Below are 111934 nucleotides of genomic sequence, written 5' to 3'. Positions count from 1 at the left end.
ACAAGGCGGCGCTGCTGGCCAAGCAGAACCGCGCCATCGAGATCCAGAACTTCCAGATCGAGCAGGCCCGCCGCACGCTGGAGGAACGCGCCGAGCAGCTGGCCGTGTCCTCACGCTACAAGTCCGAGTTCCTCGCGAACATGTCCCACGAGCTGCGCACGCCGCTCAACAGCCTGCTCGTGCTGGCCAAGCTGCTGACCGAGAACGCCGAGGGCAACCTGACCTCGCAGCAGGTCGAGTTCGCCAGGACGATCCACGGCGCGGGCTCCGCGCTGCTCCAGCTGATCAACGACATGCTCGACCTGTCCAAGGTCGAGGCCGGCCGGATGGACATCCATCCGATCCAGGTGTCGCTGCCGAAGATGGTCGACCTCCTGGAGGCGGCGTTCGCGCCGCTGGCCCAGGACAAGGGGCTGGCGTTCGCCGTCGAGGTGGACTGCGACGTGCCGCAGGAACTGCGCGCCGACGAGCAGCGCCTGCAGCAGGTGCTGCGCAACCTGCTGTCCAACGCGGTGAAGTTCACCCCGAAGGGGGAGGTCAAGCTGCGGGTCACGCCGGTGCCGGCGGGGGTCCAGTTCGACGACGACACCCTGCACGGCGCCCACGACCTGCTGGCCTTCCAGGTGATCGACACCGGCATCGGCATCGCGCCCGACAAGCGTGAGGTCATCTTCGAGGCGTTCAGGCAGGCCGACGGCACCACCAGCCGCAAGTACGGCGGCACCGGGCTGGGCCTGTCGATCTGCCGCAAGATCGCCAGGCTGCTCGGCGGTGAGATCCACGTCGACAGCGAGCTGGGCAAGGGGAGCACGTTCACCCTTTACCTGCCGGCGTCCTACACCGGCCCGCTGGCCGAGACCGACACCGACGCCGTGGTCGAGCGCAGGCAGCTGCTCGCCGTGCCGGTCGAGGAGACCGCGGCCGCGCTGCACGAGCCGCCCATGCCGCTCGACCTGCCGCTGCCCGAGCTGATCGAGCCACCCGCCGAGACCACCCAGTGGCACGGCGACGACCCGCTCAACGGCGCGAAGATCCTCATCGTCGACGACGACATCCGCAATGTGTTCGCTCTGACCAGCGTCCTCGAACGGCATGGCTCCACGGTCGTCTACGCTGAAAACGGCCGGGAAGGAATCGAACAGCTCGAACGGAACGAGGACGTCGCTCTCGTGCTGATGGACATCATGATGCCGGAGATGGACGGCTGGGCCACGACCTCGGCCATCAGGCGCATGCCTCAGTTCGCCGATCTCCCGATCATCGCGTTGACCGCCAAGGTCATGCGGGGCGATCGTGAGAAGAGCATCGCCTCGGGCGCGTCCGACTACGTACCCAAGCCCGTCGACGTCGACCGGCTGCTCGAACGGCTGCGCGGTTGGCTCGGCCGGGGGCGGTCGAGCGGCGAGTCCACTGCCGAAGGGGCGTGATCCATGCCGGATCGTGCCAAGATCCTCCTGGTCGACGACCGCGAGGAGAACTTGATCGCCCTCGAAGCGATCCTGAGCTCGCTCGACCTGGTGCCCGTACGCGCCAGGTCCGGCGAGGAGGCGCTCAAGGCGCTGCTCAACACGGAGTTCGCGCTGATCCTGCTCGACGTGCGGATGCCGGGCATGGACGGGTTCGAGACGGCCGCCCACATCAAGCGGCGGGAGCGGACCCGCAACATCCCGATCATCTTTCTCACGGTGGTCGACAGCGCGCCCGACTACGCCTTCCGCGGCTACGCGGCGGGCGCCGTCGACTACCTGACCAAGCCGTTCGACCCGTGGGTGCTGCGGGCCAAGGTGTCGGTGTTCACCGAGCTGTACAACATGAACAAACGGCTGGCCGAGCAGGCGTCGATGCTGCGCGAGCGGCTGAGCGGCGAACTGCCGCCGGGCGCGGGTGACCAGGCGGCGATCCTGCCCGAGCTGTCGCGGCGGCTGACGGCGGTGGAGGACGAGCTGGGCAGGGTGCGGGAGCTGGCCAACAAGTCGCACGACCCGACGCTGTCCGTCCCGCTCGCCGACCTCGCCGACCGACTCGCCCACCTGCGCTCCGGCTTCGACGCCCTGTCGTAGGCCGCCGCGCCGTCCCTTGCCACGGTGCGAGAGACGCCGTCCCGTACGAGATGCGCTGTGCCTTTGTCCGTACGAGAGACGCCGTCTCATGTGCGTCCCCGAGGCTCATGTGCGTCCCTGAGGCGCTGAGATCGTTCTCAGAGGCGCCGCTGGCGTCTGGACGGCAGCGGCGGAGGCCCGGCCTCAGGGAGCGCGTCAGGCTAGTGTCTGGCGCGCTCCAAGGCGTCCCAGAAGCCGCGGCGCAGCGCGTGGCGTACCTCGTCGTGCAGCAGGAAGTCGATCGGCAGGGACGACCCCTGCAGCAGGCGGGCCTCCAGATCGGAGGGCATCCGCGGCTTGCGCGCGAGCACGGCCTCCAGCCACAGGGCCGGCGCGTCGCGGGCCACGGACTCGCCGAAGTCGTGCCCCTCGCGATGGGCGGCCTTGACGGCGTCGGACAGCGTGGTCGCCCCGGCCGTGGCCGCCGAGGGCTGCTGGGAGACCGGCGCGGGCTGCGGGCCGGTGTAGGCGCCGAGCTGCGAGGGCTGGTAAGTGCCGTTGGACTGCGGCGGCGGGGGCTGATAGGTGCCGTTGGACTGCGACGGCGGCGGTTGGTAGGTGCCGTTGGACTGCGACGCGAACTGCCCGGTCGTCGGCGCCTGCGGCTGCTGCGGGATGGGTCCGGTCACCGGGGCGGCCGACGGCGTCGGATCCGGCTGGTAATTGGCGTAGCTGGGCGGCGACTGCTGGCCACGTCCCGCCGATGGCATCGCGCCGTTGGCACCGGACTGGCTCGCCCGGTCGGCGGCGTGGCTGCCCCCGCTCGGCTGGGCGGGCGGCAGCTCCCGCTGCGCGTGGCCGTTGCCGGCCGACTGGTGATGTCCGTTGGACGCCTCGATGGCGCCGGCCACCACGTTGACGTAGGGGCGCAGGTGGACGCCGCCCAGCTCGATGATGTCGTCGCTCTCCTGCATGAGCGTGCGCGAGACCGCCCAGCTGCCGTCCACCGCGATGTGCACCACGGTCACCCGGACGCCGAGGTCCTGGGCGTCGCTGACGACCTGGGCGAGGTCCTCGTCACCGCTGACCACGACGGCGTCGCAGATGGCGCTGTTGCGGGCGAGGGTCATCAGGTCGCGGTGCACCTGGGCGTCCACGCCCTCGCGCCGACCGGGGCGGATGCGCGAGAGACGGAGCTTGAGGCCGGGGATGTCGGCGAGCACCTCGTGCTCCGGCGTACGGCGGCCTTCGACGGTCGCCTCATACCAGTAGCACCGCAGCATCGGCAGGCCGGTGCGCTCGCGCGAGAGGTTCGACAGGAGCTGCAAGAGCCCTGGATAGTCCCAGGCCACGGCTTCACGATGGCGGGTGCCATGCACGGCCATCGCGCCGTCGGCCAGCAGATAGCCAGCGTCCACGAACAGCGCGCAGCGATCCACTGACACGGCCCCTTTCCTGGTGGTCCGACCTAGCAGACTGTGCACCGTCAGAGCCGGATTCGCGGGCGGCCCTCTCTCAGGGTAATGAAAGCGGGTGATCGCGCGAGGTTAATCCCGACGATTCGCCCCTGCCCTGACCATACGCCGGTGCGTCCGGGCTGACCGTACCAATATGTCGGACTTTGGTCACTATCGTGCACGTACGTCACGACCGTGCACGCACGCTGACGGCGGCGATCGCGAACAACACCACATCCTTCCGCGTATCGATGGCCAGCGCCGGGTCATGGCCGAGTTCGCCGCCGAACGTGTCGACGTCGACACCGAACGTCATCCCTTTGGCGCCGTTGGACGAGCCGTCGAAGACGTTGTCCGCGTCACGGTCGCCTCCTGCGGGGGTGAGCGGCCCCGAACCCAGAGAGAGCCGATCACCGTCGAGATCGGCATCACCGCCCCAGGTCACCACCTCGATCCGAGCAGGCACCAGCCCGCCCGACGGAACCCGCCTGGACGAGCCCCCGGAGACCGGGCGCCTGCTCGGGACTCGCGCGCGCACGGCCACAGGAGCCACGCTCCCTTGTGGGCGTCCCGGGCCTCGCGCGAGTTCAGGCGCGGAGACCAGCCCGTCCAGCGGGATCCGGGCCTGACCCGCCTCACCGCCGATGACGGTCGGTGTGTCGAGCACCACGGCGTGGCTGTACGGCTCGGTCGGATCGGTCGCGATCACCACCAGACTCCATCCGGCGTGCTGCGCGACCCCCTCCCCCATCGGCGGATCGGCCGCCCACCACGTGCCCTCCTGCCTGACACTCCCGACCAGCCCGGTCACGTCGGCGAACGCCTGGTAGGCGGGCCCAGAGGGCAACTCGCGGACCGTCACCTGCTCGGGCCTGATGAACAGGTAACGCCGCCGACCCGGCGGCCGCAGTCTGATCGGCCCCGTGTTCTCCCCACTGGCCGACCAGTAGAGGCCCGCCCACACGACCCGACCGCCCGGGGGCAATCGCAGCATGGCGCCGCTGGAGGCGTACGTATCCGGCACCCCATCCCCGTCGACGACCGCCATGGGCCACAGCTCGTCGTCCCGCCTGTCGCCCTCCCGCCGCCGGGCCTCCGCGCAGCCGTCGCGCTCCAGCGGGCAACTCAGGAGCGAGTTGCCGACCGCCCTGACCGTCACCTTGCCGTCGGTGGCAAACCTGGCGGGCATGCCCTCCCGCCGTACCCCGGCCGCTGACCGCGCCCCGATCCGCAGCGAACCGGACGTGATCCGCACAGCGGGCCCGTCGCCCTGGGGCGTCTGGGCGGCCACCTGAACGCGCAGAAACACGGCGGTGCGACGACGCGCCTCAAGCGGCCCCCTGGCACACACGGCGCCGTGCCCGGCCGGGCGACAAGTCCAGCCATCCAGGGTCCCAACGGGCGTAACCATCGCAACACCGTGACCGTAGCCACCGGGCTGGATCGGCGCCCCACCCGCCGCGACACTGTGCTCGTAGGCACCCGGCTGGATCGGTGCGGCGCCGTCCCCGTCGCCGCCCCGCTGGATCGGTGCCGCTCCGTGGTCGGAACCGAGCGGGCGGGTCAGGGTCACGCCTGCGGCGGTGCCATGACGGTTATCGCCCGATGGGATCAGCGTGACGCCTGCGGGCAGGTCCACGGTGGCCGTGAGTTCGGCGGTCGGGGCGTTGCCCGAGTTGCGGAGTCGTAGCCCGATGATGCCGGGCTGGTCGCGGACCAGTGCGCCGAGCACGCCGATCGTGGCGTGCAGGCGCGCCCGGTGCCCCCTCGCCGCCGACGGGGTGTCCGGCCGACCGGGAGGAACCCGCGTGGGCTTGTCGGCCGGTCGTACGGGAGGCGGCCCCGCTGACGCGACGGGCTTGGCGACCGGCCTCGGCATCGGCTCCTCGGCCGAGACCAGCGTGAACGCGGCGGCGGCCGCGACAGCGGCGGCGGTACCACCCGCCACCGCCGCCTGTGCGTACGTGGGCACGCCCCGAACCCAGCCGAACACACGCCTGGGCACGCCCCGAACCCAGCCGAGCGCGGGCCTGGGCCGGCCCCGGACACAGCTGAGCACGTATCTGGGCAGGAGCCAAAGCTGGCCGAGCGCACATCTGGGCGCCCGGCGCACCCGGCCGAGCACCTGTCCGGACGCTCGCCACACCCAGCTGAACACGCGCCCGGGCGCCTGCCACACCCGACCGAGCATGTACGCGGCCACCCGCCGCGCCCGATCGGACACCTGCCCGGACGTCTCCCGCGCCCTCCCGAACAGCCGCCCGGGCGCCCGCCCCAAGCGGCCCAGTGTGCCCGGAAGGCCATCCGGGCCGTCGCTCGGGGTTCTCTCGTTGGCCAGTGCCGCCGCGTACCCCGCGAAGACCGGCCCCGTGATCAGGGGTCCGATGATGACACGTAGCCCCCGGCTCACGTCCGTCAGTTCCAGCAGGACCGCGCGGCATTCGGGGCAGCCGCTCACGTGCTCGTCCACCGCCTTGGAGTCGCGCCTGGCCAGCACGCCCCGGACGTAACGGCTCATCTTGCCCAGCGCCAGCCGGCACGTGTGGGGCGGTGGCGCGGCCAGGTGCGCCTGCAGGTACGCCTGGCGCAGGCCCGCGAGAGCCCGGCGGGCGAGGTCGGTGACGCCGTTGGCTGACAGGCCGAGCAGCGGGGCCACGTCGGCGGGCGGCAAGTGCTCGACCTCGGTGTGCCAGAGCACCGCCCGCCACCGCTCGGGCAGCGACAGGAACGCCTTGGCGATCAGCGATCGTTCGAGGCCGATGAGTGCCGGGTCGATGAAGGGCACACCGGGATCGACCGGCTCGATCCCGCCCATAGCCGCCTGCCGCTCGGCCCCGCCCACGGCCGCCTGGCACTCGCCCCCACCCACGGCCGCCCGCCGCTCTGTCCGGCCTATGACCGCCTGGCCCTCGATTCTGCCCAGGATCACCTGGCGTTCGATCCCGCCCGTGGTCGCCTGGCGTTCGACCCCGCGCAGGGCTATCTGGCCGTCGGCCACCCGCGTACGGTCATAGACGGTGCGTCGCACAACCGTCAGCAGGTACGTTCTGAAGCCCGCCGAAGGACCGCCGCCACGGCCGACGAGGTCGAGGATCTTGGTGAACGACTCGGCGACCACGTCGTCGGCCTCGGCCTCACCCCTGACGAGCTGGCGGGCCAGCGAGCGCGCGGCGGCCACGTGGCGGTCGTGGAGCTCGCGGTAGGCGGTGGCGTCGCCGACTCGGACCGCGTGGAGAAGATCCGCATCGCTCTGCGGCGATTCTGCACTCATAGTGACCTCACGATTACCCAGAGTTTACCTCCGAGCATTCCGCAGCCACCGTCCCGGCTAAACCGCAGGGCCGTGTTTACCTTCCGACGACCCTCTCGGCCCTCCCGGCGGCACTCCCGAGCCTCCGGCGGCCCGCTCGGACCGGTGGCACTCCCGGGCCCTCCCGCGGCCCTCTCAGACCTTCCAGTGGCACTCCTTGGCCTTCCGGCGACCCTCAGAGACCTTCCGACGGACCTTTCGGGCCTTCCGGCAGTGCTCCCGGCTGGCCGTAGGTGGACCTCCTGGTCGGCCGTACGCGGGCCGCCTGGACGTACCGCGAGGACCCTAAGCTGGGACCCATGACAGACCGCGACAACCTGCTCGCCGAGATCAAGAAGAAGGCCGTCGTGCACGGCAAGGTCGTACTCTCCTCGGGCCAGGAGGCCGACTTCTACCTGGACCTGCGCCGGATCACGCTCGACGGGGTGGCCGCGCCCCTGGTCGGCAGGGTGATGCTCGACCTGACCAAGGATCTGGAGTACGACGCCGTGGGCGGGCTGACGTTGGGCGCCGATCCCGTCGCGACCGCGATGATGCACGCCGCCGCCGCGCAAGGGCGCCCGCTCGACGCGTTCGTGGTGCGCAAGGCGCAGAAGGCGCACGGCATGCAGCGCAGGATCGAGGGTCCGGAGGTCAAGGGTCGTCGCGTGCTGGCCGTCGAGGACACCTCCACGACCGGCGCCTCCCCGCTGACGGCCGTCGAGGCGCTGCGTGAGGCGGGCGCGGAGGTGGTCGCCGTGGCCACGATCGTCGAGCGCGGCGCGGCGCGGCGAATGGCCGAGGAGGGGCTCGACTACCGCTCCGCGTTCACGCTCCAGGACCTCGGGCTGTGAACACCTCCCACGCCCCGTTCACGCCCGACGACTCCGGACTGTGAACGCCTCCCGCGCGCCGGCCTTGCCCTGCGCGCGGGGCTTGCCGTTCTCGGTCACCACGACCGTGGCGGCGTCGCTGAGCACCACGTCGAGCTCGGGTTCGAAGTAGCTGACCTCTTCGCCCCTGCTCATGTCGCGATATTGCAGCACATCACCGCCCGGCACGCGGACCGTGACGAGGGGGCAGGTGTCCGCTACGCACTCGATGCGGACGGTCGGCACCTGGGCACTGGCCTGCGGCTGGGCCGCGACCTTCCCGCGTTCGGGCTGCTGCTGCCGCGTGTCGAGCGAGGTGAGCAGCGCGCGACCGCCGACGACCAGGAGCGTCACCACGGCCACCGCCGCCAGAACGGCGAGCGCGAGGCGGGCGAGGCCCATCGGATCTGACCTGTGGCGTCCCACAAGGGGGAGCGTACTCGTAGGCGGGGTCGATCTCGATCACTAAAAGATCGCTAAACGATCGTCAGTGGGATCAGCGCACGCGGTGGTGCTTGCCGTTGGGCTCCGGTAGTTGCTTGCCGGCCCTGCGGGTCTTCACGACCTCGACGATGATCGGGATCAGCGAGATGAGCACGATGAGGAAGACACCCGGCAGGATGTACTTGTCGATCTTGGTCGGATCGACCTGGTTGCCGAGGAAGTGGCCGATCAGCAGCATGCTCTCGACCCACAGCACGCCACCGACCACGTTCCACAGAAAGAACGTGCGGGCCGGCATCTCCAGGACGCCGGCGACCGGATTGAGGAACGTGCGGACGATCGGTACGAAGCGCGCGATGATCACCGCTCTGGCCGGGCCGAACTTCACGAAGAAGTGCTCGGCCTTCTCCACATACTCCCTCTTGAACAGCCGTGAGTCCGGCTTGTCGAAGAGTCTCCTGCCGATCTTGACCCCTATGAGGTGGCCGAGTTGGGCGCCCGCCACCGCGCACAGCGGCGTGGCGATCAGCAGCACGGGGAAGGACAGCGGCTCGATGCCAATCCCCTTCGCCGCGGCGGCGGAGCTGAAAATGCCCGCGGCGACGAGCAACGAGTCACCGGGCAGGAAGAACCCGATGAGCAAGCCCGTCTCGGCGAAGATGATCGCCAGAACGCCGACGGTCGCGAAGGCGCCGAGCATCGTCAGCCACCACGTCGGGTCCAGGAGATTGGAAAGCCAGTCCACGGGGTGAGCCTACCCGTCGCGAACGGCCTTGGCCGCCGCGCGTTGTCTCTACCACGCGGGGTAGCGGAACGGGATACTGGGCTGCGCGAAGCCGTACTTCTCAGGGAGATGAAGCATGCCTATAGCAACCCCAGAGGTCTATGCCGAGATGCTCGACCGCGCGAAGGCGGGCGGATTCGCCTACCCGGCAATCAACGTGACCTCTTCCCAGACGCTCAACGCCGCGCTCCGCGGCTTCGCCGAGGCCGGGAGCGACGGCATCGTCCAGGTGTCGACGGGCGGCGCGGAGTTCCTGTCCGGCGCCACGGTCAAGGACATGGTGACGGGCGCGACGGCGCTGGCCGAGTACGCCAGGGTGATCGCCGCCAAATACCCGGTGACGGTCGCGCTGCACACCGACCACTGCCCCAAGGACAAGCTCGACGGCTTCATGCGGCCGTTGATCGACATCTCGCTGGAGCGGGTCTCCAAGGGTCTCGACCCGCTCTTCCAGTCGCACATGTGGGACGGCTCGGCCGTACCCCTGGAGGAGAACCTGGAGATCGCCAAGGAGCTCATCGACAAGTGCCACCGCGCCAACATCATCATGGAGATGGAGATCGGCGTCGTCGGCGGCGAGGAGGACGGCGTCGTCGGCGAGATGAACGAGAAGCTCTACACCACGACCGAGGACGCGCTGGCCACGGCCGAGGCCGTGGGGCTCGGTGAGAAGGGCCGCTACCTGCTGGCCGCCACGTTCGGCAACGTGCACGGCGTCTACAAGCCGGGGCACGTCAAGCTGCGGCCCAGCGTGCTGAAGGAGATCCAGGACGCCGTCGGCGCCAAGTACGGCAAGGACAAACCGTTCGATCTGGTCTTCCACGGCGGTTCCGGGTCGGCGATGGAGGAGATCCACGAGGCGATCTCCTACGGCGTCGTCAAGATGAACGTCGACACCGACACCCAATACGCCTTCACCAGGCCGATCGCGGACCACATGTTCCGCAACTACGACGGCGTACTCAAGGTCGACGGCGACGTCGGCAGCAAGAAGGCCTACGACCCGCGCGCCTACGGCAAGGCGGCCGAGGCCGGCATGGCGGCCCGCGTCGTCGAGGCCTGTGAGCACCTGAAATCCGCTGGGACGAAGATCTCCTAGCCACTGCGGCGGCTCGGCGGGTATGACTTGTCCTATGGATAACCTTCTCGCCGGGCCGCCCCCGACTCAACTGCCGGACCTGCCCGAGGCCAGGGAGGCGCTGGAAGCCGGCGCCAAGGCCGCCGACGTGGCGGCCCGTTTCCCCGCCTACCCGGCGGCCTGGGCCACGCTCGCGGAGGAGTACTTCGCGCAGGGCCACGCCGTCACCTCCTACGCTTTCGCGCGCACCGGCTACCACCGCGGGCTCGACCAGCTCCGCCGGAGCGGCTGGAAGGGGCACGGTCCCATCCCCTGGGAGCACGAGCCGAACCGCGGCTTCCTGCGCTGCCTCTACTCGCTCTCCAGGGCCGCCCAGGCGATCGGCGAGAAGGACGAGGCCGAACGATGCTTGCAATTCCTCAAGGACAGCAGCGAGAGCGCCTATGACGCGCTGGCCAAGAACTAGCACTTGGGACGAATAGGCCGACTCGGGTAGTCTCTCTACGCAAGAGCCCCTGTCGCACTTGCGCCAGGGGTTTCGTTTTGTGCTCGGGAGACTGAACCATGCCGGCTGCCGTTCTCGTTGGTGCCCAATGGGGCGATGAGGGCAAGGGCAAGGCCACCGACCTCCTCGGTGGCGACGTCGACTACGTCGTCCGCTACCAGGGTGGCAACAACGCGGGTCACACCGTGGTCATCGGTGACCAGAAATACGCACTGCACCTTCTGCCCACCGGAATCCTGTCGCCGCACGTCGTGCCGGTGATCGGCAACGGGGTCGTCATCGACCCCGGGGTCCTGCTCAGCGAGATCGACGGGCTGGCCGCGCGCGGCATCTCCGCCGAGCGCCTGCTGATCTCCGCCGACGCGCACCTGATCATGCCCCACCACAAGGCGCTCGACAAAGTGACCGAGCGCTACCTGGGCAAGGCCAAGATCGGCACGACGGGCCGGGGCATCGGCCCCGCCTACGGCGACAAGATCTACCGGATGGGCGTACGCGTCCAGGACCTGCTCGACCCCGGCATCCTGGCCAAGAAGATCGAGGTCGCGCTGACCGAGAAGAACCAGGTGCTCACCAAGGTCTACAACCGGCGCGGCATCGAGGCCGAGGCCGTCGTGGAGGAGTACCTGGGCTACGCCGAACGCCTCAAGCCGCACATCGCCGACACCTCACTGGTGCTGAGCCGGGCGCTGGACGAGGACAAGTTCGTGCTGCTGGAGGGTGGTCAGGGCACGCTGCTCGACATCGACCACGGCACCTACCCGTTCGTCACCTCCTCCTCACCGACGGCCGGCGGCGCCTGCGCCGGGTCCGGCATCCCGCCGATGCGGCTCACGAAGGTGATCGGCATCCTCAAGGCGTACACCACCCGTGTCGGTTCCGGCCCGTTCCCCACGGAGCTGGAGGACGAGATGGGCGAGTGGCTGCGCAAGACCGGCGGCGAGTACGGCGTGACCACCGGCCGCAACCGGCGCTGCGGCTGGTTCGACGCGGTCATCGCCCGCTACGCGACCAGGATCAACGGGGTCACCGACTTCTTCCTCACCAAGCTGGACGTGCTGTCCGGGCTGGAGCGGATCCCGGTGTGCGTCGCCTATGACGTCGACGGCACGCGGCACGACGAGATCCCGATGACGCAGACGGACTTCCACCACGCCAAGCCGGTGTACGAGGAGTTCCCCGGCTGGCAGGAGGACATCACCGGCGCCAAGACCTTCGACGACCTGCCGCCCAACGCGCAGTCGTACGTGCGGGCGCTGGAGGAGATGAGCGGCGCGCCGATCTCCGCGATCGGCGTCGGCCCCGGCCGTGACCAGACGCTGGTGCTCCGCTCGCTCGTCTGACCCAACCGGTTCACGGGTACGGCCGGCACCGCGTCGCCGGCCGTACCCGAACGACCGTAAAAGCCCCCCAGGACGTCAGGAGGCGGCCAGGACGGCAGCGGTCATCGGGGTGCGGGTCGTCCAGCCGATGCTCCGGTAGAGGGCCTGACCGGCGGGAGTGGCCACCAGGATGCCCGTCCTGGCGCCACGCGAGGCGGCGGTGTCGGCCAGGGCCGTCATGACCACGCGGCCCAGGCCGCGGCGGCGGTGGTTCGGGGCGGTCTCGACCTGGTCCACGACCGCCGTACGCCCGGTGACCGCGATCTGCCCCCGGGCCGCGATCTCGCCCGCCGCCGTGAGCAGGCGGGCCACGGTCACGTCCGACCGGGTGGTGACGGCCAGCGTGTAGCCGTCGGGAGCCTCGACCCGGCCCCGCGACAGCGGCCCCGTCATCATGAACTCCGGCTCGTCGATGGACCACGCCGACGTGAGCCAGGGGACGACCGTCTCCGCGGGTGCGCAGAGCTTGAGCCAGGTGCCCGGAGTGCTGATCGTCTCGGCCAGCAACCGCAGGTCGCCGGGGGTGGGCGCGGGCAGCACGTGGCGGGCGACGTGGCCGGGCCGGCCGACGTCCACTCGCAGGCCCCATGGCTCCCGTACGGGCCGCGGGGCGCTGCGCGAGACCACCCAGCCGTCGACCCAGGCCTGGACGATTTCCGGCCGGACCGTTTCGAGTGCCTCCGTCATGACCGCCAGCTTATTGCCACAGAGTCGCATTTATCGACCTAATAAATGCCGTGCGTGGCGCGGCGACCTGCGCTTACTCTCCGGGCATGGAGATCCGTCGTGCCACCGAGCCCGAGGTCGTCGAGGCGGCCGGTCACCTCTTCGACTCCGCTCCCCTACCGGAGGCCACCGCGAAGTTCCTGGCGGACGAGCGCCACCACCTGCTCATCGCCTACGTGGACGAGACCCCGGCCGGGATGATCACCGGGGTCGAGACCACCCACCCCGACAAGGGGACCGAGATGTTCCTCTACGAGCTCGGCGTGGACGAGTCCTTCCGTGGCCGGGGCATCGCCAGGGCGCTGGTCGCGGCCCTGGAAGGGCTCGCTCGCGAGCGCGGCTGCCACGGCATGTGGATGGCGACGGACGAGGGCAACGAGGCGGCCCAGGCCACGTACAGCGGCGCGGGCGGGGTACCTGAGAAGGACCAGGTGGTCTATGTGTGGACGTTCAGCCAGGAATAGCCATACCCACCACAAAAAGGGCGCGGCGTGGCACGTCGTGCTCGTGGCGCGCGGCAGGTAGTGTCCCCGGTGTGCGCGTTGAGATTCACGGTCATCGGGGAGCGAGGGGCCTCTGGCCCGAGAACACTCTTCCGGGGCTGAGCCGCACGATGGAGCTCGGGGTGCACGCGCTCGAGTTCGACGTCGCGCTCACCGCCGATCGGCGGCTCGTGTTGACGCACGACCTCACGGTCTCGGCCGTGACCAGTGCCGACACGCGGCCGATCGCGAAGGACGACCCCCACTTCCCCTATGTCGGCAAGCCGATCAACTCGCTCGGGCTGGCGCAGCTGCGCATGCTCGATGTGGGCGTACGGCTGCCCCGGCACGCCGACGATCCCTTCGCGCTGACGCAGCGGCCGATGCCGGAGACCCGGATGCCCACGCTGGGCGCGGTGCTCGGGCTGGTCAACGCCTATGAGGCCGAGGACGTACGCCTGCACGTCGAGCTCAAGTCCGACCCGACCAGGCCGGAGCTGACGGCCGATCCCGAGCTGTTCACCGAGATGGTGCTCGAGGAGTTCGACCGGCACGGCAGGCTGGACAACGCGGCGATACTCAGCTTCGACTGGCGGATCATCGGCCACGCCGCCCGGCTGGCGCCGGGCACGCGGCGCTTCGCGCTGATCGAGCTCGACACCCTGCACTGGAACGGCCCGCTGGGCGACGACATCCCGGCCGCCGCCCGCGAGGCGGGGGCCACGACGCTGTCGCCCGAGCACGTGATGGTGAATGAGGACCTGATGGCCCAGGTGGCGGCGGCGGGGCTGGACGTGGCGGTCTGGACCGTCAACGACAAGGCGCTGGCGGCCCGGATGCTGGACCTGGGGGTGGCGGGGATCGTCACCGACTACCCCGATCGGATGCGCGAGCTGTGGCGGGAGCGCGGACTGCGACTGCCCGACCCCGTCGGCCCGCTCAAGCGGCCCGTCGGAGTCTGACGGTCTAAAGCCAGCCGTTGCGGCGGAAGCCTCGGTGCAGCAGGACGCAGGCCGTGATCATCACACCGAGCACCGCCGGATAGCCCCACACCTGGTTGGTCTCGGGCATGAAGTCGAAGTTCATGCCGTAGATCCCGGCGATCATCGTCGGCACGGCCAGAATGGCCACCCAGGACGAGATCTTGCGCATGTCCTCGTTGGCCAAGGCGTTCGAGCGGGCCAGCGCCGCCTGCAGGATCGAGCTGCACAGTTCGTTCGACGACTCGACCTGCTCGCACACGCGGGAGAGGTGGTCGCCGACGTCACGGAAGTATTCGCGCATCTCCGACGGGATCACCCGGCGCTGCGGCAGCGCGGCCAGCGGGGCCTGGAGCGGCGTGACGGCCCGCTTCAGCTCCAGCATCTCCCGCTTGAGCTGGTAGATGCGGTTGATGTCGCGGGAGCTGACGTCGGCGAAGACGGTCGCCTCGACCTCTTCGAGTTCGAGCTGCATGAGGTCGGCGACCTGCAGGTAGCGGTCGACGACGTGGTCGGCGATGGCGTGCAGCACGCCCGCCGGCCCGCGGTTCATCAGCTCGGGCTTGTCCTCGAGCCGCTCGCGCACCTCGGTGAGGGGACAGTGCCGGCCGTGCCGTACGGTCACCACGAAGTCGACGCCGAGGAACACCATGATCTCGCCCGTGGCGATGATCTCGCTGGTGGCGGTCAGCTCGTCGTGGTCGAGGTAGGCGATGGACTTGAGCACCATGAACAGGGAGTCGCCGTAGCGCTCGACCTTGGGGCGCTGGTGGGCTTTGACCGCGTCCTCGACGGACAGCGGGTGCAGGCCGAACACGCCGGCCAGCCACTCGACCTCGGGGGCGGCGGGCTCGTGCAGGCCGACCCAGACGAACGCCTTGGCGCCGTCGGAGCGGCTGTTGTGCTCGCGGACCAGCTCGAGCGACTCCTCGATGCCCGGGGCGACGACCTTCTCGCCCTTGATGTAGGCGCCGAACTCGACGATGGAGTCAACGGGAGGCACGCAGACCTCACGCAGCGGCTTGGTGAGCTGGCGCGAGACATGCGGCTGTGCGGGGTGACGGGTGGTGCGACGGAAAAGCGTAGACGTGCGCATGGCAGTCCCTTTCCGCCCGACCTGGCACGCTCCACGCGCGACGAAAAGTCACCTCAATCAACGAAAGTACGTGGAGGCACGATCAGGCTGCCGGATTGGAGTGGTCGGGGGCATACACGGTGTACGTGGGTGAGCACGTACTGCTGGGATCACCAGGTTTCATCCCGGACCACCTCCAATCACAAGAGATGCCATAAAGCCGCCCTAAGTTACCACAGGCGGATGGACCCGACTGACGATACTCTCCGACGGGTCCTGACAGCAGGTAGAACTCCACAAAGATTCCCGCCTATTCCCACACTTCGACTGCTCAGTTCCCACATTTCGAGTGCCCAGGCTGGTCTGACGCGGGTGCGCCGGGTGGCCGTCCGGCCGTCCCTGCCACAATGGGGCGGTGCGCGTTCTAGTCATCGGCTCCGGCGGGCGTGAACACGCCCTGTGCCGCTCACTCATGCTCGATCCCCAGGTCACCGAGCTCCACAGCGCCCCCGGCAACGCGGGCATGGAGGAGATCTCGGCCCCGCATCCGGTCACGGCCACCGATCCCGCCCAGGTGACCGAGCTGGCCCTACGACTCGGCGCCGACCTGGTGGTGGTGGGCCCCGAGGCGCCCTTGGTGGCGGGCGTGGCCGACGCGGTGCGCGCCGCGGGCATCGCCTGCTTCGGTCCGTCGAGCCGGGCGGCGATGATCGAGGGCTCCAAGGCGTTCGCCAAGGAGATCATGACGGCCGCCGACGTCCCCACGGCCAGGGCGCGGGCCTGCGTCACGCCCGAGGAGGCCGCTCAGGCCCTCGACGAGTTCGGCGCCCCGTACGTGGTCAAGGACGACGGGCTGGCGGCGGGCAAGGGCGTGGTCGTCACCGGCGACCGGGAGCAGGCGCTCGCGCACGCGGCGGCGTGCGAGCGGGTGGTGATCGAGGAGTTCCTCGACGGGCCCGAGGTCTCGCTGTTCGCGCTCTGCGACGGCAAGACGGCCGTGCCGCTGCAGCCCGCCCAGGACTTCAAGCGCGCCTACGACGGCGACGAAGGCCCCAACACCGGCGGCATGGGCTCCTACACCCCGCTCACCTGGGCCCCCGAAGGGCTCACCGAGCAGGTCATGCGCGAGGTCGTCCAGCCGACGATCGACGAGCTGGCCCGGCGCGGCAGCCCGTTCCAGGGCGTCCTGTACGTGGGCCTGGCCCTGACCGCGAAGGGGCCGAAGGTGATCGAGTTCAACGCGCGCTTCGGCGACCCGGAGACCCAGGTGGTGCTCGACCGCCTGGAGACGCCGCTGGCCGGGCTGCTGGCGGCCTGCGCCACCGGGCGGCTGAGCGAGCATCCGGCGCCGGTGTTCCGCGCGGGGTCGGCGGTCGCCGTGGTCGTCGCGGCCGAGAACTACCCCGACGCCCCGGTCAAGGGCGACGTCATCGAAGGGCTCGACCCCATCGGCGGCGCCTACGTCCTCCACGCCGGCACGAAGCGGGTCGACGGCCAGGTTCTCTCCGACGGCGGGCGGGTGCTCAACGTGGTCGGCACCGGCCCCGACCAGGAGACGGCCCGCCGCAACGCCTATGAGCTGGTCTCGCGCATACGGCTGCGCGGCTCGCACCACAGGACGGACATCGCCCGATGAAGCACCTGCACTCCGGCAAGATCCGCGATCTCTACCAGACCGACGACGGTCAGCTGCTGATGGTCGCCTCCGACCGGATCTCGGCCTTCGACTACGTGCTCGAGTCCGAGATCCCCGACAAGGGGGCCATCCTCACGCAGATGTCGCTGTGGTGGTTCGAGCAGCTGGCCGACCTGGTGCCCCATCACCTCATCGGGCCGGGGCCCGACTCCCGCAGCGTGCTGTGCCGGCCGCTGTCGATGGTGCCCGTCGAGTGCGTGGCGCGCGGCTACCTGACCGGCTCGGGCCTGGTCGACTACCGGCGCGAAGGGGCGGTCTCGGGGATCGAGCTGCCGCCGGGCCTCGAAGACGGGTCCCGGCTGCCCGAGCCGATCTTCACGCCCTCGACGAAGGCCCCGGTCGGCCAGCACGACGAGCCGATCTCCTTCGAGCGGGTCGTCGGCGACGTGGGCGCGGAGACGGCCGAGGAGCTGCGCCGGATCACGCTCGCCGTCTACACGCGCGGCGCCGAGATCGCCCGCGAGCGGGGCATCATCCTGGCCGACACCAAGATCGAGCTGGGTCGCGACGCCGACGGTGTGCTCACGCTGGGGGACGAGGTCTTGACGCCTGACTCGTCACGATTCTGGCCACTTGACCAGTGGCAGCCGGGACGCTCCCAACCGTCATTTGATAAGCAATATGTAAGGGATTGGCTGTTGTCGCCCGAATCGGGATGGGACAAAAGCTCCGGAACTCCCCCACCTCGCCTTCCCGACAAGGTAGTGGAACAGACCAGACAGCGTTATCTGGAAGCCTACGAGCGCGTCACTGGAGCTCCCTTTAGGGGATGATTCGGCTGGGGCAGCAGTGGTTAGCGGCTACTCTTGGCCCGGTCCAGCTCAGACCGAGACCTCCGAGGAGCCGCACGAATGGTCCGTTACCGCGTGCGCGGTGGCAACCCACTGCGTGGAACCGCCTTCATCCAGGGCGCGAAGAACGCCGTGCTGCCCATGATCGGTGCGGCCCTGCTTGCCCCCAAAGGCCGCACTGTCCTGCGCAACGTACCGATCATCGAGGACGTGCGGCGGGCGGTGGAGCTGGCCGAGGCCATCGGCGCGTACGTCGAGCTGCACGAGGCCGAGCGCACCCTGGTGATCGACGCCTCCCGGCTGACCAGCGCGGTGCTGCCCGCCGACATCGCCAGGCGCTTCCGCGGCTCGGTCCTGTTCACGCCCGCCCTGCTGCACCGGCTGGGCGAGGCGATCGTGGAGGGGGTCGGCGGCTGCAATCTCGGCAGTCGCAACCTCGACTTCCACTACCTGGGCTACAAGCGGCTGGGCGCGGTCGTCGACGAGGGCGAGACGGTCATCCACGTCAAGGCGTCCGGCCTGACGGGCGCGACCCTCTACCTCGACACCCCCTCGCACACCGGCACCGAGAACCTCATCATGGCCGCCGCCCTGGCCAAGGGCACCACCGTGATCGAGAACGCGGCGCTGGAGCCCGAGGTGCTCGACGTCATCGACATGCTCACCAAGATGGGCGCGCGGATCAGCGGCGGCGGCACCGGCTTCATCACCGTCGAGGGCGTCGACGAGTTGCAGGCCGTGGAGCACACCGTGATGCCGGACCGGCTCGACGCCGGTGTGTTCGCGATGGGCGCGGCGATCACCGGCGGCGACCTCAGCCTCGTGGGCACCGGCCTCGACCTGGGCGTCGTCCGCTACAAGCTGGAGCAGATGGGCGTCGACTTCGCCCGGCCCGGCGCGGTTCTCCACGTACGGTGCGAGCGGCCGCTGCGGCCGATCAACATCATCACCGACACCTACCCGGGCTTCGCCACCGACCTCCAGTCGCCGATGATGACGGTCGCCGCCCTGGCCGACGGCACCAGCTACATCCACGAGCGCATCTTCGACGGCCGCTTCGCGCTGGCCGGCGAGCTGAACAAGATGGGCGCCGACGTGGAGGTCGAGGGCAGCAGGGCGATCGTCAGGGGCGCCACCCCGCTGAAGGGCACCCGGGTGACGGCGCACGACCTGCGTTCCGGAATCGCGCTGGTGCTGGCCGGACTGGCCGCCGAAGGCGAGACCGTCATCGAGTCCGGATACCTCATCGACCGCGGGCACGCGCATCTCGCCGAGCGAATGCGGGCGCTGGGGGCGGACATTACACAAGAGATTTCCGACCGCTAAAAAGCGTGAGGAATACCTGCTTGAGCTGCTGATATACCTTCACAGCCAGTCAAGCAGAACGACTTTCCGGAAAAGTCGGGCGTGACATTATGGTCCCCGCGAGCGATCGTTCCAAAAGAGAGCACTGCAACAGACAGCAGGATGGGACGAACATTGGTCGAGAGGGCCGAAGAAACTCCCCGAGTGTCACGCCCGGGTGCCATGACACCGGACCTCACCATTGGTGTGGTCGGACCCCACGATCTGGTCGAGCGGGTCATGCTGATGGGGCACGCTGCTGCGCCACTTCCGTGCCGCCTTGTGGCGGCCGCCTACCGCGATGAGCAGGAGGCGCCCGACAAAGTGACGCGGCTCGGGCCCGGCGTGGACGCATGCCTGTTCGCCAGCCCGGTCCCCTACGACCTGGCCAGGCGCTCGGGTGTGCTGACGATGCCCGCGACCTACGTGCAGCTCGGCGGTGCGGCGCTGGTCGCCGCGCTGGCCAAGGCGGCGTTGGACTCGCGCATCGACCCGCAGCGGGTGAGCATCGACGTGGTGGCCAGGGCGGACGTCGAGGAGGCGTACACAGACCTCGGGATTGCCGCAACGGATGTCCACAGCCGCGACGAGCCGGGCGCCACCGGCACGATCGCGGCTTACCACGAGCGCCTGGCCCGCCAGGGATCCACCACCGGCGCGCTCACGTGCCTGCCGGCGGTCGCCGAACGCCTCCAGGCGTCCGGCGTCCCGGCCATCAGGATCAGGCCGACCTCCGCGGCCGTGCGCACCGCGCTGCACACCGCAGCGCTGCTCGGTGCGCACCACCGCCTGGAGGAGTCGCAGCTCACCGTGGTGCTGGTCGAGGTGCCGACGTTACGCGAGCCGGTACGCCGCGCCGCGCCGCGTTACTGGCGCGACGAGCTCCGGCTGTCGCTGCATCGGCTGCTGGTCCAGGAGGCGAACCGCATCAACGCCACCGTCTGGCCGATCGACGATCACAGCTATCTGGTCACCGCGACCAGGGGCTCGATCGCCGCCGCGACCGACGGGTTCAGGGTGTTGCCGTTCGCCGCCAGGATCCGCGACGAGCTGGGACTGGCGGTCGAGGTCGGCGTGGGCATGGGACGCACCACCCACGACGCGGAGTCGCACGCACGGGCGGCTCTGGCGCGTACCCAGGCCGGTAAACAGGCCCAGGGCTTCGCCGTGGACCGTGAGGGCCGAGCGCTCATCCCGGCCCCGCGGATGCCCCCTCAGGGCTCCACCGCGCTCAAGCCCAAGGGCGTGGAGGTGCTGGCCCGGCTCGCCGCCAAGCTGGAGGGCGGCGACACCGTGGTTGACGCGGAGGGTGCGGGGAAGATGCTCGGAGTGACGCCGCGTACGGCTCGGCGGTTGCTGCGCACGTTGGTCGACGAGGGACTCGCGTGGCCGCTGCCGCCCAACCGTACGCCTCAGCCTGGCCGGCCGCGCCAGCTCTACCGCCTCATCGTGGAGAAGCTCGGGCCTCGCTGATCGCGCCCAGGTACGGGTCCGCCGTCCCCCCTTCCCTTTCCTGGGGCGGCGGGCCCCCTGCCTCTTCGGCCGGGTGTGTTTTTGGTCATGTGAACTAGTGATTGGCCGCGTCCGAAGAGGGTATGTATTGCGTCGCCCCCGATCGACGGGATTCGGACGGGGGCACCAAAGCCTCTCTGTCCCGTCGACTCAGCAGTCCGGGACCCGCCAGCGTTCTGTCGGGAACGCCCGCTATTGTCATGGCCTATGGCATCGGACACCCCTGACCGCCCTCCCCTGCTCGTCTGGAGCGCGCTGGTCATCGTTTATGTGGTCTGGGGTTCGACGTACCTCGGCATCAAGATCGCTGTTGAGACCATCCCGCCGATGCTCAGCGGGGCGCTGCGGTTCGTGACGGCGGCGGTGATCCTCGGCGGGTTCCTGGTCGCGCGCAAGGGCTGGGCGCCGTTCCGGATGACCCGGGCCCAGTTCGGCGGGGCCGCGCTGGTGGGGTTGCTCCTGCTGACCACCGGCAACGGCCTGCTGGCCGTGGCGGAGCGGAGCGTGTCCAGCGGGCTGGCCGCGCTGCTCGTCGCCTCCGTGCCGCTGTGGCTGGTGGTGTTCAGGATCGTGGCCAGAGATCGGCCGAAGGTGCTGACGCTGGTCGGCGTGCTGGTCGGGTTCGGCGGCGTGGCGGCACTGTCACTGAGCGGCGGTGGCGGGCCGGCGAGCACCAGCGGGATCGTGATCGTCCTGGTGGGGTCGCTGTCGTGGTCGGTCGGGTCGTTCCTGTCGGCGCGGATCCCGATGCCGGCCAACCCGTTCGCGGCCAGCACGATCGAGATGCTGGTGGGCGGGGCCGGGCTGGCCGTCACGGGCCTGTCGGTGGGCGAGCGGCTGGACGTCACGGCCGTCTCCGGACGGTCGTGGGCCGGGCTGGTCTACCTGATCCTGGTCGGGTCGCTGGTCGGTTTCACCGCCTTCAGCTGGCTGCTCAGCAACGCGCCGATCTCGCTGGTGTCGACCTACGCGTACGTCAACCCGGCGGTGGCGGTGCTCCTCGGCGCGCTCGTGGTGAGCGAGCAGGTGACCTGGCAGATCATGCTGGGCGGGTTGGTGATCCTCGTGGGCGTCGCCCTCGTGGTGTCCACGGAGCGACGACCCAAGGCGAAACGGCTCACCCCTGAAGAGGTCAGGGCTTAGGGGTTCATGGCGTTCAGGATCGGGACGAGCTCCCGTTCCTCGTAATCGAGGTGCGCTTCGAGCTCGGTCACGAGCCGATCCACCTCCGCGAGCACCTTCGGGGCGGGCGCGGCCGGCTCGCCGTCCGCGAGCAGTCCCTGAAGCTCGTCGAGGAGCCGGGAGACCGTCCCGTGCTCCTCGCGCAACCGGTCCACCACGAGGGTGAGCTCGGGATGCCGCCCTTCGACCCAAGGGAACATCCCGGCGTCCTCGAACGTGTGATGCTGATGGAGCCCCTGGCACAGGGTCAGGCAGTTGACCCGCAACTGCACGCCCAGGCCGCCGGTCCCGGACGCGGCGACCTCCTTGCGGATCAGCCGCAGCTCCCGGCGGAACGCGTCGTGCACCCGCACCAGGAAGTCACCCCCTCGCGTGCCGTCCGGAGCGCCGCCGAGCGGGGTCAGCGCGACCACGGGGATGACCCGGCTCGTCTTCGCCTGGTAGGCCGCCCAGCCGGGGTCCATCTCGACCGCCCGCGCGAAGGCGCTGTCGCGTTCCTCGTCTTCGAGGACGACCGCGTCGGCCGGGTAGGTGAAGATGCCGTCCTCCACGGTCACTCGCGGCGTGGCCAGGAGGTTGTGGTACCAGGCCGGGTGCTTGGGCGCCCCTCCGGCGGAGGCGATGATCAGCATGCGCTCGCCGTCCGGCAGGTAGCCGACCGGAGTGGTGTGCTGGGCGCCGGTCCTGGCGCCGGTGGTCGTCAGAAGGAGCAACCGGGCGCCGTCGAACATGGCGACCTGGCCCTGGTTGGCACGGAACTCGTCGATGATCTGCTGATTGAAGTCTTGGGGCATGCTCTGCTTGCTCTCCAGATGTGAGAAAGGGTTACGACGGGCGGATGCGCACGGCACGCCGTACCGGCCTCGGGCGGAGAGCCTCGATGAGCACGCGAGGGGAAAGGGCGGTCAGGCGATCACCGGACCGTCGGGCAGCACAACGGTCAGGCGATGGCCGGACCGCAGGGCAGCGCAAAGGATCGCGTGCGACGGTGGTGCCGGGCACCACCGGGCATGGGGACGACGCGCGGGCGCGCGATCAGATCAGGCGCTGCCTGTGAAGTGAGAAGTCACGACATCATCCCCTACAACCGGTGCCTCCATGCCGCCGACGTCCTCCGGCCGGCGACACGCGACAAGAGGCCCATTACACGGCCTGACCACACAAACTGTCAACTCGCCTTGAAGGCCGCCGCCGCCGCGAGGAACGTGTCGTTCGCCTCCGGGTCGCCGATCGAGACGCGGGCGCCCTCCCCCGCGAACGGCCGCACCGCCACGCCCACGGCCGCGCACGCCGCCGCGAAGTCGAGCGTGCGCTCGCCGAGCCGCAGCCAGACGAAGTTGGCTTCGGTCAGGGGGATGGTCCAGCCCTGGGCGATGAGCGACTCGCGCACCCGGGTCCGCTCCTTGACCACGGTGTCGACCCGCTCCATCAGCTCGTCCTCCGCGCGCAGGGAGGCGATGGCCGCGATCTGCGCGAGGTGGTTGACGGCGAACGGGATGATCGTCTTCCGGATGGCCGACGCCACCGCCTCGTGTCCCACCAGGTAACCGACACGCAGCCCCGCCAGACCGTAGGCCTTGGAGAAGGTACGCAGGACGCAGACGTTCGGCCGGTCGCGGTAGAGGGTGAGACCGTCGGGCACGTCCTCGTCGCGCACGTATTCGCGGTAGGCCTCGTCCAGGACCACCAGCACGTCGTCCGGCACCCGGTCGAGGAAGGCCACCAGCTCGGCCCGGCGGATCGCGGTGCCGGTGGGGTTGTTGGGGTTGCAGACGAAGATCATGCGCGTCCGGTCGGTGATCGCCTCGGCCATGGCGTCCAGATCGTGGTCCTCGCCCGCCAGCGGCACCCTGACCGACTCCGCCCCGGCCAGGTCGGCCAGCAGCGGATAGGCCTCGAACGACCGCCACGCGTAGATCACCTCGGCGCCGGGCTCACTGACGGCCTCGAACAGCTGCTGCGCCACGGTGACGGACCCCGCCCCGAGCGCGATGTGCTCGACCGGCACCTCGAACCGCTCTGCGATGGCCTCCGTCAGCTTGATCGCCCCCGGGTCGGGGTAGCGGTGGACCTGCCGCGCCCCCTCGGCGATCGCCTCGACCACGGACGGCAGCGGGTCGTAGGGCGACTCGTTGGAGGAGAGCTTGTACGAGCGGCCATCAGGAGACATGACGGCCTTGCCCGGCTTGTACGCCGGCATGGTGTCCAGAATCGAGCGGAAACGAGGCATGGCTTCACCCTAAAAGAAGCCGACCGGCAGGGCAGCATCGGGAGCCTGCTGAACAAAGTTGGCGAAATCTGCATCCGCAGGGCCATCGGCTCCGTTGTCTCCGGCGTGAGGCGGTTCGCTGCGACCGTGGAGGCGATCGTTCGAAAGAATGGGCGGAGCCATGGCTGAGCATCAGGATTCGGTGGAAACGGGATATGGCATCGGTGCCGTGTCCCGGCGGCTCGGCGTGCCCGCGGCCACGTTGCGCACCTGGAATCTGCGGTACGGCATCGGCCCGAGCGGCCGCAGCCGGGGCGGGCACCGCCGCTACGACGCCACGGATCTGCTCCGCCTGGAGGAGATGAACAGGTTGATCCGGGAGGGTGTCGCACCGGCGGAGGCGGCGCGGGCATCGCTGCGTCTGCGACCGGGGGCGGACCAGCGCGAACCGGCCGAGCCCGCCGCCCCTGGAGCCGGGGTGGCCGGGCCGGTGCCCACGACGGCGATGCTGGCCAGGGCCGCGACGAGGCTGGACGGCGGGGCCGTCGGCGCGGGGGTCACGGCCGCGATCGCGCGGCACGGCCCGGCCTGGACGTGGGAGCGGCTCGTCCTGCCCGTCTTCGCCACGATCAGCCGCCTGCAGCGCAGGACGGGGGCGGGCATCGAGGTCGAGCACCTGTTCTCCGACGGCGTCCTGGCGGCGCTGCATCCGCTGCTCGAACCGCCCGCGGCGCCGGTCAACCTCCGGCCCGTGTTGCTGGCGTGCGCGGAGGAGGAGCAGCACAGCCTGCCCCTGTACGCGGTCGGGGCCGTGCTGGCCGGGACCACGGGGGTGGCGGTGCGGCTGCTCGGCGCGCGGACGCCGTACGGGGCGCTGGCCGATGCGATCCGCACGCTGGGGCCGTGCGCGGTCTTCCTCTGGTCGCAACAGGCGCTGACGGGGGATCCGGCTCCGCTGGCGGCGCTGCCGCCGGTGCGGCCGCCGTACCGGGTGGTGGTAGGCGGTCCTGGCTGGTGGGATGGGCTGCCACGCGGAGTGACCAGGGTGGGTTCGCTCGAAGAGGCGGTGACCCGGCTGGTGGCGGCGGCGAGCTGATCAGGAGGCCGCGGTGACCAGGTTCTTCGGCAGCCGTCCGAAGATCAGCCGGTGGAAGGGGACCAGGGTCCACCAGTAGAGGTGGCCGAGGAGCCCGCGCGGGTAGAAGATGGCGCGCTGCTCGTAGACGGTTCTGCCGTCCTCCTGCCGTACGGCGAGCTCTAGCCAGGCCAGGCCAGGCAGCCGCATCTCGGCGCGCAGCCGCAGCAGGCGGCCGGACTCGATCTCCTCCACCCGCCAGAAGTCGATGGAGTCACCCACCCTGAGCCTGCGCGGGTCCCGTCGCCCGCGGCGCAGCCCGACGCCGCCGGCGATCCGGTCGAGCACGCCGCGGGCCCGCCATGCCACGGGAAGGGAGTACCAACCGTTGCCGCCGCCGATGCCCTCGATGACGTCCCACAACGCACCCGGCGGGACGTCGCTGGTCAGGGTGCGGCGGTCGATGTAGAGGCTGCCGCCGGCCCAGTCGGGGTCGGTGGGCAGGGGGTCGCTCGGGGCGCCCGGGGTGGAGGCGGAGGACCAGCGGGTCGCGACGTCGGCCTCCTTGATCTTCCGCAGGGCGAGGGCGACCGCGCGGCGGAATCCGATCAAACCTTCCGGCGGATCGGGAACGTAGGCGGCGATGTCGTGCTCGCGGCAGACCGCCTCGTTGCGCAGCGACTCCACCAGGGGTCGGGCGATGGTGGCCGGGACCGGCGTGACCAGGCCGACCCAGTGGCTGGACAGCCACGGGCTCAGCAAGGGCACCGGGATGATGCATCGCGGCGGCAACCCGGCGGCGGCCGCGTAGCCGCGCATCATGTCGGCGTAGGTCAACACGTCCGGGCCGCCGATGTCGAAGGCGCGGTCGACCTCCTCGGGGATGGACGCGCACGCCCGCAGGTAACGCAGCACGTCATGTACCGCGATGGGTTGCGTACGGCTGCGCACCCAGCGCGGCGTGGTCATCACCGGGAGCCGCTCGGTGAGGTAGCGCAGCATCTCGAACGAGGCGGAACCCGCGCCGATGATCACAGCGGCGCGCAGGACGACGGCGGGCACCCGGCAGCCCAGGAAGATGTCGGCGACCTCGGCGCGCGAGCGCAGGTGCGGTGACAGGTCCTCGTCTCCGGTGAGGCCGCCGAGGTAGACGATCCTGCGTATGCCCGCCGCCTCGGCGGCGGCGGCGAAGGCCCGCGCGGACCGGCGGTCGGCGTCGGCGAAACCCTTCCCGCCACCCATGGTGTGGATCAGGTAGTAGGCCACGTCGACGCCCTCCAGCGCGGCGCGCGTGGCAGCGGCGTCCAGGGCGTCGGCCGCCACGATCTCGGTGCTGCCCGCCCAGGGCAGGTCACGCAGGCGGGCAGGGGAGCGGACCATGCAGCGCACGCGATGCCCGGCGTCGAGGAGCTCGGGCACGAGTCGCCCGCCGATGTAGCCGGTCGCGCCCGTCACCAGCACTTGTCCCGATTCAGACACCCGATCGCTCCTTTCGTGCTGAATGACCTCTTGATCAGCGACGGCGAGCCGTGCATGCGCATCCGCTGATCAGGCGGGGACGTGGTCGCGCGGGCGCAGCGCGTCGGGGTAGGGCGACACGGCGATCCTGGGCCGGGTCATGCCGCCGCCGGCCGTTCGGCGACGGACTCCTGGGTGGGGATCAGGCGTCGCAGGCAGGCGCGTTCCTCGATCATCACTCCCCCAAATGATAAACGATTCAAAATCTATTCAACCTCGCCATACAGAGGGCCGACAACCAAGAACACGGAGATCGTGCACCGCTCCGGCGTCTGCCGCGGAAACCTGGGAGTGGAGACCGTCAACCGGGACCTGCGGATCCGCGACCATCCGCCGCTGAGCCTCGCCGGGCGCGGCTCGACCCTCTCCTAAGGGCGGCCGCGCTCCGCCTTGATCGCCGCGTGAGGCGCCGCCCCTAGGTTCGGGTGCTGTTCCTTCATGGAGCTATTCCTTCAAGGAGCGCAGCATCGGGGGGTGGAGCAGCTCGGCGGGGCCGCGGCGGTGGAGTTTGGCCGGGCGGCCGCCGTCGCGGGTGGTGGTGGCGCCCGTCTCGACCAGGAAGCCTTCCGCCTTGGTGACCTTGCGGTGGAAGTTGCGGGGGTCCAGGGGGCGGCCCCAGACGATCTCGTACACGCGCCGCAGGTCCGCCACCGTGAACTCCGGCGGGCAGAAGGCGGCGCCCAGCGAGGTGTATTCGAGCTTCGCCCGCGCCCGCTCGATGCCGTCCAGCATGATGCGCCGGTGGTCGAAGGCCATCACGGACAGGGTGTCGACGGGCTGCCAGCTCATGTGGGCCTTCTCCGAGGCCGGCAGGTCCGGAGCCAGGCCGAGGTAGGCGACGCTGACCACGCGCTGGCGGGGGTCGCGGTCCGGGTAGCCGTAGGTCTGGAGCTGCTCCAGGTGCACCGGGGCGCCGGGGAGGCCGGCGCGTTCGGCCAGGATGCGCTGGGCCGCCGCGGGGAGGTCCTCGTCGAGCTGGATGAAGCCGCCAGGCAGCGACCAGCGCCGCAGGAACGGCGGGTTGTCCCGGCGCCACACGAGGGCGCACAGGGCCTGGCAGCGCACGGTGAGCACGACCAGATCGACGCTCACCGGGATGCTCGGGACCATGGCAGGCACGTTACACGCCGACCGGCCCAGGTCGCCCTCAGCGGCGGGCGCGCTCACGCCGCGATGCGGACGTGGAGCGGCTCCGTGGTGGCCTTCCCCGTGGGGAGTTTCACGCCGACCTTGACCCATTCGTCCGGCGGCACCTGGGCCCAGTCGAACGGCACCCACGCCGTCTGCATGCCCTCCGGCAGATCCTCCAGCGGGTCCTCGTCGAGCCAGCCCACGGCGGAGATCACCAGTTCCTTCAGCTCGTCCCCGTACTGGAGGGTGACCGTGCCGTCCTTGAGGTTGTACCCGCGCACCTCCACCCCGTCCTGGATGTCGCGGGAGCGCCGGATGGCGTCCACCGCGATCGGGCGCTGCCAGTCCTGGCTGATCTGCGTTTCCAGCGAAGGGGAGCCGCAGGTCAGGAAGTCGCTCCACATGTAGGAGACAATTTTCTGAACGTACCTGCCGGCCATGGTGACGGCCTGGTCGAGGCGTTTCTTGTCGGTCTGACCGCGGGTCCCCTGCGGGGCGCACGGGCGATCACCGGAGGGCTCGAACGCCTCGACGTTCGCCCAGAGCTGCACGTCGAAGCCCGCCTGGAGCATCTGGTCGCGGGCGGCGGACATCTCGCGGTAGTAGTCGCGCGTCGAGCCGTGGTAGGCGGTGCCGTACGTGGTCTCGCCCACGACGGAGCGCAGCCGCTCGTCGACCTCGGTGTCGCGCTGGTCGGGCCAGAACAGGCCCACCTTGCCGGTGCCGCGGCTGTCCTGCGGCGCGATGATGCCCACCCCGGTCTTGGCCAGCGCCACGAACGCCGCGGCCACCTGTTTGGGCGTCTGCCCGAAGGGGACGCGCTTGCGGGCGTCGAGGTAGGGGCTGATGAGGATGGGCTTGCCCAGCTCCTGCTCCACGATCTGGTGCTGCTCGGCGTACACCTCAAGGGTGGGGTTGCCGGCGAGCGTGTCGGCCATCTGCACCTCGAACGGCTGGTAGACGCCACCGAGCGAGGTGCGCCCGGCGAAGCGCGCACCATAGTCCTGCAGGATGCGGCGGGTCAGCGTCCGAAGTGTGTCGATGTGCTTTTTGTTGGCCCTGGTCGGGGTCACGGGGTCGCGCGGCGCGAGCGGCAGCGCCGGGAAGACCTGCACACCGAACTGCTCACCGAGGTCGAGGAGTTGCGTCAGGCTGTCGGTGTCCGAGCCGGCGACGAGGATCAGGTCGTACGGCTTGGGCTTGGTGAAGTCGCAGGTGGCGTCGTCGGAGCCGTCCATCGGGGTGAGCACGCGGAAGTACACCCGCTTGCCCACGGTGATCTTGCGTTCCATCTGGGGGCAGCGGAACAGGCCGGGCCCGAACGACTCGTCGGTGCGGTAGACGTATGTGCGGGCGATCCGGTTCTTCGGGTTCGCCTTCTGAAGGTCGAGCTCGGCCGCGTCGCGGCAGCTCCGGCCGTCTTCCACGCAGTCCTTGTAGAGCGGGTCGAGCTGTCCGTCCTTGGTCTGCACGCGGCCCTCGTCGTCGGGGGTACGAAACTGCAGGCCATAGCCGATCCTGATGACCGTGTCGCCGCCGAGGTTGTGGATGTCCTCCATCTGGTGGCGCCAGGTGCAGGGGTTGGACTTGGGGGTGATCCAGTAGCCGGTGACGGCGTAGGGAGCCTTCTCCTTGGTCTCGAACGTTCCACACCGGTCGGTGACCTCGCTCACCTTAGGCGTGGGCTCCGTGCGGGTCGGCGTCGCCTTGGCCTGCTGGCTGGTCTTCTTCGGAGGTTCGTCATTGGGCAGCACGACGATCACGGCCGCGACGGCGGCCAGGATCGCAGCGCCGAGAAGCACGAGAAGCCAGCGCACGTTGAGGAACCTACCGCCCTAGTGATCTGCCGAGGATAAGCCGCTAGTTCTTGACGCCTGCCCACGATTCGAGCTGGGCCACGAACCTCTTGGCCGAGTTGGGCCAGTGGTGGTTCGCGCGGGCCGCCGCGTAGCCGCGCGCGCCCTGCGCCCGCCGCTCCCGTACGTCGTCCCTCAGCGTCAGTACGGCCTGGGCCACGGCCTTCGGGTCCTCCCACGGGACGACCACGCCGCTGTCATACCGCTCGACCAGCTCGACCGCGCGGGGAGACGGCGTCGTGATGACCGGGATGCCATGGGCCATGTACTCGACGATCTTCGTGGGCATCGAATGACGGTAGTTCGGCTCGTCGTGCAGCAGCGAGAGCCCGGCCAGCGCGCCGTCGAGCCGCTTCAGCGCCTCGTCGTTCGGCATGAAGTCGCGCCACTCCAGCAGGCCCTCCGTGACGGCCTGGTTGAGCATCGGCCGGCTGTACGGGTCGGCGTAGCCGATCAGCTCCACCGCCACCCGGTACGGCTGGAGCAACCGGGCCACCTCGACGGCCTCCATCACGCCCCGGGCCCTGGACAGCCACCCCAGGTACACCACCCGGTCGTCGCCGGGCGGCGTGACCGAGTCGGGGACCCAGGTCTCGTTCGGCACGATCAGGTGGGCGTGCTTGAACCGGCCCGCGTAGGCCGTCTCGGCCAGCAGCAGGTGCAGGTGGCGCTCGGCGGTGCCCTCCAGCATGCGGGCGAGGAAGCGTACCGGGGGCCGCAGCAGCGACGGCAGCCACGGCTTGAGGGAGAGCGTCGCCGGGGTGTCCTCGTGGACGTCCCAGACCACGGGCGGGCGGTTGCGCACGCCCCAGATCGCGAACAGCAACTCCGGATCGTGGATCAGCACGATGTCGACCTTGCGCCGCATGCGCTTGAACAGCCTGCGGGCGGCCCAGACCCCGGCCATGCGCTTACGCTGCGCGGCCCTGGGCAGATCGACGCCGTTGACCCAAGGACGAGGCACGACCCCGTGGGCGGTGAACGAGGCGGCATACGTGACCTCATGACCTGCATCCACGAGGGCACGGATCTGCCTATGCAGGATCCTCGCGTCCTCGGGGTTATGCACCACCGTCATGACGAGCACGTGCACTGCGCGCAGCCCTCCGTCGCTACAGCCGCTCGACGCGTTCACCCTCGGTGAGAACACCGCGGGTGTCGAGCACGAGCCTGGCCTTAGCCTCGACCATGTCGAGGTCGAACGCGGCGTGCTGCTGCAGCAGCAGCGTCACGTCGGCGCCGACCACGGCCTCGGCCAAGTCCTCTTCACGGGGCACCGGGGTGCCGTCGACCGACCACTCCTTGACATGCGGGTCCGCGAACGTGAGCTCGGCCCCCAGTTCCAGCAGCGCACGCGCCACCGGCAGGGCCGGGGTCTCCCGTTCATCGGCGATGTCCGGCTTGTAGGTCACGCCGAGCATAACCACCTTGGCGCCATTTACGGCCTTTTTATGCCTGTTGAGCAGACGCTGTACCCGTGCCACCACATAGGACGGCATCCGCTCGTTGATCTCCTGAGCCAGCTCGACGAACCTGAACGGGTAGCCGAGCTTGCGCACCGTATACGACAGGTACGACGGGTCGACGGGGATGCAGTGCCCCCCGACGCCGGGACCGGGCAGGAACTTCTGGAAGCCGAACGGCTTGGTGGCCGCGGCCTCGATCGACTCCCACAGGTCGATCCCCAGCTCGTCGCAGAAGATCGCCATCTCGTTGACGAGGGCGATGTTGACGTGCCGGTAGGTGTTCTCGAGCAGTTTGGCCATCTCGGCCTCGCGCGTGCCGCTGACCGGCACGACCTGCTCGATGAACTGGCCGTAGAACGCCGTCGCGCGGTCACGGCAGGTGCTCGTGTAGCCCCCGACCACCTTGGGCGTGTTCCGCAGCCCGAACTTGGGGTTGCCCGGGTCGATCCGCTCCGGCGAGAAGGCCAGGAAGAAGTCTTCCCCCGCGACCAGGCCCGAGGTCTCGAGAATCGGGCGGGCCACCTCGTCGGTGGTGCCCGGCCACGTCGTGGACTCGAGCACGACCAGTGTGCCCTTGCTCAGATTGCGCGCGACCGTCCCCGTGGCGCCCTCGACGGCGGACAGGTCCGGCCGGTGGTCCTCGTCCAGCGGAGTGGGCACGCAGATGACGATCGTGTTGCTCTTGGCCAGCACGGACTCATCGAGCGTGGCGCTGAACCCGTTGGTCAGCATGTGCTCGAGATCGGCATCGGTCAGGTCATCGATGTAGGACTGACCGGCGTTGAGCGCGTCGACCTTGCGGGGGTCGACGTCCACGCCGACGACCCGCAGACCGGCCGCGACCGCCTCCTTGGCGAGCGGCATGCCGACGTAGCCCAGGCCGATGACCGCCAAGTCGATTTCTGTCACAGCAGTGCCTTAGAGAGCCGGAAACAACACTTCATGGTCGCAAAGGCTATCTCAAGTCCACCTAGCTCACGCCTAATGCGACCGAACCCGTCACAACAGACAGCCAATCTGAAGGTCATCGTTCGGTAATGGAGCGGTAGAGAGACCGGTAAGTTTCGGCAACTCGGCCCCAAGTGCGCTTGGCGGCCACCTCTGCCCGGCCCGCCTCACCCATCGCCGCGCGCCTGGCAGGGTCCTCCCTGAGCGCGGCGAGCGCCTTGGCCAGCGCCTCCGGATCGCCCGGCGGCACCAGCAGCCCGGCGCCGTCGGATCCGACCAGCTCCGACAGCGCGGGCAGGTCGCTGAGCACGACCGGCTTGCCGAGCGCCATCGCCTCGACGGGCTTCAGCGGCGTCACGAGCCGGGTCACCCGCAGGTCCTCGCGGGGACAGGAGAAGATGTCGATGGCCGCCTGGGCCTGCAGCGCCTCGTCCGGACCCACACGGCCCGGCAGGAGCGCGCTCATCAGCCCCAGCTCGCCGACCAGCTCCAGCAGGTTCTCGCGCTCGGTGCCGTCGCCCACGATGAGCACCCGCACCGGCGTGCCCTCGTCGCGCAGCAGCGCCGCGGCCCGCAGCAGCGTCGCGAACCCCTCGTAGCCCACGATGCTGGACACCGACCCGACGACGATCTCGTCCTTCGCGATGCCCATGCTCGCTCTGAACGCCTCACCGTCGTAGGAGGCCGTGAGCAGCGAGTCGTCGACCGCGTTGGGCGCCAGGAAGATCCGCTCCCTGGGCACGCCCCGCTCGACGATCTCCGTGGCCATCGTCTCGGCCAGCGTGACGACCGCGTCGGCCTCGCGCATCAGGAACGCCTCGCGCTCGCGCTGGAGCACGTGGCGCTCGCTGCCGATCCGGCCGGGGTCGCGGGAGGCCCAGGTCTCCTCCAGGAAGCCGCGGACCTCGTAGACGAACGGCGTGCCGGTCCGCTCGCGTACGGCGTGCGCGATGGAGCCGTTGCGGTGGTCGGTGGCGGCGTGCAGCACCTGGGGCCGCAGCTCCGCGACGAGCTTGGTGACCCCCTCGGCGCCCTTGATGATCCGCCCGCGGGTCTCGAACGGCATCTCGCCGTGCCCGTCGGGCAGCAGCCGGTAGTAGGGGATCCCGTCGAGCTCCTCGAACGGCGGCGCGTCGGCGTGCCCCTGCAGCATCGGCCAGCCCCAGCTGGTGACCACGTGCGGATCCAGGCCCTTGGCCTGCTGCGCCATGACGATGCGGTGCGTACGGACCGTGTAGCCGGCCTGCGTGTACGGCAGGGCGTTGGTCACGCAGTGCAGGACCCGCCCGGCCACCCGGTCCACGACGGCCACCTTGGGCTGCGGCGGGATCGGGTCGGGGCTGATCGCGGCCAGCTCACCCCGGTAGTAGGCGGCCCTGCGCTTGACGAAGGGGTATTTGGTGTGTTCTTCGAGCACCGCCGCGGCCTGGCTGACCCGGCCCTGGTCCCAGTGCTCCTTGGCCTCGTTCCACGGCCCCTTGAGCACCCGCATGCTGAACTTGCGGACCGCGCGCCTGGCCCGGCGGGCGGCCGGCCAGGCGACCTTGCCCACGACGGGACGGAGGGCGGGCGGGAGCGACTCGGCCGCCGCCTGGGCCACGCGCACCGGGTCGGCCTTCACCTTCGTCATGACGACGCGGGAGACGATGATCGGGTGCTGCACGAAGCCCCTGATAAGGCCGCCGACACCGGCTCTAGCGGACTTGGCGGAAACCTTGCCGTTTGGTCTTGGGGAGTCTTCACGACTGGCGTCGGATGCCACGCGGTGACCGTACCATAGGCAGCGTTTTTTCCCTTCCGCTATGAAAGGCGAGGTCAATGAGGGAGAACCCCCTGGTCCTGCACGTTCTGGGCGCCCGTCCCAACTTCGTGAAAGCGGCCCCGGTGGTGCGGGCACTCGGTGAACTCGGCGTGCGGCAGGGCATCATCCACACCGGTCAGCACTATGACGCGCTGATGTCCGACGTGTTCTTCGCCGACCTCGGACTGCCGGAGCCGGTGGCCAATCTGGGCGTCGGTTCGGGCAGTCACGCGAAGCAGACCGCGGCGCTGCTCGTCGGCCTGGAGGAGGTCGTTCTCGAGCACGACCCCGACCTGGTGGTGGTCTACGGCGACGTGAACTCGACGCTGGCCGCGATCCTGGTCTGCGCCAAGCTGGGCGTACGCACCGCGCACGTCGAGGCGGGCCTGCGCTCGTTCGACCGGGGCATGCCGGAGGAGGTCAACAGGATCGTCACCGACTCCCTGTCGGACCTGCTCTTCGCCACCTCGCCCGACGCGCTCTCGCACCTGGCGGCCGAGGGCGTGCCCGCCGCCAAGGTGCACCTGGTGGGCAACCCCATGATCGACAGCCTCTTCTCCGCGCTGCCGGCGCTGGACCCGGCGCCCGTGGTGGCCCGGCTGGACATACCGGCTCGTTATGCCGTGGCGACCCTGCACCGCCCGGCGAACGTCGACACCCCCGAGGCGGCCAAGGAGCTGGTCTCGGCCGTGCTGGACGTCGCCCGCCAGATCCCGATCGTGGTGCCGATCCACCCCAGGGGGCGTACCCGGCTGGCCGAGGCGGGCCTGGTCGACGGTCCCTCGGTCAAGGTGATCGAGCCGCTGGGCTATGTGGACTTCCTCTCACTCGTCCGGGGCGCCGCGCTGGTGGTCACCGACTCGGGCGGCGTGCAGGAGGAGACGACGATGCTGGGCGTGCCGTGCCTGACGGTCCGGCCCAACACCGAGCGGCCGATCACGATCACGCATGGGACCAACCGGCTGGTCACCCCGGCCCTGCTGCCGGCCGCGGCCGAGAAGGCGCTGGCCGACGGGGCCACGACGCCGTCGGGTGAGCTGCCGCCGCTGTGGGACGGCGCCGCCGGGCCGCGGATCGCCCGGGTCATCTCGGCCTGGCTCAAGGGGGACAACCTCTCGCCCGCCGCACAGGGCGCGCGTTCCGAATAACCCCCTCATTCCGTACGGTCCCCGCCGTACCATGACATACCTCCGCTAAGTGATAAGGCGTGCATCCCCATGGCCGAAACCCCTGAAGAGCCCACGTACCAGCGACTCGGCCCCGTGAACTGGCTGCCCGAGGAGCGCAAGCTCGTCGAGCGCTATGAGGCGGACATCAGGGAGCTGCGCCGGCGGCTGGAGATAGCCGAGGCCAAGGCCGCCTATGCCACGTGGAAGCTGGAGGCCACCCAGGCCAAGCGGACGTTCAAGCTGGGTGAGGCGCTGGGGTCGAAGAGCCCGGGCAAGGTGCTGGAGGCGGTCAGGTCCAAGGACCGGGCGCCCAAGGCCCCGATCCCGGTCACCTTGGCCGTCGCGGCGGCCAACCACCGGCCGCCGCTGGTCGAGGTGCCGACCGTGAAGTGGCCGGCCGGGCCGGTGAACCGGCCGGACCTCAAGGTCGCCGTCATCCTGGACGACTTCTCGCGGCTGGCGTTCAGGTACGAGTGGGACCAGATCGAGTTCGGGCTCAAGGACTGGCCGGAGATCTTCGCCGAGAAGCGGCCTGACCTGCTGTTCTGCGAGTCGGCCTGGCACGGGAACCAGGGCCGCTGGCGCTACCAGATGACCGGGACGAACGCCCCCAAGGACCCGCTGCGCGACCTCGTGGCGTGGTGCCGCGCCGAGGGGATCCCGACGGTCTTCTGGAACAAGGAGGACCCGCCGAACTTCGAGTTCTTCATCGACACGGCCAAGCTGTTCGACTACGTGTTCACCTGCGACGGTGACATGGTCCCGAAATATCGTGAAACTTTGGGCCACGATCGGGTGGACGTACTCCAGTTCGCCGCCCAGCCCCGCGTGCACAACCCGATCCAGCAGAAGCAGGGCCGCCTGCACGACGTCGTCTTCGCCGGCATGTACTTCCGCGACAAGCATCCCGAGCGCCGCGAGCAGATGGAGACGGTCATCGACCCGATCCGCGAGCTGGGCCTGCACATCTTCGCCCGCAACGGCGAGGTCGACGAGAAGTACGCCTGGCCGGAGAAGTATCGCCCGCACATCGTGGGCGAGCTCCCCTACGACCAGATGCTCGCGGCCTACCGGATGTACAAGGTCTTCCTCAACGTCAACTCGGTGCTCGACTCGCCCACGATGTGCGCGCGCCGCGTGTTCGAGCTGTCGGCCTGCTCCACGCCGGTCGTCTCCGGGTGGTCCAGGGCGATCGAGGAGACGTTCGGCGACCTGCTGCCGATCGCCCGCGAGCCGGTCGAGTCGTACAACCAGGTGCTGCACCTGATCAACAGCCCGGAGCTGCGGGCCCGCATGGGGCACCTGGCGATGCGCGAGGTGTTCGACAAGCACCTGTTCACGCACCGGGTGGACCAGATACTCCGGTTCCTGGGGCGGCCCGTCACCACCGGGGCCCGGTCGATCTCCGTGGTGCTGCCGACCAACCGGGCCGCGCAGATCGAGCACGCGATCTCCTCGGTGGCCAAGCAGATCCACCGACCGCTGCAGCTCGTCATGGTCCTGCACGGCCTGGACATCGACCCGGTGGTGGTGGCCGACAAGGCCCGCATGGCGGGCATCTCCGACGTCGTCGTCCTGCCCGCCTCGGCCGAGCTGTCGCTGGGCGCCTGCATGAACCTGGGCATCGCCGCCGCCGAAGGCGACCTGATCGCCAAGATGGACGACGACAACCTGTACGGCGAGCACTACCTGTCGGACCTGGTCAGGGCCTTCGACTACACCGACGCGGAGCTGGTCGGCAAGGGCGCCCACTACTCCTACTTCGAGGGCCTCAACACCACCATGCTGCGGCTGCCGGGGCTGGAGCACCGGTACTCGTTCCTCGTGCAGGGCGGGACGTTCCTCGGCAAGGCGGACATGTTCCGGTCGTACGGCTTCGCGGACATCACCCGGGGCGAGGACACGCACCTGGTCCGCAGGCTGAAAGAGGACAAGGTCAAGATCTACTCCGCGGACCGGTTCAACTTCGTCTATTGGCGCAGCGCCGACGCCTCCATGCACACCTGGCAGGCCGACCACATCAAGCTGACCAGGAACGCCCAATTCTCTTTTGTCGGCCGACCGGACGATCACGTGCTTGTTTAGTTTTATCTGGTGATGCGGGCCAGATTCTGGTCGGCCAGGCCGGCGAGCTCGAACAGGTCGGCGGGCGCCACCTTCCGGCCGACGACGAGCATGCTCATGATGACCTTGCCGCGCCGGATGACCACCGAGCCGATCTGCGCGTCGCCGTGGCCGCCCGACGCGGTGGTCAGGTAGGCCCGGGACTCCTCGCCCCGCGTGGGCATGCCCAGGTCGCGCGTACGGTAGGTCACCCGCGTTCCGTGCACGTCGGCCCCGTAGGAGGCGCACTGCGCGGGCAGCGGCGCGGGAAAGGCGGAGGCGGGCATGGACACCAGCGCCTGGGTGATCGAGTCGCTGCCGGAGGAGAAGGCGACCACGGCGGCGGGCGCCTCCGCGACCTCGGGCTTGGTCAGGTCCAGCTGACCGGCCCCGCCGCACTCGGGCCGGTCGAGCTTGGCCTGGCGCACGGCGGAAAGACCCTGCCTGGTGGACTTGAGTGAGCCGAACGCCCCGGCCTCCGGCCCGTAGGCCAGGCTCATGCCCTTGGGGGTGGGCAGCAGGCCGGCCCGGAGCCTGGCCGCTCCGGGCGCGGACCGGGACGGGGACGGGGTGGCGGACGGGTCGGCGGGCGTGGTGCCGGACGGGTCGGCGGCCGGGGGCACGTCCGGCAGGGGCGCGCCCACGACCTCGTCGGCGGCACATCCCGATATGGCCATCATGCTCAGACAAATGAGAGAAAGAGCCTTAAGCATGAATTCTCCACTCCCCTAAAGCGACTTACAATAAAACGCTAGAGGAAGCGCGGAGTAACGAGCCGAGCAACGGCGCTATTCGCGTAATTCAGGTGATTCGCGAACGACCTCGGAGTTTGCTCCATTGGGAGTGGGGACGGGGACGACGGGCGCCTCCGACGCGGGCCGGTTGAGCAGCGTCCTGGCCAGGCCCAGACCGGCGCCGCCGAGCGTGAGCGCCTTGGCCAGCATCTCCTCCACACCCTGTGCGCCGTTGAGCACCACCATGTGCTCGACGTTGCCGAACGCCTTGGCGCCCGCCTCGACCACCTCGGGCCAGCGCTCGGCCAGCTGCTGGGCGACGACCGCCTCCTGGTTGGACGCCAGCGCGTCGGCGCGGGCCTTGATGGCGTCGGCCTGCGCCAGGCCCTTGGCCCGCGCCGCGTCCGCCTCGGCCATGCCGCGCAGCCTGGTCGCCTCGGCCTCGGCCTCCCCGAGCAGCCGGATGCCCTCCGCCTCGGCCTGAGCCCGCGCCACGGCGGCCCGCCGCTCCGCCTCGGCGATGGTGACCTGCTCGTAGGCCCGCGCGTCGGCCGGCCTGCGTACCTCTCCCTCCAGCCGCTTCTCGGCCAGCACCGCCTCCAGCTCGGCGGCCGTCGTCTGCTGGACCACGACCTCCTGGCGCGCGGTCGCCTCGGCGAGCGGCCCGGCCTGCTTCGCCTTGGCCGCGGCCCGGTCCATCTCCGCCTGGTAGCCGGCCTGCTGGATGCGGGCCTCGCGGATCGCGGCGGACTTCTTGATCTGCGCCTCCTGCTCGGCGCTGTTGGCCTCCTGGTCGCGCTGCGCCTCGGCGGTCCTGGCCAGCGCCGACACGGCGGCGGCGTGCGGGCGGCCGAGGTTGACGATGTAGCCGGTGGCGTCCTCGATCTCCTGGATCTGCAGCGAGTCGACGATCAGGCCGAGCTTGCTCATCTCGTCGGAAGAGGAGGTGCGGATCTCGTTGGTGAGCGCGTCGCGGTTGATGATCAGGTCCTCGACGGTGAGGTTGCCGATGATCGAGCGCAGGTGCCCGGAGAAGAGCTGGTGCGTCTTGTCGTCCACGGTCTTCTGCTGGTCGAGGAAGCGCCGCGCCGCGTTGGCGACGGAGGCGAAGTCGTCGCCCACCTTGTAGATGACCACCCCGCGTACGTGTACGGGGATGCCCTGCTTGGTCACGCAGTTGACTTCGAGCGGCGAGACCCGGCTGTCGAGTGAGATGCGGCGCGCAGTCTGGAACCCCGGCACGACCAGCGCGCCCTTCCCCGTGACGATCTTGAAGCCGAGCGTCTCCCTGCCCCGCGCGCCCAGGCCGGAGATGATGATCGCCTCGTTGGGCTCGGCGACGCGCCAGATCAGCTTGAAGGCGACGATCGCGACAAGTGCCAGAGCCACGATGACGCCGGTGAGAACTAAGTCCATGGCTACCCCCTGGATGATGTAGGGACTTCCCGGCTCAGCTGTTCGTGACGGCGGGCCGGTCTATTGCGCTTTGCCGGAGGACTCCGGTTCGGAGCCGTTCGGGGTCGCGCCGTTGAGCAGCGCCCTGGCCAGGCCGAGGCCGGTGCCGCCGAGGGTGAGCGCCTTGGCCAGCATCTCCTCCACACCCTGGGCGCCGTTGAGCACCACCATGTGCTCGACGTTGCCGAACGCCTTGGCACCCGCCTCGACCACCTCGGGCCAGCGCTCGGCCAGCTGCTGGGCGATGACCGCCTCCTGGTTGTCCTTCAGCGCCTGCGCCCGCGCGCTGATCGCCTGCGCCTCGGCCAGGCCCTTGGCCTGGGCGGCCGCCGCCTCGGCGAGCCCGAGCGCCTTGGCCGCCTCGGCGTGGGCCAGCCCGCGTGCCTTGGCGGCCTGGGCCTCGGCCTCTCCCGCGACCTTGGTGGCCGCGCCCGCCGCCTCGCCGCGCAGCCGTACGGACTCGGCTTCGGCCGCGGCGGCCTGCTTGACCTGGGAGGCCTGCGCGACGGCGCGCAACTCGGTCTCGCGCGCCTCCGCCTCGGCCTGGGCGATGCGGGCGTCCCGCTCGGCCTGGGAGAGCGTGACGGTCTCGTACGCCTTGGCGTCTGCGGGCTTGCGGACCTGCGACTGCAGCCGCTGCTCCGACAGCTGCGCCTCCAGCTCGGCGGCCCTGGTCTCCTGGACGACGACCTCCTGCCTGGCCGTCGCCTCCGACAGCGGCCCCGCCTGCCGGGCCCTGGCCGCCGCCTGGTCCATCTCCGCCTGGTAACCGGCCTGCTTGATCTTGGATTCGCGTACGGCGGCCGCCTTGCGGGCGGCGGCGGCCTGCTCGGCCTCGGTGGCCTCCTGGTCGCGCTGCGCCTCGGCGATGCGGGCCACGGAGGCGACCTTGGCGGCGTGCGGCTTGCCGAGGTTGACGATGTAGCCGGTCTCGTCGTCGATCTCCTGGATCTGCAGCGAGTCGACGATCAGCCCCAACTTGCTCATCTCGTCGGCGGCCGACGCCCTGGTCTCGCTGGTCAGCCGCTCGCGGTTGAGGATCAGGTCCTCGACCGTGAGGTTGCCGATGATCGAGCGCAGGTGTCCGGTGAACAGCTCGTGGATCGCGCCGGTCATGAAGTCCTGCTGGTCGAGGAAGCGCCGGGCGGCGTTGGCGATCGAGGACAGGTCGTCGCCCACCTTGTAGATCACCACGCCGCGGATGTGCACAGGGATGCCCTGTTGGGTGACGCAGGAGACCTGGAGGTTGGCGGCCCTGGTGTCCAGGCGCAGCCTCCTGGACGTCTGGAAGCCGGGCAGCACCGCCGTACCCTTGCCGGTGATTATCTTGAAGCCGAGGCTGTCCGGGCCCTCGCTGCGCCGGCGCGCGCCGAGACCCGAGATGATCAGGGCCTCGTTGGGCTCGGCGACCCGCCAGACGGCCTTGAAGAGCAGGATCAGCACGATGACGGCGACGAGGATGCCGCCGCCGAGAAGAAGGAGCTCGGGGGACATCGGGGGCCTCCCTAGACGAGTGCTCTGGCCACATAAACCGTGCGCGGTGGGAAGTAGTCCACCACGATCACGATCGTTCCGACGGAGAACTCCTCGTCAGGCACGGTCGGATGAGCGTAGAAAGCCTCCACGCCACCTCTGACCGGGACCATGACCTCGCCGACGAGGCCAGGGCCGATCTTGCCTGTGACCCTGCCCTGCTTGCCGACCACCCGGACTCCCCCCGTCGTGATATTTCGGACGCTACTCCAAACGGGCATTCGCGGTAATAGGTCACGCAAAATGTTTCTCGAAGCACTGCGCGGCAGGACGCGGCTTTTACCCGGAGTCCTGAGGATCGGCGCATGAGCGACATGAACGCGCGCTCGGCGCGCGACCTCGGGATGGACCGGCCCATTTCGCGCCGCGACTTCTTGGACGGCGTCGCCATGGCGGTGGGCACGCTGGCTCTGGGAGTGTCGGCGGGCTGTACGTCGCGGCCGGGCCCGCCGGAGTCGGGCGAGACCTTCCCGCCGGGCGTTCCCCGGGCCGAGGTCTCTCCGCCGAGCCTGACCGGACTGCGGGGCGGCACCCCGGAGTCGCTCAGCGTCGCCCACGCGCTCCGCGACGGCCGCTTCTGGCAGTACGCGGGCACGCCCGTGCCCACCGGGGAGCACTACGACCTGGTGGTGGTCGGCGGGGGCATCAGCGGGGTGAGCGCGGCCTTCGAGTGGCACCGCCAGAACCCCGGAGCCCGCATCCTCATCCTGGACAACCACGACGAGATCGGCGGGCACGCGCGGCGCAACGAGTTCCACCCGGCCGGCCGCAGCGGGGTGCTGGTCGGCTGCGGCGGCTCACGGTCGCTCCGGACGCCCTCGGTGTGGACGCCCGAGGGCAAGGAGCTGCTCCACCGGCTCGGCATCGAGCTGAAGAGGTTCGACCGGTACTTCGACCAACGCCTCTACGGCGACCTCGGGATGCATCGCAGCGTGATGTGCGACCGGGAGACCTTCCGGACCGACGCCCTCGTCCGCATCACCCCGAAGACGCGGACCGAAGAGTGGGTCAAGGGGCTGCCGATCGCCGAGCAGGCCAAGAAGGACCTCGTCATGCTGTACGACAAGCCGCGCGACTGGTTCCCCGGCCTGTCGCAGGAGCGGAAGGAGGAGCGGCTGGCGGCGCTGACCTACTCGGACTTCCTGCTGAAGGTCTGCCAGGTGCACCCCGACGTCGAGCTGTTCTGCCGGACCATGCCGAGCGTCATGTGGGGGTACGGCACGCAGACGTTCGGCGCGATCGACGCCTGGGGCAGCGACTACCCGGGTTTCGGCGGTCTGGGGCTGGACGGCGGCAAGCCCTCCCGGTTCAGCTCGCCGAGTATGAAGAAGGAGTGGAAGGCGGCCGACCCGAACATCTACCACTTCCCCGAGGGCAACCAGGCGCTGGTCCGTATGATGGTCGGCCGGATGATCCCCGGCTTCACCGATTCCACCTCCATGGACGGCATCACCACCGCCTCCTTCGACTACGGCCGGCTCGACCTGCCCGCGAACCGGGTCCGCTTCCGGCTGTCGAGCACGGCCGTCAGCGCGCGCAACGACGGCCCGGCCGACACGGCGGGCACCGCGACCGTCGGCTACTTCGACGGCCACCGGGTGCGTACGGTCCGCGCCGGCGCGGTCGTCCTGGCCTGCTGGAACATGGTCATCCCCTACCTCGTCCCCGACCTGCCCGAGGACCAGAAGCAGGCGCTGCGCGACGCGGTCAAGATGCCGGTGGTGGACGCCATGGTGCAACTGCGCGACTGGGAGGCGTGGCAGCGTCTAGGCATCGACCGCACCCGCTGGACGGGCGCCTACTGGTGCCTGTCGGAGCTCGACCACCCGGTCACCATGCCCGGCTACGACTGCCCGACGAAGCCCGGCAACCCGATCAACGTACGCATGCTGGCCGCCACGTGCCGCTCGGAGCTGGGTCCGGCCGCGGGCGCCGCCACGGGCCGGAACGAGCTGCTCAACACGCCCTACAGCCGCCTGGAGTACACCATCCGCGACCAGCTCGCCCGGCTGCTCGGCCCCGGCGGCTTCGACCCGGCCGCGGACATAGAGGCGATCACGGTCAACCGCTGGGGCCACGGGTACGCCCCGGAGTACTGCCGCCCGTGGAACTCCTTCTATCCGGACGGGCCGTTCCCCGCCGATCTCGCGCGCCGGCGGTTCGGCAGGATCGCGATCGCCAACTGCGACTCGGTACCGGCCTCCCGCGCCGACGCGGCCATCACCGCCGCCCATCGGGCCATCAGCGAACTGCCGACATGAGGCCATGGCTACGCGTCTTCCTGATCGGCCTCGTGCTCTGGGTGGCGAGTGTGATCGTCACCGCGTGGACCGCCAACTCCAACCTCGTGCCGATGGTGGTGCTGTTCGGCAGCTTCCTGGTCCCGGTCACGTTCGTGACCTGGGCCTACGGGCGCGCGCGGTCGCCCGAGGTGACGGTCGAGACGATGTTCGGCGCGTTCGTGATCGGCGGCGCGCTAGGTGTGCTCGGCGCGTCCCTGCTGGAGAGCTGGCTGGTCCAGCCCTCGCTCCTGATGTACGTGGTGGTCGGCCTGATCGAGGAGGGCGTCAAGCTGGCGGCCCTGATGTTCGTCTCGCGGCGGCTGATCCGCCGGACGACCAAGGACGGCCTGGTGCTCGGCGCGACCGTGGGCTTCGGCTTCGCCGCGCTGGAGAGCGCCGGGTACGCCTTCAACTCGCTCTTCACCTCGGCCGGGCTGTCGCTGTCGCAGCTCGTCGAGACCGAGGTGCTACGCGGGGTCCTGTCGCCCGTCGGCCACGGCCTGTGGACGGCCATCGTGGGCGGGGTGCTCTTCTCCGCCGGGGGCCGGCTCAAGGGGCGGGTGGTGCTGGCCTATCTCGGGGTCTCGCTGCTCCACGCGTTGTGGGACTCGATGAACGCCATCGCCATCGCGATCACGCTGGTGCTGACCGGGCAGGTGTGGCAATTCCAGTTGCTGCGCATCGGCAGGGTGCCCGGCGTCACCGAGGCGCAGGTGCACGTCTACACGATCCTGGAGTGGGCGGGGCTCCTGGTGATCTCGCTGGCCGCGCTGCTGTGGCTGCGCTCCGTCAGCCGCTCAGGGAGGTGACGCCGGCCTGCCCGCCTCAGCCCTTCAGGGCGGTGAGGCTGGCCTGCCAGAGGCGTTCGGCCAGGGCGGGGTCGGACATCGCGGACGGGACCGGCTCCGGGGCGCGCTTCGCGAAGTAGGCTCCGGCGCGCCGCTCGCCGTCGGTGTGCGTGGCCAGGTGCACCAGCGTGCGCGCGCCGTACTCGGGCGGCTTGGCATAGCCGGGCACGGCCAGGAACATCCGCATGATCCACGTCTGCGCCGCGAACCCGGTGCGGATCACGCCGGGATGGAAACAGGTGGCCGCCACCCCCCGGGCCGCCAACCCGACCGTGAACAGGGCGTTCGCCTGTTTCGTGTCGCCGTACTGGAGCCAGCCGTTCCATCGTCGCCGCTCACGCGACAGGTCGTCCGGGTCGAGCCGGCCGCTTCTGCCCGCCCGTGAAGAAGTGGTGACTACCCTGTCGACCCGATCTGTTAGAGAATCGGTCAACAGAAAGGGGGCAAGATGGTTGACCTGAACCATCAGCTCGTGACCGTCCACCGTAATCTGGCGCCCCGGACTCATCACACCCGCGTTGTTGGCCAGTACGGCAATTCGGTCATAACGCTCACGCAACACCGCCGCGAGCCTACGAACGTCGTCAAGCGATGTGTAGTCGCAGGTCAAAACATCGGCTTCCGGCCCGCTCAATCCGTCGGCCACGGCTTTGAGCCGAGTCTCGTCCCGACCGACGAGCACGACCCGGTGCCCCCGTCGTGACAGCTCGGCCGCCGCCGCGGCGCCGATGCCGGCGCTCGCCCCAGTAATCACGCTAATCAACGCGTTCCTCCCACTGCGCCGGAAGCATAATCGGTGCTAGTCTCCTGTGCGATCTTCCGGAGGTGTGTTTACACAGAGTGTGCAAATACCCCTCGACTCCGAGGTTGGGACATGGGCTCGCATAACCGGTCAATTCGGTTCAAGATCTTCTTATTGCTGTTGCTACCCCTCCTGTCTCTGAGTGCGCTCTGGGGCTTTGCCCTCAATCTCACCGTGGGTGACGGCCAGGCCCTGCTAAGAGCCAACACGCTTTATCAGACGATCGGCATCACCTCCACCGACCTGGGCTTACAGCTCCAAGCCGAGCGGGCCCAATCGGCCGTGGCGGTCACCACCCGTCAACTCACCCAGGAGCTCGGGACACAGCGCGCCCGCACCGACAAGTCCGTGGCCGACTTCCAGAAGTCCGCCGTGACAGCGGGTGACGCGATCAAGGACAACCTGCGCGCCTCCCTCGACACCCTCACCGCGGAGCTGAACCGCCTCGGCTCCATCCGCGCCGACATCGACGGCGGCATCAGCTCCCGGCTGACCAGCCTCAACGAGTACAACCGGGTCCTCGACGCCATCTTCCGGCTCTACGACCACCTCGTCTCGGTGCCCGACCTGCCGCTCTTCCAGCAGGCGTCGTCGCTGCAGGCCATGGGCAACGCCCGGGAGATCATCGCCCGCGAGCACGCGCTGGTCAGCGGCGCGCTCATCGACCGCCGACTCACCGAGCCGGAGCTCACGGCGTTCACCGAGTACGTCGCGACCCGCAGGTTCCTCAGCGCCCGCGGCCAGGCCGGGCTCGACACGGCGCTCCGCAGGCCGTACGAGCAGATCTTCGCCGGCGAGCCGTTCAGGGACTTCACCGCCATGGAGGCGCGCATCATCGCGAGCGGCGCCCCACCCGCCGACGGCGCGACGTGGAACGCGACCGTGGACCGGCTCGCGGCGCAGCTCGACAAGCTCGGCGCGTCGTCCGGAGAGGTGCTGAGCGAGCGCGCGCTCGACGCCGCCACCAGCACCATGGTGAAGATCGGCACCGCGGGCGGTCTCGGGCTGATCGCCGTGCTCGCCTCGATCATCATCTCCGTACGCTTCGGCCGCCGCCTCGCCGGTGAGCTGGCCGCGCTCAGGTCCGCGGCCGTGGAGCTGTCCGACAACCGGCTGCCCGGCCTGGTCGACCGGCTGAGCCGGGGCGAAGAGGTCAACGTCAAGAAGGAGGCCAAGCCGCTCAAGGTCAGCGGCGCGGCCGAGATCGTCGACGTGGCCAAGGCGTTCGGCTCCGTGCAGCGCACCGCCGTGAACGCCGCCGTGAGCCAGGCCGCGATGCGCCGCGGCATCGGCCAGGTGTTCCTCAACCTGGCCCGGCGCAAGCAGGGCCTGCTGCACCGCCAGCTCGCGCTGCTCGACGGCATGCAGCGCCGTACGCACGACCCTGACCGGCTGGAAGAGCTCTTCCGCCTCGACCACCTGACGACCCGGATGCGGCGTCACGCGGAGAGCCTGATCATCCTGTCCGGCTCCGCCCCCGGCCGGGCCTGGCGCAAGCCGGTGCCCGCGGTGGACATCGTCCGGGCGGCCATCGCCGAGGTCGAGGACTACACCAGGGTCACCGTCGAGGCCATGCCTGGCAGCGCGCTCGACGGAGCCGCCGCCGCCGACCTCACCCACCTGGTCGCCGAGCTGGTCGAGAACGCCACCATCTACTCTCCACCGACCACCACCGTGGTCGTCCGCGGTGACCTGGTGAGCAACGGCTACGCGATCGAGGTGGAGGACAGAGGGCTGGGGCTGTCTCCGGGCGAGTACGCGGCGTTCAACGCACTGCTGACCAACCCGCCGGAGTTCGACCTGGCCGACAGTGACCGGCTCGGCCTGTTCGTGGTGGCCAGGCTGGCCGAACGGCACGGCATCCAGGTGCTGCTGCGCCGTTCGCCGTTCGGCGGCACCACCGCGATCGTGCTGGTGCCGCGCGGGCTGGTCCACGACCAGGCCGCACTCGAGGCGGGCGGCGACGGGGAGGCGCCCGCGCTGCCCAGCCGTACCAAGAAGAAGACGCTCGCGGTGGTGAACGGCACGCATGCCGGGCTGCCAAGGCGAGTGAAACAGGCAAATCTGGCACCCCAGCTCAAGACGGACGAGCCGCCTGAGCCGGAACCGGAAGCGAAGACAGAGCGCTCTCCCGATGAGGTACGGGACCTGTTCTCCGCCTACCAGCGGGGAACCCAACGCGCCCGAGAAGAAGCGAATGAGGAGGGGGAGGCATGAGTGTGCCGACGACCAACACCGGTGAGCTGAACTGGCTCCTCGACGACCTGACGAGCAGGGTCGGAGCAGTACGCCAGGCCGTCATCCTGTCCACCGACGGCCTGGCGGTCGGTTACTCCAAGGGACTGAGCCGCGAGGACGCCGAGCACCTGTCGGCCGTGGCCGCCGGGTTCCAGAGCCTGGCCCGAGGCACTGGACGGCACTTCGGCGGCGGCGACGTGCGCCAGACCATCGTCGAGATGGAGTCGGCGTTCCTCTTCGTGACGGCGGCGGGGAAGGGCACCTGCCTGGCCGTGCTGGCCGACGCCAACGTGGACGTCGGGCACATCGCCTATGAGATGGCGATGCTCGTCAAGCGGGTGGGGCAGCACATATCCACCAACCCCAGGGCGACATCGTCATGAACGAACCCCCGCGGTGGCTTGACGAGGACGCGGGGCCGGTCGTCCGGCCCTACGCCCTCATTCGCGGGCGCACCAGAACCTCCGGAGAGGCGTTCGACCTCATGGCGATCGTCTCCGTCGTCAGCGACACGGAGGCGTACGATCTCGAACCCGAGCAATTGCTCATCCTGCGGGCAGCGCGTAACCCGATCACGGTGGCCGACGTGGCCGTCGAGCTCGATCTGCCCGTAGGCGTCGTCCGGGTGCTGCTCGGCGACCTGCGTGACCACGGCCTCATCTCGGTGACGTCCCCCTCGGAAAAGGGGCCGCGTCCGAATGAGCGCATTCTCAAGGAAGTGATCAATGGACTCCGTGCTCTCTGAGGACCCCGTCGCGCTGAAGATTCTGATCGCCGGGGGGTTCGGCGTGGGCAAGACCACGCTGGTCGGCGCGATCAGCGAGATCAGGCCGCTACGCACGGAGGAGGTGCTCTCCGATCGCGGCGTCGGCGTCGACGATCTCGACGGTGTGGAGGCCAAGACCACCACCACCGTCGCGATGGACTTCGGCCGTATCACGATCCGCGAAGGACTGGTCGTCTACCTGTTCGGCACCCCGGGGCAGGAACGGTTCTGGTTCATGTGGGACGAGCTGTCCTACGGCGCGCTCGGGGCCGTCGTGATCGCCGACACCCGGCGGCTGACCGACTGCTTCCCGTCCGTCGACTACTTCGAGCAGCGCGGCACGCCGTTCGTGGTGGCCGTCAACTGCTTCGACGGCGCCGACCGGCACAGCGTGGACGACGTGCGGATCGCGCTCGACCTGGACGACGACGTGCCCGTGCTGCTCTGTGACGTGCGGCGGCGCACCTCGGCCAAGGAGGTCATGGTCACGCTGGTCGAGCACTCGCTGAGGACGATGACGTCGGCGAACTAGAGCGCGCGGACCGTTGATGACCTCGGCTGATGACCTCGGCGAGCTAGAGGGCCCGTAGACCGTTGATGACCTCTCTGAGCAGGCTCTCCGTAGGGGTCGTCGCCTTGGCGAGCGGCGGCCGGACCGACACCAGGCCGTAGTCGAGCAGATCTCCGAGCAGTACCCTGGCCACCCCCACGGGCAGGTTCAGCTCGGCGGCGATCTCGGCTACCGGCCTGGTCTGAGCCATGACGCAGTCCATCATCCGGCGGTGCTGGCCGCTCAGCTCCGCCTTGGCGGGCACCGGCAGGCCGGTCGACGACACGGTCGCCAGCAGGTCGAGCTCGGGTGACGAGGACTTGGTGCGCCCCCTGGCCACCGCGTACGGCCGCACAACCGGGCCGGCCTCCTCGTCAACCCACTCGTCTGGCCCATGGGTCACGATTGGGATCCCCCATCCTGATCGCTGTCCTGCCGCCCGCGCTGCCAACCCGACTGGAGCGAGGAGAGCAGAGCCCTGGCCTCCTCCGGTGAGCGGCTCTCGGACGAGAGTGCCTCAGTCTGCTCGGGGGGTGGCGACTGCTTGAGCTGCTCCGGCAGGTTGGCCTGTCGCACCCGGCGGGGCAGCGCCGACTCCTGGGACCGCTCAGGGCCGTGCTTGGCCGTGCGCTGGCGGCGTGGCAGCTGACCGGGGGCCGTCGTGTCGTGAGGCGTCCTGGTGTCGTGAGACGTCCTGGTGTCCTGAGGCGTCCTGACCACCGAGACGGACACCGACTCCAGCTCGGGCATCCGCACCGGCGTCGGGAGGGCCTGGATCAGCGCTGTGGGCACCAGCACGATCGCGGTGGTGCCGCCGTACGGGGAGGGCTTGAGCGTGACCGTGATGCCGTGTCTGGCGGCCAGCATGCCGACCACCGAGAAGCCGAGCCGCTCGGTCTGCGACGCCTCGAACTCGGGCGGGCTCTCCAGCCGCTCGTTGACGGCCTGCCGGGCCTCGGGGGTCATGCCCAGCCCGCGGTCCTCGACCTCGACGGCGAAGCCTCTGCCGACCAGCTCGCCGCGGACCGACACCTCGTTGCCCGGCGAGGAGAAGGCGGCGGCGTTCTCGATCAGCTCCGCGAACAGGTGCATGAGGTCGGCCACGGCCGCGCCGGAGACCCCGCACTCCGGCATCGGGTAGACGCGGACCCGGGTGTACTCCTCGACCTGCGCGGCGGCGCCGCTCAGCACGTCCTCGACCGGGATGACGCCGCGCCACCTGCGCCCGGCGGAGCCGCCGGACAGCAGCACCAGGCCCTCGGCGTGGCGGCGCATGCGGGTCGTCAGGTGGTCGATCTTGAACAGCCGGGACAGCGCCTCCGGGTCCTCGGTCTCGCGCTGCATCTCGTCCAGCAGCTTGAGCTGGCGCTGCAGCAGCGACTGGCTGCGCCGGGCCAGGTTGCGCAGCGCCTCGGAGACACCCTGGCGCAGCTTGGCCTGCTCGACGGCCGCGTCCACGGCGGTGTACTGGACACTGTCGAACGCCTTCGCCAGGTCGTCGATCTCGCTGGTCGCGCCGTCGCACATCTTGATGGGCGGCACCTCGGCCGGGATGTCGACGTTCTTGCCCTGCCGCAGCTTCGTCACGACGCCGGGCAGCCGGATCTCGGCCAGGTCGAGCGCGTTGCGGCGGAGCGCCGCCAGCTCACGGCTGACGCGCCGGCCGACCCGGATGGAGATGAAGATGGACAAGGCGACCGCGATGAGGCCCAGGACGCCCGCCACGCCGGCCCGTACGAGGATGGCGATGCCGGCCGGCGTCATCCGGGCCAGCAGCCGGTCCCCGTTGTCCCAGATGACCTGGGTGTAGGCCTTCAGCTCGGGGTCGGCCATGCCACGCCAGACCGCCGGGTCGAGCATCCGGCCCGCGACGTAGCCGTCCAGCGCGCGCTCCATCGCGGCCCAGCGCGCGGACTCGGTGACCTGCTCGAACGGGGTCCGCAGCTCGGCGTCGAGGTTGGCCATGGCCTTGGGGAACATGTACGTCCGCGTGCCGTCGAGCTTCGCGAGCATGTGCATGTCGCCCATGGACGGCTTGCCGTTGGCCGCGATGATCAGCGAGTGCTCGCGGCTCAGCAGCTCGCGGACCTCACTGGCGGCGATCAGACCCTGCGCCTGCTGGGCCAGCTCGACGTCCGTGCCGAGAGTCAGCGACGGGTACAGGTGATGGACCGCGTCGCTGACCGCCGAGTATTCGGTGATCAGCGTGCCGGGGGTCAGCTGGCGGCTGTCGACCTTCTTCCTGATCTCGGGCAGGCGGTCGACGGCCGTGAAGACGTCCTTCAGCCGCCCGCGCATCTCAGGGGTGAGGGCGGCCTGCGTCGTCTCCGACAGGCCCCCGTCGGAGAGCCGCTTCTTGACCTCGTCGACCTTGCCGCGTGTGGCGGCCAGCTGGGCGGGGTCGGCGACGCCGCCGGAGATCACCTCGGCGGCGGCGAGACGCTCCTGCTCGATTGTGTAGACCAGGAAGTCGGCGTGGTTGATGACTCCGGACCAGATCGTGTCGACCTTCAGCAGGCCCATGGCCTCACCGGAGGTGGTGCTGGCGGCGAAGCCCCAGAGTCCGACCAGAGAAACCAGTGGGAGAACCAGCAGCGTCGAGATCTTGAATCTGATGGATCTGCCAGATGCCATGACGCCCGCTCCCGGATAGAAGATCGCGGGAGAGAATAGCACCAAATGCGGCGGTTCTTAAGATCGACTCGCGACAAATCTATGATATGTCGGGAAATCCGCAGGTCGCTGAACGGCCCGGCCCCAGGCCAGCCGTACCAACCACGCGGCCAGCACCGCCAGCAACGCCACCTCCGCGCCCAGCAGCAACCGCTCCACCAACCCGATCATCACCCGCTCACCGGGCAGCGCCACATAGGTGACCGCCAGCACCCCGAGCCCGCCCGCCAAGGCCAGCCACTCGACGGTCCGCGCGACCGGCTTCCACGCCTCGTCAGCCGTGAGCCGGGGCACCAGCAGGGCCGCCGCCGCGGGCAGGCTGACGAACGCCGCCACGGACACGTAACGGTGAATCTCCGCCGTCAGGGTCAGGTCGGCGCCGATCGGCGTGGTCGGGATGACCGCGGCGACGATCAGCGCCCCCGACCACACCCACAGCAGCCGCTCCGGTAGCCCCCGCACCGGTGCGTTCGCCGCTTTCAGCGCCTTCACCAGGATCAGCGAACCGAGGCCCAGCACCATCATCGCCGCTTCCGTGACGCCCCCGCGGTCGGACACGGCGTATTCGCTGACGGTCGCGTTGAGTGGGTTCAGGCCGGGGTCGAGCACCAGCTGCCCGACCACGATCCCGACCACCGCGAACACGATCGACCCGCAGGCGACGATGGGATAGAGCCTCTTTGCGGTCATGTCCCTACTTTCCCGCCCACGGCCCACCCTCACATCAGGCGCCGCCCCTGACCCGACCCTGAGGTTCTCTCGGGGTTTTTTGGGGTCTTTTTCGTTACGGCAGGCACGGGAGGGCCCATCCGCCGACCGGGGTCGGCGGCCTTCCAGGGGCACGGTCCTCCGCCTCACCGGCTGGGCGCCGTGACGTGCGTCTTCTTGGCCGGGCACGGTCCATCGCTGCTCGCCGCTCGGGAGTGGAGGGCCCTGCACTCTGTCGGGCTCCGTCGGGTTACAAGCCCGAGGGGTCTCTGCCGACGCTGATCTCCTCGGCGATCCGGCGGAGTTCGGCCATGTCCAGGCCGGGGGCCTTGGGCAGTTGGCGTAGCAAGGCGTCCATCACCACGGGCACCGGCTGCCCGGCCAAGCGGCCGGCGATCCCGTGGACTGCCCTGAACAGCGCCTCATCCGTGTCGTGCATCCGCTCTCCTCGTTCGACTTCCGGGAGAACCGTACGGCGTCGCGGGGACAGTTTCGCGCTACGGCCTCAGCGTGTTCCACACCGTTTCGCGCTACGGCTCCAGCGTGTTCCGCACCGCCGCGCAGATCTCGGCGAGCTGCCCCAGCTGCTCGGGGGTGAGGACGTCGAACAGGCTCCGCCGTACCTCCTCCACGTGGCCGGGCGCGGCGGCGGCCAGGGCGGCGAAGCCCTCATCGGTGAGCGCGGCGAAGCTGCCCCGGCGGTCGGAGTCGCAGGGCCGGCGCCGCACCCAGCCGCGCTCCTCCAGCCGCGCGACCGCGTGGGAGAGCCGGCTCTGCGAGCTCTGCGCCCTGTTGGCCAGCTCGCTCATCCGCATCGAACGCTCCGGCGCCTCCGAGAGGGCCACCAAGATCATGTAATACGTGTGCGGCATGCCCGCGTCACGCTGGAGCTGGCGGTCGAGCGCCTCGTTGACCAACTGGGTCGCGGCCAGGAAGTCGCGCCAGGTGCGCTGCTCGTCATCGTCCAGCCATCGGGTCATGCGCCCATTTTAGTTGAACTCTCATATACTCGAAGGTAGCTTCCGCCGAGAGGGGTTCACCATGCCGGTTCAGCGGCTCAACCACGCGGTCCTGTACGTACGCGACGTCGAGCGCAGCGTCGCCTTCTACCGGGAGGCCCTCGGCTTCGAGGTGGTCATGGGCATGCCCGGCGCCGCCTTCCTGCAGGCGGCCGGCTCGACCAACGACCACGACCTCGGCCTGTTCCAGATCGGCGAGCAGGCGGGTCAGTCCACCGCCGGCCGGTCCACCGTGGGTCTCTACCACCTGGCCTGGGAGGTGGACACGCTCGACGAGCTGGAGCGCATCGCGGCCAAGCTGAGCGAGCTGGGCGCGCTGGCCGGGGCCTCCGACCACTCCACCACGAAGGCCCTGTACGCGCACGACCCGGACGGCCTGGAGTTCGAGGTCTCGTGGCTGGTGCCCGCCTCGCTCCTCACCGAAGAGGTGCTGACCGCGCGCAGCGGCATCCGGCCGCTCAACATCGCGGCCGACAAGGAGAGGTACGGCGGCCAGACGCGCGGCGGCGTAGGCGTCTCCATCCCCGCCTGACGTCCCGTCCATCCCCGCCCGACGTCCCGTCCATCCCCGCCTGACGTCCTGGCGTCTCTATCCCAGGTCCGACGTCCTGGGGTCTCCATCCCCGGTCCGACGTCCTAGCGTCTCCATCCCCCGCCTGACGTCCTGGCGTCACATTTCGCACTGGATGTACCGTGGCCTTATCCCACTCCCGCGCTTTGGAGGAGGGCCATGCCGAGCGATCCCGATCATGTTCTCGACGCCATCGACGGTGTCGTCGACGAATGGGAGACGTTGAGCGCCGACGCGATGCGCTGGGCGCCTCCCGAGAGCAAGTCCGAAGACCTGATCCACGAGGTGACGGAGATCTTCGGCCCGCTCGCGAACGCGCTCAGCCAGGCGTTCCGCCCACTGGGTGACGCCGTGACCCGCGTGCTCGACAACCTGATCGACAACGACGACGAGTCCTGAAATAATCCGAATAACCCGCCAGAAACCGCCTGCCGCATGGTCCCGGCAGGCAGGCGGGTCAGGCGACTGAGAGGCGCATGGGGCGCAGGGCGCTCGTGAGCTTGGCGAGTTCGGCCAGCATGGCGTCGGCGGCGGCGGTCATCACGTCGTTGGGCTTGACCGTGCCGTCCTCGACGAACTGCGGCACGAACGGCAGGTTGACGGCCTCGACCACCGGGATCATCTTCAGGGTACTGACCACCTGGCGCAGGCTGTTGACCGCGCGGGTGCCGCCGGAGAGGCCGCCGTAGCTCACGAAGCCGGCCGCCTTGTGCTGCCACTCCTGGTGCAGGAAGTCGAGGGCGTTCTTGAGGACGGCGTTGAAGCTGTGGTTGTACTCGGGCGTCACGAAGACGTAGGCGTCTCCGCGCTCGACGATGGCGCTCCACTCCTTGGTGTGCGCGTGCTCGTACTGCTTGAGCCTGGGGTGGTTCGGCTCGTCCAGGAAGGGCAGGCCGACCTCGGCCAGGTCGATCAGCTCGACGTCGAAGTCGCCGCCGGCCACGGCCCGCTCGTAGAACCACTCCCCGATCGTCCTGCCCACGCGGCCGGGGCGGGTGCTGGCGACGATCACCTGCAGTACGGGCTTGGACATGTGGCGCTCCTCAGTCTCAGACGGCTAGCTGCTCAACATTATTGAGTAACTACATATTTCTTAGCAAATGGAGCGGCGGTTGGGTAAGATCTACGACGTGAGCATTGATTCGGTGTGCGTCAGGTTCCACACCGCCCTCGAACTGATCGGCGCCCGATGGTCGGGCGCCGTGCTGCAAATGATCTTCAAAGGTGCGCACCGCTACGCCGCGCTCAAAGCGGCCATCCCCGGGGTCAACGACACGATGCTCGCCCGGCGCCTGCGGGAGCTGGAGGCGGCCGGGCTCATCGAGCGGCGAGTGCTCGCCACCTCACCGGTCAGGGTCGAATACCACCTGACGGAGATGGGCGAGGAGCTGCGCCCGGTCATAGACGAGCTGGTCGTCTGGGCGCACAAGTGGATCCCCCTCCCGGAGGAGAAGGCCTCCTGACCTTCGGGTGCCGTCAGGCGGCTCCCACGTGTTCGGCGATGGCCCCGGTGACCGGTATGACCGTGGGCAGCGGCCGGGTGGTGAAATGTGCTGGCTTGTGGGTGCGCAGCAGCAGTTCGCCGCTGCGTTCCCAGTCGAAGCCGCGCTTGTTGAGCAGCCTGGCGAAGACCGCGCCGGCCTTCTCGGGATCGCGTTCGGCCAGCCGCCGGATCGGCACCGGCGAGACGGCGTCGCCCCGGAGGTAGGAGCTGACCAGCTCGCGATAGGGCCGCCTGGCGACCAGGCCGGGGTCCTGGAAGACCTCCTCCAGCTTGGCGAAGTCGGCGTAGTAACCGAGCCCCGCCACCTCGTCGAAGATCAGGGCCACCGTCTCGGCCCCGTCCATCCGTACGGGCAGCTCCTCCCTGGTCGGCGCCGCGCCGCCCAGACGACCCGACTGGTAGGCCAGGTAGCCGCGGATGCGGTCGGCCAGCTCGGCGGGCCGCAGCACGACCAGGTCGGTCCCGAAGTGACTGATGAAGCACCGGCGCTGCTCGCTCTGCAGCTCCCTGGCCCGCGCCAGCAGCACCGGGTTGCGGAACACCCAGTCGGGATGCTCCAGCGCGATGTGCGCGGCCACCGGCAGGAGCGTGTCACGCGCGGCGGCGGCGTGGACCGCGGGCGTGCCGCTGATCAGCCAGTCGAGGCCGAGCGGCAGCAGCCTGCCCACCACGTACATCCCTGGGCGCAGCTCCTCGAACGCCGCCTCACCCAGGTTGGAGAACACCCGGTAGACCAGCTCGTCCACGAGGTTGAACAGCAGCACGGCCGCCCCGTCGACCACCCGCACCTCGTACACCCCCTCGACCACCTCCTTCCAGCTCGACAGCAGCTCGACCTCGGCCCTGGCCAGGTCGGGCCGCTCGCGCAGGAACCGGTCGATGACCGTGTCGCCACCGGTCAGCGGGTGCTGGTGGGCGAAGTAGTCGATGGGCAGGAAGGCCGCGGCCTCGTCGGTGGGCGGGTCGTCGGCGTAGAACCGGTCGAGCACCCCGCTCAGCTCGCGCTCGAACCTGCCTGAGGTGGCAAAGTGGATCAGCTCGGCCTTGAGCTCTACGGCCCGCGCCAGCATGGTCATCATCACTCCTCGTGTCCGGAGTGACACTAACCGTCCCTGGGGCGGTCGGGACGGCTCTTCCGCCAGTTGGGGTCACACCTGCCGCCCGTCCGAGCCAGTTCGGGTCACCACCTGCCGACCGCCCGGGCCATGGGGCTACCACCTGCCGTTCGCCGCCCGCCTCGCCGATAGCCTCGTACCGATGAGGTGCCGGGCGAACCGCTGCCGTGGTGGCCCGGTCGCGCGCTCAAGGGGTGGTAGGCGAATGGCGCTCTTGGATTACCTACGCGACTGGCAGCCCAAGCCCGTGACCAGCGAAGACGTCATCTCACCCCAGCCCGCGGCGGCCCTGGCGGCGGTTCTCGACGCGCCGCCGACCGCCGGTGAGGCGCTGCCGTTGCCGTGGCAGTGGCTGTACTTCCTGGAGTGGCCGCCGCAGGCCGCCCTCGGCCTCGACGGCCATCCGGCCGAGGGTCACTTCCTGCCGCCCATCCCGCATCGGCGGCGGATGATCGCGGGCGGGCGGATGCGGGCGCGGCGGGGGCTGGAGATGGGGCGGCCCGCCGTACGGACCGCTGAGCTGACGGCCGTCACGCCGAAGGAGGGGCGGACGGGAGAGCTGCTGTTCGTGACGGTGCGGTACGAGTACCGGCAGAGTGGGGAGTTGCGGCTGGTCGACGAGCAGGACCTGGTCTACCGCTCGGACCCGCCGACCGAGGGGGCGGCTCCCGGCGGGGCGCTTCCGCAACCGGGAGAGCCAGCCCCGGCCGCTGCCTCCGCCCCCGCCTCGGCTAGCGCTGACGCCAGCGCTGGGCCCGCGGCTGCTGATGCCGCGTGGCGGCTTGCGGTTACCGCCACTCCGCCGCTGCTGTTCCGTTTCAGCGCGCTCACCGCCAACGCCCACCGCATCCACTACGACCAGCGCTACTGCACCGACGTCGAGCGCTACCCCGGCCTCGTCGTGCACGGTCCGCTGCTCGCCGTTCTCATGGCCGAGCTGCCCCGGCGGCACGCCCTGGGGCGGCGGATCACCGGCCTGACCTACCGCCTGCGGCGTCCCGTCTTCGAGGGTGAGCCGTTCGTCGTCACCGGCTCGCCGGAGTCGGGGCAGCTGAGCGTCCAGGACGCCTCCGGCAGGCTGCGAGCCGAGGCGCACTTCACCTGACCCCGGCTCACACCGTCTTGAGCATCCCGCCGTCGACGAAGTACGTGGAGCCCACCGAATAGCCGGCCCGCTCCGAACACAGGAAGACCATGAAGTCCGCCACCTCCTCCGGGGTGGCGAACCGCTTGATCGGCGCGTGCTCCCGCGCGACCTCGTCGAGGTGCCCCTGCCAGTCCCCGCCGCTGTCCGCGGTCAGCTGCTTGGCGGTCTTCACCCAGTCGGGGGTGAGGACCAGGCCGGGGTTGACGCAGTTCACCCGGATGTTGTGGTCGATGACCTCCGTCGACAGCGTCTTGGAGAACATCATCAACGCGGCCTTGGTCACGTTGTAGATGGGTTCGTACCAGAGCGGCTGGACGGCGCAGATCGACGCGTTGTGCAGGATCACCCCGCCACCACGCTGCCGCATACCGGGCACGAGTCCGCGGGCCAGGCGTACCGCCGCCATGACGTGCAGGTCCCAGTACGCCTGCCACTTCTCGTCCGGGGCCTCGAGTATGGTCTCGTTGGATCCGGCTCCGGCGTTGTTGACCAGGATGTCCGCGCCCCCGAAGCTCTCTTCGGCCGCCTCGATCAGCGTCGCCGTGCCGTCCGCGGTCGCCACGTCACACGGGACGGGCACCACGCGCACACCGTGGGCTTCGCGGATGCCGCGCGCCGCCTCCTCCAGGCGGTCGCCGACACGGGCGGCGAGTACGAGATGCGCGCCCTCTGCCGCGAGCCCCTGTGCCACGGCCAGGCCGATCCCGGAGCTGCCACCGGTGATGACGGCGACCTTGTCCCTCAACCCGAGTTCCACCGAACCTCCCGCAGACTGTCCACACGTGCCCCTCCATCATCGGGCACCGCCTGCGGCGCACCGGGTTCGCACGCGCCGCAGGGGTGTCGACGTGGATCAGTCCGCCACGAGGCGGCTCCTCCGGCCCTCGTGCTCGCGCTGCCGCCGGATGACGTACGTGCCCGGCGTACAGCCCGTTGCTCCGTGTTCGGGATGGAGCAGGTAGGCGACGGCGGAGGTCTCGAAGATGCCGATCGCCAGCCGGTCGGAGTCCATCACGTCAACCGTCCAGCGGCAGGTGCCCGGGTCGGCGACAAGTGTGTGCGGGTTGCCGCCGGCCGCGCCACGCAGGAGTTCGACCCCTTCGGGCGGTACGTCCGTCCACATGGCCGGGTTCCATGGCCGTACGGACGACGCGACGACGGAGAGCGGGATGACGATGAGGTCGCCCTGGGCTTGGAGCCCGTCGACGACAGGGATGCTCACCGTCTGCTCGAGGTGGTCGAGCACGGCGAGTCCGGTCTGCTGGGAGAGAGAAGCGAGAGTCACAGTCATGGAGATCACCTCAGGTTCGGCGTACGAGAAGGGAGTACTGCTCGGCGGACAGCCCGTAGGTCCAGCCGGCGGCGTCGAGCGGGTCGTTCAGGAACCCCGGCACGGTCAGCCCATACCGGCGGCGGTGCCCGTCGCGTTCGACGGACCCGTTGACCGCGAGGAGCACCTTGGTCTCCTTGCGCATGTCGTACAGCCGCAGTTCCGACCCGGGGTTGCCGGGGTCCGGCGCGGCCGCGACCAACCGCAGGCCGGCCTGTTCGATGTACGAGCTCCAGCCGATGCGCTCGATCGCGCACCGCCTGACCTCGACGTTGGCCTCCTGGGCGATCCGCTGGACGTCCGGACTCGTGATCACCCAGGGGGGCACCTGGGTGCCGTGCCAGGCGTACACATCCCACCCGTCGGCGTAACGCACCGCCGGGCCGTCGGCACAGTGCAGCCGGACTTCGCCGTCGTCGCTCCACACCTCCGTGTGCAGGGCGACGGGCCGTTCGGAGATGACGCACACGCCTTCACGAGGCCACCACCAGCCGCCTGACCGGGCCGCTGCCGCCCACAGATCGAGCCGCCTGACCCGCTCGGTCGCGAAGACCACACCGGCCGCTCGACGGAGGGCGTCGTAATGGGCGATCCAGGAGACGCACTGCACGCCGTACCAGCCGTTCATCCGGCGTTCGCGCGAGTCATGCACCGCCCGGACCGGCACGAGGAGCGAATCTTGGGTGGAACGCCCGAGCGGGCCGACCACCTCCCGCCGAATCAGCCGGTCCATCGGCTCCCATCTGACCCGGGTGTCGAGTTCGAGGCACAGCTCTCTCATCAGCGCGGAGAGCCGAGGCGGCAGCGGCCATTCGGACATGTGCCGGGCGGCTTCCGAAGGCCGTAGACCCGGCGGAACGGTCTCCAGAGCCGCGAGCGGTGACGGGACCCAGTGGAAACGCGGTGGGGCGAGCCCGATCAAGTGGTACAGCTCGGAGATGGCGGCCTCTTTGGCCGGACGGTCGGCGGGCATGGTCGACAGCGTCGAGCCCAGCCATTCTTCGCGGATTGCGGCAGCTTCCCGCTGCTCGGGAGCGCTCACCAGATGAAGGTGGCGTCGTCCTTTCCTACGATCATGGTGGAAATGGTGACAGATCTGGGTGGTGGCTGTCTACTGCGGATGTATCGCTGCTGACCGCCCCCCGTCCCTCCGCTTGCCCAGCCGACTGGACAAGCGGAGGTGTGGCTGTGGCAGTACTTACGGGTTGTCGACGCCGATCCAGTTGACGTACCACCCGTAAGTCTCCGCGTCGGCGACGGTGAGCGGGGGGATGTCCCTCTCGCTCCAACGGATATAGACGCGGAATCCAGTCGCGGTGGGGCGGTAAACGGTGCTGGTGCCCGTCAGCTCGAACTGGTGATCCGTGCCGCCGACCGAAACCGTGTAGACGGGAGTACCCCTGAAGCCCGCGGACGTGGTGTCCACGTCGATGTAGAGGCCGGGCGAGTTGTTTATGTAGAGCTGCCAGCCGATTCCCGGCGCCGTGCTCCCGGAAGCGATCCGCTGAGTCGTCGACCCCGAAAGTGCCTTGGCTACCGTCTGCTTGACGACAGGGCGGGCGTCGGCATGCGCACCGACCCCTGTCGTGAGGGCGGCTCCGAATGCCAGGGCAGTGGCAAGGGTCGTGAATCTTACGATGGACATGCGTGCTCCTTAGGTCAAAGTCCTCAGCGGTCATGACCTCGGAGAGACACTGTCCGCAGGGGGCAGCCATGGCGTGCGAGGATAAAGCGATCATCACACATGGTAATCGCCGCGAAGCGCTATTCCACAGCACGACACTCTCCCGAAAAAGGGATCATGAGCTGGGGATTCTCCCGTTCGAGCAACCCCGCGACGCCTACTCGCCCGAGGCGCGAACCGTAACTCAGCGTGACTTCGGAACCGGAGTTCGGACGCCTTCTCACCAGGCGAGGAAGAGCGTCTCGGGAGAGCGGTGGATGAGGGTGGGGGCCATCGTGATGTCGGTGTGGGCCAGGCGCAGGCCGGGGAGTTCGCGGATCAAGATTTCCAGGGATATCCGGACCTGCTCCTTGGCGAGTTGCGAGCCCGGGCACCCGTGCGGACCATGTCCGAAGGACAGGTGGCGGAAGGCTTCCCGGCCGATGTCGAACTCGTCCGCCCGCACGTCACCGTCCGCCCGCACGTCACCGTCCGCCCGCGCAGCGGCATCGGCGTCGGCGTCGCGGCCGGCTGAGGCGAAGGACACGAAGACCACGTCGCCCTCGTGCAGCTCAGTGCCGCTCAGCGTCACGGTGGTGGTGACCGTACGCCGGAAGCCCTGGACCGGCGCCTCGAACCGGAGTGCCTCCTCGATGGCCGCGGCGATGAGCCGCGGCTGCTCGCAGAGCAGTTCCCACTGGCGGCGATCACGCAGCAGGTTGAGCACCACGGTGCCGAGCAGCGCGGTCGTCGTCAGGTGGCCGGCCAGCAGCAGGTTCTGGACATTGGACACGATCTCCTTGCGCTGATCGAGCGTGAGGTCGTCGGAGCCGGGGGCCAGGTCGCGGACCATCTCCGTGAACAGGTCGTCGCGCGGAGCCCTCCTCCGCGCGCGAGCGTAGCCGTCGAGCAGCCGCTGCATGTCCACGATCTCTTCCGCGACCTCGACCTGCTCGGTCTCCGTCAGCTCGGTGAACACCAGCCTCTCCGCTCCCTGCGCCCCGCGAATCGCGCCAGGCGCGTCGGCGGGGTCCAGGCCGACCAGATGGCCGATCACGGCGGCGGGCAGCGGCCGGGCGTACGCGTCCATCCACTCGACCTGACCGTCGCCGGCGAAGGAGCCGATGAGCGCCTCGGCCCGCTCGGTGACGAACGGGAGCGCGGCGGCTACCTTGGCGGACGACAGCCCTCTGCTGAGGGGGCGGCGCAGGCGCCGGTGCGCGTCGCCGTCGGCGCCGAGCACCGTCCGCACGCCGCCGAACCCCTGGCTCAGCACCGAGAGCGCGGCCTTGCTCGGCAGGTAGTCGGGTCGCAGCGCGCCCGCCGACGAGAACTGCTCTGGATTGCCCAGCACCTCGCGTACGTCTTCGCGCCGGCTCACCAGCCAGGCGTCGAGCTCGGGTACGAAGGTAAGCCCTTGCGTCCGGCGAGCCTCGGTGTAGACGGGGTACGGGTCGCGGTAGAAGCCCTGTGGGTCCACGTGCCTATGGTCGCGGGTGGGATATGCGCCGGACAAGCTTTGCCCAAAGGCTCAATACGTTGCCGTTTAGTGGGAAATTTCCTCATTAATGTCGCCTCACATGCGCTTTGTCGCATTTGGGGTCTAGTGAGAGGATCATCGGACGATGCCAACAGATATTGTTGTGATCCTCAATGATCAACCGGGTGAGCTGGCCCGACTCGGCAGGGTCACCGGCGAGGCGGGCGTGAACATCCAGGGTCTCGCGGCTTTCACCGGAGAGGGCAAGGGCGTCGTACACGTGCTCGTCGATGACGAGGCCGCCACCAGATGCCGCCAGGTGTTCGAAGGCGCCGGGATGGGGATCGCCGATGAGCGCTCCGTACTCGTGGCGGAGATGGACGACCATCCGGGCGCCCTTGGCGAGCTGACCCGGCAGCTCGCCGACGCCAACGTCAACATCGACCTCGCCTACACGACCTTCGGCGGTGTACGGATCGTCATCGCCACCGACGACATGGCGAACGCGAAGTCGGTCCTCGAAAGCAGGCGCTGATCCTTCTCGCGAGTCACGGCGATTGACGCCGCGGATATCCGTCGCTATTGTCGTTTTGGAAATGACGAACAGGCGTGAATTCACCGACCGCCTGGAGACGAAGGTCAGGAGCCGGACGATGGACAGGAAGGCAGCAGCCATGATGGCCTGCTCCGCCTGCGATCCGGCCGCTTCGTCCTGTTGTCGTTGTTGTCGCGCCTGACGCGCAACCCTCCCTCGCACATCGCCCCAACGGCGGTTTCTCGCCGTGCCGTCAAATGACGTCGCGCGCGCATCTTTAGCTTTCTTCCCTTTTTGAGAGAGTGGTTATCGTCATGCCTGAAACGCTTTCCCTTATTCAGGGATTCCGTGTTCTCTCGTGCGCCCCTAATGGCGAACCGATTAAGGACGAACGCGCCGCCACCGATCTGGTGGGCGAGGCGTGGGGGCAGCGCGCCGAGGTGATCGTCATTCCGGCGGAACGGCTCGACGACGCCTTCTTCCAACTCCGGACGCGGGTCGCGGGTGACATCATGCAGAAGTTCACGACGTACCGGCTGCTTCTGGTGATCACGGGGGACATCTCCCGGCACACGGCGGCGAGCTCGGCCTTGCGCGACTTCGTTCATGAGACGAACCAGGGTGACCACGTCTGGTTCCTGCCCAGCCTGGAGCACCTCGACGAACGTCTGGCCCGGCGAGCCGGCGCCTGACCGTTCGTCTGCTTGGCCGTGTGCCCGAGTGGTTCAGGGAACCGCCTGCAAAGCGGTGAACGCCGGTTCGAATCCGGTCACGGCCTCTCAAAACGCCTTTTGACCAGGGATCATATCGAATCAGATATTGATTCCGACCGCATAGCGCTATTAGACATCATCCGATCGGTTCTGATTTGCTCCTGCCCTCTGCTGACCAAGAGGGGCTCTGATGGCGCGTCGGGGGACGAAGATCGTACGGCTCACCGCGGCCGGGGTGGCCGCGGGTGTGCTCGTGGCGGGGATCGCGGTGCCGGCCGTGGGGGGTGCGGCGCTCGGATTCGCGTCGGCGGTGGGCGAGGCGGAGCTCAAGCCGGTCGCCCTCGTCGAGCCGCCGCCGGCCGAGGTCACGATCGTGCAGGACGCCAAGGGGGGCGAGATCGCGCGCTTCTACGAGGAGTATCGGGAGGTCGTCGGCTTCGACCAGATCGCCGAGGTCATGAAGACGGCGATCGTCTCGATCGAGGACTACCGCTTCTACGAGCACGGCGCGATCGACATCGAGGGCACCGTACGGGCGCTGGCCAAGAACCTGCGGGCGGGCAAGGTGAGCCAGGGCGGGTCCAGCATCACGCAGCAGTACGTCAAGCAGGTGCTGCTCAACTCCGCCGACACCGACGCGGAGCGGAACGCGGCCCTTGCGGCCAGCTACGCGCGCAAGCTGAACGAGCTGCGGTACGCCATGGGGGTCGAGGAGAAGTACACCAAAGACCAGATCCTCGGGAAATATCTGAACATCGCGTACTTCGGAGCCGGGGCCTACGGCGTCGAGGCGGCGGCCAAGCGGTTCTTCGGCGTCAAGGCCGACCGGCTCACCCTGCCACAGGCGGCGACGCTGGCGGGAGCCGTACAGGACCCGAACGCCACCGACCCGAACATCGGCAGGAAGCACCGCGAGAGGCTGCTGAACCGCCGTAACGTCGTGCTGAACCGGATGGCCGAGCTGGGCAAGATCACTCCAGCCGAGGCGGCCGCGGCGAAGGCCACCAAACTCGGCTACAAGGGCACCAAGCTCCCCGGTGGCTGCGAATCCAGCAAATATCCGTACTTCTGCCTGTATGTCCGGCAGGAGATCCTCAGCAACCCCGACTTCGGCAAGACCGCCGCGGCGCGCCTGGCGATGCTCAACCGCGGCGGCCTGACGATCAGGACCACGATCGACCCCGCCATGCAGCGGGCCGCGGATCGGGCGATCAGGAAGTACGTGTACGCCTCCGACGACCCCGTCGCCGCCGAGGCCCTGGTCCAGCCGGGCACCGGAGCGATCAAGGCCATGGCCGCGAGCAGGCCGTACGGCGGCGACCGCGCCAGGAACGAGATCTCCTACAACCTCGTCGCGGACGCCGTGCACGGCGGCGGCGCCGGGTTCCAGGCCGGCTCCACGTTCAAGACCTTCACCCTGATCAGCGCGCTGAAGAACGGCATGAAGCTCGACGACGGCCTGAGCGCGGGCGCCGGATACCGGGCCCCGGGCTATTCGACGTTCAAGAACTGCAAGGGCGAGAACATCGGCGACCCGACGCACACGGTCACCAACGACGAAGGCTCCCCGGGGTGGAAGACGCTGCGGACCGGCACCTGGGCCTCGGTGAACACCTTCTTCATGGAACTCGAGCGGCGGGCCGGGCTCTGCGAGACGGTCACCACGGCCAAGTCGCTGGGAATCCGCCGCTCGGACGGGCGGAAGCTGCAGGAGTACGAGACGTTCACGCTCGGCATCAACGAGATGGACCCGGTGACCGTGGCCACCGCGTACGCGGCGATAGCGGCACGCGGCAAGTACTGCGCGCCGACGGCCATCACCCGGGTCACCGACCGCGACGGCAAGGCCACCCGGTACCGGCCAAAGTGCCGTCAGGCGCTCGACCCCGCCATCGCCGACGCGACGGCCGACGTGCTGTCCGGCGTACTCACCAAGGGCACGATGCGCGACGTCGGGGGCATCGGGCGCGACGCGGCGGGCAAGACCGGCACCACTGACGACTACGCGTCGGCGTGGTTCGCCGGGTTCACCCCGGACCTGGCGGCGGCGGTGAGCATCGGGGACCCGCGCGGCTCCCAGGACCACAAGCTGACCGGGGTGACGATCGGCGGGCGCTACTACGGGGCGGTGGCGGGTGCCACCCTTCCCGGGCCGATCTGGAAGGACACGATGATCGGCGCGTTGGCGGGCGTGCCCCCGACGTCGTTCTCCCCCATCGACACCGCTCGATTCGAGGGGTGCTCCCAGGGCTGCCGAACCGCGCCGACGTCAGCTGACGATGACAGCACGCCTGACCCCTGAAGCGGGCGGGCGTTCGCGCGAAACCGCTGGTTGGATGTCCCGTACGCGTGTGGTGCTGATCACCTTGGATGTGCGGATTTCTGCACAGTTGATCGCTGGCCGTCTCCCTAATGTCTGTCCTGCCGGACGAACCCGGCAGCACCGACAAGGGGGAGGAACCCAATGCGTAAGACCTTTGCGATCGCGGCTCTGGCCGGCTCGATGGCCTTCACCGGTATCGCTCTCAGCCCGGCCGCCCAGGCGACCACCCAGACCACGACCACCACCGCGAGCGCGACCACCTTCACGGTGAACTGGGGCAAATTCTTCTCCAGTGACCGCAAGGCGTACACGTTCGGCAGGACGTGGAAGAGCGGCGGCAAGATCTTCACGACGTGGCACGGGGTGGACAACGTCGGCGGCAAGAAGGGCTGGGTGTGGTTCGAGTACTACAAGAACGGCAGCTGGCACAAGTTCAACCAGTCGTGGGACGGCGAGGTCGTCGGCCGCTGGAGCGGGCGTGGGATCAAGAAGGTGTACACGTTCACCTGCTGGGCGGGCAAGTTCGACAACTGCGGCCGCAAGTACCGCATCTACTAAGCCGGGCAACGTAACGAGCGGTGACCCCGCCGCACCGGCGACTCCTCCCACACGGTCCGTCAGCACCATGGACCCGCAGCATCCCTGTCGTGAGAATCGCGGTCAGCGGAAGTAGCTGGTAAGGGTAGAAGCATGATCTTTTTGAGGCGGACAGTGGGAGTCGCCGTACTCACCCTTCTGGCCATCCCGATCACCGCCACCACGGCCACGCCACCGGCGGCCGCCGACGTGCGCGAACGGTCGCAGGCCGAGGGCGGGACAGCGGGCCGCCGCATGCTGGCCCGGTTGAAGGTCGCCAAGCCGTTATCCATCCGTGGTTACAGCCACCGGCGGTTCCTGCCCCGGTGGGCGCACCACAAGGGCAGGTGCGACGCACGAGAGGTGGTCCTGGCCCGCGACGGGCGACGCGTACGTAAGAACGCCGCCTGCCATCCGGTCAAGGGCGTCTGGTACAGCCCGTACGACGGCAAGCGGCTGAAAAGCGAGAGATTGGTCGACGTCGACCATGTCGTGCCGTTGTCCTACGCCTGGCGCTCCGGGGCGAGCAAGTGGAGCCAGGCGCGGCGCCGCGCCTTCGCCAACGACCTCACCCGCCCCGAGCTGGTGGTGATCAGCCACTCCGCCAACATCGCCAAGGGCGGCCAAGGACCGCAGAGCTGGCGTCCGCCGCGCCGCGCCTACTGGTGCCGGTACGCGACCTCGTGGATCACCGTGAAGCATCACTACCGGCTCCTCGTGACCCGAAAGGAGAAGGTGGCCCTGCTCAACATGCTCCGCACCTGCTGAGCGGCCCATGATCAGGATTCGTCTTTGGCAGGGATCCGCTTGCCGAGGTTGATGAAGAAAAGGACCAAACCCACGGTCAGCACGATGTGCCCCAGTCCGGCGAGGCCGGAGATCATCGCACTGGTCTGAGCGCCCAGGACGGTCTGGGTGCCGTGGATGATCATCATCAGGACGGTTAACGCGAGACCGGCGTTGTAGACCCAGAAGGACCAGTTGAAAAGCCTGCTGGCCGACAAGGTGAACAGCTTCTCCAACGCCAGCACGATGAGGTAGAAGAACATGCCGAGCACGAGCAGGTGCGTGTGCACCACGCCGAGCTGGGTGTCGCCCGTGAAGTCGGTCAACTTGGTGAGCTCGCGATAGTACAGACCACTGATCACGCCAATGATCATGTAGATGTGCGCCGCATGGAGGAGCTTTTTCATGATTAACGCCTTTCTGGGGGGCTGGCGGCGCTTCAGGACCTGGCGTCGTTCCAGGTCGTGCTGGTGAGGAAGTAGGTGTCGTAGAGCTCCTGCACATCAAGGAGGCTCTCCGGCGGCACCTTGCCGTACGCGATGCGCTCCAGGTGGCGGAAATACTCGAACCGCTCGACGCCCGGAGTGATGACGATGAGGATGTCGGCGTCCTCTCCCGGCGCCGCGGCGAAGGCATGGGGAAGACCGGCCGGCACGATCACGAGGTCCCCACGCTCGGCGGTGACGACCTGCTCACCGGACAGCAACTGCGCGGTGCCGTCGAGCATGTAGAACAGCTCGGCGGAGGCGCCGTGGCGGTGCGGTTTGGCGCCGTCCGCGCCGTTCGCGAGCGTGACCCGCTGGGTCGACAGCGCGCCACCGGTTGAACTGCTGTCGGCCAGCAGCCGGATGGTGGTGGGGGCCTGGCCGATCACTTCGGCGTCCCCGGAGCGCACGATGACGGACTTGTTCTCGTTTTTGTCGGAGTTGGGCACGATGAGCGACATTTCGGTGGCTCCTTAAGGCTCAGGCGAGGAACAGCAGGACGGCGCAGATGAGGACGACCACGGCGGTGGCGAAGTGGATGCCGAACGCCACCGCCTTGGTGCCGCCGTTACGCAGGACGATGACGGTGTCGGTGAGCGGAATGAGGGCCACGACCAGCATCAACCATGCCTCGGCGCGGACCCCCACGAAGAAGAGCAGGGCCAGGCCGACGAGGCCGTAGACGGCGTCGCGCTGGCCCTTGATGGTCAGGTAGACGGCGTCCCCGTCCTTCTTGGCGGGCACGCCATAGCCGGCGGCGGCGGCCTGCGGCGCCCGCAGGAACTGCAGACCGATGAAGAGGATGAAAAGGTCGAGCACGACAGCGAGTCCGTAAGCGATGGGGGTAAGCACGATCCACTCCAATTTCTAGCGCTGCTAGTTGCAAGAGTGACGCTAACATAGCTGCGACAGTTGCGCTAGCGGCGCTAGGAATTCGGTCAGCTGGAACCAGTCGCGGTCACCTGGAACCAGAGGGGCGGGGTTGATCGTGAGCATCAGGCCGCGCAGCATCGCCCATCCTCGTGCGCGCCGGATCATCGCCTCGACCGCGTCGGCGTACGCGGCGAGGAATCGGGGGTCCGCTCCTGCCGCCCTCTACCGCAAACTCGGCCGGCAAGAAGCCGGAGACCTGCCGACCGACTTCTACCCCCAGCTCAAGCTGTCGGTCTTCGCGCTGGCCAGGGGCTGATTCAGCCGTACTTCATCCCCGCCACAGGCCACGGCCGTCACCGCCGTACTGTCGGCACCTCGTCTTTGTGCGACAGCCGACCGCCGGTGAAGCACAGCCGGTACGCCGGCGACGGCGAGTTCGCCCTGATCCGGTAGAAGCGGCACTCGTCAGCGCCCTGCGGATCCGCAGGCGCGCCCCTCGGCCGTCCGCGGTCGTTCACCTGGTACGCGGGCAACCGTGACCCGAGCGACGCCAGGCTCTGGCCGACGCGCAGCTCCGCGTACACCCCGGCGTCCAGCACCGAGCGGCGCGCGGTGTAGAGGTCGTAGCCGGAGGTCACCAGCATCAGGGCGGCGGCCGCCGCGATCGGCAGCCAGATCGCGTCGATCATTCTGCGCCGTACCTTGCGGCGGGCCAGGGCGAGCTCCCGCTGCGAGTCGGGTGGCGTGGCCGCGACCCCCGCGGTGAGCGGCAGCCGGGCGGTGACGGCGAAGCCGCCGTCGGCGGGCCGCGCCCGCAGCCTGCCCCCGGCCAGCCGGACCCGCTCGTCCAGACTGACCAGCCCGAAGCCACCGGACGGTTCCCCCGGGAGGACCGCCGGCAGTGGCCCGGCCGGGGGCGCCGCGTTGACCACGGTGACCTCCGCTTCGCCGGACGCGTGGTCCGTGCCCAGCCGTACGGTGACCGCGGCGCCCGGCGCGTGCTTGGTGGCGTTGGTCAGTGCCTCCTGAACCACCCGGTAGACCGCCCGGTCGGCCATCGGCGGCAGCGGCTCCAGCTCGCCGTGGAGCGTCACCGCCATCCCCGACGCGGCGGCCCGCTCGACCAGCGCGGTCACGGTGTCGCCGGACGGCAGCACGGGCGCGCTCTCGCCGTCCTCCCGCAGTACCCCGATGATCTCGCGCAGCCGTTCGGTGGACCTCGCAGCGGACCCGCGCAGCTCGGCGGCCGCCTGGCGGGCGGACTCGTCCAGCCCCGGATGTACCTGAAGCGCGGCGGCGCTCAGCGCGATCAGGCTCAGCTCGTGCCCCAGCGAGTCGTGCATGTCCCCGGCGATCCGGGACCGCTCCACCAGTCGCATCCGCTCGCCGATCAGGCTCTGCTCCCGCTCCAGCCGCTCGGCGAGTTCCCATCCGGTGCGGACGAGGCCGTCGTGCTGGCGGACGTACCGGCCGGCCAGCCAGGGCAGCAGGATGTTCGTCACCGCAGTGGTGACCAGCGACAGCCAGTCCGACAGCGTGAGGCCGGGAGTGAGATTCACCGCCACCAGCCCCGCCAGGCACACCCCGGCGAAGAACAGCAGCCCGGGACGCATACCGGCGGTGCGCCGCCCCAGCAGGAACGCCAGCAACAGCTGGGGAATCATGAAGGTGTCGGTGTACAGCTCCGGTGTCACCGCCAGAGCCAGCCCCACCGGCACGGCCGCGGCCACGACCGGCCACCGCCGGCCCACGGCCACGGCCAGCGCCAGCAGCGGTACGGCGGCGATCCTCGCCCAGGGCAGTGGAAGACCGGGAGGCTGCCCCACCTCGGGCGACTCGTTCGCCAGGAACACCGGCACGGTGACCGCCAGCCAGAGCAGCAGATCGGCCGGGAACGTCTTCATGACGATGTCCCGGAACGACCAATTCATGGCGGTCACGCTACGCCGTGCCGCACGCCGCCACACCTGACGAAAGTAAGGGGCACCCGCTGCCGATCGTGCATGATCCCGGCCATCTCCGGATCCCTATGGTCGAGACCCCTGTCGGCAAAGGAGCCTGATGATCACTCTGCACGGACTGACCAAACGTTACGGCGACAAGACCGCCGTCGACGATCTCACCCTGGAGCTCACCCCCGGCACGGTCACCGGCTTCCTCGGCCCGAACGGCGCCGGAAAGTCGACCACCATGCGCATGATCATGGGCCTGGACTCCCCCACCTCCGGCACCGCCCTGATCGGCGGCCGCCCCTACGCGGACCTCGACCGTCCGCTGCGTACCATCGGCGCCCTGCTGGACGCCAAGGCCGTCCACCCTGCCCGCAGCGGCCGGGACCACCTGCGCGCCATGACCGTGAGCCAGGGCCTGCCCTTATCCAGGGTCGAGGAGGTCCTCGCCCTCACCGGGATGACGGAGGCGGCCCGCCGCCGCGCCGGGACGTACTCCCTGGGCATGAGTCAGCGGCTCGGCATCGCGGGCGCGCTGCTCGGCGATCCCGAGGTGCTGATGCTGGACGAGCCGGTCAACGGCCTCGACCCCGATGGGGTCCGCTGGATCCGCACATTGCTCAGATCGCTGGCCGCCGAGGGCCGCACGGTCTTCGTCTCCTCCCATCTGATGAGCGAGATGGAGCGCACCGCCGACCGGCTGATCGTCCTCGGCAAGGGCCGGCTGATCGCCGACGAGCCGATGGAGCGCCTGCTCGCCGGCTCGGAGGTGCGGGTACGCGGACCGCGACTGCGACCGCTGGCCGACGTCCTGCCCGCCGCGCGCTGGACCGGCCCGGACGAGCTGACCGTCAGCGGCCACACCACCGAGCAGATCGGCCGGCAGGCGTACGAGCTGGGGTTGCCGCTGTACGAACTGCGCGCCGTCGAGTCCTCGCTGGAAGAGTCGTACATGCGGCTGACCGCCGACAGCACCGAGTTCGGAGCCCACGCATGAACGCCCTGACCCGCGCGGCCGCCGCCGAGTGGCTGAAGCTCCGCTCCGTCCGCTCCACCTGGTGGTTCGCCGGCGGCGCGCTCCTGACGATGCTGCTGGTGGCGGTGCTGGAGGCGAAGGACACGGCCGTCTTTCTGCGCAAACATGGCCTACCGGTCGAACCGGTGTCGTCGGTCATCGAAGGCCTGGACTGGGTGCAGCTCATCTTCGGATCGCTCGGCATACTGGCGGTGACCAGCGAGTACGCCACCCGCAGCATCGTGGTGACGCTGGCCTGCACACCCTCCCGCACCCGGCTGGTGCTGGCCAAGACGGCCGTCGTGGGCGCTGCGATATTCGTCGCCGGCGGGCTCATCGCCGTCCTCGGCGTGGCGGCCAGCGCTCCGCAGCTGGAGAAGTACTGGGAATTCGACGCCGGACAGGTGACCGGGCGAATCCTGGCCATCGCGGCGTACCTGGCGCTCATCGCCGTACTGGCTCTCGGACTCGGCACGCTGATCCGCAGATCGGCCGGGGCCATCACGATGCTGTTCGCCCTGCTGTTCGTGCTCCCGATCGGGTTGCAGGGGCTCGCCACCTCGCTGGACGCCGAGTTCCTCAACACGCTCGCCTACTACACGCCCGCCCCCGTCGGGGAGCGCTTCATCGCGGGGGAGGCGGCATCCGGCCTCGTACTCACCGCGTGGGCCGCCGCGGTGGTCGCCGCTGGGATGTGGGTGATGCGCAAACGCGACGCTTGACCAGCGGCTCACCCCGTCAGTCGCGCGGGACCAGCCCGGCCTCGTACGCCAGCACGGCCGCCTGGACGCGGTTCTTCACCTCCAGGCGGCCCAGCACGGCACTCACATACGCCTTGACCGTCCCCTCCACCAGGAACAGCCGCCCGCCGATCTCCGCGTTGGACAACCCGGCGCCGACCAGCGCCAGCACCTCCCGCTCGCGCGGCGTGAGCACCGCGATCCGCTCCTTGGCCGCCGACTGCCGGCTCATCCGGCCGCCGCTGACCTGCTGAATCACCCGATGGGCGATCCGCGGCGAGAGAAACGCCGCACCCCCGTGCACGGCCCGTATCGCCGCCATCAGCTCGTACGGATCACCCGACTTGAGCAGAAAACCGCTCGCCCCGCTGTCCAGCGCCCTGATGATGTACCCGTCTTCGGAGAACGTCGTCAGCATCACCACCGCGACATCGGGGGCCGCCCGGCGCAGCTCCGCCGCCGCGCTCAGCCCGTCCAGCAGCGGCATCCGGATATCGAGCAGGGCCACGTCCGGTCGGTGCGTACGGGCGAGTTCGAGCGCCTCCCGCCCGTTGCCCGCCTCCGCGACCACCTCGATGTCCGGGGCGGCGGCCAAGATGGCTCGTACGCCCACCCGGACCAGGACCTCGTCGTCGGCGAGCAGCACCTTGATCACGCCTCAGACGCTACCGCCGCGTCGCTCCCCACGGCCTAAGGTTCGGCGTTGATTGGAACCATTCTCCTGTATCCGGATAAGTACGGCTGTGACACCCATTCCATATGAGGATCCGACCCCGGCGGGCCTGACGCTCCGCATGGCGACATCCGCTCAGCCACGAAGAGGCGACCTGGCAGAGGATCCGGCGGCCTTCGACGTGCTGGCCCCGATGGAGGACTCGGCGATCATCGAAGCGTCGCTGCGCGAGCCGGAGCGTTTCGCCGAGTTGTTCAACCGGCATGCCGCCGTACTGCACCGCTACGTCGTCCGGCGTCTGGGTCCGGATCACGCGGAGGACGTGGTGGCCGAGACGTTCACCAGGGCGTTCGAGAAGCGGCGCAAGTACGCCTTCGACCGCTCGGACGCCCTGCCGTGGCTGTACGGCATCACCACGAACATCATCGGCACCCACCGCAGGGCAGAGGTGCGCGGCTACCGGGCCCTCGCCCGAACCGGCGAGGACCCCGTGGCGGTGGCCTTCGACGAGCGGGTGGTCGCCCGGGTCTCCGCCTCGGCGACCCGGGAACGGCTCGCGGCCGCCTTGGCCAAGCTGGGTCGAGGCGAGCGCGACGTACTGCTGCTGATCGCCTGGGGCGATCTCAGCTATGAGGAAACGGCGCAGGCGCTGGGTGTGCCCATCGGCACCGTACGGTCCCGGCTGTCCCGCGCCCGCCGCAAGATCGCCCACGCGCTGGGTGGCAGCAACCCGACCGACGTCACCGAGGAGGTCTGATGAACGATTTGGACATGGTCCGCGACCTGCGGTCGCAGGTGCGGCAGAGCGAAGAACGCGATCTCCACGGCGCCCGGCGGCGGATGCTGGCCTCGATGGCTCAGGAGCGACCGAGGCGGCGACTCCCCCGTATGGCGCTGCGCGTGGCCGCCGTCGGCGTCCTCGGCGTCACGATCGCGGCCGGCGTCACAGTGGTGCAGTCCGTCCGTACGGATGACCCGGGGAAGGGAGGAACCGCCACTGCCCCGGCATGGCTGCCCGTGGCGAACGCGGAGACCCTGGCCAAGCGCGCGACGGCGGCGGCGGCGCACCAGACGGACGTCTACCCGCGAGCCGATCAGTGGATCTACACCAAGAGGGACTTCTACCGCACACCCAAGATCGCCTCGACCAACTCCCGGTCCACCGCGGAAATGTGGGCCCGGGGGGACGGCAAGGAAAGGGCCATGCGGGAGCAAGGCAGCAAGACGATCGCAAGGCGCAAAGGCGGGGAGGATCCCCGTGTACGGTTCGATCCCGCGTACCTACGCTCACTCCCCTTGGATCCGACCGCTCTACTGGAACGCCTGAAAAAGGACAGTGCGCGGGTGACGCAGCTGCCTGAGGCGCGGGCGGTCTCCCATCAGGTCCTGATGATCCTGCAAGAAGGCGCTCCAGCGGCTCGCCTGCGCGCCGCCTTCTACACCGTCCTGTCGAAGTTGGACGGGGTCGGCGTGGAGAAGGTACGCGATCTGCTGGGCAGAGAAGGCTTGGCCATCTACACGGATGACACCGACGAGGGGATTCGCCAGGAAATCATCATCGACCCGAACACCTTCGCCCTGCTCGGGGGGCGCCGCGTCTACATCGGCGGAGCGGATGCGCGGTCCCCGTACGGCAAGCTGCCCAAGGGCGAGGTGGTCTTCTCGGTGGCTCAGGTGGCGGTCGGCATCGTGGACGACGCGGGGGACGTTCCGTAACCGGGCCCGAGGTGAAGACGCACAGCGGGCGCGGGACCGATTCCCGGCCCCACGCCCTCGCTTCCGCAGTGTGATCGTTCAGCTCTGATGAGTGGCCTCCGGCACGGCTTCCTCGGTCTTGCGGTAGCCAAGGCGGCCGCGGGTCGCGACGAGAATGATGATCGCTGCCGTGCCGCTCGCGAGCAGGGTGACGTGGGACGTCTGCTGCGCGTTGGCGAGCGACGGGAACATGTCCGCGTAGGCGAGCGACATGAAGTTGTTGACGCTGACGTGCAGCACCATGACCAGCGGCAGGCTCTGGCCGGTCCGGTTGAACACCCAGGTGACGATCACGCTGAACAGGCAGGCGAAGGCGATGAACTCGGCGACCGTGAGCCAGGTGACGTTCGGCCACCCGCCCCACTCGCTCAGGAACAGCGGCACGTGCCAGAAGCCCCACAGCGGACCGAGGATGAGGGTGCCGACCAGCGGGCCGAACTTGCGCTGCAGGCGGGGCAGGGCGAAGTCACGCCAGCCGGGCTCTTCCGCCAGTCCGGTGGTGACCATCTGGAGCAGCAGACTGGGCAGATAGGCCACCAGCACGGCGACGGGCGGCATGTGGATGTCTTCGTTGGACACCGCGAAACCGCTGATGATGATGGCGGCGGGAACACCGGCGGCGGCCCCGAAGTACCAGATCCAGCTGACCCGCCACTTCATCATCCGCCCGACCCACCGACGAAGACCCGCCTTGCCGTCCGCGACCGCGGTCACGATGAACGCGGCGAAAATGGGTCCGAGATAGGCGCCGGGGAGAACACCGGCGAACTGCGTGGTCCCGAGCACCGAAGGGAAGGTGAAATCTAAGATCCCCAGGCCAGTCGCCGAGAGAATGTAGGGCGTCCAGGCGGCCCAGCTCATCAGATTCGCCAGCACGAAGAAACTGAGCAGCGGACGACGCCGGATGAAACCCCGTAGCCCGGTCTGACTCGCGTAATGCTCGCTGCCCCGCCGACTGTCGACTGTCATTTCATTTTCTCCTGAGAGATGCGCTTGACTGACAGTGATCAGCACATCAGTCAGGGGCCCTCCCGGTCGCTCCCATGTACGCCCCAATGGGGGTATAGCTAGGGGTACCTGGGGAGAACGCAGCCGCCCCACCTGGGCATACAGGCGCCTCGAGCCGCGGATCAACGGCCGCAGAGCGGGTTCCATGTCCGTGGAGCAGAGCGAGGCTAGGTCGTTGGACAGCTTCGAAGCATCATGGACACCGGTCGCTGTGAATCCTGTACTCTCGCTCAGGCCGAGGATGAGCACTCCGCCGTGGGTGTTGGCGAAGGCCGACAGGGTCTCCCGGATCGTCTTCGGCAGCTCGCGCTGGGACTGCTTCACTTCCACGTCGGAGACGTCCCCACCGAGTACGCGGAGGTTCGCGCAGAAACAGAGCCCTCAGCTTGGATCGACAGATTCTACGCCGGACGTCCTGCCATCCCCACCGGCAGCCTCATCCTCGACGCGCTGGCCGACTTCCCGCTGATCCCGGTCACCGGCCAGTCACCCTCGGCCATCCCACCCACCGACCTCCAACTCCGCCTCCTGGACCTCTTCGGCATCGATCCACGAGACCTCTGGCTGAAGATCACTCGCATGCGGAAAACAGGGTTAGTACGTCACAGCTTTTCCAATCAGGCTCGTTTCTGTACTGATTAGGTGTCTCCGGCGCGCTGTCTGGTGGGCCGCACGGTATGAGTTCGCCATCGCGACGCTGGGCTGTCGGCTCGGCGCCATGGCCTACGCCTGGGAGGGGCTGCTGGCGTCGGGCAGGCTGACGAAGCTGCCCATGCCGCGGACGGTGTAGATAGCCCCCTCTTCGCGAAGGGCTCTCATCGTCTTGTGGGCGGTCATCCGGGCGATGCCGAACTCCTGCATGAGATCGTTCTCGCTTGCCACGCGTGAGCCGGGGCGGTAGACACCTGCCGCGATGCGTTCGCGGATCACCTGTGCGGCCTGCTGCCATCTCGGCTGATCCTCACGGAACTCGATCACGATGTAACTGTAGGCAACGCTGAGCTACCATCGCGGCTCGACGGCTTCCCTGGACCTCGCCTGGGACAGATGCCCGGGAGACCTCTGAGGCCACTCCATGCTTCCTGCACATCAACGGAAAGCGATATCTCTTGCCTTTGAGGCCAGCGGAGAACGCGCAGGCGAACCCTGCGCCTGAGGAGGGCGTCCGAGCGTAGCGAGGTCCTGCAGGGGTCGGGTCGTTGGCCCGACTGGGGGCTACGCCTGAAGCCCCCGGAAGCGCGAAGCGCTGACTGCGAAGCCCGTTGTGCGCTCCAGGCGCCCCTGGAAGGACGCCTGGAGCGGAGCGCAGGCCCTTTGTGCCGTACGGGTCAGCCGCGGGGCGCGTACATGATCACCAGGACGCCCGCCAGGCAGATCAGCGCGCCGATGACGTCCCAGCGGTCGGGACGGAAGCCGTCGGCGATCATGCCCCAGATCAGCGAGCCGGCCACGAACACGCCACCATAGGCGGCCAGGATGCGTCCGAAGTGGGCGTCGGGTTGAAAGGTGGCGACGAAACCGTACAGTCCGAGCGCGATCACGCCCGCGCCGACCCAGATCAGGCCGCGTTGCTCGCGCACGCCTTGCCAGATCAACCAGGCGCCGCCGATCTCGAACAGCGCGGCCAGACCGAACAACAGCAGAGAACGGGCGATCGTCATAGCAGCCATTGCACCAGGCCGGGCCGGAGCGGGTCAGTGTCGGGCTGGTCAGCGTCCGCATCCCGGTCGCCATGAGGACGGCTGTGCCGACGACGCTCTGTTTGGCGGAGGATGGATCGGCAGCGACCGCGGCCGTGGCTGTGGTGGCGGGCGTGAGCGTGGCCGGCAAGGCGGCAGCGAGCGCGGATGCGACGGCCCAGCGGTGGGAGGAACCAAGGCCCGATCCTCGTGGATGCGATGGCGTAGCCGTAGAGCAGGCCGCTGCTGCGGTGGAAGACGGGTATTCAGGCTTGAATGTGCGGAAGGTATCGTGAGGCTTGTGACGACGTTTCGGATCAGCGAGGCCGCGGCACTGCTCGGGGTCAGCGCCGACACCGTTCGCCGGTGGGTGGACGCGGGTCGGCTGGGCGCCGAGCGGGATGAGCACGGTCACCGGCGGGTCAACGGCGCCGATCTGGCCGCCTTCGCTCGCTCGCAGATCGAGGAGAGCGACGGCGGTAGTCGCTCCTCGGCGCGTAACCGCTTTCGCGGGATCGTGACCGAGGTGATCCGCGATTCGGTGATGGCGCAGGTGGAGATCGCCGCCGGGCCGTTTCGGGTGGTTTCGCTGATGAGCCGTCAGGCCGCGGATGAGTTGGGCCTGGAGGTGGGGGTGGTGGCGGTCGCCGTGATCAAGTCCACCAACGTCGTCGTGGAGATTCCCGGTCACGAGCGCGTGGCCAGTTATTTGTGAGGAGCCCTCCTTGGTGTTCAGGCGTCTTTCCCGATGGGCGATCGCCCTGCCCGTCGCGCTCGCGCTGGCGGGCCTGTCCGGTTGCGGCTCCGGGCAACCGGACACCTCCTCCACAGCATCGGTGTCGTCCGCCGCCGCGAACGGGGCCAAGGAGGTGACGGTGTTCGCGGCGGCGTCGCTGACCGGGACGTTCACCGAGCTCGGCAAGACCTTCGAGGCCGCGCACCCGGGCACGACGGTGAAGTTCAACTTCGGCTCCAGCGCGACGCTGGCCCAGCAGATCGTTCAGGGGGCGCCCGCGGATGTGTTCGCCGCGGCGAGTCCGGCCACGATGAAGACGGTGACCGACGCGTCGCTGGCCAGTGCGCCGACCACGTTTGTGCGTAACAAGCTGGAGATCGCCGTGCCGAAGGACAATCCGGCCAAGGTGGATGAGTTGACGGACCTAGCCGACAGCAAGGTGAAGGTGGCGTTGTGCGCCGAGCAGGTGCCGTGCGGGGCGGCGGCGGTCAAGGCGCTGGACGCGGCCGGGTTGAAGGTCAGGCCTGTGACGCTGGAGCAGGACGTCAAGGCCACGCTGACCAAGGTCGAGTTGGGCGAGGTGGACGCGGCGCTGGTGTACAAGACCGATGTGATCGCCTCGGCGGGCAAGGTGCAGGGGCTGGAGTTCCCTGAGGCGGACAAGGCGGTCAACGACTATCCGATCGCCACGCTGGCCAAGGCGCCGGCCGGTGACCTGGCCAAGCAGTTCGTGGATCTGGTGCTGTCGCCGCAGGGCAAGGACGTGCTGACCAAGGCCGGCTTCGAGGCTCCCTGATCACTCATGAACCCTTCCGTGCCGGAGCAGGTCGACCTGTCGAGCTCGCCACGCGGGCCCGGCAGTCGACCGGCCGCGGGGCGCGAGGTCTCCGGGCGCCTGCCGTGGATGCTGGTCGTGCCCGCCGTCGTGGGTCTGGTCTTCCTCGTACTGCCGCTGGCCGGGCTGCTGATCCGCGCCCCCTGGTCCACGTTGCTGCAGCGGCTGGCCGAGCCGCAGGTGCTGGAGGCGTTGCGGCTGTCGCTGGTGTGCGCCACCATCGCCACCGCTGTGTGCCTGCTGCTCGGTGTGCCGCTGGCCTGGCTGCTGGCCCGGGTGTCGTTTCCCGGGCGGCGGCTGGTCCGAGCCCTGGTCACCGTCCCGCTGGTGCTGCCGCCGGTGGTCGGCGGTGTCGCGCTGCTGCTCGTACTGGGGCGGCGCGGGCTGGTCGGGCAGTGGCTGGATACCACGTTCGGCATCACGCTGCCGTTCACCACCGCCGGGGTGATCATCGCCGAGGCGTTCGTGGCGATGCCCTTCCTGGTGATCAGCGTGGAGGGGGCGTTGCGTGGTGCCGACCGGCGTTTCGAGGAGGCCGCGGCCACGCTCGGCGCCTCGCGGTGGATCGTGTTCCGGCGGGTGACGCTGCCGATGGTCATGCCGGGTGTCGTGGCCGGGGCGGTGTTGTGCTGGGCGCGGGCGTTGGGCGAGTTCGGCGCGACGATCACGTTCGCGGGCAACTTCCCCGGCACCACCCGCACCATGCCGCTGGCGGTCTATCTGGCGCTGGAGACCGAGCCGGAGGCGGCCATCGTGCTCAGCCTCGTCCTGCTGGCCGTCTCGGTGATCATCCTGACCAGCCTGCGGGATCGGTGGGTGAGCGCGCCGTGATCCAGCGTGACCGGTGGGTGAGTGTGTCATGACCCTGTACGCCCGGCTGGTGGTCACCCGGCCCGCCTTCACCCTCGACCTCACCCTGGAGGTCGCTCCGGGCGAGGTCGTGGCGCTGCTCGGCCCCAACGGCGCGGGCAAGACCACCGCCCTGCGCGCCCTGGCCGGGCTCACCCGCCTGTCCGACGGGGAGATCGTCCTGCGCGGCAGGCCGCTGCACACCCTGCCCGCCGAGGAACGCCCGATCGGCATGGTCTTCCAGGACTACCTGCTCTTCCCGCACCTGACGGCGCTGGACAACGTCGCGTTCGGGCCGCGCTGCCATGGCGTGCCCAAGGCCGAGGCCCGCCGTACCGCCGCCGCCCTGCTCGAACGTGTCGGCCTGGCCGAGCGCGCCGCCGCCAAGCCACGGCAGCTGTCCGGCGGACAGGCTCAGCGGGTGGCACTGGCGCGGGCGCTGGCCGTACAGCCCGATCTGCTGCTGCTGGATGAGCCGCTGGCCGCGCTCGACGCCCACACCCGGCTGGAGGTCCGCTCCCAGCTGCGCCGCCACCTGGCCGACTTCGACGGCGCGACCGTGCTGGTCACCCACGATCCCCTCGACGCGATGGTGCTCGCCGACCGGCTGATCGTGATCGAGAACGGCGCCATCGTCCAGCAGGGCAGTCCGGCGGAGGTGGCCCGCCGCCCCCGTACCGACTACGTGGCCCGCCTGGTCGGGCTCAACCTGTACCGCGGCGTGGCCGACGGATCCCGGGTCAAGGTCGGCGAGCTGTTGCTGCACACCTACGAACACCTCGACGGGCCCGCGTTCGTCGCCTTCCCGCCGTCCGCCGTCGCCCTCTACCGGACCCGCCCCGACGGCAGTCCGCGCAACCTGTGGCAAGCCCGCATCGAGGGCATCGAACGCCACGGCGACAACGTACGCGTACACCTCGACGGCCCCATCATCGCCTTCGCCGACATCACCACCGCCGCCGTCGCCGACCTCGACCTGACCCCGGGCCAGCAGATCTGGGCCTCGGCCAAGGCCACCGAGACCCACGCCTACCCCGCATGAACCCGCCCGCGCCGGACGACCGGCATGACTCGAATCTCACTGTGGTCTCCCGCTGCGGCATCGAGCGGAGTGTCGCGACACTCAACCAGGCTGGTAGCAAGGGCTCGGTGCCCGTCGTCAATACACGTCGCGCACGTAGCGCTTGCTCGCGGCCAGCTGCTTGACGTACGCGGTCGCGTCATCAGGAGAGAGGCCGCCATAGCGGGCCGTGATGTCGTGCAGAGTCTGGTCGACGTCCTTGGCCATCCGGCCGGCGTCGCCGCACACATATACGTGGGCCCCGTCCTGCAGCCAGGCCCAGAGCTGGGCACCGTGCTCGCGCATGCGGTCCTGAACGTAGACCTTGGCGCGCTGGTCGCGGGAGAAGGCCAGGTCGAGGCGGGTCAGCAGCCCGTCGTCGTGCATTTGGGTGAGTTCGTCGCGGTAGTAGAAGTCGGTGGTCCGGCGCTGCTCACCGAAGAAGAGCCAGTTACGGCCGCGGTGGCCGAGGGCGCGGCGTTCGTCGAGGAAGCCGAGGAAGGGGGCGACGCCGGTGCCGGGGCCGATCATCACCATCGGGGTGCCCGGGTTCGAGGGCGGGCGGAAGTGGGTGGTGTGCTGGACGTACACCGGCACCTGGGTCCGCTCCGGGTTGTCGGCCAGGTAGGCCGAGCACGCGCCGCTGCGCGGGCGGCCACGCAGATTGTCGAAGCGGACCACCGAGATGGTCAGCCGTATCTCGTCAGGGCTGGTCAGCGGGCTGGAGGAGATGGAGTACAGGCGCGGCTGGAGCCGTTTGAGCACGCCGATCCATTCCTGGGCGTCGGCGCGTACCGGGAGTTCGGCGATGACGTCGATGGCCTGGCGGCTCCAGGTCCACTTGGCCAGCTCGCCCTTGTTGCCTGGACGCAGCAACCGGGACAGATCGCGGTCGCGAGTACGTTCGGCGACGAACTTGAGCAACCCCGAGGTGATCTTGGTGAGGTCCAGATGGCGGTGCAGCGCCTCGCCGAGGGGAAGCGAGCCGAGGCCGGTCAGCTCCACGTTGTCGACCGGGCTGAGACCGGTCACGGCCAGCCATTCCATGACCAGATCAGCGCTGTTGACGGGCATGACGCCGAGCGCGTCCCCGGCCTGGTAGGCCAGTTCGCCGCCGGTCTCGAAGGTGAACTGACGGACCTCTTTGGCCGAGCCGGGCAGGCTGAGCAGCCGGTTGCCCGACAGCGTCGCGGTAAAGGGCGCCGTCTTGCTGGGCCCCGGCGTGGGCGCGGGAGACTCGACGGGTACGGACGGTGAGGCGGGCTTGGTCTCGGTGAGCGAGGGGGGCGTCGTCTCGATGAGCGTGGTGAGCACCTGGTCGAGCCAGCTCAGCGCGCGCTCCTGGTCGTCGGGCTCGCAATCGGCGCGCGGCGCCAGGCGTACCGCGCCGAGCTCCTCCAGACGCCGGTCGAGCTGGCGTCCGTGACCGCAGAAGTCGTCGTAGCTGGAGTCGCCGAAGGCCAGCACCGCATACCGCACGCCGTCGAGCCGCGGTGCCCCGGGCTCGGCGAGCGCCTCCCAGAAGGCGGCACCGTTGTCGGGCGCTTCGCCGTCGCCGAACGTACTGGAGATGACCAGCAGGTCCGCCTCCGCGGGAAGAGTGGCCGGGGTGCAATCGGCCATGTCGACGAGCCGGGCCTTGCGGCCCGTGTCGGCCAGGCGGCGAGCGCTGGCGGCGGCGAACTCCTCGGCGTTTCCGGTCTGCGAGGCCCACAGGACGATGAGCTCGCGCACCGGCGCCTCGGGCGCCTCCGGTACGAGGGCAGGAGCCGCGACACGAGAGAAGGCGCCGGCCAGCGCACCGTTGATCCACAGAGCATGGCTCGGGTCGATGGGGGCGTGGCTCGGCAAGATCGGTACGGCCGTGCCGGCGGGCGGCGCATCGCTCAGACCGGCCAGGAACCCGGCCAGATACTGGCGCTCGTGACCTGCGAGCACCGGCGGGGCCAGCTCGCCCAGCCCGAACAACCCGGCCAGCGCCGCGACCGGACCGGGCGCTGCGGCCGGCTCGGGCACTGCGGCCGGCTCAGGTACTCGCGAGGGAGCGTCGTCTGTGACCACCCTGGCCAGGGAGACCGCGCACACCTTCAACTCGGGCTGGAACGAGATCGGATCCACGGCGTCGCTGGTGACGGCGTTGACGCTGAGGTACTCGCCGAACAGGTCGTTCCAGTGGAACGGCGCGAAGCTGTTGCCCGGCATCACCCGGTCCGTCACGACCGCGGGCAGCACGGCCCGGCCGCGCCGGGAAGAGATGGCCACCAGGTCGCCCTCGCCGATGCCGAGCTCAGCGGCGTCCCGCGGGTTGATCTCGACGAACGGGCCCGGGTTGAGCTTGTTCAGCTTGGCGACCTTGCCGGTCTTGGTCAGGGTGTGCCACTGGTGCCCCAACCGACCGGTGTTGAGTACGTACGGGAAGTCGTCGTCGGGCAGCTCGGCGGCGGGCAGGTGCGGGCGCGGGAAGAAGACGGCACGACCGTCGGCGGTGGCGAAGGCCAGGCGCGGGCGGCTGCCGTCCTCCCGTACGAGCGGCGCCTGGCTGAGACCGTCATTGAGATAGCGGATCGGATTGCGCGCGCCAGAACCGGGCGGGCTCGGCCACTGCACCGGCGTCTCCCGCAGCCGCTCGTAGGTGACGCCGCGCAGGTCGTAGCCGGTCGCGGGATTGCCCGCCCGCTTGATCTCCTCGAACACCTCCTCCGCGCTCTCATAGGAGAAGTCGGCCTCGAACCCCATCTCGCAGGCGACCCTGGCGATGATCCGCCAATCCGGCAGCGCCTCCCCCACCGGCTCGACGGCCTGCTGGAGCAGGGTGAGGTTGCGCTCAGAGTTGATCATCACGCCTTCGGACTCGGCCCACAGGGCGGCCGGGAGGACGACGTCGGCATAGGCGTTGGTCTCGGTGGCCGCGAACACGTCCTGGGTGACGACGAACTCGGCCGCCTCCAGACCGGCGATCACGGTCTTGCGGTTGGCGACGCTGGCGATCGGATTGGTACAGATGATCCAGCACGCCTTGATCTCGCCTTCGGCCATCCGCGAGAACATCTCGACCGTGCCCTGCCCGACCTCGGTCCGAAGCGTGCCGGGCGCGATCCCCCACAACTCCTCGACGAACCGGCGATCCTCCTCCACCAGCGCCGACCGTTGCCCGGGCAGGCCGGGCCCCATGTAGCCCATCTCGCGCCCACCCATCGCATTGGGCTGGCCGGTCAGCGAGAACGGGCCGCTACCGGGACGGCAGATCGCGCCCGTGGCCAGGTGCAGGTTGCACAGCGCGTTGGTGTTCCAGGTGCCGTGAGTGCTCTGGTTGAGCCCCATCGTCCAGCAGCTCATCCACTCGCCGGCTTCGCCGATCCACTGAGCCGCCCGACGCAGGTCGGCCTCGGGTATCCCGGTGATCTCCGCGACCGCGGCGGGCGGGTAGTCGAGCAGGAAGCCCGGCATGGCCGCCCAGCCGTTGGTGTGCTCAGCGATGAACTCCTGGTCGATGTGGCCGTCCTCGACCAGGAGGTGCAGCAGCCCGTTGAGCAGGGCCAGATCCGTGCCCGGCCGTACCTGTAGGAACAGGTCGGCCTTGTCGGCCGTGGCCGTGCGGCGCGGGTCCACCACGATCAGCTTGGCGCCGGCCTTGACCCGGTGCATCATCCGCAGGAACAGGATGGGGTGGCAGTCGGCCATGTTCGCGCCGATGACGAAGAACACCTCGGCGCGCTCGAAGTCCTCGTACGAGCCGGGCGGGCCGTCCGAGCCCAGCGACAGCTTGTAGCCGCTGCCCGCGCTGGCCATGCACAGCCGTGAGTTCGACTCGATCTGGTTGGTGCCGACGAACCCCTTGGCCAGCTTGTTCGCCAGGTACTGGGCCTCCAGCGTCAGCTGCCCGGACACGTAGAACGACAGCGCGTCGGGCCCGTGCTCGTCCAGGATCGCGCGCAGCCGCTGGGCGGTCGCCGTGATCGCCGCGTCGACACCGGCCTCCGCCGGCTCCGCACCCCGATCCGGCCGGACGAGCGCCCGCTCCAGCCGGCCGGGAGCCGCGAGCATCGCCGCGCTGGTGGCTCCCTTGGTACACAGACGCCCGGCGTTGGCCGGATGGCTCTTGTCTCCCGAAGCCTTGACCACCCTCCGCCGCCCATCGGCGCCACGCGTGACGTCGAGCACGATGCCGCAGCCGACGCCGCAATAGGAACAGACGGTCTTCACCCGGTCCGTCGCCGTCATCGGCCCTTCTCCTCTACAGGGCCTGAACGCTGTCCCGGGCAGTGGGCGCGTCGCAGCCGCAGCGGGCAGATCCAACACGCAAAAGGTAAGAAGCTGGCGTTACAGGGACGTCACATCAGCCGACTGCGGCCGGTTACATTCAGATCACCACCGATCCCTGCCCGCCACGCACCCGCTACTTCGGTTCGATCCCAGCCGAGCACTCCGCGCCGGTATTAGCAAGAAGCCCCCTGTGATGATCACAGAGGGCTTCTGACCTCGGAGGTCGCCAAGCAGGTGGTACGCCAGCCGGCGGATGGCTTCCGGGCCGACCGGGTGACCGACCGTCGGTCAGGCGTCGGCCAGGCGGGTGCCGTCGTCGGTCAGGTGGACGGCGCGGCCGGTGGTCGCCGAGCGGGTGGCCGCGGCTCCCACCAGTACGCTGCGGATGCCGTCGCGGTACCCGGCGGGGCGGCCCAGCGGGTCCTCGCTCGGGCCGCGGAAGATGTCGTTCAGGAGCAGCCGGTCGCCGCCGCCGTGACCACCCTCCCCCTGCTCGATGGTGATCTCCTCCGCCTCCTGCCAGTGCCGGTGCAGGATGAGCTTCTCCCAGGCACCGGCCGCGTGTTGCTTGGTGGCGGCGCTCGGGTCGATCGCGGCGTGCGGCGGCGTCCAAGATCGCTCGCACACCTCCAGCTCGATCCGGCCCTCCGTGCCGTTGAAGACCACGCGGTAGCCCTCGTACGGGGCGTGCGCGGTGAGGGAGTACGTGAGCATGGCCCGGTTCGCGTAGCGGACCAGGACCGACATGTTGTCGTCGATCGTCACGCCCGGCCCGAAGACGTCCTGGTCGCGGATGTAGCCGTCTTCGTGCTCGGCGTCCAGGTAGAGGCGCTTGAGGTGCTGATCGGTGGAGATGTCCAGGATGAAGGGGTCGGTGCCGAGGCCGGGCGCGCCCTGGCCGCGGGCGGGGCGCGGACCCCGGGGCAGGGCCTGGCCGTAGAAGCGCAGGTCCGTCTGGGCGAAGACGAGCTCGGGTGCGGCCGCGAGCCACCAGTTGACCAGGTCGAAGTGGTGGGTGGACTTGTGCACGAGCAGACCGCCGGAGTTGGCCCGCTCGCGGTGCCAGCGGCGGAAGTAGTCGGCGCCGTGGATGGTGTCCAGTGCCCAGTCGAAGTGGACGGAGGTGATCTCGCCGATCGCGCCTTCGCTGATCAGCTTCTTCACCGCCGAGTTGCGGGGCGAGTAGCGGTAGTTGAAGGTGACCACCAGTTTGCCCGGGTTGCGCTCGGCGGCGGCGGCGATGGCCTCGCAGCCTTCGGCGTCGATGGTGAGCGGCTTCTCCACGATGACGTCGAGCCCCGCGTCGAGGGCGGCGACGACATAGCGGGCGTGGGTCACGTCCATCGTCGTCACCACGACCGCGTCGGCCAGCTCCAGCAGCTTGCCGAACTCGTCCGGATGGAAGCGGGGCACGTCGTCGCCGATGCGCTCGGCGTAGTAGTCCATGCGGGTCCGGTTGGTGTCGCAGAGGCCGACGATCGTACCGGTGTCCCGCCAGTCGCCCAGCAGGGCGTCGATGTACATCCGGACGCGGTGACCAAGGCCGACGAAGGCGTATCTGGTGCTCAACTTCTCTCCCCGAGTAGCGAAAATGATGGGCCGGAGCCACTGACGGCCCCGGCCCCCGGGGCGTACCGGCCCCGGCCCGTACCGACCTCAGCCGGCGAGGGCGGCGTTGGCTTCAGTCAGGAACTTCTGCGCGGCGGCGTCCGGTGTCGTCTTGGCGAAGACGACCTCCTCGGTGACGCGCTTGAGGATGTCGTCCACCTGGAGCGCGCCCTTCGGCGGGGCGGCGATCGGGCTCAGCTCGCTCCTGACCTCGTCGATGAAGCCCAGCGTCTTCTGGTCGACGGCCGGCAGCTTGTCCTTGACGGCCGCGAGCACCTTGGCGTTGGTCGGCAGGCCGCGGTCGCTCAGCAGGATCGAGGCCGCGTCCGGGTCGTTGACCATGAAGTCGATGAACTTGGCGGCTTCCGCCGGATGCTCGGACTTGGCGGCGACGGTGTAGAACATCGACGGCTGCAAGAACATACCGCTGGTGGTCGCCCCCTTCACCTTGGGCATGCGCAGCAGGGTCAGCTCCTGACCGGACGCCTTGGTCAGGCCGCCGAGCTGGTTGCTCCACCACATGCCCGTCGCACCGGCGTTGGTGCCCAGCGGCGACTGTTCGACCCCGCCCGCGATCAGCTCGGAGCTCTTCGCCGCGTCAGGCGAGCCCTTGGTCTGGATGAGCTGCTGGTGGATGGCCCACCAGGCCTTCAGCGTGTCAGGCGAGACGCCCAGCTTCTTACCGTCGTACAGCTTCTCGCCGCGCTGGGCCGCGAAGATCTGCAGCCAGGCGGGGTTGTAGTTGTACTCGGCTCCCGTGATGCCGCCACCGCTCGCGCTGATCTGCTTGGCCAGGTTGATCCAGTCGTCCCAGGTCCAGGACTTGTCGTCGGGCACCTTCTGCTTGGCCTTCTCGATCGTCGCCTTGTTGACGAGCATGGAGAAGGCGTTGACGCCGGAGGGAATGGCGTACTGCTTGCTGTCGATGTTCCCGGCGGCGAGCGCCTGCTGGTCGAGGTCGGTCGTGACCACCTTGCCCGCCAGGTCGGCCAGGGCGCCGCGCCCGGCGTACTCGCCCAGGCCGCGGATCTCGATGCTCATGACGTCGGGGGCGTCGTTCGCCGCCACCTTGGTGGCGAGTTTCTCGTAGTAGTTGTTGAAGTCGGAGAAGTCACCCTCGACGTTGATGGTCGGGTTCTTCTCCTCGAACTTCTTGATCACCTGCTCGGTGAGCTTCTGCCGGGAGTCGCTGCCCCAGTACGAGAAGCGGAGTTCGACCTTGCCACTGTCCGCCTTGTCGCCGCCGCCGCAGGCGCCGGCCGACGTCATCACGGTGGCCGCGAGCAGGGCAACCGTCCAAATCTTCTTGCGCGAGCTGAAACTCACAGCTCTACCTCCTGGTGAAGAGTTGCGGGGGGGTGTTACTTGAGTCCGGTGGTCGCCATGCCACGGATCAGGTATTTCTGGCCGGCCAGGAAGAATCCGAAGATCGGCCCCAGCGACACGATCGACATCGCGAACATCGGCCCCCACGAGGACTCACCGCTGGAGTCCAGGAACTGGCGCAGCGCGACGGCGACCGTGAGGTTGTCGGAGTTCGTCAGGTACAGGTTCTGGCTGAAGAAGTCGTTCCACGTCCAGATGAAGGTGAAGATGCCGGTCGTGGCGAGCGCCGGGGTGCAGAGCGGAAGAATCACCTGGAGGAAGACCCGCCAGTAGCCCGCGCCGTCGATGGAGGCGGCCTCGTCCAGCTCCCTCGGCAGGGTCCGGATGAACTGGACCATGAGGAAGATGAAGAACGCGTCCGTGGCCAGGAACTTGGGCACGATCAGCGGCCAGATCGTGTTGATCCAGTCCAGCTTGGAGAACACGATGTACTGCGGCACGACCGTCACATGATGCGGCAGCATGATCGAGCCGAGCATGACCGCGAACCAGAGCTTCTTCAGCGGGAAGTTCAGCCGGGCGAATGCGTACGCGGCCAGCGAGCAGGCGATCAGGTTGGCCGCCACCGACAGGCCGGTGATGACCGCGGAGTTCCACAGGTAGAACCCGAAGGAGTGCTTGAGCGAGGTCCAGCCGTCGCTGTAGTTCTCCAGCGTGAAGGTGCTCGGCCACAGGCCGGGCTCGCGGAAGATGAGCTCCTCGGGCTTGAGTGAGCTGGACACCATCCAGAGCAGCGGATAGAGCATGACCAGGCCGAAGCCGATCAGCAGGATGTGCTTGAGCAGCCGGCTGCCCCGCGGAAGCGGGCGGAACAGCAGCGGGACGGCCTTACTTGGTGTCGCCATAGAAGACCCAATACTTCGACGCGAGGAAGTTGACGCCGGTCAGTCCGGCGATGATGAGCAGGAGGACCCAGGCCATGGCTGCCGCATAGCCCATGTCGTAGCTCTTGAAGCCCTTCAGGTAGAGGTAGAGCGTGTAGAAGAGCGTGGAGTCGACCGGTCCGCCCGTACCGCTGCTGACGATGAACGACTGGGTGAAGGACTGGAACGACTTGATCACTTCGAGTACGAGGTTGAAGAAGATGATCGGCGTGAGCAGGGGCAGCGTGATCGAGCGGAACTGACGGAGCTTGCCGGCCCCGTCCACCTGGGCCGCCTCGTAGTAGCTCTGCGGAATCTGCCGCAGCCCCGCCAGGAAGATCACCATGGGCGCGCCGAACGTCCACACATGCAGGAGGATCAGCGTCCCCAGCGCGGTGTCGGGATCGGATACCCAACCGGCGCCCTGGATGCCGAAGACGTCCAGTACGGCGTTGACCAGGCCGTCACTACCGAAGAGCTTGCGCCAGAGGATGGCGATCGCCACGCTGCCACCGAGCAGGGACGGCAGGTAGTAGATCGAACGGTAGAACGACAGACCACGCAGCCCCCGGTCGAGCGCCAGCGCCAGCCCGAGCGCGAAGGCCAGCTGCAAGGGCACCGACACGACCACGTAGATCGTGGTCACCTTCAGCGAGGTGAGGAACCGCGTGTCCTCGGTGAACATCTTCGCGTAGTTGTCGAGCCCGATCCACTTGGCCGTTTCCAGCATGTTGAAGTCGGTGAACGACAGGTACAGCGACGCCAGGATCGGGCCGACCGTGATCACGAACAGGCCGAGGAACCATGGTGCCAGGAAGAGGTAGGCCGTACGGGCCTCTCGCCGTTTGTGGTTGTTCACCCGCTTGGTGCGCCTCGCACCCGGCGGCTTGGCGTGGGCTCGCCGGGGAGCGAGCGCCCGTTCCGGGGTTACCGCGATCGAATCGGACATAGACGCATGTGTCCCTCATTCCTGGCCGTCCGGGCACGGCGGGATCGGATAGCGCTTTCCTATAGGTGCGCCAAAAGTTTCGTCAACCCTTTGCAGGCGTTACGTAGATGTTACCGATATATCGTGATCTATGTTTTGCCAGCTCAAGGCGCTATCCGAGCAATTAGCTTCCCAGCTAAAATTTTCCGCTGACTACAACCGGTTGCACTGTTCGGCCCACTAGGAGCCGCTCAGCTCCTTGGTCGTGGAGGCGCGACTCACCCGGTCATGCAGCGGCTCACTCAGACCAGGCTCGCCCTCAGAGCGGTCTCCAGAAGGCGGCGACAGGGCCGCGCTTCTTCCCCTCGCTCGGGCAGCAACTCGCCGTGACAACCGTTGCTGGGCAGCCTCAGGGGTGGATCTTCTTCTGCTCGGCCAGCATCGTGACGTACTGCTCGATACGACGTGCCCGGGTTTCGGGTTTCTTGGCGTCCTGCACGCGGTACAGCACCGCGTAACGATTGCGGCTGTCCAGCGTTGCGAAGAATTCCTGCGCGGCGGGATTCTGAGCCAGGGCACGCGCCAAATCGTCGGGTACGGTGGCGGTCCGCGGTCCGTCATATGCGGCGTCCCAGCGGCCGTCCTCTTTCGCGCGTTGGATCTCCAGCAGGCCCGCCGGCCTCATCCGGCCCTGGTCGATCAGCGCGGCGACCTTGTCGCGGTTGACCTTCGACCATTTGCTCCGCGGCCTGCGGGGAGTGAAGCGTTGCAGCCAGTGGTCATCGTCGAACTTGGCCTTTTGCCCGTCGATCCAACCGAAGCACAGTGCCACGTCAAGCGCCTCGGCATAGGTCAGCGACTGGCCGCCCGCCACCTTCTTGTCGAGCTTGAGCCAGATTCCGGACGAGGAGGTATGGCTGACGGCGAGCCATGCTTCGAATGCCGCGGCCGACGGGAACGAGCGAGTTTCCACTAGATCACCTGCTGTGATGGCGCGGACGTGAGGGTATCCCAGGCGGCCATCGCGCAGGTGATGACCGTTTCCAGTTCGGCGCGGGTGGCGCCGTCGCGGGCTTGTATGGAGAGGCCCTGAACCACGGTGGTGTAGTAGCGGGCGATGGCGTCGAGGCTGGTGGGTGGTGCGGTGAGGTCACCGTCGGTGACGCCGCGAGTGAGCCGGTCTTTGACGGTGGTGAACTGGTCGTGCCGGCGGTCGGCGAGGAATTCGCGGACCGCGTGGTTTTCCACGGCGCCGGTCGGTGCGGCGAGGATGAGCATGCAGTAGTGCGGGGTGTCGGGGCGGGTGATCTCATCGGCGGTGGCGCGCAGCATGGCGTGGATCGCGGCGCGTGCGGTCGGTTGTTCGCGTAGCGCGCGCCTGGGCGGCTCGCCCGAGGTCGTGCCGTAGAGGGCCATGACCTTGCGGAACAGCTCCTCCTTGCTGCCGAAGCAGGCGTAGATGCTGGCCGAGGCGATGCCCATTGCCTGGGCCAGGTCGTTGAGCGAGGTGCCCTCGTAGCCCCGTTCCCAGAACAGGTCCAGCGCTTGGCGCAGGGCGGCGTCCGGGTCGAACGTGCGCGGCCTGCCGCGAGCAGCCATCGGCATGTGCCTCCGTACTTGTTTGTCGTTCGATCAAGTTTACCTTGACCTGCGTCGTACGGGCGTGCCACGATTTATTTGTCGTTCGATAAATAAATCCGTTCGACAAATGAAGAGGGAGCCGATCGTCATGAGCATTCCCGCGACCATGCGCGCCCTGGAGCAGACGTCACTGAACGGCCCGCAGGACCTGCGGCTGATCACCGACGCGCCGGTACCGAGCCCAGGCCCGGGCGAGGTCCTGATCCGGGTCACCGCCGCCGGCGTCAACTTCGTCGACATCTCGCAGGCCCGCGGCACGTTCGCGGGCGGCCCGCGGCCGCCGTATCTGGCGGGCATCGAGGGCGCCGGTGAAGTCACCGCCGTCGGTGAGGGGGTGACCGGACTGGAGCCCGGCGCCCACGTCATCGGCGTCGACGTCGCAGGCGGCGCCTTCGCCGAGTACATGGTGCTGCCCGCGGCCGGCGCGGTGCCCGTGCCGGCGGGCTGGGCCGACGAGCAGGCGCTCGGCCTGGTCGTGAACTGGCCGACCGCGCTGGCGGCGCTCAAGCCGCTGGGCCGTATCGCTGCCGGGCAGACCGTGCTGATCCACGCCGCGGCCGGCGGAACCGGCCAGGCCGCGGTGAAGATGGCCAAACATTACGGCGCGACGGTGATCGCCACGGCCTCGCCAGGCAAGCATGAGGTGGTACGAACGCAAGGCGCGGACCACGTCATCGACTCCCGCGACACCGACATCGCCGCCGAGGTCCTGAGACTGACCGGCGGCGCGGGCGCCGACCTGGTCCTGGAGTCGGTCGGCGGCGCCACCCTCGACGCCAGCCTGGCCGCGACCAAACGGGTCACCGGCCGGGTCGTCGTCTATGGCCTGGCCGGCGGCGAAGCCGCGATCACCAACTGGGAACTGGTCTACAAACACCAGATCCACCTCATCGGCCTGAACATCGGCACCCTGATCCAGACCGCACCACAGATCTTCGGCGAAGTCATGGGCGAGATGTCCGGCCTTCTCGCGGCCGGCGTGCTCGGCCCCGGCCAGCCCACCGTCTATGAGTTGGCCGAGGGGCCGAAAGCACTCGCAGAACTGGAAGCGCGGGCCACCGTGGGCAAGCTGGCACTGCTGCCCTGAACAGACCGTGACGCCAGGCGGCTTCTGCCGATGGCAGGCTCGCGCCCGATCACACCGAAATGACAGGAGCAACAGGCATGACCATGAAAGACAAGACGGTCTTGGTGACCGGGGCCAACCGTGGCCTCGGGCAGGCGCTCGCAGCCGAAGCCCTGGCCAGGGGCGCCAGGCGGGTGTATGCCGGCACCCGCCGGCCGCTGGCCCACCCAGACGACCGGGTGACGCCCCTGAGCCTGGACATCACCAGCCCGGCGCAGATCCAAGCGGCTGCCGATCAGGTTGAGTCACTGGACATGTTGATCAACAACGCCGGCATCGCGCTGCCCGACGACCTGACCGACCCGGCCGTACTCGAACGTCATCTGGCCGTAAACCTCTTCGGGACCTACGCCGTGACCCAGGCCTTCCTCCCGGCGGTGACCAGCTCCCGCGGGGCCATCGTCAACATCCTCTCGGTGAACTCTCTCGCTGCCTTGCCGTTCATAATCCCGGCCTACTCCGTCTCGAAGGCGGCCGCGTTCTCCTTGACCCAGTCGCTTCGCGCTCACGTGGCCGCGCAGGGGGTTAGGGTGCACGCCGTCCTGCCCGGCCCGGTGGATACCGATATGATCCGCGGCTTCGACATACCGAAGGCATCCCCGGAATCGGTCGCGCTGGCCGTCTTCGACGCGATCGACAATGGGGAGGAGGAAATATTCCCCGACCCTGCCTCGGCGCCCATGGCTGCCCTCTGGCGCGATGGCGCGGCCAAGGTGCTCGAGCGCCAGTTCGCGCAACTAGCACCCGTCAGCTCGTAAGCCCTCGTAAGCCCTCCCTCGCAAGACCTCGCAAGCCCTCCCTCGTCGGCCCTCGCAAGCCCTCCCTGGTAAGCAAGAGGAAGTGCTCGGCCCCGGCCAGGCCATCACCCTCGCAGAGGAGTGGATCAGGGAGCTCGCCAACGAGTAGCCGTCAGTGTTCCGGCGGACTACCGGTCAGGTGTCAGCTTGTCCCGTTCAGCCCTGGTCAGGCGGGCCACGACCAGGTCGTAGGAGTGATCGACCAGGTCGAGAAGTTCGTCGTCGGGCACGGAACCGTCGAGCGTGATCGTGTTCCAGTGCCGCTTGTTGAGGTGGTAGCCCGCGGTGATCGCCGCATACCGGCCACGCAGATCGACCGCGAGGTCCGGGTCGCATTTGAGGCTGATGCTGCCGGGGAGCGAGCCCAGCACGACCAGCGCGAACATCTTGCCGGCGACTTTGAACACCGCCACCTCGTCGCCGAACGGGTAATCCTCGACCGATCCTGGCTGGGCGCCGCACGCCGCGATCAACCGGTCACGCCGGGAGCTGTGCACCATCACATACTCACACCTGCCATCCTCTAGCTCCGCGGCCGGTGCCCGTCGCCGCTGAGACTCACCGGGTAGCCCGCCAAAGGCCGGCATTCATCATCGCTGGTGACGTCGCCGCCCGTGATCGGGTAGCCGGCGTCGGTCTCCAGTATTGCGTGGAAGATCTGATCGGCCTTCGGTGAGTTCGCAGCGCCGAACTCGGCCAGGGTTGAAGTCGAGGTCGCCGCCGAACACGTTCGCGTAAAACTCCATTGCCTCGCGGGCGTTGTTGCCGTTGAAGGTCAGGTAGGGGTTCATCCGAGAGGACATTCACGCGATCACCCAGCAGGTACGAGGGACAGAACGGGCACGCTGTGCAGCACTTCACCCCCACATGAGGTCTAATATCGACCCCGCGATGAAGAGGGTCAGCGCCGTCCATTTCACTGGATCGCCGGTGGCCTGCCGCCCGAGAAGGAACAGGCCCCATGAACTCAGGACGACTGTCGTGATGACCTGTTGCAGGTAAAGGAAGAGGACGGCAATCCCTGCCGCACCGACCGCAACCATCCCAGGAATAATGCAGCCGGACAGACCCCCATCGGCGCTGTACCTTCTGTGTTGCGCGGCCAGGAAGGAATTCGCCTGGTCCGACAAGTCGAGTCGGCGAGCTACCTCCTGCACGGCTTCCGTTTCAATGAACGTCGCCTGATCAGGGCATATGCGATCGTCGTGCTGCTCGCTACACGGGCATTCCACTCTCATTCGGGCGCTCGCTCGTGCGATGAATTCCTCGACATTGGCAACCGATAGCAGCGGCGGCCTCGATCGCTACGCCCAGGATCGTTTTGGCAAGCTGTCTCGGCAGGTGGTCATACTTCGCGAACTTCCGGATCTCGCGAAGTAATGTGCGTTGTCGCGTGGCCCGCTCGTTGGCTCTCTGTAACCGCTCGCGACCTACAAGATCGAGCCGTCAGCGCGACATGGCCGCCGGCTGGCTTGGTGAGGTGGAGGGCATCGACCTCACACTGAGGTTCCTCGTCAGCAAGCCAGACGACGCGACTTGGGCAGGTGCTGTACGGCGCTGCTGTACGGCCCTCCCCACGACCTCCCGCTTCAGACTTGGGCGGCGCCGAGTTCGGCGAGCAGGGCGTCGAGCACGTGCATGGCGCGCCATGCCTTGGTCATGCCGAACTGCGCGGAGAACCGTACGACGGCACGGGCCTCCTCCGGTGTGGCGCCGGCGGCGAGTGCGCGCGTCAGGTGGGCGCGGAAGCTCTCTTGCAGGGTCTGGAAGAGCACGTCGACGGTCATCGTGATGAACGCGCGCTCACGGACCGACAGCAGCCGCATGTCGGCGCGCATCCGCGACTGCAGGTCCATGTAGATGCCGAACGGCGCGTCAAGGGCGGCCACGGCCTGCCGCATCGGCTCGGGGAGCGGGCTGCCCGTGCCGTTGGCGTTCACCTCGTGGCCCTGGCCGGCGGGGGCGGGCAGGGCGTGCTCCCGTTCCAGGTCGGTCAGGCGAGCGAGCGCTGTCAGGGCGGCGGGATAACCGCTGTCGTAGGCGACGAAGCGGAGCATTTCGCGCAGGTCGTCGGCCGACAAACCGCAGTCTGCCGCCATCGTCACGTGCTGTTGGAAGGGCAGGCCGAGGGTCTGCTGGCAGACGTCGGCTGTGAGGCACAGCAGGACCTTCTCGCGCGTGGTCAGCTCCGTGCTCTCGTCCCAGAGCAGGCGGTCGGTGGCGGCGCTCATCTCGGCGAACACCGAGTCCAGTGCCTTGACCTGGTTATCCATGAGAAATCCTCTTATGTGAACGACTGTAGTGCTACGACTGTAGCGCTAAAGTCGTTCGCCTACAATGGGCCACCATGGACACGACCCCCTCCGCTCCGGCCGGCCCTTCTGGCGGCAGGCGGGGCCGCAACCCGCGCGGCCAGGGCGAGCGGCTACGCGACGACATCGTCGGCGCCGCCCTGCGACTGCTGGACGAACACGGCGACGACCAGGCCGTGTCCATGCGCGCGGTGGCCCGGGAGGTCGGCGTCGCGGCGACCTCTGTGTACATTCACTTCGCCGACCGGGACGCGCTCGTCCTGGCCGCCCTGGAGAAGTTCCATCGCGAACTCTTGGAGGCCGTCGATCAGGCTGAGACCGGTGCCACCGATCCGGCGGGCAAGCTGCGTGCCCGCGTCCTGCTGCTGGGCAGGTGGGTCCAACGGCACCCCGGCCTGTACAAGGTGTTGCACGAGAGCACGCTCAACCAGCGGGCGGCCATGTCCTTCAAGCAGGAGCTGGCCGAGCGCACCACCGCCGCGGTGCAGCGGTGTATCGACGCCGGGCTCGCCCCGGCCGACGACGCCGCAGTGGTCTCACTGGACTTGAGGGCGGCGGTCCACGGGGCCGTGTCGATGCGGGTCAATCAGCCCGATCTGCCATGGCCGCCGCTGGAGGAGCAGATCGATCGTTTCCTGACCAAGCTCGTCGGCCTCACACTCGCCACTGGGCGGTGACCGGAACAGCCGCGGCCCGAACTCCGGGCGTCGAGCAGGCGCCGCCCTGCGCTTCAACTACCTCGATGCCACGGCCGAGCTTCTCGATCTCACCGGAAACGTTGAGACGCCCGATCTCAGCGTGCCACCCCACGCCGGTGGTCACCCGCGCGGCAGTCGAAGATCGAACGCGGCGCCCGAGTCGGACGGCAGGGCGCGTGCGTGCCCATCGTGGGCGGCGGCGACAGCCGCGACGATGGCGAGCCCGAGGCCCGTACCGGACCGGCGGGTGGGGTCGGCGCGGTAGAAGCGTTCGAAGGCGCGCGCTGCCTGCGCAGCACTCAGCCCGGGACCTTCGTCGCGCACCTCGATGACCGCGTCATCACCCTCTACCCGGACCATCACGGTCGCCGCCGTACCGGCCGGGGTGTGCGTGCGTACGTTGGCCAGCAGGTTGTCCAGGGCCTGGCGCAGACGCGTGCGGTCGCCTCGGACCGGCCGATTGAAGATGTTGCGGTAAAACGCTGCTGTACGAGATCGAAAAAGGCCCTCCGGGATCATCCCGAAGGGCCTTTGACCTGCTGTGCGGCCGGAGGTACTCGAAACCCCAACCTTCTGATCCGTAGTCAGATGCTCTATCCATTGAGCTACGGCCGCTCGCTGCGTAAGCCAGCATAGCGGGTCCAGAGCCGTGCCTCGAACCAGATACCGCCCTCACGCCCCACTAGATTCCACCTTCTTCGGCCAAAGGGTGTAGCTCAGGGGCCAGAGCAGGGCGATCACTGGCACCTTCAGCATGTCGCGCATGAAATCGATCAGTGCGTCCGTGCGGGACGGTTCGTTGACGAGCCAGACCAGGCCGAGCAGGAGGGCGCAGGCGATGGCGTACGCGAGGACGATGCGGAGCCAGAAGACCCACTCGTAGCGGGCGCGGGCCATGCCGCCCGCAGGTGGCTTCCAGGGAGGTGGGCCGTCGGCGAAGCGGTGGCGGAACTTGGCGTCGGCCCAGCGGATCGTGCTGTGGCCGAAGACGATGGAGTACGCCAGGTACGCGGCCGCTATGCCGTGCCTCAGGTCGGCCGTGGCGCCACTGCGCATGTCCATGACGGACGCCGCCAGGAGGATCAGGTCCAGGAGCGGTACGCAGACGAGGAGGGCGGTGCTGAGTCGGCGGCGGTTCCAGAGGTAGCGGCTCGCGAGGCCGAGTCCGAGCAGGAGCCAGAAGCCGACTTCGCAGCCGATCAGGATGGCGACAATCACGTATCCCATCCTTGAGGGCTCCTCTGGCCGGCGCATCGTCAGTGAAGACGAGCCTGTGGATACATCGAAGTGTTTATCCACAGGCAGACCCACGAAGGAGTGAGCCGGGTCTGGACGGTGGTGGGATGGGGGCATGCAACGCGAGGCGTCGTGGGCCGGGCTGGCCTTCGTCGGGGGCCTGCTCCTGATCGTGGGCGGAGCCTACACTCATCGCGAGGTGCCCGAGGGGTGGCTCGCGGTGCCGCTGGCGCTCGTGTGCCTGGGGGTGGTGGTACGCCAGCGGGCGCCGTTGGTGGGGCTGGCCCTCGGGACCGTGGGGATCGGTGTTGATCTGGTCGTGGGGCCGTCGTTGCCGACTGTTCTGATATTTACCGACAACGTGTATGCGGCGGCGCTGTACGGACCGGCGTCTTTTTCGCGGTGGCTGCTGGGGGCCGCCACTGTGCTGTCGGTGTTGGCCGGGGGCGTCACGGGGGTCCTGTCGGGTGACTGGCGGGCGCTGGCGGTCAACGGGATTCAGGCGGGGCTCGTGCTGGTTACGCCGGTTACCACGGCGATGGTGTTACGCCAGCAGCGTGAGCAGGCCGCGGCCGAGCGTGCCAGGGCGGAGCAGGTGGCGCGGCTGGCGGAGCTTGACCGGGAGGCGGCCATCGCGACGGAGCGTACGCGGATGGCTCGGGAACTGCATGACATGATCGCCAACCACTTCAGTGCGATCGCCATCCAGTCGACGGGCGCGTTGTCGCGTACGGATCTGAGTGCGGCGGCCGTACGGAAGATCATGGAGTCCGTTCGGGAGAACAGTCTGAAAGGGCTGGCCGAGATGCGGACCATGATCGGGCTGTTGCGGCAGGAGGGGGATGAGGCCGAAACCACCCGGCCGCGGCTGGCTGATGCGGAGAGTCTGGTCGAACGGTCGCGGCGGGCGGGGATGGCGGCTGATTTCCGTGTCGAGGGGGAGTCGCGGGAGCTGTCTCCGGCGGTGGATCTGGCCGGCTATCGGATCTTGCAGGAGGCGCTGACCAATGCGCTCAAACATGGCGGGCGGTCGGCTGTGGTCAAGGTCGTTTATGAGTCGGGGCAAGTGACGGTGGCTGTGGACAACCCTGTGGATAAGCCTGTGAGTAACCCTGTGGATGGACGTCCCGCTCTGCCTCTCGCGGCGGAGGTTTTTCCTGGGGACGGGGCTGGGCTGGTTCCCGGGGCGGGGGCAGGGCTGGTGGGGATGAGGGAGCGGGCCGTGTTGGTCGGGGGGTCGTTCGAGGCCGGGGTGGACGGGGGTTTGTGGCGGGTCAAGGCCGTGCTGCCCATGCCGAAGGACAGGAAGGGGCAGTGGGAGGCGGGATGACGATCAAGGTACTGGTCGCGGACGATCATGCGGCTGTCAGGGCGGGGCTGGTGCTGATTCTCGGTGGGGCCCGGGACATCGAGGTCGTCGGGGAGGCGGCCGATGGGGAGCAGGCGGTGGAGTTGGCCCGCGAGACCCGGCCCGACGTGGTGTTGATGGACGTGCGGATGCCGAAGCTCGACGGCATCTCGGCGACCAGGGAGCTCGCCGGGGTGGCCGATGTGTTGATCTTGACGACGTTCGATGTGGATGAGTATGTGTTCGGGGCGTTGCGAGCGGGGGCGGCGGGGTTCCTGTTGAAGAACACCGACGCGGAGTCGCTGGTCACGGCCGTACGGCTGGTGGCCAAGGGGGATGGGCTGATCTCGCCTACGGTCACGCGGCGGTTGATCTCTGCCTTTGCCGAGCAGCCCGTACGCAAGGAGCAACAGGTGGAGGGATTGACGCCGCGGGAGCAGGAGGTGTTGGCCGGGATCGGTCGCGGGCTGTCCAATGCCGAGATCGCCAGGGAGCTCGACATGGCAGAGGCGACCACGAAGACGCATGTGAGCCGGGTGTTGAACAAACTGGGTCTCAAAAGCCGGGTCCAAGCAGCGATTTATTACTCAGAAGGCCCCCGCTAGTCTGAAGGTCGTGACCATGTCTCCTCCTCCCCCGCCGCCACGGCCGACGGGCTTGATCGTTGGCTTGGCGTTCGCCGGGGCCTTTGGTTACTGGATCCTCAATGTGATCGTCGGACTCATCGTCGTGAGCATGTCGTCGACGGTCGCGATCGGGGTCGCCGCGGGGTTCCTGGCCGTGGTCGGGATCGGCGCGGGGATCGTGCTCGTGGTGCTGCGTAAGCCGTGGGCGCTGGGGCTGGGGCTGGGGCTGATGATCGGGTGGGCGCTCGCCTCCATCGTCTCGGCTGGCTATTGCACGGGACTGAATCCGGGCATGTACGCATGACCGGGCCAACGCTGGATCCGGGCATGTTCACATGACCGCGCCCGCACCGGGCGATCGTGACGAGGGGACGCCTCCTCAGGGAGGGAGCGCCCCGACGCGAGTGGAGGGGAGCGTCGAACCGTCTCCCGGACAATCCGCTCCCCCGCCGTCCGAACAAATCAGCATCCCGCCGTCCGGACAATCCGCTCCCCCGCCGTCCAGACAGACCAGCATCCCGCCGTCCCCCGGCGGGCCAAAGCCGCCGCCCAACGGCAAGTCCAACAGCAGGCCCCAGGGCAAGTCCGTCGGGGTGATCATCGGACTAGCGTTCGCAGGGCTGGTCGCCTACAGCATCGTCAACGCCATCCTCGGCATCCTGATCTTCGTCAGCACCCTCGACCAGAACGGCACTAACTACCCCATCATCATCTCCTGCACGATCTTCCTCGCCCTCTTCGGTCTCGGGGCGGGGGCCGGGCTGCAGTTCCTGCGCAAGCCGTGGGCCACCGGTCTGGGCCTGGGGTTCCTTGTCGGCTGGGCGTTATGGTCGATCTTGTCCGCCGGGATCTGCACCGGCATCAGCCCAGATCTGTACGCCTGACATGCCGCTCCACGAGATCTTCGTCGGCCTGGGAGTGCTCGTCGCGTCCGTGGTCTTCGTGCACGAGGCCCGCCGCCGCGGCGCGCTCAACGAGCAGTCGCTGGTGGCCGTGACCGGTGCGCTGGTCGGCGGCGCGATCGGCATGCGGCTTGCGGGCTGGCTGGAGACGCTGAACCTCTCCGACCTCTGGCTGTACGGCTCGCGGAGCATCCTCGGCGGCTTGACCGGCGCCTACATAGGCGTACTGATCGCCAAGAGGATCATCGGCTACAAGCAGCGGACCGGCGACCTGTTCGCCCCGGCGGTGGCGCTGGGCATGGCGGTGGGCCGGATCGGCTGCCATCTGACCGAGGCGCCGGGCCGTCCGACCGAGTTGCCCTGGGGCGTACACGCTCCCCCGACGACGCCCGAGTGCCCCGGCTGTCTGAGCGGCCAGGCCATGCACCCGTCGTTCGTCTATGAGATCGTCTTCCAGCTCGCCGTGTTCGCCGCGCTGCTCTGGGCGCGCAGGCGGCTCACCGAGCCGGGCGAGCTGTTCACGCTGTACCTGGCCGCGTACGCCGTCTTCCGCTTCCTCGTCGAGTTCACCCGCGCCAACGAGACCGTCTGGCTCGAGCTCACCAGGCCGCAGTGGTTCCTGATCCCCGGCCTGCTGCTGCTCGCCCTGAGGCTGCGGTACGGCTGGCGGCGCGGCCACTACGATCCCCTCTTCAAGCGGAAGGTCATGACATGAGCACCGGAATGGGCCTGCGGGGTGACCGCATCCTCAGGTACGTCAACGCCTTCTGTCCCCACTGCCACGGCCAGGACCTGGAGCGGGTCGAACGGCTGAGCGGCTACCTGACCGTCCGCGACGAGCGCGTATGGTTGGAGCGCGGCTGCCGCGAACACGGCCTGATCAGGACTTTGTACGACGAAGACCCAGAAATCCTGACCTATCTGGAAGAGTGGACCGCTCCCACAAAGCTCCACATGCCGGATATTTCGGGGAATTTCGACCCCATCCCTGCGGCCTACCTCCAAGGGCTGCCCGAGATGCAGACCCAGCACACCTGCATCCTGCTCGAAGACATCGTCGAAGCCTGCAACCTGCGCTGCCCCACCTGCTTCGCCGACAGCTCCCCCGATCTGGCCGGAATCGTCCCCATCACCGACATCCTGGCGAACGTCGACCAGCGCCTGTCCCGCGAGAACGGCAAGCTCGACGTCCTCATGTTGAGCGGCGGCGAGCCCACCCTTCACCCCGAGCTCGCCCAACTGCTCGCCGAGCTCCACCAGCGCCCTGTCACCCGCATCCTGATCAACACCAACGGCGTCCTCATCGCCAGGGACGACGCCCTGCTCGACCTGCTCACCGAGCACCGCGAGCGGGTGGAGGTCTACCTCCAGTACGACGGCGGTTCGGCCGAGGCGTCGAAGCACCACCGGGGCGGTGACCTCAGGCAGCTCAAGGCGCAGGCCGTACAACGGCTGTCGGAGCGGGAGATCTTCACCACGCTGGTGATGACCGCCGCACTGGGCGTCAACGACGGGGAGATCGGCGACGTCGTACGGCTGGCGCTCGACACGCCGTTCGTCGGCGGGGTGTCCCTGCAGCCGCAGTTCGGCTCGGGCAGGTCGGGGCCGATCGACCCGATGAACCGCCTCACCCACACCGGCGTGCTCAAGCGACTCGGCCCGCAGACCGACGGCCTGGTGACCTGGCGCGACCTCACCGCGCTGCCCTGCTCACACCCGCACTGCTGCTCGGTCGGCTACCTGATCCGCGACGACTCGCAGCAGTGGCGTTCGCTGGTCGCGCTGATCGGTCATGACCGGCTCAAGGCGAACCTGGGCCTGGTCTCCAATCGCATCGCCGACACCGAGATCCCCCGCGAGCTGCGGCTGGCCGTACAGGAATCGCTGCTCGGACTGCTGTCGGAGCAGTCGTCGTTGTCACACCCGCAGATCGGCGACCTGTGGCGCGACATCTGCGAGAACTGCGACCTCGGCGTGTCCACACTGCTCACCCTGGCCTCCTCGGCGCTGCCCGGCCGACGAAAGAGGCTTCGCAAACTGCTCGGCGAGCGGGTGGTGCGGGTGACGGTCAAGCCGTTCATGGACATCTCAACCATGATCGAAGAGCGGCTCACGCAGTGCTGCGTGCACGTCGGCACGCGGGCCGAGCAGGACCAGTGCGCGCCGTTCTGCGCGGTTCAGGCGTGGCCCCAGCTCTCGGGACAACGGCTGTCGGCGGTCGCCGCCACATCCCGGCCGTCCGTGGTCGCCGCCGCTCCCCAGCTCAAGGTGATCACGTGAAGGATCCGCTCCGGTTGTGCGTGTACGCGACCGTCGCGCTGCTGGCCTGGCTGCTGGGGCCGTGGGCGGTGCTGGGGTTCGCGGCCCTCGGGTTCGCCGGGTACTGGAATGCGCGGCGGGCCGGGCTGACCCACAGCAAGTGCTTGCTCAAGGACACCCGGCTCGTCCTGGCCTACCTCGGGTTGCTGGTGCTCGTCGCGGCGGCGGCGATCATCCACTCCCTGCTGTGAGCTCCACGGGGATGTACAGGCTGAGCGTCTCGGCGATGCACGCCGGGCGCTTCTCGCCCTCGACCTCGATCGTCATCTTCAGGTTGGCCAGGTAGCCGGCCGGCGTGCCCTTGACGTCGCTCAGCTCCCCCAGCGCCCTGACCCGCGCACCGACCGGCACCGGCCTGGGGAAACGTACCTTGTTCAGGCCGTAGTTGACGCCCATCTGGATGCTCTCGACGCGTACCAGCTCCATCATGAACGACGGCAGCAGTGACAGGCTCAGGTAGCCGTGCGCGATCGTGCCGCCGAACGGTCCTTCCTTGGCCCGCTCCACGTCGACGTGGATCCACTGGTGGTCGTCGGTCGCGTCGGCGAAGAGATTGACCTGCTCCTGAGTGACTGTGCGCCACTCGGTCGGGCCGAACTTCTCGCCGACGGCCGCCTTGAGTTCCTGTACGTTCGCGAAGGTCCGCATGGCTCCGAACGCTATTGCGCGGGCGGGACGGCTGCCAAGTTGAGCACCCAGTACTTGTCGGGGTTGCCCCCCTTTGTAGTGCCCCCGTAGAGGATCGTGCTGGGCTCCGACGAGATGCCGTCGCTGCTCCAGCCACCGGTGGTTTCGATGCGCGCCAGCTCGCCGGTGTTCAGGTCGTACACGGTATCGGCCGATCGCAGGAAGCGATCGAGGATGGCGTACATCCTGAACCCCTTCGGGAGCTTCTTGACTCCGGTCCCGTCGACGTGCTGGACGACAGAAGTGGTGCCCTGGCGGCCACGGCACCAGACCGGTCCGCACCGCAGGTCCTTCATCCCGTCCTTGATCACAACCTTGGTCACGGTCCCATCGGCCAGGTTGACGACCTTGGACTGGTTGCGGCCGGGCGTCTCGAACTCTTCGTCGTCAGTGCTCGCGTCGCCCGCCCATGGCCAGCTGATCAGCTGCAGCCCATCAGACTTGGGCACGCGGTTGGGAGCACCGTTGGCGAACGGCTTCCGGTAGACGCCGCCCTTCCGCGGCGACCAGACGACGCTCTCACCGTCCACGCCGATAGCCTCAACGGCCTCGTCACCGCCGGTCAACGTTACGGCCAGCTTGGCCTTGCCGCCGGACAGCGGGGCCCACCAGAGCTCGGTGACCGCGTTCCCGCCCTTCGACCCGCTGGAGAACCAGACGACGTTCGTACCATCGGTCGAGGCGGTTTGCAGGAAGTATTGTTCCAACCCCCGAGTCCGGGGGATCTCTGTTACCACCCGGGACTTACCGGCCTTGGTGTCGTACACCTCGATCTTGCCGAGCTTTCCGGACGAGGGCGCCGCCATGAGCAGCACCTCGGTGGCGTTGATGCCGGTGATCGGGCGGTAGCGCCAGCCGTCGGCGTTCTTCGCCGGCATCTGGAAGACCGCCTGCGGCCAGAGCTTCCCGACCGGCGTTCCCTTGGCCTGGGTCTGCGGTCTCGGAGTCACGGTTATGGTCTTCTCAGGTTCGGGCCTGGTCGTGGTCGACGTGACGGCCGCCTCTTCTCCGCCCCCGCTGGAGAAGGTGCCCTGGGCGACGACCGTACTCGTGCCCACCACCGCGACCACCGCGACCGCCGCGAACAGTTGCGCACGCCGCCTGGTCCGCCGCCGCCTGCGCGCGCCGACCCCGGCCAGCAGGTCGAGCTCGGGAGCCTGGTACGCCGCATCGCGCAGCGCGCCGCTCAATTCGTCCTCTGTCCTCATGCCCGTCCCCTCTCCAGCACAGCGGGCCGGACCCGGAGCGTGGCGAGCGCCCGGAACGCCTGGCTGCGCACAGTTCCACGTGAGATGCCGAGGATCGCGGCGATCTCCTCATCCGGCAGGTCCTCGTAGTAGCGCAGGACCAGCACGGTCCGCTGCTTCCTGGGCAGCGTCGCGAGCTCCTTCCAGAGCTCGCCGAAGGAATGCGTGTCGTAGTGGACGCCTTCGGGGACGTCGTCGGTCGGCTGCTCTCTGCGCCGCCGACGCCACCAGCTGATGTGCTGGCGGGCCATGGTCGTGCGTACGTACGCCTCGGGGCTGTCCTTGTTGCGGACCCGGCTCCAGTTGTCGCTCAGCTTGAGCAGCGCCTCCTGGGCCAGATCCGCGGCGTCCTCGGCGTTGCCGGTGAGCACGTAGCCGTACCTGACCAGCGCCGCGCCCCTGGCTCGGACGAAATCCTCGAACTCCACATCACCGGGACGCACGAGCAGCTCGCTCTGTTGCAAAGATCTTTACTCGAAACCATCGCGCACGTGTTCGAGTGCGCGCTACAGTTCTAGGGACCGACTCGAACAAGGGTTCGGCCTGGTGGGAGGGGGTGCGTCCGATGACAATACTGGCGACGGCCCCTGCTCGGACACGCCGTAGCGCTTTCTTCCCAAATCTAAGACGGCCGCTATATCCCGCAATAAAGTCCGAGAGCGTGGACCCCGTGCGCAATCCTTACGCCCCCGGAGCCGGACAGCGCCCGCCGGAGCTCGCCGGGCGCGACCGCGAGCTGCAGCAGTTCGAGGTCGTGCTGGAGCGGGTGGCCCGTGGCCGTCCCGAGCGCAGCATGGTCGTCACCGGTCTGCGCGGCGTCGGCAAGACCGTGCTCCTCAACACGTTCAAGTCCATGGCGATGCAGCGGCTGTGGGGCACGGGCAAGATCGAGGCCCGGCCCGACCAGTCGATCCGCCGTCCCGTCTCGGCCGCGCTGCACATGGCGATCCGCGAGCTGGCTCCCCGGCATCGCGCGCCGGAGCGCATCGAGGAGTTCCTGGGCGTGCTCAAGGCGTTCGCGATGCGCGATCCGGCCGCCGCCAAGGGCACCTCGCACTGGTCACCCGGGATCGAGGTGCCGGCCAGCCGTGGCCGGGCCGACTCCGGCGACCTCGAGATCGACCTTACCGAGCTGTTCGTCGACGCCGCGAGCGTGGCCACCGACCTGGGCGTCGGCATCGCGCTCTTCATCGACGAGATGCAGGACGTGCAGCCCGCCGACGTCTCGGCGCTCTGCGCCGCCTGCCATGAGCTGTCGCAGTCCGGTGGGCCGCTGATCGTGGTCGGCGCGGGCCTGCCGCACCTGCCAAGCGTGCTGTCGGCCAGCAAGAGCTACTCCGAGCGGCTCTTCCGCTACGCCCGCATCGACAAGCTCGACCGCGAGGCGGCCGACCTCGCGCTGATGCTGCCGGCGCGGGAGGAAGAGGTCGAGTTCACGCAGGACGCCCTCGACGCCCTTTACGAGGCCGCCGACGGTTACCCCTACTTCGTCCAGGCTTACGGCAAGGTCGCCTGGGATCTGGCGCCGCGCAGCCCGATCACCCTCGACGACGTCAAGGTGTCCGCGCCCGAGGCCGAGGAGGAGCTCGCGGTGGGCTTCTTCGGCAGCCGTTACGAGCGGGCCACCCCGGCGGAGCGCGACTACATGCACGCCATGGCGCAGATCGGCGACGAGCCGGTCGCCACCGCGGACGTGGCCGACGCGCTGGGGCGCAAGCCGTCCAGCCTGTCACCCGCCCGCGACAGCCTCATCAAGAAGGGGCTCATTTACAGCGCTGAGCGCGGCCTGATCGCGTTCACCGTGCCGCATTTCGGGAGGTTCCTGCGTGCCCAACCGATCTAGGCGACACCCCTAGTCCTCTATTGGGCTGTCTAGTGGGGAAGCTAGATAGCCCAATAGAGTCATATCTTGTTGTCGAGGGTTCTATAGCGCTGTCTAGCGTCAGGCCGATACAGGCGTATAAACCGGCAGAGCGCCGCTACCCTGGTGTTCGACCACGGCCACCCGTACAGCCGGACGCCGCCCGCTGAGATAGACCGCGAACACGACATCGGCCCCATCCCGCCGCTCGAAGGCGAAGAAGCGCCAGCACAGCTCACGCCAGCTGTCGTACGGCTCGACCGCGGCGAGCTGCTCCCGGTGCTGCCGCCAGGGTCCGCTCGACCGGAGCCTGGCCAGGGTGACCTCCATGGCCGGCCCGGGGCGCTGCTCGCACGGCGCGCGATAACGCAGCCGATCCACCATCTCCTCAAGCTCGGGCGACAGTACGAGGAGCACGACCACCCCGGCGGCCATGAACCACGACGGGTGCAAGAAGACCAACCAGCCGGGCTCTTCACCCCATATCGACAGCACGGCCATCCCGGTGAGGACCATGGTCCTGGCGATCGAACGCAGCCCGACGGGTGCCGCGCTCACCTCGCCGAAGCATCCGCACCCCGCGTCGGGCCGCCGCCGACGTACCTCCAGCAGGACATAGGTGCACATGGCGAAGAACGCGACCGCCATCCACCGGAAGATCGGAGACGTGCTCACCAGCAGCCCGGTCGCGATCACCAGCTCACCGACCGCGCAGACGATCAGCACCGGCACCTCGATGCGGGCGGGCACCAACGCCGCCGGTCCCAGCCGGGCCAGCGTGCCCATCTCCCCGCCCGTACGCACGGTGGACACCTTCGCCACCGCCCCTAAGACGAGCAGCACGATCAGCGCGGGCAGTTGCGATGCCAGCACGAGCGTCACCCCAATCCGATCTGCGCGTTGAAGCACCCTTTGACCAGGTCGCCGCCCAGCTCCACGTACGAGAACGGCGACAGCTCGGCGATCCGCCCGCGAGGAGAGGTGTCGCACTCGACGCAGCGGTCGCAGAAGCGCCCGGCCACGCAGCCACACGCCACGATCGGCACGTTAGCGGATCGATTAGTGCAGAGGTTCCCCACCTGCAGCATCGACCCGATGGCGAGGTACGGCAGGCCCGTACAGGACACCTCGGCGTCCGGGCAGTCCACGTCAGAGCGCTCGACCATGGGGTACGCGGCCCCCCGATCCTCCTGGTCGAAGGCGTCGGACCAGGTGGCGGTACCGGAGACGCGTGACTGCAGGCCCCCGTAGGCGGGCGGCGGAGCCGGCACGGCCCGCGCCGGATAGGCGGGCTGCGAGGTCGCGGGCAGCAGGGCCAGACTCGCCCCACCCTTTCTGATGCCGATCGCGTCGAACAGGAACCCCGGCTCGAACCGCGCGTGTCGCACCATGATGCGACCTGTCGCACGGTATGGGATGACGATGGTCCGGCGCCCCCGGTGCGGCCCGCAGTCGAGCTGGACCGACAGGTCCTTGCGTCCCTCCACGGACAGGATGGTCCCGGTCAGCCGCGTGATGTCGGCCCAGAGGCGCTCGACCACCCGGCCGTCGCGCAGGGTACGCATGATGACCGTCGAGCCCACGGGCAGATCACTCGGCGCTTGGTCACCACCGTGCCAGGCGGTGGCCCAGGGGGCGATGACGAGCCGCTCCTCGGCGCCCTCGGGGGTCTCGATGGTGATGAGATGTGGGCTTATGTCGAGGATGTCCCCTATGACCGCGCGTAAGGGGTCCCCATCACCGGAGCCCGGGATCCCGGCCTCCCGGCCCAGCGCCGCGGCCGCGAGCACCCGGCGGCGTTCCACGCTCGGATACCCCATCAGTCCCTCCCTTGTCGCGCTAATAGGGTCACACGACTCCGGGGGGTACTTCACTGCACTCGTGCATTCGAGAGCAAAATACGCACCCCTCGGGGCAGAAGTTGACCCCCAGCGACGTACAAACCGCCACCGACCTTGACCTACCTTTATCGTCGGCGGGCCGAATCCTGAATTCCGGTTACGCCCTATCTTGGCCTTTGGCTGCGATTCTGGCCACGATGCAGACCGCCAGCTGGGAAGAGGAGTTCCGCGAGTACGTCGTTGCGCGCGGAGCTGCCCTGCTGCGCACCGCCCACCAGCTCACGGGACATCCGCTGGACGCGGAGGATCTCCTGCAGAACGCGCTGACCAAGACCTACCTGGCATGGGACCGCATCCAGGACAGAGCCGCGCTCGACGGATATGTACGGCGGGCGATGGTCAACATCAACATCTCGCAGTGGCGGCGGCGCCGACTGGAGGAGTACCCGTCGGAGGACCTACCGGAGGTCGCCCCGGAGGCAGAAGCCAGCGGCGACCTGCACGATCTTCTGGAGCAGGCGCTGCGGCGGCTGCCCACCCGGATGCGGGCCGCGATCGTACTGCGTTACTACGAGGACATGACCGAACCGGAGATCGCCAGAACGCTGGGCATCAGCCTCGGCACGGTCAAGAGCACGATGTCACGTGCCATGGCCAAGCTCAGGGTTGAGCTGGGCATTCCCCCTCAACAGCTCCGGCCGTAGCGCAGGGCCGTACGACATCGCGAATCGTCCGCAGCGTGGCCAGGAAGGTTTCCAGCTCCTCCGCGCTGAGCAGGCTGGTCAGAGACTTGTCGATGTCCTCGAGGTGCTGCGGCAGCACGATGTCGAGCTTCTCCCGCCCCGCGTCGGTGAGCGTGGCGTAGGAGGCCCGGCGGTCGACGGCGCAGGCCACCCTGGCCACCAGACCGTCGCGTTCGAGCCGGTCGACGACCCTGGTCACACCACTGGTGGACAGGCCCGTCTGTGCGGCCAGATCACTCATCCGCAAGCTCTGCCGCGGCGAGCGCCCCAGCCGGAGCAGCGTCTCAAAATCGATCTCGGACAGCCCGGCGGCGCCGAACACCGGCTGCATCCTGGCCGCGAGACCTGCTTGAACCTCCGACAGCAGGCCCATGGCCGTCAACCGGGGGTCATCAATGTTGACCACGTTCATAGCTTAACCGACGATTGTTGACGTGAGGAATATTCCTCGTGTAGACATTTGTTGCCGCAAACATCCGCACAGCAATCATCCTCCGAGGAGAACCCCATGACCACCCGCACTTGGGAAGGCCTGACCGTCCCCGCCGCCGGCACCTACAACCTCGACACCGCCCACACCACGATCGGCTTCGTGGTCAAGCACATGATGGTCAGCAAGGTGCGCGGCAGCTTCGGCGACTTCACCGGCTCCGTGACGATCGCCGACAACCCCCTCGAGTCGTCGGCCGAGCTCACGATCAAGACCGAAAGCCTCACCACCGGTGTCGCCGACCGTGACGGCCACCTGCGCAGCGACGACTTCCTGTCGGTCGAGAAGTTCCCGACGCTCACCTTCAAGAGCACCCGCGTGGTGAGCCACTCGGGTGACAAGTTCACCGTCGTCGGCGACCTGACCGTCCGTGACGTCACCAAGGAGATCGAGCTCACGGTCGAGTACGGCGGCGCCGGCACGAACCCCTGGGGCCAGGCGGTGTGGGGGTTCTCGATCACCAGCGAGTTCGACCGCGAGGACTTCGGGCTGACCTGGAACCAGGCCCTGGAGACGGGCGGCGTCCTGGTGGGCAAGAAGATCAAGGTCGAGATCGAGGGCGAAGCCAACCCGGCGGCCTGACGTCGCGCTTTGCCCAGCGGCCTGAGCCGCTTTACGTCTCGTTCGGCTCAGCGAGGTGACCCGCTTTACGTCTCGTTCGGCCCAGCGGGGCGACCCGCTTGGAGTCTCGTTCGACCCGCGACCTGAGCCGGTTGACGTCTCGTTCGGCCCAGCGGGGCGACCCGCTTGGAGTCTCGTTCGACCCGCGACCTGAGCCGGTTGACGTCGCGTTTTGTACGCCGGACCCGCTTGGCGGGTCCGCGCGCCGAGCCCGCCCCCGCCGCGCCTTGGGGCGGGCTTGCTGTCCGGCCCGTTGTCCACAGGAGGTTATTCACAGGCAGTGGATAACCTTTGGACAGGCCGGGACGGGCAACCGCTTTGCTGCCTTGGCAGAAGGCCGGTACGCTGTCCTGAGCCGCGTGGCTACCAGGAGGATTCGCCTAGTCAGGTCTATGGCGCCGCACTGCTAATGCGGTTTGGTGGCAACACCATCCGGGGTTCAAATCCCCGATCCTCCGCACGTCGAAGGCCCTTCCCAGATTCTGGGGAAGGGCCTTTTTCGATCTCTGCGGGGCTCAGGGTTGCAGTTTGGGTTGCAGTTGGCTTCTAGCCAGGGCCCCAGAGCGCCTCGTCCATGCGGTCGCTAGCATCTCTCATCTGCATCGTTGCTACGTGGGTGTAGCGCTCGGTGGTGGTCACGCGCGTGTGGCCGAGGATCTCCTGAACCACCCGGATGTGTACGCCTTGCTCGATCAGCAGGGTCGCTGCGGTGTGACGGGCGTCGTGGACTCTGGCGTCTCGTACGCCGGCCTGCTTGAGGATGGACTTCCACTGCTTCCAGTCCTCTGTGCGTTCGATCGGGCCGCCGGTCTGCGTGGTGAACACCAGGTCGTGATCGGTCCACCGGTCCCCCGCCTTCAGGCGTTCCGCGGCTTGGGTCTTCTTGTGCGCCTTGAGGAGGGCGAGGAGCGCGGGCGGACACTGGAGCGTCAGCTTGCCCTTTCCCTTGCGCTTTCGGAACACCAGGCCGCCGCCAGCCCGCTTCGGGCACTTGTCCGCGTGGCCGGTGCAGTCCTTGGCGCACGGACGCCTGTAGCAGGTGGGCGCGCTTCTTGCAGTCCGCCTTGCAGTCTCGGGTGTGCTTGTGGTCATTGCAGTTCTTCTTGCACGCCTTCCGGTGCCACCGTTCTCCGCAGGCGTGTGGATCGGCGCAGCCGTGCAACCATTCGGACCGCTGGATCTGGAACCACGCCCTGATCTCGCCCGTGGTCAGGTTGATGTACGACCAGCGCAGCCCGAGAGCCTCGCCCTGGCGGATGCCGAGCGACAGAGCGACCGACCAGCGCGCGCCGTTCCTTCTCACCTTGGCCACGTCGAGGATGCGCCGGGCCTCGTCTCGGGTCAGCGGTTCGATCTCGGTGGCGGTCGCCGAGGGAGCGTCTACGAGCGTGGCGACATTGCGCGTGATGCGGCCTCGCCGTACCGCGATCGTGAGCGCGCGGGACAGGATGCGGTGCACTTTGAGGACAGAGCCCGTCGCAAGGCCCGCTTCCAGCATCCGCGTGTACGCCGTGTCCAGGTGCTCAGGCGCCAGACGGTCGAGCCGATGCTTGCCCAGGAGCGGCACAATCCAGTTCCTCGACTTGGAGCGATAGTCCGTCAGGGTACGGGGAGCCATCTTGTCGGAGAGGACGAGTCGCTCACAGATCACGTCGAGGAACTCCGTCATCCACTCCCCTACTGTCGGCGGCCGGCCGGGCTTGCTGACGGAGCCTGCCTTTCGCTCGCCCTCCAACTCTGCGACCTTTCTGGTCACCTCCGGTTCTGTCTTGGCCTTGCGGTGGCGTCGGTCCGGTGAACCGTCCGGCTTGATCCCGACCGTCACCCAGCCGTGCCACAGGCCGTCCTTGCCGAGGTAGATGGACGAGCGGCCGTTGGGCTTTCTGGCTGCCATCACACCGCCTCCTTTTGGGCATCGGCCTCAAGCGGCGGCGCGGCGCGCCGCCGTACAGCGGCCCGTCGCTTGCCCGCCGCCCGGGCGTGCGGTCTGGGGGCCGGTCCCGGACGGCAGCAGCACGGGCCGCCACGCCGACCACCGCGCCCGCCGTACCAAGCGAACTCGCCGACCTCAGCGCCACGCCACCGCACGGATACAGCCCTACGATCGCCAAGTGTTGGCTGGCCTCCGTTGTTGGTCGGGGGCGATCGACGATCCGGCGCTTCGTTCCTCAGCACCGGCTCACTGAGCAGCCGCGGTCATTGCAATGGCCACAGGCAGCCCACCACCTATTCGCTCTTCCGAGAGAACGGTCGCCACGTCGTCCCAGGCAAGCTCAGAAGTCCAAGAGCCGGAAGCGATCAGGCCGTGGCTTATGCCTGTGACGCGATGCAAGTAGGCTCGGCGTATGGAGCGTCGATCACCTTTGATCACACATGGCCTTCCCCTCATAGCGTGGAGACCGAACCGGGAGAGGTTTGGTCGTGGCAGCAGTCACGCGGCGGCGCTTTGATCCGGAGTTCCGGGCGGGC

At 68.8% G+C, this 111934-nt stretch carries 111 protein-coding genes, 3 tRNA genes and 1 pseudogene (1 of these 115 cut by a window edge); 55 read left to right on the top strand and 60 right to left on the bottom strand.

Annotated features, from left to right (window positions below; translation table 11 throughout):
- Together AB0B64_RS26075 and AB0B64_RS26070 are read left to right on the top strand one after the other, a co-directional pair.
- Positions 1-1427: the end of a HAMP domain-containing protein gene (locus tag AB0B64_RS26075; protein WP_357957481.1), read on the top strand. Its footprint begins 2749 nt before the window's first position; the window shows 1427 of its 4176 coding nt (coding positions 2750-4176); its start codon lies beyond the left edge, outside the window; its stop codon occupies positions 1425-1427.
- A gap of 3 nt (positions 1428-1430) precedes the next feature.
- Complete coding sequence (locus AB0B64_RS26070; protein WP_357957483.1) at positions 1431-2060, top strand: response regulator; 630 nt, start codon at positions 1431-1433, stop codon at positions 2058-2060.
- Positions 2061-2260: 200 nt separating this feature from the next.
- On the opposite strand, the gene AB0B64_RS26065 is transcribed toward AB0B64_RS26070, so the two are convergent.
- Positions 2261-3478, bottom strand: a complete 1218-nt coding sequence (locus AB0B64_RS26065; protein ID WP_357957678.1) for an NYN domain-containing protein — start codon at positions 3476-3478, stop codon at positions 2261-2263.
- A 205-nt stretch (positions 3479-3683) separates the two neighbouring features.
- Positions 3684-6767, bottom strand: coding sequence for a sigma-70 family RNA polymerase sigma factor (locus tag AB0B64_RS26060; protein WP_358180190.1), 3084 nt, complete (start codon positions 6765-6767; stop codon positions 3684-3686).
- Between the two features lie 338 nt (positions 6768-7105).
- Between AB0B64_RS26060 and pyrE the strand changes: the two genes are divergently transcribed.
- On the top strand, positions 7106-7639 hold the full coding sequence (pyrE, locus tag AB0B64_RS26055; protein WP_358180187.1) for an orotate phosphoribosyltransferase: 534 nt from the start codon (positions 7106-7108) through the stop codon (positions 7637-7639).
- An 18-nt stretch (positions 7640-7657) separates the two neighbouring features.
- Here pyrE and AB0B64_RS26050 read toward each other — a convergent pair whose 3' ends face one another.
- Positions 7658-8059: a hypothetical protein gene (locus tag AB0B64_RS26050; RefSeq protein ID WP_358180184.1), complete on the bottom strand. Its 402-nt coding sequence runs from the start codon at positions 8057-8059 to the stop codon at positions 7658-7660.
- A gap of 94 nt (positions 8060-8153) precedes the next feature.
- Positions 8154-8846: a DedA family protein gene (locus AB0B64_RS26045; protein WP_357957488.1), complete on the bottom strand. Its 693-nt coding sequence runs from the start codon at positions 8844-8846 to the stop codon at positions 8154-8156.
- 115 nt (positions 8847-8961) lie between these two features.
- Here AB0B64_RS26045 and fbaA point away from each other — a divergent pair, with 115 nt between their 5' ends.
- The 3 genes from fbaA (at position 8962) to AB0B64_RS26030 (ending at position 11811) form a co-directional block, all read left to right on the top strand.
- Positions 8962-9984 (top strand): class II fructose-bisphosphate aldolase, encoded by a 1023-nt coding sequence (gene fbaA, locus AB0B64_RS26040; protein ID WP_357957490.1) that lies wholly within the window; start codon positions 8962-8964, stop codon positions 9982-9984.
- 34 nt (positions 9985-10018) lie between these two features.
- Complete coding sequence (locus AB0B64_RS26035) at positions 10019-10429, top strand: DUF3151 domain-containing protein (protein ID WP_357957492.1); 411 nt, start codon at positions 10019-10021, stop codon at positions 10427-10429.
- Positions 10430-10527: 98 nt separating this feature from the next.
- Positions 10528-11811 (top strand): adenylosuccinate synthase, encoded by a 1284-nt coding sequence (locus tag AB0B64_RS26030; RefSeq protein WP_357957494.1) that lies wholly within the window; start codon positions 10528-10530, stop codon positions 11809-11811.
- Positions 11812-11886: 75 nt separating this feature from the next.
- Here the strand turns inward: AB0B64_RS26030 and AB0B64_RS26025 are convergent, their stop codons facing one another.
- Complete coding sequence (locus AB0B64_RS26025; protein WP_358180181.1) at positions 11887-12537, bottom strand: GNAT family N-acetyltransferase; 651 nt, start codon at positions 12535-12537, stop codon at positions 11887-11889.
- Positions 12538-12623: 86 nt separating this feature from the next.
- On the opposite strand from AB0B64_RS26025, the gene AB0B64_RS26020 reads away from it, so the two are divergent.
- Positions 12624-13040, top strand: a complete 417-nt coding sequence (locus tag AB0B64_RS26020; RefSeq protein WP_358180178.1) for a GNAT family N-acetyltransferase — start codon at positions 12624-12626, stop codon at positions 13038-13040.
- Between the two features lie 71 nt (positions 13041-13111).
- The gene (locus tag AB0B64_RS26015) at positions 13112-14020 is read left to right on the top strand and encodes a glycerophosphodiester phosphodiesterase family protein (RefSeq protein ID WP_358180175.1); all 909 of its coding nucleotides are present in this window, start codon (positions 13112-13114) and stop codon (positions 14018-14020) included.
- Between the two features lie 4 nt (positions 14021-14024).
- Here the strand turns inward: AB0B64_RS26015 and corA are convergent, their stop codons facing one another.
- Positions 14025-15134, bottom strand: coding sequence for a magnesium/cobalt transporter CorA (gene corA / locus AB0B64_RS26010; protein ID WP_357957501.1), 1110 nt, complete (start codon positions 15132-15134; stop codon positions 14025-14027).
- Positions 15135-15528: 394 nt separating this feature from the next.
- On the opposite strand from corA, the gene purD reads away from it, so the two are divergent.
- The 5 genes from purD (at position 15529) to AB0B64_RS25985 (ending at position 21599) form a co-directional block, all read left to right on the top strand.
- Positions 15529-16749, top strand: coding sequence for a phosphoribosylamine--glycine ligase (gene purD, locus AB0B64_RS26005; protein ID WP_357957503.1), 1221 nt, complete (start codon positions 15529-15531; stop codon positions 16747-16749).
- Positions 16746-17582, top strand: a complete 837-nt coding sequence (locus AB0B64_RS26000; protein WP_358180172.1) for a phosphoribosylaminoimidazolesuccinocarboxamide synthase — start codon at positions 16746-16748, stop codon at positions 17580-17582. Before purD ends, AB0B64_RS26000 begins: the two co-directional genes overlap by 4 nt.
- A gap of 78 nt (positions 17583-17660) precedes the next feature.
- A complete protein-coding gene (gene murA / locus AB0B64_RS25995; RefSeq protein ID WP_357957507.1) occupies positions 17661-18926 on the top strand; it encodes a UDP-N-acetylglucosamine 1-carboxyvinyltransferase in 1266 nt (421 codons plus the stop codon).
- 201 nt (positions 18927-19127) lie between these two features.
- Positions 19128-20417, top strand: a complete 1290-nt coding sequence (locus AB0B64_RS25990) for a GTP cyclohydrolase IIa (RefSeq protein WP_357957509.1) — start codon at positions 19128-19130, stop codon at positions 20415-20417.
- Between the two features lie 246 nt (positions 20418-20663).
- Positions 20664-21599 carry an EamA family transporter gene (locus AB0B64_RS25985; RefSeq protein ID WP_357957511.1) on the top strand — a complete coding sequence of 312 codons (936 nt, stop codon included), beginning with the start codon at positions 20664-20666 and terminating at the stop codon, positions 21597-21599.
- On the opposite strand, the gene AB0B64_RS25980 is transcribed toward AB0B64_RS25985, so the two are convergent.
- Positions 21596-22432, bottom strand: coding sequence for a nitroreductase/quinone reductase family protein (locus tag AB0B64_RS25980; RefSeq protein WP_357957512.1), 837 nt, complete (start codon positions 22430-22432; stop codon positions 21596-21598). The genes AB0B64_RS25985 and AB0B64_RS25980 overlap by 4 nt on opposite strands.
- 374 nt (positions 22433-22806) lie before the next feature.
- On the bottom strand, positions 22807-23868 hold the full coding sequence (hisC, locus tag AB0B64_RS25975) for a histidinol-phosphate transaminase (protein WP_357957514.1): 1062 nt from the start codon (positions 23866-23868) through the stop codon (positions 22807-22809).
- Between the two features lie 160 nt (positions 23869-24028).
- Here hisC and AB0B64_RS25970 point away from each other — a divergent pair, with 160 nt between their 5' ends.
- Positions 24029-24943 carry a MerR family transcriptional regulator gene (locus tag AB0B64_RS25970; RefSeq protein WP_357957516.1) on the top strand — a complete coding sequence of 305 codons (915 nt, stop codon included), beginning with the start codon at positions 24029-24031 and terminating at the stop codon, positions 24941-24943.
- On the opposite strand, the gene AB0B64_RS25965 is transcribed toward AB0B64_RS25970, so the two are convergent.
- From AB0B64_RS25965 to AB0B64_RS25940, 6 genes are all read right to left on the bottom strand, one after another.
- Positions 24944-26401, bottom strand: coding sequence for an SDR family oxidoreductase (locus AB0B64_RS25965; RefSeq protein WP_357957518.1), 1458 nt, complete (start codon positions 26399-26401; stop codon positions 24944-24946).
- Positions 26402-26884: 483 nt separating this feature from the next.
- On the bottom strand, positions 26885-27550 hold the full coding sequence (locus AB0B64_RS25960; protein WP_357957520.1) for an NUDIX domain-containing protein: 666 nt from the start codon (positions 27548-27550) through the stop codon (positions 26885-26887).
- Positions 27551-27603: 53 nt separating this feature from the next.
- Positions 27604-29388 (bottom strand): DUF4434 domain-containing protein, encoded by a 1785-nt coding sequence (locus tag AB0B64_RS25955; RefSeq protein ID WP_357957522.1) that lies wholly within the window; start codon positions 29386-29388, stop codon positions 27604-27606.
- Positions 29389-29431: 43 nt separating this feature from the next.
- On the bottom strand, positions 29432-30520 hold the full coding sequence (locus AB0B64_RS25950) for a glycosyltransferase (protein WP_357957525.1): 1089 nt from the start codon (positions 30518-30520) through the stop codon (positions 29432-29434).
- Between the two features lie 19 nt (positions 30521-30539).
- Entirely contained in the window at positions 30540-31802 is a 1263-nt protein-coding gene (locus AB0B64_RS25945; protein ID WP_357957527.1) for a nucleotide sugar dehydrogenase, read from the bottom strand.
- A gap of 115 nt (positions 31803-31917) precedes the next feature.
- On the bottom strand, positions 31918-33504 hold the full coding sequence (locus AB0B64_RS25940; protein WP_357957529.1) for a glycosyltransferase: 1587 nt from the start codon (positions 33502-33504) through the stop codon (positions 31918-31920).
- 155 nt (positions 33505-33659) lie between these two features.
- Here AB0B64_RS25940 and wecB point away from each other — a divergent pair, with 155 nt between their 5' ends.
- Together wecB and AB0B64_RS25930 are read left to right on the top strand one after the other, a co-directional pair.
- On the top strand, positions 33660-34790 hold the full coding sequence (gene wecB, locus AB0B64_RS25935) for a UDP-N-acetylglucosamine 2-epimerase (non-hydrolyzing) (protein ID WP_357957531.1): 1131 nt from the start codon (positions 33660-33662) through the stop codon (positions 34788-34790).
- Positions 34791-34859: 69 nt separating this feature from the next.
- Positions 34860-36896, top strand: coding sequence for a glycosyltransferase (locus tag AB0B64_RS25930; RefSeq protein ID WP_357957533.1), 2037 nt, complete (start codon positions 34860-34862; stop codon positions 36894-36896).
- Positions 36897-36898: 2 nt separating this feature from the next.
- On the opposite strand, the gene AB0B64_RS25925 is transcribed toward AB0B64_RS25930, so the two are convergent.
- From AB0B64_RS25925 to AB0B64_RS25910, 4 genes are all read right to left on the bottom strand, one after another.
- The gene (locus tag AB0B64_RS25925) at positions 36899-37594 is read right to left on the bottom strand and encodes a hypothetical protein (protein WP_357957535.1); all 696 of its coding nucleotides are present in this window, start codon (positions 37592-37594) and stop codon (positions 36899-36901) included.
- A gap of 108 nt (positions 37595-37702) precedes the next feature.
- On the bottom strand, positions 37703-39064 hold the full coding sequence (locus AB0B64_RS25920; protein ID WP_358180169.1) for an SPFH domain-containing protein: 1362 nt from the start codon (positions 39062-39064) through the stop codon (positions 37703-37705).
- Between the two features lie 60 nt (positions 39065-39124).
- A complete protein-coding gene (locus tag AB0B64_RS25915; protein ID WP_357957539.1) occupies positions 39125-40597 on the bottom strand; it encodes an SPFH domain-containing protein in 1473 nt (490 codons plus the stop codon).
- Between the two features lie 11 nt (positions 40598-40608).
- Positions 40609-40809: a hypothetical protein gene (locus AB0B64_RS25910; protein ID WP_225300038.1), complete on the bottom strand. Its 201-nt coding sequence runs from the start codon at positions 40807-40809 to the stop codon at positions 40609-40611.
- A 132-nt stretch (positions 40810-40941) separates the two neighbouring features.
- Between AB0B64_RS25910 and AB0B64_RS25905 the strand changes: the two genes are divergently transcribed.
- Positions 40942-42897 carry an NAD(P)-binding protein gene (locus tag AB0B64_RS25905; protein ID WP_357957541.1) on the top strand — a complete coding sequence of 652 codons (1956 nt, stop codon included), beginning with the start codon at positions 40942-40944 and terminating at the stop codon, positions 42895-42897.
- The gene (locus AB0B64_RS25900) at positions 42894-43727 is read left to right on the top strand and encodes a PrsW family glutamic-type intramembrane protease (RefSeq protein WP_357957542.1); all 834 of its coding nucleotides are present in this window, start codon (positions 42894-42896) and stop codon (positions 43725-43727) included. The genes AB0B64_RS25905 and AB0B64_RS25900 overlap by 4 nt, the downstream gene beginning before the upstream one ends.
- 16 nt (positions 43728-43743) lie before the next feature.
- Here AB0B64_RS25900 and AB0B64_RS25895 read toward each other — a convergent pair whose 3' ends face one another.
- Positions 43744-44520, bottom strand: a complete 777-nt coding sequence (locus AB0B64_RS25895) for an SDR family NAD(P)-dependent oxidoreductase (protein WP_357957544.1) — start codon at positions 44518-44520, stop codon at positions 43744-43746.
- A 222-nt stretch (positions 44521-44742) separates the two neighbouring features.
- Here AB0B64_RS25895 and AB0B64_RS25890 point away from each other — a divergent pair, with 222 nt between their 5' ends.
- The 4 genes from AB0B64_RS25890 to AB0B64_RS25875 are packed head-to-tail and all read left to right on the top strand — an operon-like array spanning position 44743 to position 48104.
- Positions 44743-46785, top strand: coding sequence for an ATP-binding protein (locus AB0B64_RS25890; RefSeq protein ID WP_358180166.1), 2043 nt, complete (start codon positions 44743-44745; stop codon positions 46783-46785).
- Positions 46782-47189, top strand: coding sequence for a roadblock/LC7 domain-containing protein (locus tag AB0B64_RS25885; RefSeq protein WP_357957548.1), 408 nt, complete (start codon positions 46782-46784; stop codon positions 47187-47189). The genes AB0B64_RS25890 and AB0B64_RS25885 overlap by 4 nt, the downstream gene beginning before the upstream one ends.
- On the top strand, positions 47186-47551 hold the full coding sequence (locus AB0B64_RS25880) for a DUF742 domain-containing protein (protein ID WP_357957550.1): 366 nt from the start codon (positions 47186-47188) through the stop codon (positions 47549-47551). The genes AB0B64_RS25885 and AB0B64_RS25880 overlap by 4 nt, the downstream gene beginning before the upstream one ends.
- Positions 47532-48104, top strand: a complete 573-nt coding sequence (locus AB0B64_RS25875) for an ATP/GTP-binding protein (protein ID WP_225300026.1) — start codon at positions 47532-47534, stop codon at positions 48102-48104. Before AB0B64_RS25880 ends, AB0B64_RS25875 begins: the two co-directional genes overlap by 20 nt.
- 43 nt (positions 48105-48147) lie before the next feature.
- On the opposite strand, the gene AB0B64_RS25870 is transcribed toward AB0B64_RS25875, so the two are convergent.
- The 5 genes from AB0B64_RS25870 to AB0B64_RS25850 form a co-directional block, all read right to left on the bottom strand.
- Positions 48148-48525: a DUF742 domain-containing protein gene (locus AB0B64_RS25870; protein WP_357957552.1), complete on the bottom strand. Its 378-nt coding sequence runs from the start codon at positions 48523-48525 to the stop codon at positions 48148-48150.
- Entirely contained in the window at positions 48522-50756 is a 2235-nt protein-coding gene (locus AB0B64_RS25865) for a nitrate- and nitrite sensing domain-containing protein (RefSeq protein ID WP_358180163.1), read from the bottom strand. Before AB0B64_RS25865 ends, AB0B64_RS25870 begins: the two co-directional genes overlap by 4 nt.
- Before the next feature lie 57 nt (positions 50757-50813).
- Positions 50814-51485, bottom strand: coding sequence for a DUF998 domain-containing protein (locus AB0B64_RS25860; RefSeq protein WP_358180160.1), 672 nt, complete (start codon positions 51483-51485; stop codon positions 50814-50816).
- 268 nt (positions 51486-51753) lie between these two features.
- Positions 51754-51942, bottom strand: a complete 189-nt coding sequence (locus AB0B64_RS25855) for a hypothetical protein (RefSeq protein WP_357957558.1) — start codon at positions 51940-51942, stop codon at positions 51754-51756.
- A gap of 91 nt (positions 51943-52033) precedes the next feature.
- Complete coding sequence (locus tag AB0B64_RS25850) at positions 52034-52483, bottom strand: MarR family transcriptional regulator (protein WP_358180157.1); 450 nt, start codon at positions 52481-52483, stop codon at positions 52034-52036.
- 61 nt (positions 52484-52544) lie between these two features.
- Between AB0B64_RS25850 and AB0B64_RS25845 the strand changes: the two genes are divergently transcribed.
- Both AB0B64_RS25845 and AB0B64_RS25840 read left to right on the top strand, forming a co-directional pair.
- Positions 52545-53054 carry a VOC family protein gene (locus AB0B64_RS25845; protein WP_357957562.1) on the top strand — a complete coding sequence of 170 codons (510 nt, stop codon included), beginning with the start codon at positions 52545-52547 and terminating at the stop codon, positions 53052-53054.
- Positions 53055-53252: 198 nt separating this feature from the next.
- Positions 53253-53492 (top strand): hypothetical protein, encoded by a 240-nt coding sequence (locus AB0B64_RS25840; RefSeq protein ID WP_357957564.1) that lies wholly within the window; start codon positions 53253-53255, stop codon positions 53490-53492.
- Between the two features lie 58 nt (positions 53493-53550).
- Here AB0B64_RS25840 and AB0B64_RS25835 read toward each other — a convergent pair whose 3' ends face one another.
- Entirely contained in the window at positions 53551-54126 is a 576-nt protein-coding gene (locus AB0B64_RS25835; protein ID WP_357957566.1) for an NAD(P)H-dependent oxidoreductase, read from the bottom strand.
- Between the two features lie 97 nt (positions 54127-54223).
- On the opposite strand from AB0B64_RS25835, the gene AB0B64_RS25830 reads away from it, so the two are divergent.
- Positions 54224-54556 (top strand): helix-turn-helix domain-containing protein, encoded by a 333-nt coding sequence (locus tag AB0B64_RS25830; RefSeq protein ID WP_357957568.1) that lies wholly within the window; start codon positions 54224-54226, stop codon positions 54554-54556.
- Positions 54557-54569: 13 nt separating this feature from the next.
- Here the strand turns inward: AB0B64_RS25830 and AB0B64_RS25825 are convergent, their stop codons facing one another.
- Positions 54570-55676 (bottom strand): hypothetical protein, encoded by a 1107-nt coding sequence (locus tag AB0B64_RS25825; RefSeq protein ID WP_358180154.1) that lies wholly within the window; start codon positions 55674-55676, stop codon positions 54570-54572.
- A gap of 241 nt (positions 55677-55917) precedes the next feature.
- On the opposite strand from AB0B64_RS25825, the gene AB0B64_RS25820 reads away from it, so the two are divergent.
- Positions 55918-56817 (top strand): hypothetical protein, encoded by a 900-nt coding sequence (locus AB0B64_RS25820; RefSeq protein ID WP_357957572.1) that lies wholly within the window; start codon positions 55918-55920, stop codon positions 56815-56817.
- Positions 56818-56824: 7 nt separating this feature from the next.
- On the opposite strand, the gene AB0B64_RS25815 is transcribed toward AB0B64_RS25820, so the two are convergent.
- From AB0B64_RS25815 to AB0B64_RS25795, 5 genes are all read right to left on the bottom strand, one after another.
- A complete protein-coding gene (locus tag AB0B64_RS25815; RefSeq protein ID WP_358180151.1) occupies positions 56825-57616 on the bottom strand; it encodes an SDR family oxidoreductase in 792 nt (263 codons plus the stop codon).
- Between the two features lie 96 nt (positions 57617-57712).
- Positions 57713-58150: a hypothetical protein gene (locus tag AB0B64_RS25810; RefSeq protein ID WP_357957576.1), complete on the bottom strand. Its 438-nt coding sequence runs from the start codon at positions 58148-58150 to the stop codon at positions 57713-57715.
- A 10-nt stretch (positions 58151-58160) separates the two neighbouring features.
- A complete protein-coding gene (locus tag AB0B64_RS25805) occupies positions 58161-59231 on the bottom strand; it encodes a DUF6745 domain-containing protein (protein WP_358180148.1) in 1071 nt (356 codons plus the stop codon).
- Between the two features lie 156 nt (positions 59232-59387).
- Positions 59388-59834, bottom strand: coding sequence for a hypothetical protein (locus AB0B64_RS25800; RefSeq protein ID WP_357957580.1), 447 nt, complete (start codon positions 59832-59834; stop codon positions 59388-59390).
- A gap of 259 nt (positions 59835-60093) precedes the next feature.
- The gene (locus AB0B64_RS25795; RefSeq protein ID WP_358180145.1) at positions 60094-61332 is read right to left on the bottom strand and encodes a cytochrome P450; all 1239 of its coding nucleotides are present in this window, start codon (positions 61330-61332) and stop codon (positions 60094-60096) included.
- A 145-nt stretch (positions 61333-61477) separates the two neighbouring features.
- Here AB0B64_RS25795 and AB0B64_RS25790 point away from each other — a divergent pair, with 145 nt between their 5' ends.
- From AB0B64_RS25790 to AB0B64_RS25765, 6 genes are all read left to right on the top strand, one after another.
- Positions 61478-61867, top strand: a complete 390-nt coding sequence (locus AB0B64_RS25790) for a hypothetical protein (RefSeq protein ID WP_358180142.1) — start codon at positions 61478-61480, stop codon at positions 61865-61867.
- Positions 61868-62181: 314 nt separating this feature from the next.
- Positions 62182-62559, top strand: a complete 378-nt coding sequence (locus AB0B64_RS25785; protein WP_358180139.1) for a DUF4180 domain-containing protein — start codon at positions 62182-62184, stop codon at positions 62557-62559.
- A gap of 14 nt (positions 62560-62573) precedes the next feature.
- Positions 62574-62645: transfer RNA gene (locus tag AB0B64_RS25780), tRNA-Cys, on the top strand.
- Between the two features lie 125 nt (positions 62646-62770).
- Positions 62771-64882 (top strand): transglycosylase domain-containing protein, encoded by a 2112-nt coding sequence (locus AB0B64_RS25775; RefSeq protein ID WP_357957586.1) that lies wholly within the window; start codon positions 62771-62773, stop codon positions 64880-64882.
- 162 nt (positions 64883-65044) lie between these two features.
- Positions 65045-65461: a hypothetical protein gene (locus tag AB0B64_RS25770; protein ID WP_357957588.1), complete on the top strand. Its 417-nt coding sequence runs from the start codon at positions 65045-65047 to the stop codon at positions 65459-65461.
- A gap of 132 nt (positions 65462-65593) precedes the next feature.
- Complete coding sequence (locus AB0B64_RS25765) at positions 65594-66247, top strand: HNH endonuclease family protein (protein ID WP_357957590.1); 654 nt, start codon at positions 65594-65596, stop codon at positions 66245-66247.
- Positions 66248-66258: 11 nt separating this feature from the next.
- Here the strand turns inward: AB0B64_RS25765 and AB0B64_RS25760 are convergent, their stop codons facing one another.
- Genes AB0B64_RS25760 through AB0B64_RS25750 form a run of 3 tightly spaced genes read right to left on the bottom strand, consistent with a single transcriptional unit; the run spans position 66259 to position 67602 of the window.
- On the bottom strand, positions 66259-66672 hold the full coding sequence (locus tag AB0B64_RS25760; RefSeq protein WP_357957592.1) for a DUF2871 domain-containing protein: 414 nt from the start codon (positions 66670-66672) through the stop codon (positions 66259-66261).
- Positions 66673-66704: 32 nt separating this feature from the next.
- On the bottom strand, positions 66705-67211 hold the full coding sequence (locus AB0B64_RS25755) for a cupin domain-containing protein (protein WP_357957594.1): 507 nt from the start codon (positions 67209-67211) through the stop codon (positions 66705-66707).
- A gap of 19 nt (positions 67212-67230) precedes the next feature.
- Positions 67231-67602: a DUF4267 domain-containing protein gene (locus AB0B64_RS25750; protein WP_357957596.1), complete on the bottom strand. Its 372-nt coding sequence runs from the start codon at positions 67600-67602 to the stop codon at positions 67231-67233.
- Between the two features lie 136 nt (positions 67603-67738).
- Here AB0B64_RS25750 and AB0B64_RS25745 point away from each other — a divergent pair, with 136 nt between their 5' ends.
- Positions 67739-67939, top strand: a complete 201-nt coding sequence (locus AB0B64_RS25745; RefSeq protein WP_357957598.1) for a hypothetical protein — start codon at positions 67739-67741, stop codon at positions 67937-67939.
- Positions 67940-67976: 37 nt separating this feature from the next.
- Here AB0B64_RS25745 and AB0B64_RS25740 read toward each other — a convergent pair whose 3' ends face one another.
- A complete protein-coding gene (locus AB0B64_RS25740) occupies positions 67977-69554 on the bottom strand; it encodes a histidine kinase (RefSeq protein ID WP_357957600.1) in 1578 nt (525 codons plus the stop codon).
- Between the two features lie 130 nt (positions 69555-69684).
- Here AB0B64_RS25740 and AB0B64_RS25735 point away from each other — a divergent pair, with 130 nt between their 5' ends.
- Both AB0B64_RS25735 and AB0B64_RS25730 read left to right on the top strand, forming a co-directional pair.
- Positions 69685-70569: an ATP-binding cassette domain-containing protein gene (locus tag AB0B64_RS25735; protein ID WP_357957602.1), complete on the top strand. Its 885-nt coding sequence runs from the start codon at positions 69685-69687 to the stop codon at positions 70567-70569.
- Positions 70566-71309, top strand: a complete 744-nt coding sequence (locus tag AB0B64_RS25730) for an ABC transporter permease subunit (RefSeq protein ID WP_357957604.1) — start codon at positions 70566-70568, stop codon at positions 71307-71309. The genes AB0B64_RS25735 and AB0B64_RS25730 overlap by 4 nt, the downstream gene beginning before the upstream one ends.
- A 16-nt stretch (positions 71310-71325) precedes the next feature.
- On the opposite strand, the gene AB0B64_RS25725 is transcribed toward AB0B64_RS25730, so the two are convergent.
- On the bottom strand, positions 71326-71982 hold the full coding sequence (locus tag AB0B64_RS25725) for a response regulator transcription factor (RefSeq protein WP_358180136.1): 657 nt from the start codon (positions 71980-71982) through the stop codon (positions 71326-71328).
- Between the two features lie 88 nt (positions 71983-72070).
- Between AB0B64_RS25725 and AB0B64_RS25720 the strand changes: the two genes are divergently transcribed.
- Together AB0B64_RS25720 and AB0B64_RS25715 are read left to right on the top strand one after the other, a co-directional pair.
- Entirely contained in the window at positions 72071-72757 is a 687-nt protein-coding gene (locus tag AB0B64_RS25720) for an RNA polymerase sigma factor (RefSeq protein ID WP_357957608.1), read from the top strand.
- Positions 72757-73716 (top strand): CU044_5270 family protein, encoded by a 960-nt coding sequence (locus AB0B64_RS25715; RefSeq protein ID WP_357957610.1) that lies wholly within the window; start codon positions 72757-72759, stop codon positions 73714-73716. The genes AB0B64_RS25720 and AB0B64_RS25715 overlap by 1 nt, the downstream gene beginning before the upstream one ends.
- Positions 73717-73794: 78 nt before the next feature.
- Here AB0B64_RS25715 and AB0B64_RS25710 read toward each other — a convergent pair whose 3' ends face one another.
- From AB0B64_RS25710 to AB0B64_RS25695, 4 genes and pseudogenes are all read right to left on the bottom strand, one after another.
- A complete protein-coding gene (locus AB0B64_RS25710) occupies positions 73795-74769 on the bottom strand; it encodes a type II CAAX endopeptidase family protein (protein WP_357957680.1) in 975 nt (324 codons plus the stop codon).
- Positions 74770-74889: 120 nt separating this feature from the next.
- Positions 74890-75087 (bottom strand): annotated as a pseudogene (locus AB0B64_RS25705) (ATP-binding protein); the annotation flags it as partial.
- A gap of 399 nt (positions 75088-75486) precedes the next feature.
- Positions 75487-75741, bottom strand: coding sequence for a GntR family transcriptional regulator (locus AB0B64_RS25700; protein ID WP_358180133.1), 255 nt, complete (start codon positions 75739-75741; stop codon positions 75487-75489).
- Positions 75742-76091: 350 nt separating this feature from the next.
- Positions 76092-76424 carry a YnfA family protein gene (locus AB0B64_RS25695; RefSeq protein WP_357957614.1) on the bottom strand — a complete coding sequence of 111 codons (333 nt, stop codon included), beginning with the start codon at positions 76422-76424 and terminating at the stop codon, positions 76092-76094.
- A 319-nt stretch (positions 76425-76743) separates the two neighbouring features.
- Between AB0B64_RS25695 and AB0B64_RS25690 the strand changes: the two genes are divergently transcribed.
- The 4 genes from AB0B64_RS25690 to AB0B64_RS25675 all read left to right on the top strand — a co-directional run bounded on the left by AB0B64_RS25690 (position 76744) and on the right by AB0B64_RS25675 (position 79904).
- Entirely contained in the window at positions 76744-77157 is a 414-nt protein-coding gene (locus AB0B64_RS25690) for a helix-turn-helix transcriptional regulator (RefSeq protein ID WP_357957616.1), read from the top strand.
- A gap of 10 nt (positions 77158-77167) precedes the next feature.
- Complete coding sequence (gene modA, locus AB0B64_RS25685; protein WP_358180130.1) at positions 77168-77974, top strand: molybdate ABC transporter substrate-binding protein; 807 nt, start codon at positions 77168-77170, stop codon at positions 77972-77974.
- A 108-nt stretch (positions 77975-78082) separates the two neighbouring features.
- The gene (locus AB0B64_RS25680; RefSeq protein WP_358180675.1) at positions 78083-78844 is read left to right on the top strand and encodes an ABC transporter permease; all 762 of its coding nucleotides are present in this window, start codon (positions 78083-78085) and stop codon (positions 78842-78844) included.
- Between the two features lie 28 nt (positions 78845-78872).
- Positions 78873-79904, top strand: a complete 1032-nt coding sequence (locus AB0B64_RS25675) for an ABC transporter ATP-binding protein (protein WP_358180127.1) — start codon at positions 78873-78875, stop codon at positions 79902-79904.
- Between the two features lie 117 nt (positions 79905-80021).
- On the opposite strand, the gene AB0B64_RS25670 is transcribed toward AB0B64_RS25675, so the two are convergent.
- From AB0B64_RS25670 to AB0B64_RS25640, 7 genes are all read right to left on the bottom strand, one after another.
- Complete coding sequence (locus AB0B64_RS25670; protein ID WP_358180124.1) at positions 80022-84143, bottom strand: bifunctional nitrate reductase/sulfite reductase flavoprotein subunit alpha; 4122 nt, start codon at positions 84141-84143, stop codon at positions 80022-80024.
- Positions 84144-84473: 330 nt separating this feature from the next.
- On the bottom strand, positions 84474-85754 hold the full coding sequence (locus tag AB0B64_RS25665) for a Gfo/Idh/MocA family oxidoreductase (protein ID WP_358180121.1): 1281 nt from the start codon (positions 85752-85754) through the stop codon (positions 84474-84476).
- A gap of 87 nt (positions 85755-85841) precedes the next feature.
- Entirely contained in the window at positions 85842-87119 is a 1278-nt protein-coding gene (locus AB0B64_RS25660; RefSeq protein ID WP_357957625.1) for an extracellular solute-binding protein, read from the bottom strand.
- Positions 87120-87154: 35 nt separating this feature from the next.
- The gene (locus AB0B64_RS25655) at positions 87155-88024 is read right to left on the bottom strand and encodes a carbohydrate ABC transporter permease (protein WP_357957627.1); all 870 of its coding nucleotides are present in this window, start codon (positions 88022-88024) and stop codon (positions 87155-87157) included.
- The gene (locus tag AB0B64_RS25650; RefSeq protein WP_357957629.1) at positions 88008-88991 is read right to left on the bottom strand and encodes a sugar ABC transporter permease; all 984 of its coding nucleotides are present in this window, start codon (positions 88989-88991) and stop codon (positions 88008-88010) included. The genes AB0B64_RS25655 and AB0B64_RS25650 overlap by 17 nt, the downstream gene beginning before the upstream one ends.
- Positions 88992-89379: 388 nt before the next feature.
- Entirely contained in the window at positions 89380-89943 is a 564-nt protein-coding gene (locus AB0B64_RS25645; protein WP_358180118.1) for a YdeI/OmpD-associated family protein, read from the bottom strand.
- A complete protein-coding gene (locus AB0B64_RS25640; protein WP_358180116.1) occupies positions 89943-90575 on the bottom strand; it encodes a TetR/AcrR family transcriptional regulator in 633 nt (210 codons plus the stop codon). The genes AB0B64_RS25645 and AB0B64_RS25640 overlap by 1 nt, the downstream gene beginning before the upstream one ends.
- Positions 90576-90699: 124 nt before the next feature.
- On the opposite strand from AB0B64_RS25640, the gene AB0B64_RS25635 reads away from it, so the two are divergent.
- Together AB0B64_RS25635 and AB0B64_RS25630 are read left to right on the top strand one after the other, a co-directional pair.
- A complete protein-coding gene (locus AB0B64_RS25635; RefSeq protein WP_357957634.1) occupies positions 90700-91698 on the top strand; it encodes an NADPH:quinone oxidoreductase family protein in 999 nt (332 codons plus the stop codon).
- Between the two features lie 77 nt (positions 91699-91775).
- Positions 91776-92495, top strand: coding sequence for an SDR family NAD(P)-dependent oxidoreductase (locus tag AB0B64_RS25630; RefSeq protein WP_357957635.1), 720 nt, complete (start codon positions 91776-91778; stop codon positions 92493-92495).
- Between the two features lie 167 nt (positions 92496-92662).
- Here the strand turns inward: AB0B64_RS25630 and AB0B64_RS25625 are convergent, their stop codons facing one another.
- The 3 genes from AB0B64_RS25625 to AB0B64_RS25615 form a co-directional block, all read right to left on the bottom strand.
- The gene (locus tag AB0B64_RS25625) at positions 92663-93034 is read right to left on the bottom strand and encodes an MmcQ/YjbR family DNA-binding protein (RefSeq protein ID WP_357957684.1); all 372 of its coding nucleotides are present in this window, start codon (positions 93032-93034) and stop codon (positions 92663-92665) included.
- Between the two features lie 357 nt (positions 93035-93391).
- The gene (locus AB0B64_RS25620) at positions 93392-93577 is read right to left on the bottom strand and encodes a hypothetical protein (RefSeq protein ID WP_358180114.1); all 186 of its coding nucleotides are present in this window, start codon (positions 93575-93577) and stop codon (positions 93392-93394) included.
- Between the two features lie 546 nt (positions 93578-94123).
- Entirely contained in the window at positions 94124-94807 is a 684-nt protein-coding gene (locus tag AB0B64_RS25615) for a carboxymuconolactone decarboxylase family protein (RefSeq protein WP_357957638.1), read from the bottom strand.
- A gap of 74 nt (positions 94808-94881) precedes the next feature.
- Between AB0B64_RS25615 and AB0B64_RS25610 the strand changes: the two genes are divergently transcribed.
- Positions 94882-95523: a TetR/AcrR family transcriptional regulator gene (locus tag AB0B64_RS25610; protein ID WP_357957640.1), complete on the top strand. Its 642-nt coding sequence runs from the start codon at positions 94882-94884 to the stop codon at positions 95521-95523.
- Between the two features lie 141 nt (positions 95524-95664).
- Here the strand turns inward: AB0B64_RS25610 and AB0B64_RS25605 are convergent, their stop codons facing one another.
- The 3 genes from AB0B64_RS25605 to AB0B64_RS25595 form a co-directional block, all read right to left on the bottom strand.
- A complete protein-coding gene (locus AB0B64_RS25605) occupies positions 95665-96063 on the bottom strand; it encodes an ATP-binding protein (protein ID WP_358180112.1) in 399 nt (132 codons plus the stop codon).
- A 23-nt stretch (positions 96064-96086) separates the two neighbouring features.
- Positions 96087-96159 (bottom strand) — tRNA-Arg (locus AB0B64_RS25600).
- 57 nt (positions 96160-96216) lie between these two features.
- The gene (locus tag AB0B64_RS25595) at positions 96217-96762 is read right to left on the bottom strand and encodes a hypothetical protein (protein ID WP_357957642.1); all 546 of its coding nucleotides are present in this window, start codon (positions 96760-96762) and stop codon (positions 96217-96219) included.
- A gap of 133 nt (positions 96763-96895) precedes the next feature.
- Here AB0B64_RS25595 and AB0B64_RS25590 point away from each other — a divergent pair, with 133 nt between their 5' ends.
- The 7 genes from AB0B64_RS25590 to AB0B64_RS25560 all read left to right on the top strand — a co-directional run bounded on the left by AB0B64_RS25590 (position 96896) and on the right by AB0B64_RS25560 (position 102166).
- Positions 96896-98110 (top strand): histidine kinase, encoded by a 1215-nt coding sequence (locus AB0B64_RS25590; protein WP_358180109.1) that lies wholly within the window; start codon positions 96896-96898, stop codon positions 98108-98110.
- The gene (locus AB0B64_RS25585) at positions 98107-98733 is read left to right on the top strand and encodes a response regulator transcription factor (RefSeq protein ID WP_357957646.1); all 627 of its coding nucleotides are present in this window, start codon (positions 98107-98109) and stop codon (positions 98731-98733) included. Before AB0B64_RS25590 ends, AB0B64_RS25585 begins: the two co-directional genes overlap by 4 nt.
- 52 nt (positions 98734-98785) lie before the next feature.
- Positions 98786-99058, top strand: a complete 273-nt coding sequence (locus AB0B64_RS25580; protein WP_358180106.1) for a hypothetical protein — start codon at positions 98786-98788, stop codon at positions 99056-99058.
- Positions 99059-99347: 289 nt separating this feature from the next.
- The gene (locus AB0B64_RS25575; RefSeq protein WP_357957650.1) at positions 99348-99638 is read left to right on the top strand and encodes a hypothetical protein; all 291 of its coding nucleotides are present in this window, start codon (positions 99348-99350) and stop codon (positions 99636-99638) included.
- Position 99639: 1 nt separating this feature from the next.
- On the top strand, positions 99640-100371 hold the full coding sequence (locus AB0B64_RS25570) for a prolipoprotein diacylglyceryl transferase family protein (RefSeq protein WP_357957652.1): 732 nt from the start codon (positions 99640-99642) through the stop codon (positions 100369-100371).
- Entirely contained in the window at positions 100368-101936 is a 1569-nt protein-coding gene (locus tag AB0B64_RS25565) for a radical SAM protein (RefSeq protein ID WP_358180103.1), read from the top strand. The genes AB0B64_RS25570 and AB0B64_RS25565 overlap by 4 nt, the downstream gene beginning before the upstream one ends.
- A complete protein-coding gene (locus AB0B64_RS25560; protein ID WP_358180100.1) occupies positions 101933-102166 on the top strand; it encodes a hypothetical protein in 234 nt (77 codons plus the stop codon). Before AB0B64_RS25565 ends, AB0B64_RS25560 begins: the two co-directional genes overlap by 4 nt.
- Here the strand turns inward: AB0B64_RS25560 and AB0B64_RS25555 are convergent.
- From AB0B64_RS25555 to AB0B64_RS25545, 3 genes are read right to left on the bottom strand one after another with little or no spacing between them, the layout of a single operon-like run.
- Entirely contained in the window at positions 102147-102623 is a 477-nt protein-coding gene (locus AB0B64_RS25555) for a MaoC family dehydratase (RefSeq protein WP_357957657.1), read from the bottom strand. The genes AB0B64_RS25560 and AB0B64_RS25555 overlap by 20 nt on opposite strands.
- Positions 102624-102634: 11 nt before the next feature.
- Complete coding sequence (locus AB0B64_RS25550; protein WP_357957659.1) at positions 102635-103870, bottom strand: hypothetical protein; 1236 nt, start codon at positions 103868-103870, stop codon at positions 102635-102637.
- Entirely contained in the window at positions 103867-104352 is a 486-nt protein-coding gene (locus tag AB0B64_RS25545) for a SigE family RNA polymerase sigma factor (protein ID WP_358180097.1), read from the bottom strand. Before AB0B64_RS25545 ends, AB0B64_RS25550 begins: the two co-directional genes overlap by 4 nt.
- A gap of 218 nt (positions 104353-104570) precedes the next feature.
- Here AB0B64_RS25545 and AB0B64_RS25540 point away from each other — a divergent pair, with 218 nt between their 5' ends.
- Complete coding sequence (locus AB0B64_RS25540; protein ID WP_357957662.1) at positions 104571-105752, top strand: ATP-binding protein; 1182 nt, start codon at positions 104571-104573, stop codon at positions 105750-105752.
- 99 nt (positions 105753-105851) lie between these two features.
- Here the strand turns inward: AB0B64_RS25540 and AB0B64_RS25535 are convergent, their stop codons facing one another.
- Complete coding sequence (locus AB0B64_RS25535) at positions 105852-106643, bottom strand: MauE/DoxX family redox-associated membrane protein (RefSeq protein WP_357957664.1); 792 nt, start codon at positions 106641-106643, stop codon at positions 105852-105854.
- A gap of 5 nt (positions 106644-106648) precedes the next feature.
- A complete protein-coding gene (locus AB0B64_RS25530) occupies positions 106649-107590 on the bottom strand; it encodes a hypothetical protein (protein WP_358180094.1) in 942 nt (313 codons plus the stop codon).
- A gap of 218 nt (positions 107591-107808) precedes the next feature.
- On the opposite strand from AB0B64_RS25530, the gene AB0B64_RS25525 reads away from it, so the two are divergent.
- Complete coding sequence (locus AB0B64_RS25525) at positions 107809-108315, top strand: SigE family RNA polymerase sigma factor (protein ID WP_357957668.1); 507 nt, start codon at positions 107809-107811, stop codon at positions 108313-108315.
- Here the strand turns inward: AB0B64_RS25525 and AB0B64_RS25520 are convergent.
- Entirely contained in the window at positions 108272-108766 is a 495-nt protein-coding gene (locus tag AB0B64_RS25520) for a MarR family transcriptional regulator (RefSeq protein ID WP_357957670.1), read from the bottom strand. The genes AB0B64_RS25525 and AB0B64_RS25520 overlap by 44 nt on opposite strands.
- Positions 108767-108862: 96 nt before the next feature.
- Between AB0B64_RS25520 and AB0B64_RS25515 the strand changes: the two genes are divergently transcribed.
- The gene (locus AB0B64_RS25515; protein WP_357957672.1) at positions 108863-109426 is read left to right on the top strand and encodes a YceI family protein; all 564 of its coding nucleotides are present in this window, start codon (positions 108863-108865) and stop codon (positions 109424-109426) included.
- 408 nt (positions 109427-109834) lie between these two features.
- Positions 109835-109923, top strand: a tRNA-Ser gene (locus AB0B64_RS25510).
- A gap of 88 nt (positions 109924-110011) precedes the next feature.
- Here the strand turns inward: AB0B64_RS25510 and AB0B64_RS25505 are convergent.
- Complete coding sequence (locus AB0B64_RS25505; protein WP_357957674.1) at positions 110012-110428, bottom strand: tyrosine-type recombinase/integrase; 417 nt, start codon at positions 110426-110428, stop codon at positions 110012-110014.
- Positions 110429-111934 lie beyond the last annotated feature (1506 nt).

Origin of the sequence: Nonomuraea sp. NPDC049129 (assembly GCF_040648495.1) — a bacterium.
In the GTDB taxonomy this organism is placed as follows: Bacteria; Actinomycetota; Actinomycetes; order Streptosporangiales; family Streptosporangiaceae; genus Nonomuraea.
This window is presented reverse-complemented; position numbering and strand designations above follow the sequence as displayed.

What these genes read in the sequence shown, in the direction of transcription:
- AB0B64_RS26070 (WP_357957483.1), top strand. Translation starts at nt 1,431, where the DNA reads ATGCCGGATCGTGCCAAGATCCTCCTGGTCGACGACCGCGAGGAGAAC.
- AB0B64_RS26060 (WP_358180190.1), bottom strand. Translation starts at nt 6,767, where the DNA reads ATGAGTGCAGAATCGCCGCAGAGCGATGCGGATCTTCTCCACGCGGTC.
- pyrE (WP_358180187.1), top strand. Translation starts at nt 7,106, where the DNA reads ATGACAGACCGCGACAACCTGCTCGCCGAGATCAAGAAGAAGGCCGTC.
- AB0B64_RS26050 (WP_358180184.1), bottom strand. Translation starts at nt 8,059, where the DNA reads ATGGGCCTCGCCCGCCTCGCGCTCGCCGTTCTGGCGGCGGTGGCCGTG.
- fbaA (WP_357957490.1), top strand. Translation starts at nt 8,962, where the DNA reads ATGCCTATAGCAACCCCAGAGGTCTATGCCGAGATGCTCGACCGCGCG.
- AB0B64_RS26035 (WP_357957492.1), top strand. Translation starts at nt 10,019, where the DNA reads ATGGATAACCTTCTCGCCGGGCCGCCCCCGACTCAACTGCCGGACCTG.
- AB0B64_RS26030 (WP_357957494.1), top strand. Translation starts at nt 10,528, where the DNA reads ATGCCGGCTGCCGTTCTCGTTGGTGCCCAATGGGGCGATGAGGGCAAG.
- AB0B64_RS26025 (WP_358180181.1), bottom strand. Translation starts at nt 12,537, where the DNA reads ATGACGGAGGCACTCGAAACGGTCCGGCCGGAAATCGTCCAGGCCTGG.
- AB0B64_RS26020 (WP_358180178.1), top strand. Translation starts at nt 12,624, where the DNA reads ATGGAGATCCGTCGTGCCACCGAGCCCGAGGTCGTCGAGGCGGCCGGT.
- corA (WP_357957501.1), bottom strand. Translation starts at nt 15,134, where the DNA reads ATGCGCACGTCTACGCTTTTCCGTCGCACCACCCGTCACCCCGCACAG.
- AB0B64_RS26000 (WP_358180172.1), top strand. Translation starts at nt 16,746, where the DNA reads ATGAAGCACCTGCACTCCGGCAAGATCCGCGATCTCTACCAGACCGAC.
- murA (WP_357957507.1), top strand. Translation starts at nt 17,661, where the DNA reads ATGGTCCGTTACCGCGTGCGCGGTGGCAACCCACTGCGTGGAACCGCC.
- AB0B64_RS25990 (WP_357957509.1), top strand. Translation starts at nt 19,128, where the DNA reads ATGACACCGGACCTCACCATTGGTGTGGTCGGACCCCACGATCTGGTC.
- AB0B64_RS25985 (WP_357957511.1), top strand. Translation starts at nt 20,664, where the DNA reads ATGGCATCGGACACCCCTGACCGCCCTCCCCTGCTCGTCTGGAGCGCG.
- AB0B64_RS25980 (WP_357957512.1), bottom strand. Translation starts at nt 22,432, where the DNA reads ATGCCCCAAGACTTCAATCAGCAGATCATCGACGAGTTCCGTGCCAAC.
- hisC (WP_357957514.1), bottom strand. Translation starts at nt 23,868, where the DNA reads ATGCCTCGTTTCCGCTCGATTCTGGACACCATGCCGGCGTACAAGCCG.
- AB0B64_RS25970 (WP_357957516.1), top strand. Translation starts at nt 24,029, where the DNA reads ATGGCTGAGCATCAGGATTCGGTGGAAACGGGATATGGCATCGGTGCC.
- AB0B64_RS25960 (WP_357957520.1), bottom strand. Translation starts at nt 27,550, where the DNA reads ATGGTCCCGAGCATCCCGGTGAGCGTCGATCTGGTCGTGCTCACCGTG.
- wecB (WP_357957531.1), top strand. Translation starts at nt 33,660, where the DNA reads ATGAGGGAGAACCCCCTGGTCCTGCACGTTCTGGGCGCCCGTCCCAAC.
- AB0B64_RS25930 (WP_357957533.1), top strand. Translation starts at nt 34,860, where the DNA reads ATGGCCGAAACCCCTGAAGAGCCCACGTACCAGCGACTCGGCCCCGTG.
- AB0B64_RS25925 (WP_357957535.1), bottom strand. Translation starts at nt 37,594, where the DNA reads ATGATGGCCATATCGGGATGTGCCGCCGACGAGGTCGTGGGCGCGCCC.
- AB0B64_RS25920 (WP_358180169.1), bottom strand. Translation starts at nt 39,064, where the DNA reads ATGGACTTAGTTCTCACCGGCGTCATCGTGGCTCTGGCACTTGTCGCG.
- AB0B64_RS25915 (WP_357957539.1), bottom strand. Translation starts at nt 40,597, where the DNA reads ATGTCCCCCGAGCTCCTTCTTCTCGGCGGCGGCATCCTCGTCGCCGTC.
- AB0B64_RS25905 (WP_357957541.1), top strand. Translation starts at nt 40,942, where the DNA reads ATGAGCGACATGAACGCGCGCTCGGCGCGCGACCTCGGGATGGACCGG.
- AB0B64_RS25900 (WP_357957542.1), top strand. Translation starts at nt 42,894, where the DNA reads ATGAGGCCATGGCTACGCGTCTTCCTGATCGGCCTCGTGCTCTGGGTG.
- AB0B64_RS25885 (WP_357957548.1), top strand. Translation starts at nt 46,782, where the DNA reads ATGAGTGTGCCGACGACCAACACCGGTGAGCTGAACTGGCTCCTCGAC.
- AB0B64_RS25880 (WP_357957550.1), top strand. Translation starts at nt 47,186, where the DNA reads ATGAACGAACCCCCGCGGTGGCTTGACGAGGACGCGGGGCCGGTCGTC.
- AB0B64_RS25875 (WP_225300026.1), top strand. Translation starts at nt 47,532, where the DNA reads ATGGACTCCGTGCTCTCTGAGGACCCCGTCGCGCTGAAGATTCTGATC.
- AB0B64_RS25865 (WP_358180163.1), bottom strand. Translation starts at nt 50,756, where the DNA reads ATGGCATCTGGCAGATCCATCAGATTCAAGATCTCGACGCTGCTGGTT.
- AB0B64_RS25860 (WP_358180160.1), bottom strand. Translation starts at nt 51,485, where the DNA reads ATGACCGCAAAGAGGCTCTATCCCATCGTCGCCTGCGGGTCGATCGTG.
- AB0B64_RS25855 (WP_357957558.1), bottom strand. Translation starts at nt 51,942, where the DNA reads ATGCACGACACGGATGAGGCGCTGTTCAGGGCAGTCCACGGGATCGCC.
- AB0B64_RS25850 (WP_358180157.1), bottom strand. Translation starts at nt 52,483, where the DNA reads ATGACCCGATGGCTGGACGATGACGAGCAGCGCACCTGGCGCGACTTC.
- AB0B64_RS25845 (WP_357957562.1), top strand. Translation starts at nt 52,545, where the DNA reads ATGCCGGTTCAGCGGCTCAACCACGCGGTCCTGTACGTACGCGACGTC.
- AB0B64_RS25840 (WP_357957564.1), top strand. Translation starts at nt 53,253, where the DNA reads ATGCCGAGCGATCCCGATCATGTTCTCGACGCCATCGACGGTGTCGTC.
- AB0B64_RS25835 (WP_357957566.1), bottom strand. Translation starts at nt 54,126, where the DNA reads ATGTCCAAGCCCGTACTGCAGGTGATCGTCGCCAGCACCCGCCCCGGC.
- AB0B64_RS25825 (WP_358180154.1), bottom strand. Translation starts at nt 55,676, where the DNA reads ATGATGACCATGCTGGCGCGGGCCGTAGAGCTCAAGGCCGAGCTGATC.
- AB0B64_RS25820 (WP_357957572.1), top strand. Translation starts at nt 55,918, where the DNA reads ATGGCGCTCTTGGATTACCTACGCGACTGGCAGCCCAAGCCCGTGACC.
- AB0B64_RS25810 (WP_357957576.1), bottom strand. Translation starts at nt 58,150, where the DNA reads ATGACTGTGACTCTCGCTTCTCTCTCCCAGCAGACCGGACTCGCCGTG.
- AB0B64_RS25800 (WP_357957580.1), bottom strand. Translation starts at nt 59,834, where the DNA reads ATGTCCATCGTAAGATTCACGACCCTTGCCACTGCCCTGGCATTCGGA.
- AB0B64_RS25790 (WP_358180142.1), top strand. Translation starts at nt 61,478, where the DNA reads ATGCCAACAGATATTGTTGTGATCCTCAATGATCAACCGGGTGAGCTG.
- AB0B64_RS25785 (WP_358180139.1), top strand. Translation starts at nt 62,182, where the DNA reads ATGCCTGAAACGCTTTCCCTTATTCAGGGATTCCGTGTTCTCTCGTGC.
- AB0B64_RS25775 (WP_357957586.1), top strand. Translation starts at nt 62,771, where the DNA reads ATGGCGCGTCGGGGGACGAAGATCGTACGGCTCACCGCGGCCGGGGTG.
- AB0B64_RS25770 (WP_357957588.1), top strand. Translation starts at nt 65,045, where the DNA reads ATGCGTAAGACCTTTGCGATCGCGGCTCTGGCCGGCTCGATGGCCTTC.
- AB0B64_RS25765 (WP_357957590.1), top strand. Translation starts at nt 65,594, where the DNA reads ATGATCTTTTTGAGGCGGACAGTGGGAGTCGCCGTACTCACCCTTCTG.
- AB0B64_RS25760 (WP_357957592.1), bottom strand. Translation starts at nt 66,672, where the DNA reads ATGAAAAAGCTCCTCCATGCGGCGCACATCTACATGATCATTGGCGTG.
- AB0B64_RS25755 (WP_357957594.1), bottom strand. Translation starts at nt 67,211, where the DNA reads ATGTCGCTCATCGTGCCCAACTCCGACAAAAACGAGAACAAGTCCGTC.
- AB0B64_RS25740 (WP_357957600.1), bottom strand. Translation starts at nt 69,554, where the DNA reads ATGAATTGGTCGTTCCGGGACATCGTCATGAAGACGTTCCCGGCCGAT.
- AB0B64_RS25735 (WP_357957602.1), top strand. Translation starts at nt 69,685, where the DNA reads ATGATCACTCTGCACGGACTGACCAAACGTTACGGCGACAAGACCGCC.
- AB0B64_RS25730 (WP_357957604.1), top strand. Translation starts at nt 70,566, where the DNA reads ATGAACGCCCTGACCCGCGCGGCCGCCGCCGAGTGGCTGAAGCTCCGC.
- AB0B64_RS25715 (WP_357957610.1), top strand. Translation starts at nt 72,757, where the DNA reads ATGAACGATTTGGACATGGTCCGCGACCTGCGGTCGCAGGTGCGGCAG.
- AB0B64_RS25695 (WP_357957614.1), bottom strand. Translation starts at nt 76,424, where the DNA reads ATGACGATCGCCCGTTCTCTGCTGTTGTTCGGTCTGGCCGCGCTGTTC.
- AB0B64_RS25680 (WP_358180675.1), top strand. Translation starts at nt 78,083, where the DNA reads ATGCTGGTCGTGCCCGCCGTCGTGGGTCTGGTCTTCCTCGTACTGCCG.
- AB0B64_RS25675 (WP_358180127.1), top strand. Translation starts at nt 78,873, where the DNA reads ATGACCCTGTACGCCCGGCTGGTGGTCACCCGGCCCGCCTTCACCCTC.
- AB0B64_RS25670 (WP_358180124.1), bottom strand. Translation starts at nt 84,143, where the DNA reads ATGACGGCGACGGACCGGGTGAAGACCGTCTGTTCCTATTGCGGCGTC.
- AB0B64_RS25655 (WP_357957627.1), bottom strand. Translation starts at nt 88,024, where the DNA reads ATGGCGACACCAAGTAAGGCCGTCCCGCTGCTGTTCCGCCCGCTTCCG.
- AB0B64_RS25650 (WP_357957629.1), bottom strand. Translation starts at nt 88,991, where the DNA reads ATGTCCGATTCGATCGCGGTAACCCCGGAACGGGCGCTCGCTCCCCGG.
- AB0B64_RS25640 (WP_358180116.1), bottom strand. Translation starts at nt 90,575, where the DNA reads ATGCCGATGGCTGCTCGCGGCAGGCCGCGCACGTTCGACCCGGACGCC.
- AB0B64_RS25635 (WP_357957634.1), top strand. Translation starts at nt 90,700, where the DNA reads ATGAGCATTCCCGCGACCATGCGCGCCCTGGAGCAGACGTCACTGAAC.
- AB0B64_RS25630 (WP_357957635.1), top strand. Translation starts at nt 91,776, where the DNA reads ATGACCATGAAAGACAAGACGGTCTTGGTGACCGGGGCCAACCGTGGC.
- AB0B64_RS25625 (WP_357957684.1), bottom strand. Translation starts at nt 93,034, where the DNA reads ATGGTGCACAGCTCCCGGCGTGACCGGTTGATCGCGGCGTGCGGCGCC.
- AB0B64_RS25620 (WP_358180114.1), bottom strand. Translation starts at nt 93,577, where the DNA reads ATGGTTGCGGTCGGTGCGGCAGGGATTGCCGTCCTCTTCCTTTACCTG.
- AB0B64_RS25615 (WP_357957638.1), bottom strand. Translation starts at nt 94,807, where the DNA reads ATGGATAACCAGGTCAAGGCACTGGACTCGGTGTTCGCCGAGATGAGC.
- AB0B64_RS25610 (WP_357957640.1), top strand. Translation starts at nt 94,882, where the DNA reads ATGGACACGACCCCCTCCGCTCCGGCCGGCCCTTCTGGCGGCAGGCGG.
- AB0B64_RS25605 (WP_358180112.1), bottom strand. Translation starts at nt 96,063, where the DNA reads ATGATCCCGGAGGGCCTTTTTCGATCTCGTACAGCAGCGTTTTACCGC.
- AB0B64_RS25590 (WP_358180109.1), top strand. Translation starts at nt 96,896, where the DNA reads ATGCAACGCGAGGCGTCGTGGGCCGGGCTGGCCTTCGTCGGGGGCCTG.
- AB0B64_RS25585 (WP_357957646.1), top strand. Translation starts at nt 98,107, where the DNA reads ATGACGATCAAGGTACTGGTCGCGGACGATCATGCGGCTGTCAGGGCG.
- AB0B64_RS25570 (WP_357957652.1), top strand. Translation starts at nt 99,640, where the DNA reads ATGCCGCTCCACGAGATCTTCGTCGGCCTGGGAGTGCTCGTCGCGTCC.
- AB0B64_RS25565 (WP_358180103.1), top strand. Translation starts at nt 100,368, where the DNA reads ATGAGCACCGGAATGGGCCTGCGGGGTGACCGCATCCTCAGGTACGTC.
- AB0B64_RS25555 (WP_357957657.1), bottom strand. Translation starts at nt 102,623, where the DNA reads ATGCGGACCTTCGCGAACGTACAGGAACTCAAGGCGGCCGTCGGCGAG.
- AB0B64_RS25550 (WP_357957659.1), bottom strand. Translation starts at nt 103,870, where the DNA reads ATGAGGACAGAGGACGAATTGAGCGGCGCGCTGCGCGATGCGGCGTAC.
- AB0B64_RS25530 (WP_358180094.1), bottom strand. Translation starts at nt 107,590, where the DNA reads ATGGGGTATCCGAGCGTGGAACGCCGCCGGGTGCTCGCGGCCGCGGCG.
- AB0B64_RS25525 (WP_357957668.1), top strand. Translation starts at nt 107,809, where the DNA reads ATGCAGACCGCCAGCTGGGAAGAGGAGTTCCGCGAGTACGTCGTTGCG.
- AB0B64_RS25520 (WP_357957670.1), bottom strand. Translation starts at nt 108,766, where the DNA reads ATGAACGTGGTCAACATTGATGACCCCCGGTTGACGGCCATGGGCCTG.
- AB0B64_RS25515 (WP_357957672.1), top strand. Translation starts at nt 108,863, where the DNA reads ATGACCACCCGCACTTGGGAAGGCCTGACCGTCCCCGCCGCCGGCACC.